Below are 109405 nucleotides of genomic sequence, written 5' to 3'. Positions count from 1 at the left end.
GCCCCGGAACCATGTGGTTCCGGGGCCGCCCCTTTCGTGCGTACGGCTGCCCGCGGCGCGGGCGGGCCGTCAGCCCTTGCTCAGGTCCGGGCCCGAGCCCGTGGCCTCGATCGGCGGGAGGTCCGGCAGGGCCGACTTCTCCTCGCCGCGGAAGGTGAACTTGGTGGTCTCGCCCTCGCCCTCCGTGCCGACGACCACGATGTGACCGGGACGCAGCTCACCGAAGAGGATCTTCTCGGAGAGGATGTCCTCGATCTCGCGCTGGATCGTGCGGCGCAGCGGACGCGCACCCAGGATCGGGTCGTAGCCGCGCTTGGCCAGCAGGAGCTTGGCCTCGCCGCTGAGCTCGATGCCCATGTCGCGGTCCTTCAGGCGCTCGTCCACCTTGGCGATCATCAGGTCGACGATCTGGATGATGTCTTCCTGCGACAGCTGGTGGAAGACCACCGTGTCGTCGACACGGTTCAGGAACTCGGGGCGGAAGTGCTGCTTCAGCTCCTCGTTGACCTTGGCCTTCATGCGCTCGTAGCCGGTCTTGACGTCGCCCTGGGCGGCGAAGCCCAGGTTGAAGCCCTTCGAGATGTCCCGGGTGCCCAGGTTGGTGGTCATGATGATGACCGTGTTCTTGAAGTCCACGACCCGGCCCTGGGAGTCGGTCAGTCGACCGTCCTCCAGGATCTGGAGAAGGGAATTGAAGATATCCGGGTGGGCCTTCTCGACCTCGTCGAAGAGGACGACGGAGAACGGCTTGCGGCGCACCTTCTCGGTGAGCTGGCCGCCCTCTTCGTAGCCCACGTAGCCGGGGGGCGAACCGAAGAGGCGGGAAACCGTGTGCTTCTCGCTGAACTCCGACATGTCGAGGGAGATCAGCGCGTCCTCGTCACCGAAGAGGAATTCGGCGAGCGTCTTCGAGAGCTCGGTCTTACCGACACCGGACGGGCCGGCGAAGATGAACGAGCCACCCGGGCGCTTCGGGTCCTTCAGACCCGCACGGGTACGGCGGATCGCCTGGGACAGCGCCTTGATGGCGTCCTTCTGGCCGATGACCCGCTTGTGGAGCTCGTCCTCCATGCGGAGCAGCCGCGAGGACTCCTCCTCCGTGAGCTTGAAGACGGGAATGCCGGTCGCGGTCGCGAGGACCTCGGCGATCAGCTCGCCGTCGACCTCGGCGACGACGTCCATGTCGCCGGCCTTCCATTCCTTCTCGCGCTTGGCCTTCGCAGCGAGGAGCTGCTTCTCCTTGTCGCGGAGGGAGGCCGCCTTCTCGAAGTCCTGGGAGTCGATCGCCGACTCCTTGTCCCGGCGCACGGCCGCGATCTTCTCGTCGAACTCGCGGAGGTCCGGCGGCGCGGTCATCCGGCGGATGCGCATCCGGGAGCCGGCCTCGTCGATCAGGTCGATCGCCTTGTCCGGCAGGAAGCGGTCCGAGATGTACCGGTCGGCCAGGGTGGCCGCCTGGACGAGGGCCTCGTCCGTGATGGAGACACGGTGGTGGGCCTCGTAGCGGTCGCGCAGGCCCTTGAGGATCTCAATCGTGTGCGGCAGCGACGGCTCGGCCACCTGGATCGGCTGGAAGCGGCGCTCCAGGGCCGCGTCCTTCTCCAGGTGCTTGCGGTACTCGTCGAGCGTGGTGGCACCGATGGTCTGCAGCTCACCACGGGCCAGCATCGGCTTGAGGATGCTGGCGGCGTCGATCGCGCCCTCGGCTGCACCCGCACCCACGAGGGTGTGGAGCTCGTCGATGAACAGGATGATGTCGCCGCGGGTGCGGATCTCCTTGAGGACCTTCTTCAGGCGCTCCTCGAAGTCACCGCGGTAGCGGGAGCCGGCGACGAGCGCACCCAGGTCGAGGGTGTAGAGGTGCTTGTCCTTGAGGGTCTCGGGCACCTCGCCCTTGACGATGGCCTGGGCCAGGCCCTCGACGACGGCGGTCTTGCCGACGCCGGGCTCGCCGATGAGGACCGGGTTGTTCTTGGTGCGGCGGGACAGCACCTGCATGACCCGCTCGATCTCCTTCTCGCGCCCGATGACCGGGTCGAGCTTGGATTCGCGGGCCGCCTGGGTGAGGTTGCGGCCGAACTGGTCCAGGACGAGCGAGGTCGAGGGGGTGCCCTCGGCCGGGCCGCCTGCCGTGGCCGACTCCTTGCCTCCGCCGGAGTAGCCGGAGAGCAGCTGGATGACCTGCTGCCGGACCCTGTTGAGATCGGCGCCCAGCTTGACCAGGACCTGGGCCGCGACGCCTTCGCCCTCGCGGATCAGGCCCAGCAGGATGTGCTCGGTGCCGATGTAGTTGTGGCCGAGCTGGAGGGCCTCTCGGAGCGAGAGCTCCAGGACCTTCTTCGCCCGCGGGGTGAAGGGGATGTGGCCGGACGGGGCCTGCTGGCCCTGACCGATGATCTCCTCAACCTGCTGGCGAACAGCCTCGAGCGAAATCCCGAGGCTCTCCAGGGCCTTAGCGGCGACACCCTCACCCTCGTGGATCAAGCCCAGGAGGATGTGCTCGGTGCCGATGTAGTTGTGGTTGAGCATCCGGGCTTCTTCCTGAGCCAGGACGACAACCCGCCGCGCGCGGTCGGTGAACCTCTCGAACATCGTTTATCGCTCCTCAGAGCGGTCGGGCAGTTCGGGGTCGGTCCCCGCCCTGTCCTTCCGCATGCTAGTCCCGCGGGGCGGGACAGCTCATTCCAACTGCCGACATCCGTCCGCGGCTCACCCCCACGTCAGTGGGGAAAACCGGCTCCAACAGCCGACAACTGCTCCAACCCGATGGTGCGAGACGATGTTCCCGCAGGCCAGGCAGATACCCGTCACACGTGTACGCCGATGGCGAACGGAACCCGCTCAAATCAGCGTGTCGCCCCGATCCACTAGGAATGTCTTACCCGTAAGCACCGACAGTCCATGCCCCCGGCACAGGGTCCCTCCGCTACGGGCGAACACGATTCGGTCCCGAATGTGGGACTCCACCCCCTGGAGCTTTACGTTCCGCATTGGTCGGAGTGCACAGCGTAACTCGCGGGGCCCTTCGGAGTTGCTCCTGTCATGGCCTTCACCGTTCCCGCGCCCCGCACCGCTCCGGAGGACGGTTGCGCGTCCTGGTACGAGCGGGTGCTCGGCTGGACCGTCGCGGGCGGGCCGCCCGCCCAGCTGGTCACCGGAACCCGGTTCGACGTACTGGAGCTGCCGTCCGACGCGGGGGCGGAGCTGCTGCGCCGGCCCGTGGCCACCGGTCCGGTCGCCCTCATGGGGCGCAGGATGCGGTTCCTGGTGGCGGCGGGGGCCGCGGACGAGCTGCCGGGGCTGCTCGACTGGTTGGAGTGGGGCGGAGTGGCCCTCGACCTCACCGCCCTGGGTGCGGGCGGCCGGATCACGGCTCCGGTTCCCCCCGGCCGGGCCGCAGGGGGAAGTCCCCGGGGGGCCGCCGTGTGGCTGCGACCCCCCGAGCAGGGGTGCGAGGCGCTGCTGCCGGCCCTGCCCGGTCCTGGGCAGGGCGGCGTGGGCCTTCGGCAGGGAGCTGCCGCGCCCGATCTCGTACGCCTGGTCGCCGCGGCGGCGACGGAGTGCCACCGGGCACGGCTGTGGCGGCGTACGCCGGTACGGGGTCAGCCCTTGGCGTTCTCGTAGGCCTCGCGGATTTCCGCCGGGACGCGACCGCGGTCGTTGACGTTCATCCCCTGGGCCTTGGCCCAGGCGCGGATCTCGGCGGTGTCCGGGTTGCCGGAGCTCGCTGCGGCCCGGCCCTTGGCGCGGCCCGCGGCGGCACGGCCGCCGGTGCGGCGACCGCCCTTGGTGTACGGCTCGAGCAGACCACGGAGCTTTTCCGCGTTGGCGGTGGTGAGGTCGATCTCGTAGGTCTTGCCATCCAGAGCGAACGTCACGGTCTCGTCCGCCTCGCCACCGTCGAGGTCGTCGACAAGAAGGACCTGAACCTTCTGTGCCACCGGATTTCCTTTCATCGAAAAGCAGTACGCGGAAAGGAAACCGCTTTTCCCTGAAAAACACAAACCCCCGGGAGAGGTTCAGGACCGCAACGAGGAGGGAAACGTGCGCGATTCGGACATAGGCCACAGGTGCGCGGAGCCCGGGAAAAGCCGACGTGATCGTTCAGAGGTGCAGAAGCATCCGGCTGTTGCCCAAGGTGTTCGGCTTCACTCGTTCGAGACCGAGGAACTCGGCAACGCCCTCGTCATAGGAACGCAGGAGCTCCATGTACACATCGGTCTCGACCGGCGTCTCCCCGATCTCGACGAAGCCGTGCTTCGCGAAGAAGTCCACTTCGAAGGTGAGGCAGAAAACCCGGCGGACCCCCAGCGCGCGGGCGGTGTCCAACAACTGCGCGAGCAGCTGATGGCCGACTCCCGCCCCCTGCAACTCGCGGTCGACGGCGAGGGTGCGCACTTCGGCGAGGTCTTCCCACATCACGTGGAGTGCGCCGCAGCCCACCACCCGGCCGTCCGAGAGGCGTTCCGCGACCCAGAACTCCTGGATGTCCTCGTAAAGGGTCACCGGGGCTTTGTCGAGGAGGATCCGCTGCTGCACGTACTGGTCGAGGAGGCGGCGCAGTGCGCGGACATCCCCGGTACGGGCACGGCGGATGGTCACCGTTTTTGCTGGGGCAGCGGAAATCTCGGCCATGACCGGACGCTATCGCCCCGGGGCGGGGCGGTCCTCGGCGGAGTCCCCTTCGACGCCGGAGGGGGGCTCGGGGGCGGGTTCGGAAGCCGGCTCCGGGGCCTCCGGGGCGGGCTGCGGAGCGGGGCCGGAGGCCGGCTCGGCGGCCGACTCCTCGTCGTGCTGGACGATCCGGATGGCGTCGCGGAGTGCTTCTCGCTGTTCGGGGGACATCATGCCGAAGAAGGCCACCAGAGCAGCCGCGGGGCTGTCGCTCGTCGACCAGGCTTCGTTCATCAGTGCGGCCGAGTAGGCGGCGCGGGTGGAAACCGCCGTATACCGATAGGCGCGGCCTTCGGCTTCCCGGCGGACCCAGCCCTTCTGATGGAGATTGTCCATAACGGTCATCACCGTGGTGTACGCGATGGACCGTTCCTGCTGGAGGTCTTCCAGGACTTCACGTACGGTGACCGGGCGGTTCCACTGCCACACCCGCGTCATGACCGCGTCTTCGAGTTCTCCCAAGGGGCGAGGCACACCAGCACGATAGTGCGGATTGTGGGGAATTGCCCGGCCATTCACGCGACACCGGGCAACAAAAACCGGGCGTGCGGCCCGGAGGCCGTACGCCCGGAACACCCGCCCGTTACGGGCGGGGCTGCGCCTGCTGCGCGGCTTCGGCGCGGGAGAGCGCGGCGTCGACGGCCGCGTCCTCCTTGGCCTTGTTGGCGCCGCCCTGGCTCTTCACGATCGTCACGACGAGAGCGATGAAGAAGCCGGCCATCACGAACGGGGGAACGAGCGCGGAAACGTAGTCCATGACCCCAGCCTAGCTAGCCGGCCGCCAGGCCGGCCGCCGGGGGCGGGGTGGGCTTCCGGCGCGGCGGGAACACCTCGCCGGGGGTCGGGACGGGCCGCTCGGGGCGCGGCGGGGGCTCCGGGGACGGGCGTGACGGCTGGGGACGGGGCGGCTCCTGGGCGCCGCCCCGGCCACCGCCGCGGGACCCGTCCGCGGCCTCCCGGCCGAGGGGGTCCCGGCCGCCGGCGCCGTGGGAGTCCCGGCCGCCGGCCAGGGCCAGCAGCCTCGTGCGGGGCGGCGGGGCGGCGGGCATTCGGCGCTTCAGGGCGCGCCCGGCGACGGCCTGGGCGCGCTCCAGGAGGGCCGCTGCGACCGGGTTGGCACGGAGCGCGCGCAGGGCGGCCAGATCGTCCGGTGCGGGCTCGTAGCCGGCGGCCAGGGCGTCCTGGAGCAGCTCCAGGTACCCGGTGAGACTGCCGGGCAGGGCGCTGCGGTAGCGCAGGAGGTCGGCGAGGAGGAACGCTCTGAGCCGGCCCGCCTCCTGGACCGCTTCGTCCACCGACTGCGCGAGGCGCAGGCAGTCCTGCACTTCGGGCGCCGTCAGGGGGGCCGTGGAGGACTGGAGGGCATGGGCGAGGGTGCGCCTGAGCACGCGCAGCTCGGCGGCGCTGAACGCCATGCCGCCGCGGGATCCGTAGGGCGTGGGCATGCGCCGAAGATACGCGCTAATCGGACAAAATCCCCTGATCGCCGTGATTCCGGCGCGGCGGGAGCAACAGCAGGGCCGGCCGCGGGCGGGCGGCGACGGTCAGCCGTGTTCCTTCACGGCGCGCAGGAAGTCGGCCCAGGCGGCCTGCGTGGTGGCCAGGACGAGGTGGGCCGGGTCGGCGCGATCGGCCACGCGGACGAGGTGCCCGGGGGTGGCGAGCACGTAGACGCAGGCCTCTCCCTCTCCGCAGTACGAGGACTTCTGCCACTCGGGGTCAGCGGTCATGGTGTCTCTCCTCCGATGGACGGGCTGGTGCTGCCCGTGGTGGGACGGTAACCCCGGGCGGGCCCCGAGTCGGCCACTTCGGCCGAATTCGGTGCGTCGCGCCCGGCGTGCCGGGTTGCGGCGCAGCGGTGGACGGGCCCCCTCGGGAGCCGCACAGGGCGGCTGGAGGCGGCTAGAGGCGGTCGAGGAAGGCGGCGGCGGTAACGGCCGCGTCCTGGCCGGTCCAGGCCAGGCCGGGCTCCGTGACCGTCACCTCCGTCACCGACAGGCCGGGTACGGGCGCCGGCTCCCAACCGCGGAACAGGACGGTGCCCGTCTCCTCCGCGAGCCGGATCCCCGCATCCGTGAGCCGGTCCGCCCCGTACGGCAGCCAGACCTGGAACTGGTGGGTGTGCGGCACCTCCGGGTGGATCCGGAACCAGGGGACCCCCGCGGCGCGGAAGCCCTCCCCCAGCCCCTGCGCCACCACGCGCGCGTGCGCCACGTACGACGGCAGCCGCGGCAGCTCCCGTTCCAGCCCGGCGAGCGCCGACAGGGCCTGCGGGAACTGGCGGAAGATCTGGCCGCCGTACCGGTGGCGCCACACCTTCGCCTCGGCGACCAGGGCGGACGGGCCCGCGAGCGCCGCTCCGCTGAGCCCGCCCAGCGACTTGTAGAAGGACACGTACACCGAGTCGGCGAGGGCCGCGATCTCCGGCAGGGGCCGGCCGAAGTGGGTGGTGGCCTCCCACAGCCGGGCCCCGTCGAAGTGGACGACGGCGTCCCGCTCCCGGGCCGCGCCGACGAGCTCCTCCAGCTCCTCCCAGGACGGCAGCAGGAAGCCCGCCTCGCGCAGCGGGAGCTCCACCATCAACGTGCCGAACGGCTCGGCGAGGTCGGCGACCTCCTCCGCGGTGGGCTGGCGGGGCTCCCGCGTGGGGTGCACCGTGCGCAGGCCCGACACCAGGGACAGCGCCCCGCCCTCCCACAGCTCGGGGTGGCTCATCGGGTGCAGGGCGACCACCGGGTTCCCGGTGCGGCCCGCCCAGCAGCGCAGGGCGACCTGCTGGGCCATCGTGCCCGACGGGAAGTACGCGGCCGCTTGCGTGCCGAGGAGTTCGGCGACCCGCTCCTCCAGCCTGGCCACGACGCCGTCGCCGTAGAGGTCGGCGGGCTCGTCGGGGTCGGGCGCGGCCAGCTCCGCGAGCAACTCGCCGACCGTGGTCTCGCGCACACCGCCGCACAGTTTGCGCCCGGCCGACCGCCCCGCCGCGACCAGCCGGTTCACCCGCTCGATGTCATCGTTCATGGCCCAGATCATCGCCGATCGCCCCTGGCGCCCAGGGGCTAGCATGGCGGCGTATCGTCCGGTACCCCCGCGGACTGGAACGGAAGGCCCACCCCGCGTGAACGCACCCCATCAGACGGAACCCCGGGATCCGTCCGCCCGACCTGCCCGGCTGACCGTCGGTGTCGTCGGGGCCGGCCGGGTCGGCCCGGCCCTGGCCCGCGCCCTCCAGCAGGCGGGGCACCGCCCGGTCGCCGTCTCCGGCGTCTCGGACGCCTCCCGCCGCCGCGCCGAGCGGATGCTGCCCGACGTGCCGCTCGTACCGCCCGCGCAGGTGCTGGAGCTGGCCGACCTGGTGCTGCTGACCGTGCCCGACGACGCCCTGCCCGGCCTCGTGCAGGGGCTCGCCGACACCGGCGCGGTCCGGCCCGGGCAGCTGCTCGTGCACACCTCCGGCCGGTACGGGGCCTCCGTCCTGGACCCGGCCCGCAGGGCGGGCGCGCTGCCGTTGGCCCTGCACCCCGCGATGACGTTCACCGGCACCGAGGTCGACGTGCAGCGGCTCGCCGGCTGCTCCTTCGGCGTCACGGCCCCCGACGAGCTGCGGCTCGCGGCCGAGGCCCTGGTGATCGAGATGGGCGGTGAACCGGAGTGGATCGCGGAGGCGAACCGCCCGCTCTACCACGCCGCCCTCGCGCTGGGCGCGAACCACCTGGTCACATTGGTGGCCCAGGCGATGGAACTGCTGGCCAAGGCCGGCGTGGAGCACCCCGACCGGATGCTCGGCCCGCTGCTGGGCGCGGCCCTGGACAACGCCCTGCGCTCGGGGGACGCCGCGCTCACCGGGCCGGTGGCCCGCGGCGACGCCGGGACGGTCGCCGCACACGTGTCGGAGCTGCGTCGGCACGCCCCGGGGACGCTCGCCGGGTACCTGGCGATGGCCCGTACGACGGCGGACCGGGCCCTGGCGCACGGTCTGCTCAAGCCCGAGCTGGCAGAGGACCTGCTGGGGGTGCTCGCGGACGGCGCCGGCGCGGACGCCGGCCCGGTCGGGCGGGACCCGAACGGCACCGAGGGACCCGAAGGGGGCGACGGCCGGTGAGCCACGACCTGCTGCTGATCGACACCGCGGAGAAGCTCGCGGAGCTCCCGCGCTCCGGCTCCGGGCCGCGGGCGGTCGTCATGACGATGGGCGCCCTCCACGAGGGGCACGCCACCCTGGTCCGGGCGGCCCGGGAGTTGGCCGGGCCCGGAGGCCAGGTCGTCGTCACGGTCTTCGTCAACCCGCTGCAGTTCGGGGCGAACGAGGACCTCGACCGCTACCCGCGCACCCTCGACGCCGACCTGGAGCTGGCCCGCGCGGCGGGCGCCGACGCCGTGTTCGCCCCGGCCGTCGACGAGGTCTACCCCGGCGGGGAGCCCCAGGTGCGGATCAGCGCCGGCCCGATGGGCACCCGGCTGGAGGGCGCCACCCGGCCCGGGCACTTCGACGGCATGCTGACCGTCGTCGCCAAGCTGCTCCACCTCACCCGCCCCGACCTGGCCCTGTTCGGCCAGAAGGACGCGCAGCAGCTGGCGTTGATCCGGCGGATGGTGACCGACCTGAACTTCCCCGTCGAGGTGGTCGGCGTACCGACCGTCCGTGAGGAGGACGGGCTCGCGCTGTCGTCCCGCAACCGCTACCTGTCCGTCCCCGAGCGGCGCACCGCCCTGGCCCTGTCCCGCGCCCTGTTCGCGGGCCGCGACCGGCTCGCCGCGCAGGCCGCGCTGCGCGCCCGCGCCGAGGCGGCCCCCGCCAGCGACGAGCGGGCCACCGCCCTGGCCCGGCTGGGCGAGATCCGGGCCTCGGCCGACGCGCACGCCGTGTCGTCCGCGGCGGCGGCCCCCGGCACCGGTCTGCCGGACGCCGTACGGGCCGCCGCCCGGCACGTCCTGGAGGAGGCGGGCCGGCACGAGCCGCCGCTGGTCCTGGACTACCTGGCCCTGGTGGACCCGCAGGACTTCACCGACGTCGGCTCCGACTTCACCGGGCGTGCCGTGCTGGCCGTCGCCGCGAAGGTCGGCACGACCCGGCTGATCGACAACATCCCATTGGAGTTCGGAGCACACTCGTGAGCACCCCAGGCACAGGACCCGCCGGTACCGGCATACGGCTGCACGCGCCCGCCCCCGGCTGGGCCGTCGAGGCCGACGTCGTGGTCGTCGGCTCGGGCGTGGCGGGTCTGACGGCCGCACTGCGCTGCGCCGCCGCGGGCCGCCGTACCGTCGTGGTCACCAAGGCCCGGCTCGACGACGGCTCCACCCGTTGGGCCCAGGGCGGGATCGCCGCCGCGCTCGGCGAGGGCGACACCCCGGGACAGCACCTGGACGACACCCTGGTCGCGGGCGCCGGCCTGTGCGACGAGGACGCCGTCCGGCTCCTGGTCACCGAGGGGCCCGACGCGGTGCGCCGACTGATCGCCTCCGGTGCCGTGTTCGACACCTCCGCCGAGACCGGGGAGATCGAGCTCACCCGCGAGGGCGGCCACCACCGGCGGCGGATCGCGCACGCGGGCGGCGACGCCACCGGCGCCGAGATCTCCCGCGCGCTGGTCGAGGCCGTGCACGCGGCCGGCATCGAGACCGTCGAGAACGCGCTGGTCCTGGACCTGCTGCAGGACGCCGAGGGCCGCACGGCCGGCGTCACCCTGCACGTCATGGGCGAGGGCCAGCACGACGGCGTCGGCGCCGTCCACGCGCCCGCCGTGATCCTCGCGACCGGCGGCATGGGCCAGGTGTTCTCCGCCACCACCAATCCGTCGGTGTCCACCGGCGACGGCGTGGCGCTCGCGCTGCGCGCCGGGGCCGAGGTCTCCGACCTGGAGTTCGTGCAGTTCCACCCCACCGTGCTGTACCTGGGCCCGGACGCCGAGGGCCAGCAGCCGCTGGTCTCGGAAGCGGTCCGCGGCGAGGGCGCGCACCTGGTCGACGCGGACGGCGTCCGCTTCATGGTCGGCGCGCACGAGCTGGCCGAGCTGGCCCCGCGCGACATCGTGGCCAAGGGCATCATGCGCCGCATGCAGGAGCAGGGTGCGCAGCACATGTACCTCGACGCCCGGCACTTCGGCGCCGAGATGTGGGAGCACCGCTTCCCGACCATCCTGGCCGCCTGCCGGGCCCACGGCATCGACCCGGTGACCGAGCCCGTCCCGGTGGCGCCCGCGGCGCACTACGCCTCCGGTGGTGTCCGCACCGACCGGTACGGCCGCACCACCGTGCCCGGCCTGTACGCGTGCGGCGAGGTCGCCTGCACCGGTGTGCACGGCGCGAACCGGCTGGCCTCCAACTCCCTGCTGGAAGGGCTGGTCTTCGCCGAGCGCATCGCCGAGGACATCGTCGCGAACGCCCCGTCGGGCAGCGGTCCGGGCATACCGGTCCCCTCGACGGGCCCGCTGCAGCCCGCCGAGGCCCGCTACGAGGTCCAGCGCATCATGACGGAGGGCGCGGGCGTGCTGCGCTCGGCCGGGTCCCTGCGGGCGGCGGCCGCCGCCCTGGAGGACCTGTACGCCACCGCGCTCACCGCCCTGGAGACGAACGGCAAGACCGCCGTGCCGGGCACCGACACGTGGGAGGCCACGAACCTGCTGTGCGTGGCCCGGGTCCTGGTCGCCGCCGCCCTGCGGCGCGAGGAGACCCGGGGCTGCCACTGGCGGGAGGACTTCCCCGAGCGCGACGACGCCGCCTGGCGCCGCCACCTCGTCGTCAGGCTGTCCCGCACCGAGAAGCGGGCCCTGGTCGTCATCCCCACCGACTCTGCGGACCTCCCGTCCGTACAGCACCCCCTGAGCCAGGAGCAGGCATCGTGAGCACCCCCGAACTCCCCCTGATCGAGCAGAACGAAGGCGGCTGCGGCGACGACTGCGGCTGCGGCGACGGCGAGGAGAGCGGCCTGGACCCGGCGCTCGCCGCGCTGCTGGCCGAGGCGGGCCTCGACCCCGTCGAGGTCGAGGACATCGCCCACATGGCGCTCGCCGAGGACCTCGACGGCGGCGTGGACGTCACCACCGTCGCGACCGTGTCCGAGGACGCCGAGGCCGTCGCCGATTTCGTCGCCCGCGAGGACGGCGTCGTGGCCGGGCTGCGCGTCGTCGAGGCGGTGTTCTCCGTCGCGTGCAGCGAGGCCTTCGAAGTCGAGCGGCACGCCGAGGACGGCGACGGCGTGAAGAAGGGCGACGTGTTGCTGTCGGTGCGGGCCCGTACCCGTGACCTGCTGACCGCCGAGCGCAGCGCACTGAACATCCTGTGCCGGCTGTCGGGCATCGCGACGGCCACCCGCCGCTGGGCGGACGTGCTGGAGGGCACCGGCGCCAAGGTCCGCGACACCCGCAAGACCACGCCCGGCCTGCGCTCGCTGGAGAAGTACGCGGTGCGCTGCGGCGGCGGCGTGAACCACCGCATGTCCCTGTCGGACGCGGCGCTGGTCAAGGACAACCACGTGGTCGCGGCCGGCGGGGTCGCGGAGGCGTTCCGGGCCGTGCGCGAGGCGTTCCCGGAGGTGCCGATCGAGGTGGAGGTGGACACCCTGCACCAGGCGCGCGAGGTCATGGACGCCGGGGCCGACCTGATCCTCCTCGACAACTTCACGCCGATGGAGACCGAGGAGGCCGTGATCCTGAACAAGGAGCACAACAAGGGCCGGGCGATCCTGGAGTCCTCCGGCCGGCTGACCCTGGAGAACGCGCGCGCGTACGCCGAGACCGGTGTGGACTTCCTGGCCGTCGGCGCGCTGACGCACTCCTCGCCCATCCTGGACATCGGCCTCGACCTGCGCGAGGCGGTGTAACCGGTGCTGCTCACCATCGACGTCGGCAACACCCACACCGTGCTCGGCCTGTTCGACGGTGACGAGATCGTCGAGCACTGGCGCATCTCCACCGACCCGCGCCGCACGGCCGACGAGATGGCCGTCCTGATGCAGGGCCTGATGGGCATGCACCCGATGCTCGGCAGCGAGCTGGGCGACGGCATCCACGGCATCGCGATCTGCTCGACGGTCCCGTCGGTGCTGCACGAGCTCCGCGAGGTGACGCGCCGCTACTACGGCGACGTCCCCGCGGTGCTCGTCGAGCCGGGCATCAAGACGGGCGTGCCGATCCTCATGGACAACCCCAAGGAGGTGGGAGCGGACCGCATCATCAACGCGGTCGCGGCCGTCGACCTCTACGGTGGCCCGGCGATCGTGGTCGACTTCGGCACGGCGACCACCTTCGACGCGGTGTCCGCGAAGGGCGAGTACGTGGGCGGGGTGATCGCCCCTGGCATAGAGATCTCGATGGAGGCCCTGGGCGTACGCGGCGCCCAGCTCCGCAAGATCGAGCTGGCCCGGCCGCGGCACGTGATCGGCAAGTCCACGGTCGAGGCGATGCAGTCGGGCGTGGTGTACGGCTTCGCGGGCCAGGTCGACGGGGTCGTCGCCCGCATGGCCCGGGAACTGGCGGGCCCGCACGGCGATCCGGACGACGTCCGGGTCATCGCCACGGGCGGGCTGGCGCCGATGGTGCTCGGCGAGTCCTCGGTGATCGACGACCACGAGCCGTGGCTGACGCTGATCGGGCTGCGCCTGGTCTACGAGCGCAACGCGCCGAACTTCTCCTGAGCCGGTGGGCCCGGGCCCTCGTCCCGGGCCGGTGGGCCGCCGCCCGGGGTAGCGGCCGGCTGGCCGGTCAGCACGGCCTGGGGCGGCTCAGGAGGCGGCGGACGGCGGCCCGCCACGGGTGGTGTGCCGCCCGGCCGTCCAGTACGGCCCGGAACTGCTGGTAGTTCCGGGCCGCCCGCACCACCGCGACGTCGTCGCGGCCCGGCGGCGGGGGCATCGGCGCACCCTGCTGGCAGGCCCGGAAGGTGTCGATGAGGTACTGCTCGATCGCTGTCATACCTCCACCCTGAACCCTCCGGCGGCAGCCCGCTCGTCGATTGACGCTGCTGGTCAATCGACGCGCTGACCAGCGGCGCAGGCCCGTGGGCCGCCCTCAGGGGGACAGGGGTGGGGGCCACGCCGCGCCGGTGGCCGCGGCAGTCCCGGATCGGGGGCGGCGGCGGCCAGAATGGGCCGATGAGCGTCACCATCGACATCGCCGGGCTCTCCGACGAGCACATCGCCTTCGCCCCCTCGCCGCTCGCCGAGCTCTGCATGACCCTGCACGCGCTCTCCCAGCCCGCGCACCACCCCGGCCTCGCCTCCTGGACCGCCGCCACCGCCGCCGGGCTCGACCCCTGCCTCGCGGACCGGCTGCTGGAGGGCGACTTCATGTGGCGCAGCTCCTTCTCGGACATCTTCATGGCCTTCGCCGGCGTCCCCGGCGGCACCGGGCGGCCCGCCGCGACCCTGACCGAGGAACTCGACGTACTCGACGAGTTGGACGACGAGCGGTTCGTGATGGCCGCCCTGGAGCACTGCTGGCTGGCGCAGTACAACGAGGGCGGCGGGCCCTCCCCGCTGACCGACGCCGGTGCCCGGGCCAAGGTGCTGGAGACGGCCGCCGCCCGTGGACCCGGCCGGCTGGAGTTCTCGCTGCGGCTGCTGGACGACACCGCCGGCGTACGGGTGTGGATGCGCCGGCTCCTGGAGGACTGCGACGAGGCCTTCTTCGCCGAGACCTGGCGGCGGATAGAGCCCGAGCAGGCCGCGGACGCCCGGCACAAGACGGAGGTGCTGCGCCGCAAGGGGCTGTCCGCCGTCCTGAAGGAGGTCTCGGCCGCCCTGAGCGTCGACGAGGCCCGCACCACCATCACCGCCGACAAGATGGTCCACGGCACCGCGACCGCGACCGATCCGGAGATAGGCCCCGGCCTGGTCTTCGTCCCGACACACTTCGGCTGGCCGCACCTGCTCGTGCTGCACGCCCCCGGCTGGCGGCCGGTGGTCCACTACCCGGTGCGCAACCCCGAACTGCCGTCACCCGGTTCGGTGGAGCTGCTCCAGCGTCGGATGGAGGCCCTGGCCCACCCGATGCGGATGCTGCTGTGCCGGAGCCTGGGCCGCGCGCCGTACACGACGAGCGAGCTGGCGACCGTGCACGGCATCACCCCGCCGGAGGTGTCACGGCACCTGTCCGTACTGAAGAAGGCCGGACTGCTCCATACGCGACGTCAGGGCCGTTATGCCCAGCACCAGTTGGATCTAGGGGTCGTTGCCCGGATCGGTCCCGACTTCATCGAGGGCATCCTGCGCTAACGGTGGCCGGTTCCTTACTGCGCAGATGCACCGATATACGGAATTCACAAACCGGAATCAGCGAAAACTCTGGCCAGATCCGCCTGCCCGTCTATAACGTGCGTCCACCACTCCCCCCACGTACCGCGCATCGTCGTCCGTCTGTCTGCTCGCACCTGTCGTGGAAGGACCTTCATGCCCTCACGCCGCATAGCCGCAGCGACCGCCGCCCTGGCCGCCGCCACCCTCGTCTCGCCGCTGCTCCTGGCCGGCCCGGCCGGCGCCACCAGCCCGCAGAGCGACGCAGCCCGGGCGGACGCACTGGCCAGGAAGCTGGTCAAGGACTCGACCGGCAAAGGCGCCTACAACCATCTGAAGGTCTTCCAGTCCATCGCCGACTACAACAACGGCAACCGCGTGGCCGGTTCCAAGGGCCACGTGCAGTCCGCCCAGTACGTCGAAGCGGTGCTGAAGGCCGCCGGGTACGAGGTCTCGCGCAACGAGTTCGAGTTCACGTACGTCGAGACCGTCGCGGAGACCCTGAAGGTCAACGGGGCGAACGGCCGCGACGTGCCGATCGAGCTGATGACGTACACCGCGAGCGGCCCCGAAGCGGGGATCACCGCGCAGGTCGCTGCGGCGCCCGTCGACGCCGACGGCACCAACGGCTGCGAGCCCGGCGACTTCGCCGCGGGCGCCTTCACCGGCAAGATCGCCCTCGTCAAGCGCGGCGGCTGCACCTTCGCCGTCAAGCAGGCCAACGCCGCCGCGGCCGGAGCCGTCGGCGCGGTCATCTACAACAACACCGACGGCGCCCTCAACGGCACCCTCGGGGACCCGAACGCGGGCAAGATCCCGACCGGCGGCATCACCCAGGCCGAGGGCCAGCGGCTCGCCGCCGAGGCCGCGGCCGGCCCGGTCGAGGTCACCCTGGACATCCGCGAACTGCGGGAGCAGCGCAAGACGTTCAACGTCATCGCCGAGACGAAGGGCGGCGACGAGAACAACACCGTGTTCCTCGGCGCGCACCTCGACTCGGTCTCCGCCGGGCCGGGCATCAACGACAACGGCTCGGGCTCGGCCGGCATCCTCCAGGTCGCGCAGCGCCTCGCGCACGACCAGAAGAAGATCAAGAACAAGGTGAAGTTCGCCTGGTGGTCGGCCGAGGAGTTCGGACTGCTCGGATCCGAGGCGTACGTCGGCGGCCTGACCGAGGCGCAGAAGAAGCAGATCAAGCTGTACCTGAACTTCGACATGATCGGCTCGCCGAACCCGGCCTACTTCGTCTACGACGGCGACGACTCCGACGGCGTCGGCGCCGGACCGGGCCCGGAGGGCTCCGCCCAGCTGGAGCGGGGGATAACGGACTTCCTCGACTCGAAGGGCATCCCGCACGAGGGCACGGACTTCACCGGCCGCTCGGACTACGGCCCGTTCATCGAGGTCGGCATTCCGTCGGGCGGCACCTTCACCGGCGCCGAGGGCATCAAGACCGAGGCGCAGGCGGCGAAGTTCGGCGGTCAGGCCGGCGTGGCCTACGACCCGAACTACCACGCCGAGGGCGATGACCTGAAGAACATCGACCAGAAGGCCCTGGACATCAACGTGGACGTCATCGCGGATGCGGTGGGCCACTACGCCCACGACCTGGCGCCGCTGTCGAAGCCGGTGGTCTCGCAGCCGACCGGTGGCGGCGCGGGCAGCGGCGGCGGCCTGCACGACGGCCACGGCCACGAGGTGACGGAGTAGCAGTAACCCGCGGGTGAACGGAGGGGTCGGGCCCTGCCGGCCCCTCCGGCGTGTGCGGCGTGTGCAGGGCCGGGGCGCCGGCCCGGCCGCGGCGGTTCAGTCCGGCCAGGCGGTCACGCCGACCGGCTGCACCAGCCAGCCGAAGTCGCCCAGCCCGCCGCGGGCGGTGAGCTCGGCCGCCTCCCCCGCCTCGGCCAGGGCGCGGACGTAGCCCACCGGGTCCGACGAGGCCAGGGCGAGCGGCGGCCGGGTGCCCGAGACGCCGAGCGCGGCCAGCGCCTCCCGCTGGGTCAGCAGTACCGCGCCCGGTCCCGCGCAGGAGTCCAGGGCCACGTGGGCGGTGACGTCGCAGCTGCCGTCCGGGACCGGGGCCACCTCCCGGCCCTCCCGGAAGCCGGTCAGGGTCCCGAACGCCGGCCGGCCGCCGCGGGTGTGGGCGTAGTCCACGGCCACCGCCAGCCCCCGCTCCAGCGTGGCGACGGCCGCGGCCCAGGCCTCGTCCCGCGCCCGCCCGATCTCGGCCCGGCCGGGCCCCGGCCACCACCGCTCCAGCCAGGCCCGGTCGGCGGCGTCGACCGCCGGGCCCCGGCTCTCCGTACCGTCGGGGGCGACGAGCACGTAGTACCCGTCCTGTGCGACGTCCAGGGGTACGTTGTCCAGCCACTCGTTGGCGAACAGCAGGCCCGTGACCCCCGGCGGCGGCTCGGCCGCCCACCGGATCCTCGGGTCCAGGCCGAGCGGCCGCTCCGCCTTCTCCACCGCGTACGGGCGCACGCGCGCCGCCACCGCTTCCGGCAGCGCGGCGAGCACCCCGGCCAGCAGCTCCCCGCGCCCGGCCCCGACGTCGACCAGGTCGAGCCCCTCCGGGTGGCCGAGCTGCCCGTCCACCCGGCACAGCAGCCGGGCCACGGCGCCCGCGTACAGCGGCGAGGCGTGCACGGAGGTGCGGAAGTGGCCGGCGGGACCCGGGCCCCCGGGGCGGACGTAGAAGCCGCCGGGCCCGTACAGCGCGGCCTCCATCGCCGTCCGCCAGCCGACCGGACCCCTGGGTTCGCCCTGAATGCTCATCCCCCACACGTTAAGCTCGTCCTCCACCTTGCGGAGTACGCCCCCGGATCACGGATCGCACCTGTGGTTGACTCCAGCACCTATCTTCTTTGCCTACGCTGGGTTACGTGCAGCGCCTCTACGACTTCCTCCGCAGACACCCGACGGGCGTCGACACCTTCTGGGCTGTCCTCCTGTCCGGGATCGCCCTGCTGGAGGTCGCCGGGAGCGGCGCGCACGACGCCGCCTCGAAGCTGCTCGCCGTCCCCTCGGTGATCGCGATGGGCGTGGTCGTCGCCCTGCGCCGCAGGTGGACGCTGCAGATGTTCTGGCTGGCCGTCGGCACCGCCGCCTACCAGCTACTGGCCGGCGTCGAGTCCCACACCGCGGACTTCGCCATGCTGGTCATCCTCTACACCGTCGCCGCCTCCGCCGAGCTGCCGCGCATCCTGTCGCGCACCGCGCTCGGCATCGGACTGGCCGCCTCCCCGCTGTACGCGCTGCGCTTCGCCGTCGACAAGGGCGACAACACCGACGACGTCCTGTTCACGCTGTTCGCCATGGTCCCGTTCGCCCTCGCCTGGGTGCTCGGCGACTCCCTGCGCACGCGCAGGGCCTACTACGCCCAGCTCGTCGAGCGGAACCAGCGGCTGGAGAAGGAGCGCGAGGCCCAGGCCAAGGTGGCCGTCGCCGCCGAGCGCGCCCGGATCGCCCGCGAGCTGCACGACGTCGTCGCGCACAACGTGTCGGTGATGGTGGTGCAGGCGGACGGGGCGGCGTACGTCATGGACGTGGCCCCGGAGCAGGCCAAGGAAGCCCTGCAGACCATCTCCGGCACCGGACGGCAGGCCCTGGCGGAGATGCGCCGCCTGCTGGGCGTGCTGCGCACCGGGGAGCCGCAGGAGTCCGAGGACTACGTCCCGCAGCCGGACGTCGAGCAGATCGAGGTTCTGGTCGAGCAGGTGCGGGCGGCCGGCCTCGACGTCGACTTCGAGGTGGAGGGCGCCCCGCGCAAGCTGCCCAGCGGCGTCGAACTGACCGCGTACCGGATCGTGCAGGAGGCGCTGACGAACACGCGCAAGCACGGCGGCCCGGACGCGAAGGCGAGCGTCCGACTGGTCTACTTCGACGACGGGCTCGGCCTGCTCGTCGAGGACGACGGCCGCGGCGCGGCCCACGAGCTGTACGCGGACGGCGGCGCCGACGGCGCCGGGCACGGGATGATCGGCATGCGCGAGCGGGTCGGCATGGTCGGCGGCACCCTGGACGCGGGCCCGCGGCCCGGCGGCGGCTTCCGCATCAGCGCGCTGCTGCCGTTGAAGAAGGGCTGACGTGCCGCCACTGCTCCCGCGGACCGGGCCGCTGCGTATGCTCGCCACATGACCGCCTCTGATGCGCCCACGCCGGCGAATTCCGTAAGAGTCATGCTCGTCGACGACCAGGTGCTGCTGCGGACGGGCTTCCGCATGGTGCTCGCCGCCCAGCCGGACATGGAGGTGGTCGCCGAGGCCGGAGACGGCCTGGAGGCGCTGGATGTGCTGCGGTCCACGAAGGTGGACGTGGTGCTGATGGACGTCCGGATGCCCCGGCTGGACGGGGTCGAGGCCACGCGGCGGATCTGCGAGCGGCCCGAGCACCCCAAGGTGATCATCCTGACCACCTTCGACCTGGACGAGTACGCCTTCTCCGGGCTGAAGGCGGGCGCGAGCGGCTTCATGCTCAAGGACGTCCCGCCGGCGGAGCTGCTGGCCGCGATCCGCTCGGTGCACAGCGGGGACGCCGTCGTGGCCCCCTCGACGACCCGGCGCCTGCTGGACCGGTTCGCGCCGATGCTGCCGACCGGGACCAAGGAGCCGCAGAACAAGGAGATCGAGCGGCTGACCGAGCGCGAGCGGGAGGTCATGCTGCTGGTGGCCCAGGGCCTGTCGAACGGTGAGATCGCGGGCCGGCTGGTGCTGTCGGAGGCCACGGTCAAGACGCACGTGGGCCGCATCCTGACCAAGCTGAACCTCCGCGACCGGGTGCAGGTCGTCGTCCTCGCGTACGAGTCCGGCCTGGTCCGGGCGGGGGGCGGGGCCGGGCCCGCGTAGGGCCCGCCTCCGCCCGGCCGTCTCCTCCCCCGCCCGGGTCAGGTCAGGTCGGGGCAGGTCAGGTCAGGTCATCCAGCGGTCCGGGCGGGCGTCCGCGCGGGAGGTGCGCGAACGGTCCGCCTGCGCTTCCAGCAGGGCCGCGGCCTCGTCCGCGGCCCGCACCCGGGCCGTGACCGTGGTGTTCGCACCGGTGTCCACGCAGACGTCGGCCACACCGCGGGCCCGCTCCCACGGGCCCTGGATCAGCCGGACGCTCTGCACCTTCGCGTGCGGGACCAGCTCCGTACGGCGGCACAGCCGCCCGCGCCGGGCCGCGAACACCTCTCCGGAGACGGCCAGCGCGTACCCCTTCCACCACACCGGGACCACCCAGCGCGCCCGGGCCCCCGGGGAGGGGCGGAAGTCGAGGGCGTCCGGGTCCACACCGGGCAGGACCCGGGCGATCACCGCCCGGGCGGTGGCCCGCGAGGCCACCGGGACGAGGACGCCGTTCTTCGAGCCGGCCACGGACAGCTCCACCCGGACCAGGCCCCGCCGCCGCCACAGCAGCGGCTCGACGATCCGCAGGGACTGCACCCGCCCCGGCGGCACGGTCTCGTGGGCCCGGTCCAGCAGTCCGCGGTCGATCCGCAGCCCGTCCGGGGACTCGGCGACCCGCCAGTCGTACTCCTCCAGGAAGCGGCCGACCGAGCCCGCCCAGATGCCGCCCAGGATCGGCACCAGTGTGCCGAGCGTGGCCCAGACGCTGCCGCTGAACCACCAGACGGCCAGTGGCGCGACCACCGCTGGGGGTACCGCCGCCCAGGTGCCGAGGGTGAGGGCGAGCGCCACCGCGAGGTCCTGGGGCCGCACCCGCAGCAGCTCCTGCTGCGGGGCCTCGCCCACCGCCGCAGCCTCCTCGGGGGCGAAGCCGGCCGCCCGCGCGAGCAGCTCGGCCCGCAGCGCCACGGCCTCGTGCTCGCTGAGGAAGGCCAGCTCGTCCTTGTCCTCGGTGCCGATGACGTCGAGCCGGAGCTTGGCGACCCCGGCGATCCGGGCCAGCAGTGGACGCGTGACGTCCACGGCCTGGATCCGGTCCAGCCGGATGTGGGCGGTGCGCCGGAAGACCAGGCCGCTGCGGATGCGCAGCTCGGTGTCGGTGACCGAGTAGTGGGTGAACCACCAGCTCAGGAAGCCGTAGATGCCGAAGACGACGACGAGGACGGCGATCACCACGGCCCGCACGGCGGGGGTGAGGTCCTCGATCCACTCGGCCAGCCGCTCTCCCTGCTGAGCCACTACGCCGGCGGTGGCGGCGATCGGCACCCAGGCGCGGCGCAGCGGGGTGAGCACGTGCAGTCGCCGCTCGGCGGCCGGTCCGGGCACCGCGGGCACGGCGGTGGGAACGGCAGCGGGCACGGCGACGGGGTGGGAGCCGACGGGCCCGGTCTCCTCCGCGGACCCGGCGGTCACAGGCCCGCCGACCGTGCTTCGCCCAGCTCCGCGAGCCGGTCCCGCAGCCGCTCGGCCTCGGCCGGCAGCAGGCCGGGGATCTTCGCGTCGGTCGCCGCGGCCGCCGTGTGCAGCTGGACGGAGGCCAGCCCGAAGCGGCGTTCCAACGGCCCCGAGGTCACCTCGACCAGCTGCATCCGCCCGTACGGGACCACGGTCTGCCCCTGCCAGAGCACGCCCCGGCTGATCAGCAGGTCATCGGCGCGCTCGGCGTAGCGCCAGGACCGCCAGTTCCGTTCGAGCAGCCCCCACCCCCAGGCCAGGACCGCGAGCCAGAACGCCCCGGCCGCCGCCCACACCGGGCCGGCCAACAGCCACAGCGCCAGGGCGGTCGCGCCCGCGAGGGCCAGCATCCACACCGCCAGCAGCAGCCTCCGCACCGTGAGCAGCCCGCCCTGAAGACCCACCCAGTCGGGTCCCGCCCCGTCCGTCCCCGTCCCCTTGTTCATGTCCCCCACCCTAGGGCGCCCCCGGGATCCGCCCCGTGGGACCAGAGGAGGAGATCCGGCGCCGGGCTGAGAGAATGCGGCCATGACGGAGACCACGGTCGGCATCGGCGGAGCGGCGGAGAGCACCGACATGGTGCTCAACATCGGACCGCAGCACCCTTCCACGCACGGCGTGCTGCGCCTGCGCCTCGTCCTGGACGGCGAGCGCATCGTGAGCGCCGATCCCGTGGTCGGCTACATGCACCGCGGCGCCGAGAAGCTCTTCGAGGCCCGCGACTACCGGCAGATCGTCATGCTCGCCAACCGCCACGACTGGCTGTCGGCGTTCTCCAACGAGCTCGGCGTGGTCATGGCGGTCGAGCGGATGCTCGGCATGGAGGTCCCCGAGCGGGCCGTGTGGATGCGGACCCTGCTCGCCGAGCTCAACCGGGTGCTGAACCACCTGATGTTCCTCGGGTCGTACCCCCTCGAACTGGGCGGAATCACCCCGATCTTCCACGCGTTCCGTGAGCGCGAGGAGCTCCAGGCCGTCATGGAGGAGATCTCCGGCGGCCGCATGCACTACATGTTCAACCGCGTCGGCGGCCTCAAGGAGGACCTGCCGGCGGGCTGGCTCGGCCGGGCCCGCGCCGCGATCGCCGACGTCCGCAGCCGGATGGACGTGTACGACAAGCTGGTCCACGGCAACGAGATCTTCCGCGGCCGCACCCGCGGCGTCGGGATCCTGTCCGCCGAGGCGGTGCACGCGTACGGGGTCTCCGGCCCGATCGCCCGCGCCTCCGGCGTCGACTTCGACCTGCGCCGCGACGAGCCGTACCTGGCCTACGGCGAGCTGCAGGACGTCCTGGAGGTGGTCACCCGGCCCGAGGGCGACTGCCTGGCCCGCTTCGAGTGCCTGCTGGACCAGACGCACAACTCCCTCGACCTGGCCGACGCCTGCCTGGACCGGATGGCGCAGCTGCCGCCCGGCCCGATCAACCAGCGCCTGCCGAAGGTCCTGAAGGCACCCGAGGGGGCGACGTACGCCTGGACCGAGAACCCGCTCGGCATCAACGGCTACTACCTGGTCTCCAAGGGCGAGAAGACCCCGTACCGGCTGAAGCTGCGCTCGGCCTCCTACAACAACATCCAGGCCCTGTCGGTGCTGCTGCCGGGCACGCTCGTCGCGGACATGGTGGCGATCCTGGGCTCGCTGTTCTTCGTCGTCGGCGACATCGACAAGTAGTCGCGGACGGACAACTCGCGGGAAAACGGGGGCCGTCAGCGCCTAGGGTGCGGGAATGACCACCCTAGGCATATGCGACGGTTACGACGGATACCTGCGGCGGCTCGGCTTCGCGGAGCCGCCGCGGCCCACCACCGAGGCGCTCTTCGCGCTCCAGCGCGCCCACCTGGAGCGCATTCCGTACGAGAACGTCGAGATCCAGCTCGGCCGGCCGCCCGGCATCGACCCCTCGCTGTCGGTGCGCCGCTTCGCCGACGGGCGCGGCGGGTACTGCTTCCACCTCAACGGCGCGTTCGCCCTGCTGCTGGAGTCCCTCGGCTACGACGTGACCCGGCACCGGGCGGGCGTCCTCGGCCCTGCGGACCGTGACCGGCAGGACGTCAGCGGGGACCACCTGGCGCTGACCGTGCGGGTGGACGGCGAGGAGTACTTCGTCGACGCCGGGCTGGGCGACGGGCCGTACGAGCCGCTGCCGCTGCGGGTCGGGACGCACCGGCAGGGGGCGTTCACGTACGGGCTGGCCCCGCTGGAGGGCGACGAGCCCGGCTGGCGGTACCTCAACGACGCGGGGCCGTGCCCGGTGGTCAACTTCCTGGCGGCGCCGGTCGCGACGACCGACTTCGAGGCAACGCACGAGCGGCTGTCCACCTCCGAGGACTCCGGCTTCGTACGGACCTTCGCGATGCTGCGGCGCGACGCGCACGGGATCGACACGCTGCGGGGCCGGGTGCTCAGCCGGATCGACCCGGCGAAGGGGACCAGCGAAAGGATCCTGGACACCCCCGGGGAGTTCTGGTCGGTGGTGGGCGGGCTGTTCGAGCGGGCGCTCGACGACCTGACGCCGGAGGACCGGGAGTCGCTGTGGGAGCGGGTCGGCCGGGCCCACGCGGCGTGGCTGGCCTCCCGCGCGGACCGGGCCGGCAACGGGACCGGGGACCGGGCCGGGGCCGAGACGGAGGCCGGGGCCCGGGCGGGCGCGGAAGCCGGGGCCTAGCGGGCGGTCTCCCCGGCGGGGGCGTTGTCGGTGCGGGGCGGCACACTGGGGGCATGGCGCATTCCCCCCGACGAGCCTGTCCCGCATGCGGGCGCGACTGCGCCGTGACCGCCGGCCGGATCGCCCGGCACGATCCGCCCGCCGGGCGGGACCGCGGCGGCATGGTGTCCTGCCCCGGGTCCCGGGCCCGGGTGGTGCTCGGCGCGTCCGCGCCGACGCTGGACGGCTTCGTCCTGCCGGACCTGCCGGGCCAACTCCCGTTGTTCTGAGGGCCTGGCACCCGGACCGCCCCGGCACGCCGCGCCCGTGTGCGCCCCGGTCCCGCACGGCCGGTGAGTACGGCGGGCCCCGGAACTGAGTAGTCGCACGGATCCCCGTCCTCCCCGGGCGGGACAGGATGGCGCCATGACCTGGTACCAGCAGCCCCCCGCCCCCGCCACACCGCAGGACGCCGCCTCGAAGCGGACCCGGCGGTGGTCCGGGATCGCCTTCGCGCTGTTCCTGCCCGTCCTGTTCCTTGCGAAGCTGGCGTTGCTGACCACGTCGGAGGCGAGCAAGTGCCTGATGTACGGAGGCTGCGAGCCCTTCCCCGGCGCGCTCTTCCTGTCGCTGGTCGGCGGCGTGCTGCTCACCTTCGTGGTGGCGTTGGCCGCACCCCGGCTGACGGTCCAGCGGGTCGCCCTGGGTGTGCAGTTGCTCCTGGAGGTCGCCGCCGTGAACGTGGTGCTCGCCTACCCGTGAGCACGGCTACGACCCCGGTCAGACCGAGGTCAGGCGCAGCAGGAGCGCGCCGCCGATGATCGAGGCGAAGGAGAGCAGGCGGGCGGTGGTGATCTTCTCCTTGAAGATGACCGTGCCGAGCACGACGGTGCCGACACCGCCGAGGCCGGTCCAGATGGTGTAACCGACGCTGACGTCCAGGTCCCGCAGGGCCAGCGAGAGGGTGTAGATGCCGCCGGCGGCGGCGCCCAGGGTGAGCACGGACGGCCAGAGGCGGGTGAAGCCCTTGGTGGCGTTGGTGCCGAGGGCGAAGGCGATCTCGAAGAGGATGGCGATACCGAGGTAGACCCAGGTCATGGCAGGTGTCCTTCTGAGGGAGAGGGATGTGCGGCGCGGTGGGGCGCGGGGGTCAGGCTGCGGGGATCAGGCTGCGGAGCGGGCGACAGGGGCGTCGGCCGCGGCGGCGTCCTTCCTGGCCGCGAGGGTGTCCGAGATCCGCAGGCCGAGGGCGCCGCCGATGATGAGGAGGAAGGCGAGGACCTTCCACACGGTCAGCGACTCGCCGTAGACGACGGTGCCGAGGACTACGGTGCCGACGGCGCCGATGCCGGACCAGACGGTGTAGCCGACGCCGACGTCGATGGTCTTGAGGGCCTGCGAGAGCGTGTAGATGCCGGCGGCCGCGGCGGCTGCCGTCAAGAGCGAGGGTCCCGGCCGGGTGAACCCGTCGGTGGCCTCGGTGCTCAGGGCGAAGGTGATCTCGAAGAGGGACGAGAACAGCAGCCAGGCCCAGCCTTTGGAGGTCGAGGCGGGAGCGGAGGGGCTCGCGGCACGGCTCGTCGGGGTGGCGGACACAGAACCTCCAGATAGTTGCTTGTACGTGCATGGAATATGCCGCCGCATTCACCCCTGGTCGGGTGATCGGTGACGCGATAAGCTTGCTTGAGCAAGTAACTTCCTGTCAATGCACCGTCAGATACGCCAGATGAGGGGACAGTCCGCCATGACGACACCTTCGAGCGCCCCGACCGCCTCGTCCGACCAGGCGATGTGGGACCGGGTACTCACGCTGCACGCCCGCGTCGAGCGCCATCTGGGGCAGGCCCTCCAGCGCCGGCACGGGATGGGCCTCTCGGAGTACCGGGCGCTGGAGGACCTGTCCCAGGCCTCCGACGGGGAGCTGCGGATGCAGGAGCTCGCGGACCGGGTCGGGCTGGGCCAGAGCTCGGTGACCCGCCTGGTGGGCCGGCTGGACGCGGCGGGCTACGCGTACAAGGACCTGTGCCCCGACGACAAGCGCGGGGTGTACGCCGTCATCACCGAGGAGGGGCGGCAGCAGTACGCCGCCGCGCGCTCGACGTACGCCGAGGTGCTCGGCTCCGCCCTGGACACCGCGGGCGCGGAGCCGACACTGGCGCGCACGGTCCGGTCCCTGCGCAACCCCGTCTGACGACACGGCGCCTGCCGCCTGCCGGCGGGCGGCGGGCGGCGGGCGGCGGGCGGCAGTCAGGAGATCGCGCTGCGCAGGCGGCCCACGTCGATCGGCTCGGTCTCGTCGTGCTCCGTCAGGTCGATGACCTGGTTCGCCCCGCCCTGCCGGGGAGCGGCCGGAGCGGCCTCCGCCCCGGCGGCGGCCCGGTCCGACTCCGCCTTGTGGACGGCCAGGGCCTCCTCCCCGACCACGTCGGCCAGGTCCTCGTTCTGGACCGACTCGATCGCCGCGCGCGCCCGGTCGGCGTTCTTGGTACCGAAGAAGTCGAAACCGCCGACCGCGCGGGCGGCCGGGCGGCGTGCGGCCTGGTACGGAGCCACCGGCCCCGCGGGGCGGCGCGCCGGGAGGGCGGAGCCGGCGGCAGGGGCCCCGGACCCGGCGTCCTGCGTCCCCGAGCCGGCGTCCCGGCCGGTGCCGGACTGCTGCCCGCCGGCCGGGCCGGGCTGCCGCTGCGCTGCCGGGGCGGACTGCTGCTGTCCGGCCGGGAGCGCGGAACGGACCTGCCCGAACGGGAGCTGGCCGGGCTGCTGCTGTGCGGGCCTCGGGGCCCGGGCACCCGGCCCCCCGGGGCCTTCCGGACCCGCCGGACCGGCCTCGGCCTTGCGGACCAGGGCGCTCAGCGCCGCGTGGGCCCGGGCGTAGCCGACCGCGGTCGGCGCGCCGCTGGACGTGCGCTCCTCGGTCACCGGCGGGAGCTCCTTCGGCGGGCCGACCGCCGGCCCCGCGGACGCCTCGATGGCCAGCAGCCGGCGGCCCTCCAGGGCGCTGGCCCGCTCGGTCTCGGCCGTGGCGTACCGGCGCAGCAGCGCCGCGTGCTCGCCCCGCAGCCCGGCGAGTTCGACCCGCTTGGCCCGCAGCTTGGCGTCGAGCCGTCCCCGCAGCACCCGGGCCTCTTCGAGCTCGGACTCCAGCTCGGCCATGCGCTCGTCGGTCTTCCACTCGTCCTTGACCCGCTCGCGGGCCAGCTCAGCGACCCGCCGCCCGGCCGCACGGTCCCACGTGCGCAGGACGGCGGCACCCGCGACGCCCACGGCCGCGGCCAGCGCCACGAGCAGCCGCAGCGCCACGGGATCCGCGAGCAGCCAAGCCACGGTCGCACTGGTGAGGGAAACACCGGCCACGGCCGTGGGAGTGAGCAGCCGGTGCAGGGGCTCGGGATTGCGGTGGCGTCCTCGGGGCATGGCCAGAAATTTACAGGGCGTGGGGGTCGCTTGGGATGGCCGGCCGACAATCTGTTCCCGGGCAGTTATCCGCCCCTCCCCGCGCCCGTCGTCCGCTACCCCCCGATCAGCCCCTTGGCCTTCAGGTAGGCCTTCGCGGCGTCCGCCGGCTTCTCGCGCCGGGCGTCGACCCGGCCGTTCAGCTCGACGAGGTCAGCGGTGGTGAGGGTCTTGGTCAACTTGTCCAGAGCGGCCGCGATCTCCGGGGCGCCCGCGTCCTTGGCATTGACCACCGGCAGGACGTTGTCGGCGTGCTGGAGCTTCTTGTCGTCCTCCAGCAGGACGAGGTCGTAGCTGTCGAGGGTGGCGTCCGTGGTCGTGGTGAGCACCAACTGGTCGGCGCCGTCCTTCACGGCCTGCTTGGCCTGCGGGGTGCCGACGCCCTTCGGGTCGATCCCGGAGACGTCGATTCCGTACGTGGCCTTCAAGCCCGGTGCGCAGAAGGGTCGTACGGCGCATTCGTCGCCGGCCGCGATCTTCACCTTCAGCCCTGACCTGCCGAGGTCGGAGAGGGTCCGGAGGTTGTTCTTCCGGGCGAATTCCTTCGACACCGCGAAGGCGTTCTGGTCGACCGCCGAGCCCGCCGGCAGCACCTTCAGGCCCAGCGGCCCCGCCAGCTTCTCCAGCCCGGCCACCGTGGCCGCCGGGTCGCTGGACGCGACGGGCTTGTCCTGGGGTGCCTTCGGGCCGTTGACCTTGGCGTTCAGGAACTCGGCGAGGGTGGCCGCGTACTCGGGGACGATGTCGATCTCACCCTTCTCCAGGGACGGTTCGTAGAGCTCGCGGTTGTTGACCGTGGTGACCGAGGTGCTGTAGCCAGCGTCCCGGAGCACCTGCGCGTACAGCTCCGCCAGAACGCTGGACTCGGTGAAACCGGCCGCGCCGATCACCAGCTTCCCCTTCCCGGAGCCGTCCCCGGACGCGGACGCGGACCCGCCGGACTCCTTGCTCTGCTCCAGGCTCGCGCCGCCGCAGGCGGTGAGGGAGGCGGTGAGGGCCACCGCCGCGAGGGCCACGGCCGGGACCCGGCTGGACTTGTGCATGTCGTGCTCCTCCGGAGGGATGGGTGCGAACGGGAAGGGGAACGGCCGGGCCGGGGCCCGACCGCGGTCAGCGCGCCGCCGGCCGGGCCAGCAGCCGCTCCGCCGCCACGAGGACGCCCTCGACCAGCAGGGCCAGCGCCGCCACGAGCAGGGCGCCCGCGACGACCTGCGGCGTGTCGTACGTGTTGAAGCCGGCGGTGATGATCCGACCGAGGCCGCCCTGGCCGACCATCGCCGCGATCGTGGCCGTGGCGACGACCTGGACGGCGGCCGAACGCAGTCCGGTCATCAGCAGCGGTCGTGCGAGCGGCAGTTCCACCCGTAGGAACAGCTGGCCGCCGGACATGCCCATGCCGCGGGCCGCCTCCACCACGGACCGGTCGACCTCGCGCACGCCCACGTACGCGTTGGTCAGCAGGGGCGGTACGGCGAACAGCACGAGCGCGGCGACCGTGGGCAGGTAGCCCGCGCTGCGCAGCGGCGAGACCATGAACAGGGCGAGCACCGCGAACACCGGCACGGCGCGCCCGGCGTTGGAGACGTTGACCGCGAGCGCCCCGCCCCGGCCGATGTGGCCGAGCCACAGCCCGACGGGCAGGGCCACCGCGCAGGCGACGGCGAGCGCGATGCCGCTGACGCAGACGTGCTCGGCGAGCCGGTGCCACACCCCGTTCTCACCGGACCAGTTGGCTCCGTCCGCCAGCCAGTCCCAGGCCCCTCCCATGACGTCCACGGCCCTACGCCCCCCTGTCCGCCGCGGCGCGCGTCCACGGGGTGAGCAGCCGCTGCAGCCCGAGCAGCAGCAGGTCCGCCACGAGCGCGAGCAGTACGCACAGCACGGAGGCGGTGAGCACCTGGGCCTTGAAGGAGCTGTTCACGGCCGGGGCGATGAGGTTGCCGAGGCCGCCCTTGCCGACGATCGAGCCGACCGTGGTCAGGGCCACGGTCGAGACCGTGGCGATCCGCACCCCGGCGAGCAGCGCCGGCAGCGCCAGCGGCAGTTCGACCTGCCACAGCAGCCGCCCGGGCCCGTAACCCATGCCCCGCGCGGCCTCCCGCACCTCCTCCGGTACGGCCTCCAGCCCGGCCAGGGCGTTGCGGACGAGGATGGTCAGCGAGTACAGCACCAGGCCGGTCACCACCAGCGATGCCGACAGCCCGAACAGCGGCAGCAGCAGCGAGAACATGGCGAGGGAGGGGATCGTGTAGAGCAGGGTCGTCAGGCCCAGCACGGGCGCGGCCCAACGCCGCCCGCGCCGGGCCAGCAGGGCCAACGGGACGGACACGGCGACGCCGAGGAGGACCGAGGCGCCGGTGATCCAAACGTGTTCGAGGGTGGCGGCGGTCAGCTCCTGGGAACGCGAGGTGACGTACTCCCAGCAGATCCAGTCGTTCGCCACCAGGCAGCCCTGCCCCGCCATGCCGTCACCCCCTCCCCACCGTCGTACGCACACCCGTCCGAAAACACGAAGCCAGGAGCGACCCTAACCCGCCGCGGGCCCGGCGGCCGGAATCATTCGCGCCCGGGCAACATGCTCTTCACACGTCCGGGCCGCGGGTAGGGAAGGATGGCGGTGTGATCCGATTCGAGCACGTGACCAAGCGCTACCCCGACGGGACGACGGCCGTCGAAGACCTGTCCTTCGAGGTGGCCGACGGCGAACTGGTCACGCTGGTGGGCCCGTCCGGCTGCGGCAAGACCACCACCATGAAGATGGTCAACCGGCTGATCGAGCCCACCTCGGGCCGGATCCTGCTCGCCGGCGAGGACATCGCGGCCGCCGATCCCGTCGAACTGCGCCGCCGCATCGGCTACGTCATCCAGCAGGTCGGCCTCTTCCCGCACAAGACGGTCCTGGAGAACACCGCGACCGTGCCGCAGCTCGTCGGCACCCCCCGGGCCAAGGCCCGCGCCCGCGCGGCCGAACTCCTCGAACTGGTCGGCCTGGACCCGGCCGTGTACGGCGACCGCTATCCCCACCAGCTGTCCGGCGGACAGCGCCAGCGCGTCGGCGTGGCCCGCGCACTCGCCGCCGACCCACCGGTGCTGCTGATGGACGAGCCGTTCGGGGCGGTGGACCCGGTGGTGCGCGAACGCCTGCAGAACGAGTTCCTGACGCTGCAGAAGACGGTCCGCAAGACGATCCTGCTCGTCACGCACGACCTGGACGAAGCCGTCCGGCTCGGTGACCGCATCGCCGTCTACGGAACGGGCACCATCGAGCAGTTCGACCGCCCCGCCTCGGTGCTCGGCGCCCCCGCCACCCCGTACGTGGCCTCCTTCGTCGGCGCGGACCGCGCGCTCAAACGGCTGGCCGTCACCCCGGTCGGGACCGCCGACCTCACGCCGGCCGACGGGACGCAGCCGGCCGTCTCTGTGGAGCTGGGCTCCAGCCTGCGCGAGGCCCTGGCCGCACTCCTCCAGGAGGACTCGGGGCGGATCGGGGTCACCGACCCCGAATCCGGGGCGCTGGCCGGCTTCCTGACCCCGCAGGAGGTACACCGAGCGCTGCGCCGGGCCCGCGCCGAGGACACCGACGCGACCTGAAGAGGCCGGCCGCGGCCGGACCGGACCGGTGTGGTGCGGTGCGGCCCGTCCGCAAAACGCCGTGTGGCCGGCCCTTCCGGGCCGGCCACACGGTCGTCGCAGGTCGTTCGGCGCAGGCCGTCAGGCCTGGATGCGGTTGCTCATCCACGTCAGCATCGGCGGGATCTCACGGCGCCAGGTGTTGAAGTTGTGACCACCGCTGTCGAGGATGATCGACGAGACCCGGTCCGGACCCTTGACCAGCTTGACGAACTTGCGGGTGTCCGCGATGTTCGGCTCGCCCGTCTCGCTGCTGGTCACCAGGAACGAGGTGCCCGTCGGCTTCTTGCGCTCGATGCTGTACAGGATGTCGGCGCGCTTCTTCAGGTTCTCGTCGCCCATGAACAGGTTGCCGGTCGTGGCGTCGTTCGGGGCCTCGTAGTACGCCGACAGGCCGGCTGCGGCACCGAAGGTCTGCGGGTAGTGCGCGGCGATCTTCAGGGCGCAGTAGCCGCCCGTGGAGTTGCCGATGAAGCCCATGTTCTCGGGCTTCTTGCCGACCCGGAAGGTGCTCTGGATGGCCCGCGGGAGGTCCTGCGCGAAGAAGGTCTCGGTCTGCGGACCGCCGGGGATGTCCACGCACTCGGTGTCGCGCGGCGGTGCCACGGTCGGGCGCAGCATCACCAGGATCATCGGCTTCATCTTCCCCGCCTTGGCCTGCTTGAAGGCCGTCATCGGGTAGTTCAGCCCTTTGATCAGGTTCTCCGCGGTGCCCGGGTAGCCGGTCAGCACGATCGACGCGGGGAAGTTCTTGTCCTTGTGCTGCGGCTGGAAGTACTCCGGCGGCAGCCACACGTACCCCGGGCTCGTTATCTTCGACTTCTCACCGGATATCGACACCTTCAGGATCTGGCCGCCGACCTGCGGCTGGGCCCCGCCGGGGACCTCCAGCTTCTGCTTGTCGATGACCTTGATGTCCTTGCTGCTCATCGAGTGGTCGACGACCTTGCCGACCGAGGTCTCCTTGCCGAACAGGTCAGCCCACGAACCGTAGAAGGAGAACGACTGGTTCGCCGCCAGGCCGACCGCCGAGAACACCGCCAGCTGCGTCGCGAACAGGAGACCGATCCGGCCCAGCACCGCACGCCAGGTGCGGCCCGAGAGCCGGGGCCAGAACCACACCGTGGCTGCAAAGAGCAGCACACCGGCGGCGACGGCGAGCGCCAGAACCGTATTACTGGTGAGACCCATGAGCTGTCAGTCGACTTTCTGGTGGCAGGACTAGATTTTCTCGGCGAAAGAGTGAACCCGCTCGCGCTCGATGTCGTCCTAGTGGACGCACCACACTCCGGAGGCTGTCGCGGCCTTCGGCCACTTGAATCTCTCGCGGAGCAACGGGAAGCGATGTCTAGCAGGATAGATGGCGATAAGTCGGGACAGGTTCCGAGCGGGGTACGCCGAATCTTCCGCGGACCACGACCGGAGTCCGTGCCCGGACTGGTGGGAACGGCCGTCGCGATCGTCGGTCTCCTCGACGTTGCGGCGGGTGTCTTCCCGCGGTTCCAGCACAGCCGACTCCGCGCCGTCGCGGAGGTGATCCCCGGCTCGACCCGGCCCATGGCGGCGGCCGTCACCATTTGCGCCGGCATCCTGCTCCTCCTGCTCGCCCACGCACTCAAGCGCCGCAAGCGCCGCGCCTGGCGGGCGGCGGTCTTCCTGCTGCCGGTCGGGGCCGCCGCCCAGTTCGTGTACCGCCACTCCTACATCGGCGTGGTGATCGCTGTCGCCCTGCTCGCCCTGCTGCTGCGCCATCAGGGTGAATTCAAGGCGCTGCCCGACCCGCGCAGCCGCTGGAAGGCCCTGGCCAACTTCATCCTGATGAGCGCCGGCTCGATCGGCCTCGGCCTGGTCATCGTCAATGCCCACCCCAACAAGGTGGTGGGGCGCCCCGGCCTCTACGAGCAGATCGCGCACGTCCTGTACGGGCTCATCGGCATCGAGGGCCCGATCGCCTACTCCGGCGGCCGGGACTGGATCGTCGGCTACTCCCTCGGCGCGCTGGGCATGCTGACCGCACTGACCACCATCTACCTCGCCTTCCGCCCCGAGCACCCGGCCGCCCGGCTCACGGCCGACGACGAGACCAAGCTGCGCGAGCTGCTCGCCAAGCACGGCGCCCGCGACTCCCTCGGCCACTTCGCGCTCCGCCGCGACAAGGCCGTCGTCTTCTCCCCCAGCGGCAAGGCCGCCGTCACCTACCGCGTCATCTCCGGCGTGATGCTCGCCTCCGGCGACCCCATCGGCGACGTCGAAGCCTGGCCCGGCGCCATCGAGCGGTTCATGGCCGAGGCCAAGGCCCATTCCTGGACCCCTGCCGTCGTCGGCTGCAGCGAGACCGGCGGCGAGGTGTGGACGCGCGAGACCGGCCTCGACGCCCTGGAGCTCGGTGACGAGGCGATCGTCGACGTCAAAGACTTCTCCCTGACCGGCCGTGCGATGCGCAACGTCCGACAGATGGTCAAGCGCATCGAGCGCAACGGCTACACCACCAAGGTCCGCCGGGTCAGCGAGCTGACCGAGGAAGAGCTGGAGCAGGTCCGCGGCGCCGCCGAGGCCTGGCGCGGCACCGACACCGAGCGCGGGTTCTCCATGGCCCTCGGCCGCGTCGGCGACCCGGACGACGGCGACTGCATCATCGCCACCGCGCACCGCGTCGAGGAGGGCGACACCAGCCCGTTCGGCGACCTCAAGGCCATCCAGCACTTCGTGCCGTGGGGCAAGGACGGCATGTCGCTGGAGCTGATGCGCCGTGACCGCGGCGCCGACCCCGGCATGAACGAGCTGCTCATCGTCGCCTCCCTGGAGGCCGCCCCGTCCCTGCGCATCGAGCGGGTCTCGCTGAACTTCGCGATGTTCCGCTCCGCCCTCGCCCGCGGCGAGAAGATCGGCGCCGGCCCGGTGCTGCGGGTCTGGCGCAACCTGCTGGTCTTCCTGTCCCGCTGGTTCCAGATCGAGTCGCTGTACAAGTTCAACGCGAAGTTCCGCCCCCGCTGGGAGCCCCGCTTCATGGTCTTCCGCACCCACGGCGACCTGCCCCGCATCGGCTTCGCCGTCATGCAGGCCGAGGGCTTCGTCACCCTGGCGCTGCCCCGGCTGTTCGCCTCCCGCCGCCGGCCCAAGCCGGTCCGCACCTGCGCCCACACCCACGTGAGCGCCGTGCCCGCCCGGGCCGAGCGCGAGGTCCAGGCGGCCTGACGCCCGGCGGCGCCGCGCCACGCCGCCCCGCACGTGAAGCCCGGCCCCCGGTGAACCCCGGGGCGCCGGGCTCCGTGCTTCCCGGGCCGGGGGGGCCGGGCCCGCGGCCGCCGCCCGCGGCCCGGCCCGTGCCGGATCCGGGGGCAGCCCTACCCTGGGACCATGAACAACAAGCACGGGGCCGCAGGCAGGGGCCGGGTCACAGGCCTGCCGGACTGGGACCGCTGCGCGGTCATGGGCGTCGTGAACGTCACCCCCGACTCCTTCTCGGACGGCGGCCGCTGGTTCGACACCACCGCGGCCGTGAAGCGCGGCCTCGACCTCATGGCCCAGGGCGCCGACCTCATCGACGTGGGCGGGGAGTCCACCCGGCCCGGCGCCACCCGGGTCGACGAGGAGGAGGAGCTGCGCCGCGTCGTCCCCGTGGTCCGCGGGCTGGCTTCCGAAGGGGTCACCGTCTCCGTCGACACCATGCGCGCCTCGGTCGCCGCGCGGGCCGTCGAAGCCGGGGCGACGCTCGTCAACGACGTCAGCGGCGGGCTCGCCGACCCCGGCATGATCCCCGCCGTGGCCGCGGCCGAGGTGCCCTTCGTCGTGATGCACTGGCGCGGCTTCAGCGCCGACATGAACCGCCTCGCCGTCTACGAGGACGTCCTCGCCGAGGTCACCGCCGAGCTCCGGACCCGCATCGACGCCGTCGTCGCCGGCGGCATCGCCCCCGAGCGGCTCGTCGTCGACCCCGGCCTCGGCTTCGCCAAGATGGCCGAGCACGACCTGGCCCTCGTCGCGCACCTCCCCGAGCTGCGGGCCCTCGGCTTCCCGCTGCTCGTCGCCGCGTCGCGCAAGCGGTTCCTCGGCCGCGTCCTGGACGGCGACGGCGCCACCCCGCCGCCGGCCCGCGAGCGCGACGCCGCCACGGCCGCCGTCTCGGCCCTCGCCGCCCACCAGGGTGCCTGGGCCGTCCGGGTCCACGAGGTACGCGCCACGGCCGACGCGGTTCGGGTGGCCCGCGCCGTGGAAGGGGCTTGGTGACCCGGCCCGCACCTGGGGCCCGTACAGCCAGGAGAGGGGCACGGTGAGCCGTACCGACATCGAAGCCGTCGAGCAGGTGAACACGGCCTTCTACGAGGCCATGGAGCGGGGCGACTTCGACACCATGTCGGCGCTCTGGCTGGAGGACGAGGTGTCCTGCGTCCACCCGGGCTGGCCGGTGCTCAGCGGCCGCGGCGAAGTGCTCCGCTCGTACGCGCTGATCATGTCCCACACCGAGTACATCCAGTTCTTCCTGACCGACACCAAGGTCGCCGTCATCGGCGACACGGCCCTGGTCACCTGCACCGAGAACATCCTCAGCGGAGGACCCGCCGGGGACGGCGGAGAGCTCGGCCCGCTCGTCGGCCAGCTGGTCGTCGCCACAAATGTGTTCCGACGCACATCCGAGGGCTGGCGCCTGTGGTCCCACCACGGTTCTCCGGTCCTGACGGACTCCGAAGAGGACGAGGAGGAAGCCCCCGACTGACCCCTCCGGCGGGCCGCGGCCCCTTTCGCAGGTAGATTCGAAGACGGACGACGCCGACCGCACTCGGCGCAGGCCCATGGATCCGGGGAGGCCCGGACCCGCATGCACCTACGAAAGCAGGAGTGATTCGCGTGGATCGTGTCGCGCTGCGCGGCCTCAAGGCTCGCGGGCACCACGGCGTCTTCCCCCGGGAACGCGAGGAAGGCCAGACCTTCATCGTCGACCTGGTGCTGCACATCGACACGCGCCCGGCGGCGGCGGACGACGACCTGGCGAAGACCGTCCATTACGGCGTCGTCGCCGAGGAGGTCGTCGACGTGGTCGAGGGCGAGCCCGTCGACCTCATCGAGACCCTGGCGGAGCGGATCGCCCAGCAGTGCCTCAAGCACGAAGCGGTGGCCCAGGTGGAGGTCGTCGTCCACAAGCCGGACGCGCCCATCACCGTCCCCTTCGACGACGTGACCATCACGATCACCCGGAGCCGCGCGTGAACAACGGACTGAAAGCCCAGAGCGACCCCACCGTCCAGCCGGTGCCCGCCTCCGTCGTCGAGGCGGTCGACGCGGCGGACGTCACCCTGTCCAACCCCAAGTGGGCCGTGATCGCCCTCGGCGGCAACCTCGGCAACCGGATGGAGACCCTGCAGGGTGCCATCGACGCCCTCGGCGACACCCCGGGCGTCCGGGTCAAGGCCGTCTCCCCGGTCTACGAGACCGAGCCGTGGGGCGTCGAGCCCGGCTCCCAGCCCTCGTACCTGAACGCGGTGGCGCTCGTGCGGACCACCCTGCCCCCGTCCAGCCTGCTGGAACGCGGCCACGCCATCGAGGAGGCCTTCGACCGCGTCCGCGAGGAGCGCTGGGGCCCCCGGACCATCGACGTGGACATCATCGCGTACGCCGACGTGGTCTCCGACGACCCCGCCCTCACCCTCCCGCACCCCCGGGCGCACCAGCGCGCCTTCGTCCTCGCCCCCTGGCACGACGTCGACCCCGAGGCGCGGATCGCCGGCCACGGCCCCGTCGCCGACCTGCTCGCCGGGATCGGCCTGGCCGGCGTCATCCGGCGCCCCGACCTGGAACTGCGCCTCCCCGAGTAGTCGTGGGTAGCGTCTCTGATCAGTTGAGCGAATCCGAGTCGGACTGAGGGTCCGGGATCGGTTGATCCACCTGGGTGGGGTGGCGTGGGCGTGGAGGTGGAACCCGCGCCCAGTGCTGCCCCTCGCGGCTTGTGCCGGTTGGCGGATGCGCTGACCGTGTGCACGCCCTGGTGCCGGTGGGCTGCGCGGGGCAGCTACCTCCGGCCCGTTGGTGCGTGTGTGTCCCTCCGGACGCTGGCCGGCACGGCCCGAAGGCCGCACTGGGGAGGGAACCTCACGTCGCCTGGGCGTGAGGCGGTTGGTGCGTGGCCTAGTGGGGCCGGTCTTGGACCGGTCCGTCCGGCTGGTCTTCGGGGCGGCCGTGACGACGGCCTTGGCCTCCATCGTGTCCACCACAGCACGGATCACCATCTGCCCGCCGGCGCGGTCCACGACCGTCTTGGCCTGGTGGGCGAGGCCGCGTGCGGCGATCCGCTGCCAGGCGCCCTGGTCGCGGTCGCCCTGCCAGCCGCACTCGGGCTGGGGCAGATGGCCCACTTCCAGCCGGACACGGTGGGCCGGTCGGGGGCCTTGCGATGCCGGAGCGGCGTCAAGCAGCACGGGCGGTGCTTGGAGGTGTTGCGCGGCGGAACGGTGACCACAGCGATGCCCGCCTCGGCGGCGAGGTGGCGTATGCGGTCGGCGATCTGCCCGCGCACGGTCTGCGACAGGCGGGTGTTCTGGGTGCGGCCCATATGGAGAGGTCACCCTTTTCGACCCGCGAACTCACGAACGCCACTGCCAGCGATCACTTACGATCTCGAAGGAGACACGGGAGCCTGTGGTCTGCCGACGGACGGCTGAGGCAGGGCGCAGAGAGCGGGGAACGGGGACGTGAAGCAACTGAGGCCGGCGGTCCTGGCGGGCATCTTCGTGGTGGCCGGGGTGCTGTCCTGGGCGGGTGCCCGCCTGTGGAACGCGTACGGAACCCTGCCGGGCGTCCCGCTGGCCGCCCCCGTCGTGCTGGGCGCCATCGCGGTCGTGCTGCTGGCGACGGCCCTGTCGCTGCGTTCCCGCCTCAAGGCCCAGCGGGAGCGGCAGCCCGGCGCGAAGGGCGTGGAGCCGCTGATGGCGGCCCGGGCGCTCGTCTTCGGCCAGGCCAGCGCCCTCGTCGCGGCCCTCGTGGCGGGCATGTACGGCGGCGTGGGCGTCTTCCTCCTGGCCGACGGGTTGGAGGTGCCCGCCCGCCGCGATCAAGCCTGGTACGCGGCCTTCTCGGTGCTGGCGGGCGCGGCGGTCATCGCCGCGGCCCTCTTCCTGGAGCACGTCCTGAAACTCCCCGAGGACGACGACACCACTCCCCCGACGCCTTCCCGCGCCTGAGCCGCAACGGGTCGGGCCGTCTCAGGAGTAGCGGAATCCCAGCCACTCCCACAGCCGGAGGGGTCCGGGCCCCCGGTCCTCCCAGTCGCAGAACTGGAGGTCCGCGAGGAGGCCGTGGAAGGCGAAGAGCGTCGCCTCGCCCTGATGGCCGCCTTCGGCGTCGAGCAGCGCCGCGCCCGCCACCACCGCGTAGGCCTTCTCCGTCGACACGGCCGCCACGGCCGTAGTGTCCACCCGCAGGTACACGCACGGGCAGGCGCAGCCGCTCCCGCGCATCTCGGCGTGCGGGATCTGGGCCCGCAGGCCCCGGTAGACGTCCGAGTCACCGTCGAGCAGCAGCTCCAGGGTGCGTCGGACGTCCTCGCCCAGTGGCTCCCAGCCGTCGCGGGAGGGCCCGTCGTCGGGCACGTCAGCGGGCCATTATCAGGCTCATCGCTTCGTTGCGGGTGGCGATGTCGCGGAGCTGGCCGCGGACCGCCGAGGTGGTGGTCTTCGCGCCCGGCTTGCGGATGCCGCGGACGGACATGCACATGTGCTCGGCCTCGACGACGACGATCGCGCCGCGCGCCTCCAGGATCTCCATCAGGGAGTCCGCGATCTGCGTGGTGAGCCGCTCCTGGACCTGCGGACGGCGGGCGTAGACCTCGACGAGGCGCGCCAGCTTGGACAGCCCGGTGATCTTTCCGCTCTCGGCGGGGATGTACCCGACGTGGGCGACGCCGTGGAAGGGAAGCAGGTGGTGCTCGCACAGGCTTACGATCTCGATGTCCTTCACGAGCACCATCTCGTCGTGCCCGAGGTCGAACGTCGTCGTCAGGACGTCTTCGGGCTTCTGCCACAGGCCCGCGAGGATCTCCCGGTACGCCCGGGCCACGCGTGCCGGGGTCTCCAGGAGCCCCTCGCGGTCCGGGTCCTCGCCGACCGCAATGAGGAGCTCTCGGACGGCGGCCTCGGCCCGCTTCTCGTCGAACACGCCGATCGTGCCCTCGCCGGCCAGGGTCACTGGGTCGGTCATCTGTGCCTCGTTCCTGTCTTCGCTCACACGGGCATACGAAAATGCCGCGCCCCCAGGCTAGAACCTGGGGGACGCGGCATCCATTCCGGGCCGGGCTGCAGCCTTCCGCTACTCGGTGCGGTCCTCCGTGACCGGATCCTTCTCCACCGACACGGCCGCGGTGGCGGCCGCGGCGCCGTTCGCCGCGTTCGTCAGCTGGAGCTCCTTGGGCGAGAGCACCGGCGGGCGGGTCGACGGGGTGCGGTGGGCCGAGCCGGTCCACGCCGGGCGGGCCGGACGCTTGACGACCGTCGAGAAGATCTCGGCGATCTCCTCCTTGCCCAGGGTCTCCTTCTCCAGGAGGGCCAGGACCAGGTTGTCGAGCACGTCGCGGTTCTCGACCAGGATCTCCCACGCCTCGTTGTGCGCGGTCTCGATGAGCTTCTTGACCTCTTCGTCGACCAGCGCCGCGACCTCTTCCGAGTAGTCGCGCTGGTGAGCCATCTCACGGCCGAGAAACGGCTCGGTGTTGTCCCCACCGAACTTGATCGCGCCGAGGCGCTCGGTCATGCCGTACTGGGTGACCATCGCACGGGCCGTGGTGGTGGCCTTCTCGATGTCGTTCGCGGCGCCCGTGGTCGGGTCGTGGAAGACCAGCTCCTCGGCCGCGCGGCCGCCCAGCATGTAGGCCAGCTGGTCGAGCATCTCGTTGCGCGTGGTGGAGTACTTGTCCTCGTCCGGCAGGACCATCGTGTAGCCCAGGGCCCGACCGCGGGACAGGATCGTGATCTTGTGGACCGGGTCGGAGTTCGGGGAGGCCGCCGCGACCAGGGCGTGTCCGCCCTCGTGGTACGCGGTGATCTTCTTCTCCTTGTCCGACATGATCCGGGTCCGCTTCTGCGGGCCCGCCACGACGCGGTCGATCGCCTCGTCCAGCATCTGGTTGTCGATCAGCTTGCGGTCCGAGCGGGCCGTGAGCAGTGCGGCCTCGTTCAGCACGTTGGACAGATCGGCACCGGTGAAGCCGGGGGTGCGGCGGGCGACGGCCGACAGGTCGACGTCCGGGGCGACCGGCTTGCCCTTCTGGTGGACCTTGAGGATCTCCAGGCGGCCCTGCATGTCCGGGCGGTCGACGGCGATCTGCCGGTCGAAGCGGCCCGGGCGCAGCAGCGCCGGGTCGAGGATGTCGGGCCGGTTGGTGGCGGCGATCAGGATCACGCCGCCCTTGACGTCGAAGCCGTCCATCTCGACGAGCAGCTGGTTCAGGGTCTGCTCGCGCTCGTCGTGGCCGCCGCCGAGGCCCGCACCGCGGTGCCGGCCGACGGCGTCGATCTCGTCGACGAAGACGATCGCCGGGGCGTTGGCCTTGGCCTGCTCGAACAGGTCGCGGACGCGGGAGGCACCGACACCGACGAACATCTCGACGAAGTCGGAGCCGGAGATCGAGTAGAACGGCACGCCGGCCTCGCCGGCGACGGCGCGCGCCAGCAGGGTCTTGCCGGTGCCGGGCGGACCGTAGAGCAGGACGCCCTTGGGGATCTTCGCGCCGACGGCCTGGAACTTCGCGGGCTCCTGGAGGAACTCCTTGATCTCGTGGAGCTCCTCGACGGCTTCGTCCGAGCCCGCGACGTCGGCGAACGTCGTCTTCGGGGTGTCCTTGGTGATGAGCTTGGCCTTGGACTTGCCGAAGTTCATCACCCGGGAGCCGCCGCCCTGCATCTGGTTCATCAGGAACAGGAAGACGACGACGATCAGGACGAACGGCAGCAGGGAGAGCAGCACGCTGAGGAACGGGCTGGTCTTGTCCGGGGTGACGGAGTAGCCGTCGGGGATCTGGCCGGCCTCGTACTTGGCCTGGAGGCTCTGGGCGAGCTGTACGCCCTGGTCGCCGATGTAGTTGGCCTGGAACTTGGTGCCGGAGCTGCCCTCGAGCTTCTCGCCCTTCTTCAGGTCGATCTTGATCATCTGGCTGTCACCGGTAGTCAGGCGCGCCTGCTCCACCTGGCCACTGTTGATCGCCTTGATGACCTCGCTGGTGTCCACCGACTTGTAGCCGCCGCCGGAGCTGACGACATTCATCAACACGACCACGGCGAGGACGGCCAGCACGATCCACATGACTGGCCCACGGAAGTATCGCTTCACGTCCATCCATACGGGACGCCAGGCGCCCCGTCCCTCCTGCCCGTAGGTAAATGCTGCTGTGAATAAAGACTGTTCTTCGGAATGTACCCCTGAATTGTCACCCGCGGCCCCGTGGGACGGCTGACAGTCCTGCCTTCCCCTGCTCCAACGCCGGGGAACGTTCCAGGGTTCCCGCGCGGGGACCCCGGCCGGGGCCCCCGCGGGACGGGGTGTGCGTCAGCCGCCGTAGACGTGCGGGGCGAGGGTGCCGACGAACGGCAGGTTGCGGTACTTCTCCGCGTAGTCGAGGCCGTAGCCCACGACGAACTCGTTCGGGATGTCGAAGCCGACCCACTTCACGTCGATCGCGACCTTCGCGGCGTCGGGCTTGCGCAGCAGCGTGACGACCTCCAGGGAGGCCGGCTGGCGGGAGCCCAGGTTCGACAGCAGCCAGGACAGCGTCAGGCCCGAGTCGATGATGTCCTCGACGATCAGGACGTGCTTGTCCTTGATGTCGGTGTCCAGGTCCTTCAGGATCCGCACCACGCCGGAGGACTGGGTCCCGGCGCCGTACGAGGACACCGCCATCCAGTCCATGGTGAGCGGGGTGGACAAGGCGCGCGCCAGGTCCGCCATCACCATCACGGCGCCCTTGAGGACGCCGACGATGAGCAGGTCCTTGCCCGCGTACTCCGCGTCGATCTTCGCGGCCAGCTCGGCCAGCTTCGCGTCGATCTCTTCCTTGGTGATGAGCACCGACGCCAGGTCGTTGCCCATGTCCTTCTCGTCCACCCGCATCACTTTCGTTGTCGGCCGGGACTCCGGGAGGGCCCGGAGGACTCAGCCGTGTTTCGGCACCGATCAGCCCTGCCGGATGACAAGTCTGCCACCCTGCCGCTGGGCCTCCACCCGACCGGGCAGGTTGATGGCGCCCTGGCCCCGCCATCCGGTGATGAGCCGGTCGACTTCCTCGATGTGGCGGGCGAAGAGGGAGCCCGCCGGCGACCCGGCGGCGACCACGGCCCTGCGCAGCACGCGGCGGCGGACGGCCGGGGGCAGGGCGTACAGCTTGGCGCACTCCAGGCGGCCGTCCGCGTCGCGTACGCCCGCCTCGGCCTCGGCGGCCCAGGCGTCCAGGGCGTCCGCGTCGTCACGGGACAGCTGGGCGGTCCGGGCCAGCGCCTCGACGACGCCCTTGCCCAGCGCCTTTTCGAGGGCGGGCAGTCCCTCGTGGCGGAGCCGGGAGCGGGTGTAGGCGGGGTCGATGTTGTGCGGGTCGTCCCAGACGGCGAGCGACTGGACCATGCAGGCCTTGCGGGCGGTCTGCCGGTCCACCTGGAGGAAGGGGCGACGGTAGCGGTGGGTGCGTCCGGAGCCGCCGGGGCCTCCCGAGACCTCGGGCATCCCGGACAGGGAGCGGATGCCGGAGCCCCGGGCGAGGCCGAGCAGGACGGTTTCGGCTTGATCGTCCCGGGTGTGGCCGAGCAGCACGGCCACGGCGCCGAGCCGGTCGGCGGCCTCGTCCAGGGCGGCGTAGCGGGCGTCGCGGGCGGCCGCCTCGGGGCCGCCCTCGCGGCCGACGCGCACGGCGACCGACTCGACCGGGTCGAGGCGCAGCGCGACCATGCGGGCGACGACCTCGGCCGCACGCAGGTCGGAGCCCGGCTGGAGGCCGTGGTCGACGGTGATGCCGCCGGCCCGGATCCCGAGCTTGGGCGCCTCGAAGGCGAGCGCGGAGGCGAGTGCCATGGAGTCGGCGCCGCCGGAGCAGGCGACGAGCACGAGCGGCCGGCCGTCCGCCGCGGCGGGGCCGGCGGCAGGTGGGACGGCGGGACGTCCGGTGAGGTCGGTCAGGACGTCGTGGAGCACGCGGCGGACCGCCAGGCGTATCGCCGCGACCGCAGGATGGGGACCCATGTCCGGTTCCCTTCGGGAAGAGGTTCGGATGCCTCGGGGGCCGGCAGCAGCCCCCGCGAGACGGCGGTTGTCACTCAGAGTGCGTCGATGGTGACAGAGCCGAGCCGTTCCCTGAGCATCGCACGCCCTTCCACGCCCCACGGTCCCTCGGACGGGTGACGCTTCTTCCCCCAGTGAGACATGTTTACGCCCCCCGCGTCACTCTCCTTTGCTCGGTTCGCTCCCCTTGCGGTGCACGCGCGCCACCCAGTCCGCGGGCCTGGCGATCTCGGCCTTGGTGGGCAGGGTGTTCGGGGAGGTCCACACCCGGTTGAAGCCGTCCATGCCGACCTGCTCGACGACGGCGCGCACGAACCGCTCGCCGTCGCGGTACTGGCGCAGCTTGGCGTCGAGGCCGAGCAGCTTGCGCAGGGCGGCGTCGAGGCGTCCCGCGCCGCTGGCGCGGCGCTGCTGGAACTTCTCCCGGATCTCGGCGACCGAGGGGACGACTTCGGGGCCGACGCCGTCCATCACGAAGTCGGCGTGGCCTTCGAGCAGGGACATGACGGCGGTGAGACGGCCGAGCACCTCGCGCTGCTCGGGGGTCTGGACGAGCTCGACCAGGGAGCGGCCCTCGTCGCCGCGCTCCGCCTCGGGGCGGGCGCCGGCGAAGGACTGGGCGGCCTCGCGCAGGCGTTCCAGGATGGCCGCCGGGTCCATCTCGGTGGCGCCGAGGAAGGTCTGGATCTCGCCTTCCAGGTGGTCGCGGAGCCACGGGACGGCGGTGAACTGCGTGCGGTGCGTCTCCTCGTGGAGGCAGACCCACAGCCGGAAGTCGTGCGGGTGGACGTCCAGCTCGCGTTCGACGTGGACGATGTTGGGGGCGACGAGCAGCAGCCGGCCGCCGCCGGCGGGGAAGCCCGGCAGGTCCCGCCCGACGGGGGCGAAGGTCTCGTACTGGCCGAGCACGCGGGAGGCCAGGAAGCTCAGCAGCATGCCCAGCTCGACGCCGGTGACCTTGCCGCCGACCGCGCCGAGGACGGCGCCGCCGGGCGTGCCGGCCCGGCGGTCCTGCATCTTGCCGAGCAGGGGGGCGAGGAGCTCGCGGAACCCGGCCACGTTGGCCCGGACCCAGCCGGGCCGGTCGACGACGAGGACGGGGGTGTCGGGGACGTCGGCACCGTCCGGGACCATCCGGGTGAACGTGCGGACGTGGCGCTCGGAGGTCCTGGCATGCCTGCGCAGTTCCGCCACCACGGCCCGGGCTTCGTCGCGGCTGACCTCCGGACCCGGCCGGACCAGCCGGACCGCGGTCGCGACCGCGAGGTTCCAGTCGACCATCTCGGCACCACCGATGCTCGTCATGCGTCAACGGTACGTGGACCGGCCCCTTTGCGGATCCCCCGCGGATCCACCGGGTGGACCGGCTACCGCTGCGCTGCGCCGGCCACGGCGGCGGCGAGCTTGTCCAGGCCCTTCTCCGCGGCCGGCCCGTCGGGGGCCTCCGCGGTCAGGAAGGCGAAGGCGAGCAGGCGCCCGGACGGGTCGACGACGGTCCCGGACAGGGAGTTCACCTTGCTCAGGGTGCCCGTCTTGGCCCGTACGAGGCCGGCGGCCGGGGAGGTGCCGGCGTTGCGGGTGCGCAGGGTCCCCGTGAATCCGGCGACGGGGAGCCCGGTGAGCGCCGGCCGCAGCTCCGGGTGCTGCGGGTCGGTGGCGCGGACCAGGAGGGCGGTCAACAGGTCGGCGGTGACCTTGTCGGCGCGGTTGAGCCCGCTGCCGTCGGCGAAGCGGGAGCCGGCCGTGTCCAGGCCCAGGGAGGCGAGCCGGGCGGTGACGGCCTTCTCGGCGCCCTCGAAGCTCGCGGGCTGCCCGGAGGCGAGGGCGGTCTGCCGTGCGAGGGCTTCGGCGATGTCGTTGTCGCTGTTGGTCAGCATCCGCTCGACCAGGCCGGCGACCGGGGTGGACAGGGTGGTGGCGAGGGGTTGTGCGCCGGCGGCGGCCTTGGCCTTCGCGGGCTCGCCCGTGACGGTGATGCCGCGTTCCTTGAGGAGGGCGGCGAAGGCGCGGGCGGCTTCCCGGGCGGGGTCCTCGACCCGATCGACGGGCCCGGAGGTCGAGTCGTCGGGGCGGCCCTCGTCGGCGGCCAGGGAGGTCACCAGGGCGATGTTCGGGTTGATGCCGATCGGGTGGCGGGCGGGGCCGGTGTAGAGGGTGTCGTCGTAGCCGAGCGCCACGGAGTCGGTGCCGGCGGCCTTGAGGGCCTGGGCGGTGTCGGCGGCGAGCGCGACGAGGCTGCCGCCGGATCCGGCGGGGCTCTTCTTCCGGGCGGTGAGCGAGGGGTCGCCGCCGCCGACCAGGACGATCTGCCCGGGCCCGGCGCCGGGGGCGACGGTGGTGCGGATGCGGTGCTCGGGGCCGAGGGCGGCCAGCGCCGCCGCCGCGGTGGCGATCTTGACGGTCGAGGCCGGGGTCATCGGCTCGCGGGCCCCGGACTCGAAGAGCACCCGGCCGGTGCCGACGTCGACGACGGAGGCGGTGCGGACGCTGCCCAGCGCCGGGTCGGCCAGCAGGGGCCGCAGTGCCCCGGCGAGGCCGGCGTCCCCCGCCGCGGCGGCCGCGGCGCCGTTCCCGGCCTGCGGTGTGCCGCCGGGGGCGATCCCGGCGAGCACACCGGGGGCGCTGGGCGCGGCTTCCACCGGGGGTGCGGCGTGATCTGCGCCACCCGTCACGCTCCAGGAGGCGGCCCTGTCCCGCTCGGCCTTACGCTGGCCGGAGTCCCAAGGACCGGCGGCGGCCACCGCTGCCACCGACAGGGCCAGACCGGCGACGGTCGACCCCGCGATGAGCTGCCACGTCTTGACCAATGGCACCTCGGACCAGCCCCTTTCGCGATCACTGATATGCGTGAGGGACACTTAACCACTGCGTCTTGCCGCGAGCATGGCACCCCACCCGGCTGGGGGCCCTCCCGCAGCCTCCGGCCGGGGGTACCCCCACCCAGCGGTGGCTGGGGGAGGCTGGGTCGGACGCGCTATCACTCGAGCAATGAAGCTGATCATGGAGGAGCAGGACGTGGAGTTCGACGTCACCATCGAGATCCCGAAGGGTTCGCGGAACAAGTACGAGGTGGACCACGAGACCGGCCGGATCCGTCTGGACCGTCGCCTGTTCACTTCCACCAGCTACCCGACGGACTACGGCTTCGTCGAGAACACCCTCGGCGAGGACGGCGACCCGCTGGACGCGCTGGTCATCCTGGACGAGCCGACCTTCCCGGGCTGCCTGATCAAGTGCCGCGCCATCGGCATGTTCCGCATGACGGACGAGGCGGGCGGCGACGACAAGCTGCTGTGCGTGCCGGCCTCCGACCCGCGCGTGGAGCACCTGCGCGACATCCACCACATCTCCGAGTTCGACCGCCTGGAGATCCAGCACTTCTTCGAGGTCTACAAGGACCTGGAGCCGGGCAAGTCGGTGGAGGGCGCCAACTGGGTCGGCCGCGCCGAGGCCGAGGCCGAGATCGAGCGCTCCTTCAAGCGTCTGCAGGAGCAGGGCGGCCACTGAGCCCGGCCCTGGGCCTGTGACGGCCGCCGGGCCCCGGTGAGGGCTCCGGCGGCGCCGTGACACCGCGGGCGGCATCCCCGGGAGGGGGTGCCGCCCGCTGCCGTTCTCCGGGGCGCCGTCCGCCGGTTTCGCCGTGGATGAAACCGTTCCGCATACTGATACCCGGGCTGGCCGGGGACGGGAGGACGCGTGGCGGAGGCCGAGGGACCCGAGGGCGCGGAGGACCGGAAGCCGGCCTCCGACGAGGCGCACAGCGCCTTCTCGCCGCCGCCCGGGACGGAGCCGGAGTTCGCCGGGGACGAGCAGCCGACCTCGGAGTTCACCGTGCCGGAGGGGCTGCCCCTGCCGCAGGAGGAGCCCGCCGGGGCCGAGGGGTCCGCGTTCGCGCCCCCGTCCACCTACAGCGCGCAGCACTCCCCGCCGGCGTACGTCTCCGGCTCCGGCTTCCCCGTGTCCTGGATGACGGAGTCCCCCTGGCAGGACCGGATGCGCACCATGCTGCGCATGCCGGTCGACGTGCGGCCCGTCCCCGAACCGGTGCAGAAGCCGGCCGAGACGGGGCCCGCCGTGGGCCGGGTGCTCGACCTGACCCTGCGCATCGGGGAGCTGATGCTGGCGGGCGGCGAGGGCGCCGAGGACGTGGAGGCCGCGATGTTCGCGGTGGCCCGCAGCTACGGGCTGGACCGCTGCGAGCCGACGGTCACCTTCACCATGCTGTCGATCACCCACCACCCCTCGCTCGTGGGCGACCCGGTGTCGGCGAACCGGACCGTGCGCCGCCGCGGCACCGACTACACCCGGCTGGCGGCCGTCTACCGACTGGTCGCCGACATCAGCACGCCCGAGGTCGACGTCTCGCTGGAGGAGGCCTACCGGCGGCTCGCAGAGATCCGCCGCAACCGGCACCCCTACCCGACCTGGGTCCTCACGGCCGCCGCCGGGCTCCTCGCCGGCGCCGCCTCCATCCTGGTCGGCGGCGGCGTGCTCGTCTTCTTCGCAGCTGCGATCGGGGCCATGCTCGGCGACCGGCTGGCCTGGCTGTGCGCCGGGCGCGGACTGCCGGAGTTCTACCAGTTCGTGGTCGCGGCGATGCCGCCCGCCGCCTTCGGGGTGGCGCTCAAGCTCCTGGCGATCGAGGACATCCAGGCCTCGGCCGTGATCACCGGCGGGCTGTTCGCCCTGCTGCCCGGACGAGCTCTGGTCGCGGCCGTGCAGGACGGTCTGACCGGCTTCTACATCACCGCCTCGGCCCGGCTGCTGGAGGTCATGTACCTCTTCATCGGCATCATCATGGGCGTGCTGGTCGTGCTGTACCTGGGGCTCCAGCTGGGCGCCGCGCCGCGGCCGGAGGAGGTCCTCCAGATCACGCAGCGGCCGCTGGTCCAGATCGCGGCTTCGATGGTGCTGGTGTTCACGTTCGCGATCCTGCTCCAGCAGGAACGTTCCACCGTGTGGATCGTGACGCTGAACGGCGGCGTCGCCTGGGCCACCTTCGGGGCCCTGCACTACGCCGGCGGAATCCCGCCCGTGCCCTCCACGGCCATCGCCGCCGGGCTCGTCGGCCTCTTCGGCCAGCTCTGCTCCCGCTACCGCTCCGCCTCCGCCCTGCCGTACGTGACCGCCGCCATCGGCCCCCTGCTGCCCGGCTCCGCGACGTACTACGGGTTGCTGCTCATCGCCGAGAACCAGCTCAACAAGGGGCTCGGCTCGCTCACCAACGCCGCGGCCATCGCGCTGGCCATCGCGATCGGGGTCAACCTCGGGGCGGAGACCTCACGCCTGTTCATGCGGATCCCGCAGGCCGCGAGCGCGGCCCGGCGCCGCGCCGCGGCCAAGCGGACCCGCGGCTTCTGACACCGGTCCGGCCGGCTGACGGCGTACGGCGACGAGGTCGTACGGCGCCGTCCACGGGCCCCGGGGACACGACTGCGCCCCGGTGGACCACCTGGGTCCTCCGGGGCGCAGGAGGCTCGTCCGCGGGGCCGCGGGAGGGCTGCTACCGCTTGGCGTGGCGACGGCGCTCGCCGGCGGTGGGCACCCCGGCGGGGCCGTCGGCCGCCTTGGCCTCCCTGCGGGCCTTGAGCACCTCGAAGACCACCGGAATGACGGAGATCAGCACGATCGCGACGAGGATCGCCTCGATGTTGGTCTTGATGAAGTCGATCTGGCCGAGCCAGAAGCCGGCGACCGTGATGCCGGTGCCCCAGGCGACGCCGCCGATGATGTTGTACGTCAGGAAGGTGCGGTACTGCATCGCGCCGGCGCCCGCGACCATCGGGGCGAAGGTGCGGATGATCGGCACGAAGCGGGCGAGCACGATGGCCTTCGGGCCGTGCTTCGCCATGAACTCGTGCGCCTTGTCCAGGTTCTCCCGCTTGAAGAGCTTGGAGTTCGGCCGGTTGAAGAGCTTCGGACCGAAGTACTTGCCGATCATGTAGCCGACCTGGTCACCGAGGATCGCGGCAGCCGTGATCAGGGTGCACACCAGCCACAGCGGCTGCTTGATGTACTCGCCGTTGGCGACGAGCAGGCCCGCCGTGAAGAGCAGGGAGTCGCCGGGCAGGAAGGCGAACAGGCCCGATTCGGCGAAGACGATGACCAGGATGCCGATCAGCCCGAAGTGGGAAATCAAGTAGTCCGGGGACAGCCACTCAGGGGCGAGCGCAAGCGTGTACACGGGTGCGGGTATCTCCAGGATCGGGTGGGTCCGCGCGGGCGGGGTGCGGCGGACTGGGGGGAGTGTCTCAATTTTCAACGGATACGGCCACCTCCGGGTTCCAGGTACCCGGAGGCGGCCGTACGTCCGCCGTGCCCCTGCCGCGCCGCAACTAGGCCGCGACTACGCCACCGTCATGCCCTCCGGGCCGCGTTGGCGAGGATGGCGTCCCGCACGAACACGGCCAGCCCGGGCCGTACGGAGTCGTAGAAGGTGGTGAACCGCTCGTCGGAGACGTACATCTCGCCGAGGCAGGAGTGCATCTCGTACGGGCAGGTGTAGTGGTTCCGCTCGATCCAGGCGCGGTGCTCCTCGGCCAGGTCCATGGCCTCCTCGGAGTCGGCGGTCGCCCCCGAGTCCAGCAGCGCGGCCAGGCGCCGGTTCAGGTCGTCCCCCTCGGCCTGGATCCGCTTCCAGTCGTCCTTGGTGTAGGAAGCCGCCCGGCGGACGGACTCCTTGTACGCGTCGGTGTGGCCCCAGCGCTGCTCGGCCTCCTCGGCGTACTGGTCGGGGTCGTGGTCCCCGAAGACCTCGAACTTCTCCTCGGGCGTCAGGTTGATGCCCATCTTCTTCGCCTCCATGGCTTGTTCCACGGCCTTGGCCATCTGCTGGAGCCGGGCGATCCGCTCGGACAGGAGGGCGTGCTGCCGGCGCAGGTGCTCCCTCGGGTCCGAGTCCGGGTCGTCCAGTAGGACCGCGACCTCGTCGAGGGGGAAGCCGAGCTCCCGGTAGAACAGGATCTGCTGCAGCCGGTCCATGTCGGCGTCGTCGTACCGCCGGTGGCCCGCGTGGCTGCGGCTGCTCGGGGAGAGCAGGCCGATCTCGTCGTAGTGGTGCAGCGTGCGCACCGTGACTCCGGCGAATCCGGCGACCTGGCCCACGGAGTAGCTCATGCTTCCGCCCTTCTCTCGTACGCCCTCCACGCTCCTGCCTCACGTCGCGTGAGGTGCAAGCCCCTCGTGCCGGGCCGTGGTGGAGGCTACGCCGGCGGCCAGGTCCCGCCGTGCGCCAGGGCCACCAGCTCGAAGGCGGTCTTCCCGTCCAGGGATTCCCGGATGATGTCGGCGTGCCCCGCGTGCCGGGCGTGCTCCTCGACCAGGTGGAGCAGCAGCCACCGCATCGACACGTCGGTGTCCTTGGGGAGCCACGGCAGCTCGGGCAGCGGGAAGGTGTGGTCCAGGCCGGGCACCTCGCGCAGGAACTCCTCCAGTTCGGCCGAGACGCCGTCCCAGAAGGCGAGGATCTGGGCCACGGTCTCCTCGCCGACGAGCCGGAAGCTGTCGCCCCAGGTCTCCTCGGTGCGCTGCCGCTCGTTGGGCTGCTGCTGCGCCCAGCGCAGCCAGGTCAGCTCCACCTCGGCGGCGTGCTTGAGCAGTCCCGACAGGGTCAACCCGCTCGCGCTCGGGCGGCTCGCCGCCTGCTCCTCGGTCAGGCCGAACACCGCGCGGCGCAGCGCGGCGCGCTGGGAGTCGAGGTAGGACAGGAGCGCACCGAGCTCGTCGCCGTGGGCTTCTGCGGGCACGATGGTGGGCATGGGGGACCTCCGTTTTTTCCGGGTGTTTTCCGGGTGTCGTGCGTCCTGCCGACAAGGAGCACGCTACGGAGGAACGAGGTCAGTTCCTGTCCTAGATCAACGGGCCGAGCAGGACGGAAGCCGGGCGGAGCCTGACGGGATCAGGAAGCGCCGCCGTCCGGGCGGATCGCCGGGAGCTCGGTCATCGGCTTGGGCAGGAGGGCCTTGGACAGGTCCTGGTTGCCCTTCTCGTCGAGCCCGTACATCGCCTCGTAGATCTTGCGGACGGCCGGCCCGGAGGCGCCGGAGCCGGTGCCGCCCTGGGAGATCGTCATCACGATCGCGTAGTCCTCGGTGTACGAGGCGAACCAGGAGGTGGTCTGCTTGCCCTGGACCTCGGCGGTACCGGTCTTGGCGTGCATGGGGATCTGCTTCTGCGGCCAGCCGCCGAACCGCCAGGCCGCGCTGCCGGAGGTGACCACCGAGGCGAGGGCCTTGTCGATGTCGTCGCGCAGTTCGGCGTCCATCGGCAGGCGGGCCTGCTGCTTCGGGGCGATCTCCTTGACGGAGGTGCCGTCGGCGCTGACGACCGCCTTGCCGATGGTGGGCTGGTGCAGGGTGCCGCCGTTGGCGATGGCCGCGTAGATCGAGGCCATCTGGATCGGGGTGACGAGGGTGTCGCCCTGGCCGATGGAGTAGTTGATGGCGTCGCCCTCGCGCAGCTGGTTGCCCTGGCGGCAGTTCTCGTACGCGATCTTCTCGGCGAAGCTGCCGTCCTTCTTGCCGTCCCGGCACCAGGCGGCCTTGTTGGCCTCGAAGAAGTCCTTCTTCCACTGGCGGTCTGGGACCCGGCCGGCGACCTCGTTGGGCAGGTCGACGCCGGTCGGCTTGCCGAGGCCGAACTCGTGGGCCGTCTTCAGGAACCAGTCCTTGGGCTCCTTCTTCGGGTTGATCCCGCCGTCCTTCTTCCACTCCTTGTCGGCGAGGGCGTAGTAGACCGTGTCGCAGGAGACCTCCAGGGCACGCCCGAGGTTGATGTCGCCGTAGCCCTGGGACTCGAAGTTGGTGAAGGTCTGGCCGCCCACGGAGTAGGAGCTGGGGCAGGGATAGCGACCGTCGAAGGGGTAGCCCGCGTTGACCGCGGCGGTCGAGGTGACCACCTTGAAGATCGAGCCGGGGGCGGCCTGGCCCTGGATCGCCCGGTTGAGCAGCGGGTAGTTGGAGTCCTTGGCGGTGAGGGAGGCGTAGTCCTTGGCGGAGATGCCGCCGACCCACAGGCCCGGGTCGTACGTCGGGTTGGAGGCCATCGCGACGATCCGGCCGGTCTTGGACTCCATGACGACGACGGCGCCCGAGTCGGCCTCGTAGTTCCGGTGCGTGTTCTTGTCGTAGCCCTTGCGGGCCTCGGCCATCGCGTAGGCCAGCTCGCGCTCGGCGACGGCCTGTACGCGGGAGTCGATCGAGGTGACGATGTTCGAGCCGGACACGGGCTTGTCGGCCTGGGCCAGCCCGATGACCCGACCGAGGTTGTCGACCTCGTAGCGGGTGACGCCCGCCTTGCCGCGCAGCTCCTTGTCGTACGTGCGCTCCAGGCCGGAGCGGCCCACCTGGTCGGAGCGCAGGTACGGGGAGTCGGTCTTCTTCGCCTTGGCGATCTCCGCGTCGGTGACGGGCGAGAGGTAGCCCAGGACCTGGGAGGTGTTGGCCTGGTCGGGTGCCGGGTAGCGGCGCAGGGCGGTCGGCTCGGCGGTGATGCCGGGGAACCGCTCGGCGTGCTCCCGTATTTCCAGGACCTGGTCGGTGGTCGCCTCGGCGGTGATGGGGATCGGCTGGTACGGCGAACCGTTCCAGCAGGGTTTGGGGGTCTTGGCGTCGCACAGCCGGACGCTGTTGACGACGTTCTCCGGCGGCAGGCCCAGGACACCCGCGAGGCGGGTGAGGACGTCCTTGCCCTTGTCCTTCATCTTGCTCAGCTCGGTGCGGCTGGCGGAGACCACCATGCGGGTCTCGTTGTCGGCGAGGGGGACCCCGCGGGCGTCGAGGATCGAGCCGCGGACGGCGGGCTGGACGACCTGCTGGACGTGGTTGTTCTTCGCCTCGTCCGTGTACTCCTGGCCGTTGCGGATCTGGAGGTACCACAGGCGGCCGCCGAGGGTGAGCAGCAGCGAGAAGACGACCACCTGGATGACCACCAGGCGGTTCTGGACCCGGGGAGTCCGCCCCGTCTCCGGAATGTTGCTCAACTCGAAACTCCCCCGAAGCGCTGCCCGCCGCCGACCCGGCCGAGTGCCGGTCCAGCCGAGTCTAGAGCGGGTCGGGCTCAGAGCGGGAAGGTGCTCCTGCCGTGCTGGACGGAGATCCACTTCTGGGTGGTGAAGGCCTCGACGGTGGCCTCGCCGTTCAGCCGGCCGAGGCCGGAGGCCTTCTCCCCGCCGAACGCGGCCAGCGGCTCGTCGCCGATGGTGGAGTCGTTGACGTGCATCATCCCGGTCTCGATGCGCTGGGCGAAGCGGACCCCGCGCTCCACGTCCCGGGTGTGCACGGCGCCGGACAGGCCGTAGGGGGTCGCGTTGGCCAGGGCCACGGCCTCGTCCTCGCCGTCGAAGACCATCAGCAGGGCGACGGGGCCGAAGATCTCCTGGCCCAGCAGCGGGGAGTCCTCGGGGATCCCGGTCAGCACGGTGGGTTCGACCAGGTTGCCGCGCGTAGCGCCGCGCACGAGGGCCCGGGCGCCCGATTCCACGGCGCGGTCCACGAGGGCGGTGAGGGCCTCCGCCTGGAAGGAGTTGATCAAGGGGCCGACGTGGGTGTCGGCGTCGCGCGGGTCGCCGGTCTTCAGGGACCGCACCCGGGCGGTGAACTTCTCCGTGAACTCCTCGGCGACGGAGGCGTCGACCAGGATCCGGTTGGCGGCCATGCAGACCTGGCCCTGGTAGACGAAGCGGCTGAAGACGGCCGCGTCGACGGCGTAGTCGATGTCGGCGTCGTCGAGGACGACCAGGGCGCTGTTGCCGCTGAGCTCCAGGACGGTCCGCTTGAAGTGGCGGGCGGCGACCGCGCCGACGTGCCGGCCGACGCGGTCGGAACCGGCGAAGGAGATCACCTTGGGAACGGGGTGGGTCAGGAGCGCGTCGCCGATCTCGGCGATGTCGGTGACGAGCACGCTGAGGAGCCCGGGCGGCAGGCCCGCGTCCTCGAAGAGCTTGGCGATGACCCCGCCGCCGACCACGGGTGCGTTCTGGTTCGGCTTGACCACGACGGCGTTGCCGAGGGCCAGGGCCGGGGCGACCGACTTGAGGGTGACCAGGAAGGGGAAGTTGAACGGGCTGATCACGGTGACGACCCCGACGGGGAGCCGCTGGACGCGGCTCTCCTTGCCCTCGACCGGCGAGATCAGGATCCGGCCCTCGGGGCGCACGGCCAGTTGCATCGCCTCGCGGACGAACTCCTTGGCGAGGTAGATCTCGTACTCGGCCTTGGAGCGGGTGCCGCCGAGCTCGTCGATCATCGCCTCGACGAGTTCCTTCTCGCGCTCCTCGGTGAGCCGCAGGACGCGCTCCAGGACGGCGCGTCTGGCGTAGGGGCTGGTGGCGGCCCAGTCCCTCTGCGCGCGCTCGGCGGCGCGGTAGGCCTGGTCCACCTGCTCGACGGTGGCCACGGTGATGGCCGCGAGCTTCTCCCCGTTGTACGGGTTGACGTCGATGATGTCCCACGAACCGGTGCCGGCCTGCCATGTGCCGTCGATGTACTGGTGAGCCAGGTCGTCGAATATGGACATGCCATCCCTTACTGCGAGGGCGCACCCGTGCGCGGCACCGCCAGACCGATCGGTCATGCACTGATCAGACGTCATACTACGTGCGGATCAGGACAGTTGGAGTAGGCCGCGCAAGAGATCCCGGGTCTGGTCGGGGTCGGGGCAGTCCGCCTGGAGCCGGGTCATCGCCCGCTCGTACTGCGCGACCTCCTCCTCCTTGTCGAGGTAGAGGGCGCTGGTGAGCTGCTCCAGGTAGACGATGTCCTGGAGGTCGGACTCGGGGAAGCGCAGCAGGGTGAAGGCCCCGCTCTCACCGGAGTGGCCGCCGAAGGAGAACGGCATCACCTGCAGCTGCACGTTGGGCCGCTGGGAGACCTCGATGAGGTGCTCCAGCTGGCCGCGCATGACGTCGCGACCCCCGTACGGGCGGCGCAGGGCGGCCTCGTCGAGGACGGCGTGGAAGACCGGGGCGCTCTCGGAGACGAGCGCCTTCTGACGCTCCAGGCGCAGGGCGACGCGGCGGTCTATCTCGGCCCGCGAGGCGCCGGGCATGCCGCGGCTGACGACGGCCTGGGCGTACGCCTCGGTCTGCAACAGGCCGTGGACGAACTGGACTTCGTAGATCCGAATGAGCGAGGCCGCGCCCTCCAGGCCGATGTAGGTCTGGAACCAACTGGGCAGCACGTCGCCGTAACTGTGCCACCACCCCGCCGCGTTGGCCTCCCGGACGAGGCCGAGGAGCGACTCGCGCTCCGCGCCGTCCGTGACCCCGTAGAGCGTGAGGAGGTCTTCGACGTCTCGTGCCTTGAAACTCACCCTTCCCAACTCCAAGCGGCTGATCTTCGATTCGGATGCGCGGATCGAGTAGCCGGCCGCCTCTCGGGTGATGCCCCGGGATTCTCGGAGTCGCCTGAGCTGTGAGCCCAGGAGGATGCGGCGCACCACGGAACCGCCTGCTTCTGCGGTCACTGTCCTGCCCTCCCCATCGCCATGGATACGCGTGGTCTGCGCGTGTGCTGCGTCGCTGGGCCCCCGAACCCCAGGCCACGCAGTCTGCCACCAAAACGCATCGACCCGTACTCGTTCTGTAACGGAATCCGTGCCGCCGTAAAAGAAGTCCGTAAGTGTGCGTAGGAAGAAATGAGCAAGAACCGTCACGGGAGGGGACGGGTCGGGCGCGTGCACGTGCATCTGCCCTTGCATCCAGCTTCTGCATTGGGAACGATGGTGCCGCGCACCTGCGTGCTCTTCGCGCCGGCGCCGGACCCACCCCGCAGTTCTTTCTGGACGCAAGCCGCCGCCACGTCCGCGAATCCCGGGAGTGCCTCGCATGGGGACGAATGGATCGACCATGCTCGAGCCGTTACGGCAGGGGCTGCCCCCGGTCGACCCCACGGCTGTGTCCGGGTCCGCCTCCTGCTCCTTGCCCGCCCGCTTCGAAGCGGTCCGGGGAGCCCGTTCGTTCACCCGGTCGACCCTGTCCCAGTGGGGCCTCGACGACCGCTTCGACGATGTGGCCCTGGTCGTCTCCGAACTGGTCACCAACGCGCTGCGCCACGCCCTGCCCGGGGATCCGCGGCCTGCGGCGGCCGCGAGCGGAGAGCCCGAGGCGGCCGTGCGGCTGCACCTGATGCGGTGGAGCTCACGCCTGGTGTGCGCGGTGCGCGACCCCAGCGAGGACCGGCCGGGCGGATCGTTCGAACCGGAGCGCACTCAGGAGAACTGCGACCTGGAGTCCGGGCGCGGGCTGTTCCTGGTGGACGCCTACAGCGACAGCTGGGGCTGGCACCCGCTCGCGGGGCGGCTGACCGGCAAGGTCGTGTGGGCGCTGTTCATGCTCCCCGAGTAGCGGCCCGCCAGCGGCGCGTACGCGGCAACAGGGACCGGAACAGGACCACCGGCCGGAACCGATCATGACGATCGGTTCCGGCCGGCGCACGTGCACGGCTCGATCGGTGGCACGGTTCCTGAGTGGTGCGGGTCCGCTCCCGAGTCGCCTCTCAGCTGATCAGGTGGTCGAACTCGCCGTCCTTGACGCCCAACAGCAGCGCCTCGATCTCGGCCGGCGTGTACACGAGTGCCGGTCCGTCAGGAAAGCGGGAGTTGCGCACGGCGACGGCACCACCCGGCAGCTTGGCGAACTCCACACAGGACCCTTGCGAGTTGCTGTGTCTGCTCTTCTGCCAGGTCACGCCGTCGAGTTCTGCAGCTGCCATCCCGTTGTACGCGTGGTCCACAGGAAGCCCCCGATAGTGCAGATGTCAACTCCACCGGATCATAGCCGTGTTCAGGGGCAGCTGCATGGGCAGATGCACGTGCACGCGGAGGGTGCTGCCTTGATCACGTTCTGGGGCGGACCGGGCTAACGCGGGAGCGGGCGGTTCCGCTGCTGCCCGCCGCCGCCCATGTGCGCGCGGTCGGCAGCGGCCGTGCCGTCGTTCCAACCCGCGAGGTCCGTGGCCCCGCGCAGGCGGGTCGTCGTGGTGCGGGGGAACATCTCGTCCGCCCGATGGGTGACGGCGACATCGCGGGCCACCAGGGCGGGCAGGTTGTCCGGGGCCTCGCCCGCGGTGTGCTCGGCGGTCTCGGCGAGGCGGCGGCCGAGGCGGCTGGCGTAGGCGAGCAGGAACGACTGTCGGAACGTCTTGGTCCGCTTGCGTCCACCGGCCCGCTGCTCCGCCTCGGCGCGGGTCATGGCGGCCGTACCCTGCACGAGCAGCGAGGTGTAGAGCAGCTCCACCGCTTCGAGATCGCTCTCGAAGCCGACCACCGTGGAGAACTCGAAGGCGCTGTTCCACACCGCCCGGCACCGGTTCGCGGTGGCCACCGCATCGAGCAGCACCGCCTTGGCCTCCTCGTACGGGGGCTCGACCCCGATCCGGCAGGCCGCCGGCACCTGGGCGGGCCCCTCCCGGCCGGCCGCGAGCAGCGCCTCGTCGACGGTGTGCCGGGCCATCAGCTCCTGGGCCTTGGCGCTGAGCGCCTCCGCCTCCTCCGGGTACGTGGTCGCCTCGGCCTTGGCGAGCAGGGCACGGATACGCCCGAGCATGCGCGGCTCGATGTGAGCGTGCTCCAGGGCGTCGGCGGCCGGGTCGCCGGGGAGCGGGCCCACCGGCTCGATGGAGGGCAACCGGATCAGCAGGCGGAACACCTCCAGGAAGGCCGTCGCCAGGGCGAACCGGTCGGCCCTCTCCCGCTGCGCGAGCCGCTCCCCGTAGCGGGCGTCGTCCGTCCACCACGCCTCGGCGTCGGTCCACCGCTCGGGCAGCCGGGCGTAGCGCCGCGCCTCGCCGGCGATCAGGTCGCCCGTGATCCGCAGGTGCCGCTCGCCGAGGTCCCGGCGCACCAACCGCAGCACGTCCGCGGGCTGCCAGCCGCGCTCCCAGGCCTGCCGTACGTACGCCTCCCCGCGCGCCAGCAGCTCCCGCCCGGCCCCGCCCCAGCGCCCGGGATCGGCGGCGAGCAACGAGGCACCGGTGTCCAGCCCGGCATCATCCTGGCCGTAGAGCGCGACTTCGCAGGCCCGATCAACAACGTCCTTCACCCCCCAAGCCTCCCACGCCCCCGCGCGTCCGCCCCGACCGGCCAGCAGCGCTGGACAACGGGCCGCCACGTCCAGCGGCGGCGGTGGACCAGCCCGGCCGGCGCGTGGCGCGCGGGGTCCGGGGCGGCGCCCCGGAGCGGCGGCGCGGCCGTGTCAGACCCTGGTGGGACACTCGGACGCATGAGCGACCGCCCCCCACGGTGGGCCCTGGCCGAAGACGCCGAGGGCCGGTGGCACGCCGCACCCCTCACCCCCTCGGCCGGGCCCGGCATCACGGTCGCCGATCCCGCCGGGGCCGTCCGGGCGGCGCCCGCCACCACGCGCTGGGTCTGGCGGTCCACCTCCGCCGTCTACCCCCGCCTGCTCGCCGCCGGCATCCGCGTGGACCGCTGCTACGACATCGAGGACGCCGAGCTGCTCCTCCTCGGCCACGAGGGCCGCTCCGGCGAGCCCCGCTCCGCGGCCGCCGCCTGGGCCCGCCTCAACGGCGCCCCGGTCCCGCCCGATCCCCCGGCGCGGGCGGCCGCGCCCGGCGCGCAGGACTCCCTGTTCGAGCCGCGGCCCGCTCCGCTGCCCCTCGACGCGCTGATCGCCGTCTACGAGGACCAGGAGCGGCGGCACGCCGCCACCGCCCACCCGGACCGGATGCGCCTCCTGACGGCCGCGGAGTCGGCGGCGTTCCTGATCGCCACCGAAATGCACCGCGCCGGCATGCCCTGGCGGGCCGACGTCCACCGCGCCCTGCTCACGGAGCTCCTCGGCGAGCGCTACGCGGGCGGCGGCGAGCCCCGCCGCCTGGCCGAGCTGGCGGACGAGGTCTCCGCCGCGTTCGGCCGCCGCGTGCGTCCGGAGCTTCCCGCCGACGTGGTGAAGGCCTTCGCCGCGGCGGGGATCCGGCTGACGTCCACCCGCCGCTGGGAGATCGAGGGCCTCGACCATCCCGCGGTCGCGCCCCTCCTCGCGTACAAGAAGCTGTACCGGATCTACACCGCCCACGGCTGGAGCTGGCTCCAGGACTGGGTCCGCGACGGCCGCTTCCGCCCCGAGTTCGTCCCCGGCGGCACCCTGACGGGCCGCTGGGTCACGAACGGCGGCGGCGCCCTGCAGATCCCCAAGGTGATCCGCAGGGCCGTCGTCGCGGACCCCGGCTGGCGGCTCGTCGTCGCCGACGCCGACCAGATGGAGCCGCGGGTCCTGGCCGCGATCTCCCGCGACCCGGCGTTCATGGAGGTGGCCGGCCGCCGGGAGGACCTGTACACCGCCATTTCCCGGCAGGGCTTCTCCGGCGACCGCGACCAGGCCAAGCTGGCCGTCCTCGGCGCGGTGTACGGCCAGACCTCCGGCGACGGCCTGAAGAACCTGGCCGCGCTGCGCCGCCGCTTCCCGCAGGCGGTGGCGTACGTGGACGACGCGGCGAAGGCGGGCGAGGAGGGCCGCCTCGTACGGACCTGGCTGGGCCGCACCTGCCCGCCCCCGGCGCGGCGCGGCGACGCCGACGACGCGGACGGCGACGGTGCCGGCCACGCCGACGAGCCCGGGGAGGCCGGTCTCCCCCAGAGCCGCCGGGAGGACGCCTGGACCCCGGGGTACGCCTCCACCGACTCCCGGGCCCGCGGCCGCTTCACCCGCAACTTCGTCGTGCAGGGCAGCGCCGCCGACTGGGCGCTGCTGCTCCTGGCGGCGCTGCGGCAGGCCATCGCCGCCGCCGGGATGCGGGCCGAGCTGGTGTTCTTCCAGCACGACGAGGTGATCGTGCACTGCCCGGCCGAGGAGGCCGAAGCCGTTGCGGAGGCGATCCGCGCCGCCGGGGACCGGGCCGGGCGGATCGCGTTCGGCGACACCCCGGTCCGGTTCCCGTTCACGACGGCGATCGTGGAGTGCTACGCCGACGCCAAGTAGGCCCGCCCGGCGGCGCGGGCATCGCCCGTGCCCGCCGCTTCCTCCTCCCTTCCCCCTCTTCCCTTCCGCTTACGCTTCGTCGTCCGCTTTGCTTCGTCTCAGCCGAACCACTCGGGGTCGAGGGCGATCTGCCGGAGCTGCTCGATCGTCAGCAGCGGCTCGGCCCGGGTCGCCGTCCCGTTCTGGTCGGCGGCGTTGAACGCGGACACCAGCACGCGCCGGCCGTCCGGCCGCAGCGTGTCCACGGTCCACATGACGACGCCCGCGCCGCCCTTCTCGCCGCCCCTCTGCTCCGTACGGACCCTGGTGCCGTCCGGCAGCACGGTGACGCGGGGGCCGGTGAAGCGCGAGGCCAACAACGCGCCCATCCCCGTCTGCACGTTCACCTCGACCAGGGAGTCGCCCCGGCCGTCGTCGAGCACGGCGTACGCGTGGTCGCCCTTGCCACCGCGCCCGGTGACCCTGACCCCGTCCTCGGGCAGCAGCGGCTCAAGGACCCCGGCGGTGTCCGGAGCCCAACCCACGACGGGGGGACGCGGCTTCTCCGCCGGGGCGGCCGACAGGTCGTTCAGGGCCGGGTGCCACAGCCGCGAGGTCGCCACCGCCTTCAACGCGTCCTCCGCCAGCGGCGGCTGCGGCCGCGACACGGCCTCGCCCTTCTCGGCCGGGGCGTTCCACTCCTGCACGTCCACCTGGAAACCCTGGGCGGTGACCAGCACGGCCTGCCAGCGTTTCGTCGGAACGCGCCGGTCTGAGTACTCGTAGCCCCGGAAGACCATGAGCCGGGACCCGTCGAGCCGGGCGGTGGTCTCACACCCGTCGTACCGCGCACGGGACTTCTCCTGGCAGGTGACGGCCGCGTCGGCGCTGCGGCTCGCGGGGTCGACCCGCGAGAGGGCGACGGAGACGGCCGCCCTGCCCGCGCCGTCGTCGTACACCCCGGACACCATCGGGCCCGGCGCGTCGCCGGTGCCGCGGGCCTCGACACCGGTCAGGGTGCCGCCCGGGAGCAACTGCTTGAGCACGCCGACCATCTGGTCGGCGGTGATGGCCCCGCTGCCGGGCCGCCGGCCCCTCGCTCCGGGTCCGGAGCCGGATCCGCTTCCGGCGGCCGACGGGCCCGATGCTGCGGCGCCCCTCGGGCCGGGTTCCGCCCTGCCACCGAACAGGCCGCCGGTGTAGACGCCACCCGCCGCGATGACGGCCAGGGCCAGCGCCGCCCCGCCGGCGACGGCGGCGCGCCGCCGCACCACCAGGCGCCGCCCGCGCCGCTCGCCGGCCTCGGCGAGGGTCGTCGCATCGGCATCGAACCCGGCCCCGGCGCGCCGCAGGGCGCCGCCCAGCGCATCGTCGTGAAAGGCACCGCACCCCTCCCCTGCTTGCTCGCGCAACCGGGCCGGCGCGCGCGTGGAACGCGTACGCACGGCGGCCGGTGCGGAGTTCATCGCGTCGGCGGTCTCCTCGATGCTGCGGTCCTCCCCGTACCGCAGCACCAGGACCGCACGGTCCTCCGGCGCCAGGTTCCCCAGTGCCCACAGGAGGAGGGGCAGCAGCTCCGGGTCACCGCCGCCCGCCGGCGTCGGCACGTCGCGCGGCTGCTCGGCCAGGCCCCCGACCGGGGGTTGCGCCGCCGGGCGGCGCCGACGGCGCGTCAGGAAGGTCCGCACGAGGACGGTCTGTGCGTACGCGGCGGGATCGTCGATGCGGGAGATCCGCCTCCACAGCAGGTACGTCCGTCCCAGGGTCTCCTGGACGAGGTCCTCCGCGAGGCGGGTGTCCCCGGCCGCCAGGAGGCAGGCCGACCGGTACAGGTGTCCCGATCGGCCCGCCACGAACTCGCGAAACCCGTCCCTGCGTCCCTGCCGCATCCAGTCCCCCTCGCGCCCTCCTCACCACCCTGACGCGACGGGGGCACGGGAAGGTTTCACCGCGAAGACTTCGGCGACGACGGCGGCGTCGCTTGGGGGGTTCCCGCTCCGCCCTGTGCCGGCAGGTCGAAGACGTGGTCGGGGGTCACGATCTGCGTGATGGCCCTGCCGAAGAGGGTGCTGGGCTCCTCGCCCTCGGCACTGATGTCGGTGTTGAGCAGCACGACCAGGGTGGCCTGCGCCTCCGGCAGGAAGATGGTCAGGGACTCGTAGCCGGGCAGCGAGCCGTTGTGGCCGATCCAGCCCTGCACGTTGAAGATGCCCAGCCCGTAGCCGGTCCCGGGCAGCGCGTCGACGACCTTGAGCCGCTCGGCCTGGGTTTCGGGTTTCAGCAGCGTGCCGGTGGCCACGACCCGGGCCCACTTGCGCAGGTCGGCGAGGTCGGAGACCATCGCGCCGGCCGCCCACGCCCAGGACGGGTTCCAGTTCGTGGCGTCCTGCACCTGCCCGCCGGCGGTCTGGTCGGTGTAGCCCTGCGCGTGCGGCGTCGGGAACTCGGCGCCGACGGGGAAGACGGTGTGCGGTAGCCCGGCGGGGGTGGTGACGTATTTGTCGATGTAGTCGTTGACCTTCATCCCGCTGACCTTCTCGATGACCAGGCCGAGCAGGATCAGGTTGGTGTTGCTGTAGTAGAACTTCGCGTCCGGCTCGAACATCACCGGGTGCTTGAAGGAGTAGGCGAGCAGCTCCTGCGGGGTGAACGGCTTGCGCGGATTGCTCGTCAGCGCCTTGAAGAAGTCCGGGTCCTCGGAGTAGTTGTACAGACCGCTGCGCATCCCGGCCAGCTCGCGCAGGGTGATGCGGTCGCCGTTCGGCACCCCGTCGACGTACTGCCCGATCGGGTCGTCCAGGCCCACCTCGCCCTGGTCGACCAGCTCCAGCAGGGCGGTGACGGTGAAGGTCTTCGTCTCGCTGCCGATCCGCATGTACAGGTTGGTGGTCATGGGCTGGCCGGTCGACTTGTCGGCGACGCCGAAGCTGCGTATGTACTCGCCCTTCCCGGGCGCGGACAGGGCCACCATGACGCCGGGCACCTCGGCCTCGGCCATCACCTTGCGCACCGCCCGGTCCAGTTGCCGGGCGACCGCCGGGGTGAGCTGCGGGAACTCCTCCTGCTGCGCGGGCACCGACACCACTGCGGTGCCGGCCGGCCGCGCGTCCGCGTCCCGTGCGTAACCGGTCCCCGCTCCCAGGGGCGCCGCCAGCAGCCCCGCTGCGGCCGCCCCCGCCACCGCCGCTCTGCGCAACCGTGTCGTCATGCCCGGCCTCCTGCCACGCGACGTCAGGTCCAGGTCCAGCCATTCCAAGCTAGCCCGCACCCCGGGCGGCGGCGACCGCACCCGGACGGCCCGACCCGCGGAGCGGATGCCCCGCGCGGTCGGGCCGGCGGTGCACGGTATGGCGGTGCGCGGTGCGGCAGTCGCAGCGTGTCAGCTCATGCCCTGCGTCAGCGCGTCCGAGTCGGGAACGGTGACCACCTCGGGCACCGTGCGGGGGATGATCCCGAGGATCTGCCAGGCGACGTACTCGGCCGACATCATCGCCCCCTCCTGCCAGCCGGGCAGCGGGGAGATCTGGTCGCCGGTGACGTAGAAGACGTCACCGCCCTCCGGCTGGAGCAGCTGCCGGTACGCCTCGTTGTGACCGTCCTCGCCGGGCTTCCAGTACGCCCAACCGCCGAGCTGGTGGGGAACCTTGTGCCAGGCGATGGTGACGCCCTTGTCCCGGGGTACGAGTTCGTCGTGGTCGAACTCGGGGTGCAGTTCGACGGCGCCCTCACGGGCCAGGTCCAGGCGCTCCTCGGTCGGCAGGCTGCCGAGGTGTTCGGCGTTCTCCTTGAAGTTGTAGGCGCCGGTCAGGGTGCCCTTGGCGGAGAAGTAGTCGTTGGACGGGTACCAGATCTGCGTGATGTTGTGGGAGGTCCAGCTGATCCCGCCGTAGATGCCCCCGACGGCGCCCCCACCGTCGAGGTCCCCCTCCCAGAAACGCCGGTTGGCCTGCCAGCCCACCTTGCAGGTCTTCTCGAACTCCACGACGCCGATCGCGTTCTCGAACGCCTCGGAGAAGCCGGTCCGACCGACGCCCTTGAGCACCGGAACGGGGATGTTGCTCACGCAGTAGCGGGCCTCGGCCTCCAGTTCCCGGCCGTCGTGCACGTACGACACCACGGCGCCGGGCCCGTTCCGGCCGATGTCGATGCCGGTCACCTCGGCACCGAGCACGATCTCCGCGCCGGCCAGCCTGGCCTGCTGCGCCAACGCATCAACGATCTTGTCCATGCCGCCGACCGGCTGGAACATCGTCGCCTGCCACAGGTAGTCGAGCGGCTGGTAGAAGCTGGTCCGCCAGAAGCCCGACTCCACCAGCTCCTCCCAGGTCAGCGGTAGGGCGGGAACCGGGAACGGCTCCTCGATCACCGGGTCGTAGAGGTACCCGGACCGCCGGGCCTGGGCGTACTTCCCGTCGATGTCGAGCGCGCCGAAGAGCCGCAGCAGGTCCCGCACTTCCCCGGTGAACGCGTCGTGCGTCACCAGCGTCTCGGCGAGCTTCGCCGCGATGTGGCCGCGGGTGTCGTTGGCCACGCGGCGGTTGGGCAGCGGCTTCGTCGCGTTCGGCGGCCGGACGAGGTTGGCCGTGGTCTCCATGACGTACGGCTCCAGCGCGACCTTGAAGTCCCGGCAGTACTTCAGCACCCGGCGGTGGTGGTACGGAATCCGCCCCGGCCCCAGGTTCAGGTACATCCCGTCGTCGAACCGACAGGTGTGCGTGTGCACCACCCGCCCGCTGTGCTCGTCGATCTCGTAGAGCTTGTCGCCCCGGCGCGCCGTGCGGTTGCGTCCGCCGACGCGCTTTTGGGCCTCCAGGACGGTGCAGTCGAATCCGAGCGTGCTCAGCTCGTACGCCGCGGTCAGTCCCGCGACTCCCGCACCGAGGATCAGCACCTTCTCGCCCCAGCTGGGGGGTGCGGGCAGGCTCCGCGGTCCGGTCCACCCGGTCGCGGCGGGTCCCGCGGCACCGATCATGGCCTGGTACAGCGCCTGTGCGGCCTTGGGCGCGGCCGCCAGCGCCGCTGGATCTTGGGCAGGGGTCATCTCGGTGGGCACCTCTCCTCGGAACGTGCGGACGACGACGGACGACCACCGACCCCCTCACGCCACGGGGCGACGCAGCCCCCGGACCTTGCGGTCGGCATGTGCCACAGCCCGTCGCCGCCGATGCTTCAGCATCCGCCGCAGCCGACTCAACGCCCCGCGCAACACTTCACCCACCCGGCCCACCCGCGGCCCCACACCCCCTGACCAGTACTTTCCCTCACCAGCGCCACACCAGACACATGCACCCCACCCACCGCCGCCGAGGTGCACGGGCGGGCAGACCGCGCGTCAGCCGACCGGGGCGCCGGCGGGGCGGGGCACCTCGACGGCGGGCACCTCGACGGCGGGCGCGGCGTCGGTCGGCGCCGTCCGGTGGAGGCGCTCGATCCGCTGGCCCCAGGCGGAGCCTCCGATGATCAGGACCGCGCCGACGAGGCCGACGAGGCCGGGCCGGTCCCCGGCGAGGGCGACACCGACGAGCAGGGCCCACACCGGCTCGGTGCCCAGCAGCAGACTGACCCGGGACGGCGAGGTCGCCCGTACCGCCCACATCTGCACGAAGAACGCGAAGACCGTGCAGACCAGCACCAGATACAGCAGGTCGGCCCACTGGACGAGGGTCAGCCGGGGCAGCAGGGCCACCGCCGAGGTCCCGGCGAAGGGGCTGGCCAGGCCGAAGACGATCCCGGCCACGCCCATCTGCACGAAGGTCAGGCGCAGCGAATCGTGCTGCCTGCCCGCCGAGACGCGGTGCATCACGGTGACGTGGACGGCGCGCACCGCGGCGGCGGCCAGGATCAGGAAGTCGCCGTACGAGGGCATGCGCAGTCCGGATCCCGAGGCCAACAGGGCGACGCCGACGACGGCGAGCACCGCGGCCACGAAGAACCGCGGCGGGAGCCAGGCGCGGCCGACGACGCTGTCCAGCACCGGGGTCATCACGATGGTGAGGCTGATGATGAGCCCGGCGTTGGTGGCGCTGGTGTGCGCGATGCCGTAGGTCTCGAACACGAAGACCACGGACAGGATGCTGCCGAGCAGCAGGCCGGTCAGCAGTTCGTGCCGTGAGGCGGCGCGCAGCTTGGGAACGCAGAAGGGGGCCATCGCGACGACGGTGAGCAGGAACCGGAGGGCGAGGACCGCCACCACCGTCGACGGGGTGACGAGTTCCTTGGCGGCGAGGTAGGTGGAGCCCCACACGGCGGCCACCAGGAGGAGCAGCAGATCCACGAAGCCCGTGCGAGCAACGGCGCGGCGCATGTCGGTGTTCTCTCTTTCGGTTGTCTCCCCCGGTGCGGGGCGCGGCGCGGCGGGGGCCGGGACGTTTCGGTCCCGACCCCCGCCGGTGGTCAGGCCGGGGCGACGGTGGTCGGACCCGGGGTGAGGACGGTCATGCCGCGGCGTACGGGGCGTTCTCGATCCGGATCGCGTACTTCTCCCACGCCTCCCGGTCCCGCAGGTAGCGGGGCCGGTCCGCCACGATCGCCCGGGTGTCGGCGCTGCCGGGGGCGAGCTTCCAGGACACGGTGCCGGACACCTCGGCCGCGCAGACGTCGATGAACGACTGGAGGGCCTGGCGCAGCTCACCGAACCAGCGGCCTTCCAGCGCCTCCCGGACCCACAGCTGCTCCAGGTGCATCTTCTCCCGGATGGTCTCGGCGCCGAGGGTGGCGGTCTCCAGGTGCCGGTAGGTGCGCAGCAGCAGCGTGGCCGCCGGCATCTCACGGATCTCCAGGACCTTCTCGCCGTTGTCGAGGTGCTCCAGGCCGCTGTAGCGGCCGAGGCCGTACGCGCCGGCCCGCCGGTTGAGGGTGTCGATGATCTCGGGCAGTCCGAGTTCCTCGCCGTCCACGGCGACGGGGACGCCGGCCCGGAAGCTGATCTCCACGGTCTCGCCGGTGGCGTCGGGGCGCACCGCGCTCCACTGGTACATGTGCTCGGGGACGGCGTGGTCCTCGGGGTCGTCGAGGATGCCGGACTCGAACTCGCGGCACCAGAGGTTCGAGTCGCCGCTGACCACCCGCGAGCTCATCCGGTCGAGACCGACCTCCTTCAGCTCCAGGATCTTCTGCTCCCGGTCGACCGGGTCCAGGTCGTAGGGGCTGCCGTACCAGCCGTCGAAGCCGAGCAGGCCCAGGGCGCCGTTCAGCCGCCGCAGCGTGTTCTGGGAGCGGTTCGCGGTGTGCAGCACGGCCCCCGCGCCGAGCTCGCCCGCGAGTTCCACCGACAGCTCGGCGATCAGGGGCCGGCTCAGGGTGGAGCTGACCGGGTGGGTGTCGAGGTAGACGGCCTGGGCGGCGATCGCCGGTCGCACGAAGCGCTCGGCGAAGGCGCGGCGGCCGTCGATGACGTGCAGGCGCACCCCGAGTTCGTCGGTGATCTCCTGCTTGTCCGCGAGCGTCTCGTCCTCGCCGAGGTCGACGCTCACGGCGTGGATGTTCCGGAATCCCGCGTCGCGCAGTCGCAGCAGCAGGTAGCTGCTGTCGAGGCCGCCGCTGAACAGCGTCACGACGGGTCGTTCGGGGTCCATGGTCTCAGTGGTGAGCTGACGGAACGAGCGGATGATCCGCTGGTGCATCAGGTGCCTCCGCATCAGGCTTCGGTCCGGGTGAACATGGCGATGAGGACGTCCCGGTGGCCCTCGCCGCCGGGGGTCTCGGGGGTGAGCGGGGTGACGCTGTGGAGCATCGTGCGGTCGTCCGCGAAGAGGAACTCGCCCGGCTCGGTGAGCAGCACCTCGGCGACGAGCTCACGGGACGTCGCCCCGTAGACGGAGCTGACCCCGCCCTCGACGCTGTTCCGGCGTACGAGGAGGGTCAGGACGAAGTCGACTCCGTCGCGGTGCAGGCCCTCGGGCGTCGGCCGGCCCTGTTCCCCGCCCTTGGCCAGGATCCGGTTCTGGAAGGTCTGGATGTGCCAGGTGCCGGGGCCGGCGGCGGCGAGGAGGGTCTCGGCACACCACTGGAAGACCGACCGCAGGACGGTGCCTTCGGCGACCTCCGGCTCGAAGGGTTCGAAGTGCCGGTCGATGCCGCCGTTGAGGTAGTTGACCTCCAACGACTGGGAGTACGGAACGTGCGGCAACTGCCTCAGGGCTGCGTCGGCCGTGCCGGTGGTGTCGTACGAGAACTCCGAGTAGCGGCGCTCGCGGTAGGTGCCGCCGTCGGCCATGTAACCGTCCTGGCCCAGTCGGTTCCAGCTGTCGGCGAACCGGTGCCACTCGGGGGTGGAGGTGAAGCCCGCGCCGAGTACCGAGGCGAGCGTGCTGTGGGTGCAGCCCTGTTCCTTCAGGGCGTCGGCGTGCGTGCCGGTGCGTACGTCGGTCATGTCTCTCTTTCTCTCGGGAAGGGTGCGATCGATGAGCTGGGCGCGCGTCACGGCCGGTGCGCGGCTGCGCCGGTGCGCGGGCACACGGGCGCGGGGGCGCGCGGTCGCGGCCGGTGCGGTGGCCGGTGGATCAGACCGCGTGGTTCCGGGCCCGGGACGCGAAGGTGCGCAGCACCTCGTCCAGGCCTTCGTGGATGAGCGCGAGGTCCGCTTCGCCGGTGGTCAGGGGCGGATGCAGGGCCAAGACGTCCTTGGCCATGCCGGTGCTGGCGAGGAGCAGGCCGGGGCGGCCGCTCGCGGCCCGGTCCGTGGCGATCGCCCGCAGTTCCGGGGCGTGCGGTCCGGCCAGCTCCAGTCGGGCGACGGCGCCCACGACCTGGACCGCGGCGATGACGGGGTGGTCGGCGGCGAGGGCCTCGGCCATCGTGGTCAGGCGGGCGGACAGCGCCGCGACCGCCTCCTCCCGGCCGTCCCAGGCCTCGTACCGGTCGAGCACCGTGTCCACGACGGCGAGGGACCACGGGTTCGCGGCGTAGGTGGAGGAGTGGGTGCCGGGCGGGAAGACGTCGGGGGCGGCGAGCGGCTCGCGGGCCCACACGCAGGAGAACGCGGAGAGGCCGTTGGTGAGCCCCTTGCTGGCCACGACGATGTCCGGCTCGATGCCGTGCAGCTGGAATCCCCACTCGGGGCCGGTGCGGTACATGCCGGTGAAGATCTCGTCGACGACGATGAGGGCGCCCAGGGAGCGGAAGTGGTCGACGAGGCGGCGCAGGTGGCCGCTGTCCGGCAGTGCCATGCCGCCGACGTTCAAGAGGGGTTCGAGGACGAAGGCGGCCAACGGGACGGGGGATCCTGCCGCCGGGATTCCGGTGACCGACTCCCGTCCCGGGCGGATCGCCGACTCGGCGCAGGCCGGGTTGCAGCCGGCCGCGGTGCGGTGCGGGCAGCGGCGGCAGTCGGGGTAGGGCAGTCGGATGACGTCGAGGGAGCCGCCGCCGAGCAGCTCCCGGTAGCGGGCGTCGGCGCTGAGCTGCGCGGTGTAGGGGCTGCGGCCGTGGTAGCTGCCCTGGAAGGTGACCACGGGCCCGTTCCCGCGGTTGGCGGCGACGATGCGCATGGCCAGTTCCATGCCCTGTGCTCCGCCGAGCTCGAAGGCCACCCGGCCCGCCGTGCCGGTCGCGGCCTCGAAGCGGTCGGCCAGGCGGCGGCCGACGCGCAACCGCAGGTCGGACTCGCAGAACGAGGGCAGCGTGGGGACGGCGGCGACGCGCCGGGCCGCCTCGGCGGCCAGCTCGGGGTCGAATCCCAGACCGGCCGTTCCGTTCGCCGCCTCGGCATCGAGGTAGACCCGCCCTTGGTCGTCGTGGAGCCGGACGCCCTCCGCACGCACGAAGACGGGGGCCGGATCCCATCGGTAGGTGAAGTCCCCGCCGGACAGGAAGGGCGGGACGGAAGCGTGGCGGGGGGAGGGGACAGGGGACGGCTGTGTGATGTGGGACATGGTCATCAGCCGAATCATTGTCCGGCCCGGTCGGGTGATCTATACCTGTCGGGGCCCGGAAGCTGCAATGCAACTTCCGGAAGCCTTGGCGATTTTCGATCGTCATTGGTACAGGGGGAAAGCACGGAGGCGAACAGATGCACCAAACACGCCTTGGTCAGGCAAAAGAGCCTGACCTGGAAGCCGATGGGGAGGAGCTTTATCGTCTGGCGGTCCGTCAGAACGTGTTGCGTCCGGCGGTGGCCAGCGAAGTGCTGGGATGGAGTGCAGCGCGCACGGCGGCGGCCGTGGACCGGCTGTGCAGGTACCGGTTGCTGGTGCCGCTCCAGGGGGACGACGGCAGCTTCGGGATCTCGACGCCGCGTGACGCGGTCTCCCACCTGCTGGCGCCGCTGAACAACCAGATCGAGACCCTGGAGCAGGAGGTCTCCGAGGTCCGCACGGAGTTCACGCGCTACCAACAGGTGTACGCGGACGCGGAGTACGGCCCGGACTACGGGCGGGAGTTCCGCACCTTCGTCGGCATCGAGGCCATCAACGCCGAGCTGGAGACGATGGCGGAACAGTGCCAGGAGGAGGTGCTGACCGCCCAGCCGGGCGGCGGCCGCAGCGCCGAGAGCCTGGCCGCCGCGTGGGAGTCCACGCAGGCCATGCTGGAGCGCGGGGTCCAGATGCGGACGGTGTACCAGCACTCCGCCCGCTTCAATCCGGCCACCCGCAAGTACGTGAACCGGGTGGTCCGGGCGGGCGGCGCCGTGCGCACGCTGGACGAGTTCTTCGAGAGGTTGATCATCTTCGACCGGAAGGTGGCGTTCATCCCGGCGCGCAGCGACCGGCAGATAGCGATCGCCGTGTACCAGCCGGCCGTCGTGGATTTCCTCGTCGGCGCCTTCGAGCGGGCCTGGATGTCCGCCGCGCCGTTCTCGGCGCAGAACAGGGCGCCCGAGGTGAAGCACATGCTGTCGGACATCCGGCTGTCCATCGTCAAGCTACTCGCGGAGGGGGAGACCGACGAGAGCATCGCCCGCCGGATGGGGGTGAGCGTGCGGACCTGTCGGACGCACATCTCCAAGATCTACGAGGAACTGGGCGCGCGGAGCCGCTGCGAACTGGGCGTTCTCATCGAGCGGTCCGGGCTGCTGGACTCACCCGGACCCGAGACCGCCGGAGCCGGGGCGCCCGCCCTCTGAGAGGGGTGGAGGTGAGGGGGACGCCGACGACGTGGAGTGTCGTCGGCGTCCCTGCACGGGGTGGGTCAGTCCCAGCGGATGTCCCCCGGCGCTCCGGGTGTCGACAACGCGGTCCCCATGACCGGTCCGGAAACCTCAGCGGAGACTCCGTCGGCCTGGACGCGGACCGGGGCCTGCTGCCCGGCCTGGGCTGCGCAGACCAGCGCGAGCGCCACGGTGGCGACGACGAGGGGCAGCCGGCGGGGGTACGAAGACATGAAGGGTCACTCCAGTGTGGCAAAGAACGTCTGGCTTGAAGTGCGCACTGTGCGGGTCCCCAACAGTCATGCATGAATGGTGAATTCGCCTAGGTCTTTTCGACTTCCTGTGGGTGCAGTGCAGCTAGCTGCATCCGCGCCCTCACGCCGCCTCGTTCCGTACGTCGTCGATCAGGTCCTCGATGTCCGGGGCGCAGTCGCCGCACCCGGTGTTGGCTCCGGTGGCCTCCCGTATCGCCGGCAGGTCGCGGTGGCCGACGCGGACGGCGGCGACCACCTCGCTCTCCGGCACGTGCATGCACAGACAGACCAGCGGATCGTCAACGAGCGGCACGGGCACCGAGTCCCTCCGCCCAGCGCACCACGACCGGCTCCGCGAGCGAGTCGGTGAGCAGGTCGTGGTCGAGGACGGCCCCGCTCAGCGACGGCACGGTCACCACGTACAGCCCGGCGGCCCGCGCGGCGGCGATACCGGTGGCCGAGTCCTCGAAGGCGACCGACCGGATCGGGTCCGCGCCGAGCGCGGCGCAGGCCGCGAGGTACAGGTCGGGGGCCGGCTTGGCCGATTCCACCTCGTCGGCGGCGAAGGACACCGGGAAGAACCCGGCGAGACCGGCCGAGTCGAGCGCGGTGTCGAGGAGTTCGCGCGGGCTGTTGCTGGCCACCGCCACCGGAACCGCCGCGGCGCACGCCTTGACCAGCTCCACCGCGCCGGGCAGCGGGTCGGCGCCCTTCGCGAGCTCCCTGCGGACCCCTTCGAGGAGTTCGGCCGCGAGCTCGTCACCCGCGCCGGGGCGGCCGAAGTAGTCGGCCATCGCCGCGCCGACGGCGGCCAGGGTGCGGCCGATCACGAGCGCCTTCTGCTCCGGTCCGAAGCCGTGGCCGTGCGCGGCGAAGATCTCCGTCTCGGCGCGCGTCCAGCACACCTCGGTGTCGACGAGCAGTCCGTCGCAGTCGAAGACCACGGCCTGTACGTCATCGGGGAACGGCTTCATCCGTTGTTCCTCCAGTCGGTTGCCGAGACGGTGGCCAGCAGCGGCGCCACGCCCGGCTCGTTGCACTCGATCCAGCCGGTCAGTACGGACAGTACGTCCCAACGCGCGGCGCCCCCGGGCAGCTCGGTGTCCTCCAGCGCCTCCAGCCAGAGGGCCACCCGCTGCGGCGTCGCGTGCAGGCGCGCCAGCTCGCCCCAGGTGTCCCCGCGGGCGGCGAGCCTGCGCAGGCTCTCGGTCAGGTCCAGGTCGTGCGCCGGGACCTCCCGCTCCAGCTCGGGCAGCAGGCTCCGCGCCGGGCACGGCCCGTCGGGCTGCGCCACGGTCGCGCCGAGCGCGGTCCGCAGCCAGGAGCTGCCCGTGCGGTAGCCGAACAGCCGCAGCTCCCGTACGACGTCGGCCGGTTCGTCAGCCGTGTGGACGAAGTTGAACAGTCCGTTCACGCGGCCGAACCTGGTCCGCAGGTCCCGGCCGTGGGCCGCCCCGGGGTCCGCGGATCCCTTCGCAGCGGTCAGCCGGACGCTCGCGGGCAGCCCCGGCTCGCGGCGGGTGTCGCGCAGCAGTACCAGCAGCGACGGGCCCGCGCCGAGGAGGTGGTCCACGACGGCGATGCGCTGCGCCGAGGCCGCGTTGAACTGGTAGCGCCAGATCTCGCGGGTCAGGAGCGGGTCGAAGCGCAGGGGGCGGGCCGCGATCGGCAGCCAGCCCTCCTCCGCCAGGATGTCGAGGATCAGGCCGCAGCGGCGGCCGGCGAAGGCATCCGGTTTGAGCACCACGAACGTCGTCGCGTACAGCCATGCCCGGTCGCCGGGCGACCGGAACAGGTCGAGCCCTTCGCGCGCGTAGGTGTCGAGGCGGTACGCCTCCCGCTTGCGGGGGTCGGAGCTGAGCGCGTCGAAGGCCCGGGGACCCACGGCGGAAGTCCGGGGGGACACGGCGGAGCGGGTCTCCTCATCGATGATCGTGGTCATTCCGCTTCCTCCACCATCCTCATTCCGCCGAGCGGCGTCTCGGTTCCGTCCAGTTCCACGACCCGGCTCCCGTCGCGGTGCGTACGGTCGGACACGCTCAGCCGGCCGTCCGCCAGGGCCCGCACGGTCCATTCCAGGCACGCCCGGTCACTGCGGTCCTTCTGCTCCAGCTCCTGCTGCCAGGCCCCCTCGACGGTGGCCGGCCGGCCGGCCGTCGGCACCGGGGGCCCCGTGCACAGCACCGGCCCACCGTCCTGGGTCCCGTCGACCAGGAAGCAGGAGGTCCGGGTGGACGTGTGCCCGAGTCCCATCGCCAGGCGCACCGGATCCTTGCCGACGAGCACCCGCCGGCCCTCCTCGTCGAGGACGCTGAGGTCACCGGGATGCTGGTTGATCATCCGACCGCGGTAGCGGTCCAACAACCGCCCCTCGATCCAACGGTGGTAGGCCAGCACGACCAGGTCGAGGTCGCCCTCGCGGCGCTCCCAGGCCCGGATCCGGTCGTCGAGCCCGTCGTGCCACGACCGGGCGAGCGCGCGGTAGCGTGCCTTCGCCGCGGGCCCTTCGGCCCGCGAGGCCAGGCCGCAGACCTCGTCGAAGTCACCGGTCCACGTCTCGACGCCCGCCTCCCGGGCGACGCCCAGCGCACCGGCCCGGGTGCCGTGCGAGGCGACCAGGGCGACCTGGAACCGTTCCGGCTCTCGCCTCTGGAGGCCGAGCAGGGTGGAGAGGTTGGCGCCGGTCGCGGAAACGAGGACGCCGATCCGCATCGGGCGCCCGCTCGTCGTACCCGTCATGCCGGGTCTCCCGCGGCCGGGACCGTACCCGTGAGCAGGCGCAGTACCGCGGCGCACGCCGGACGCCGGGGGTTGACCAGGTGCATGTGGCGGGCGCCCGCGAGCCGTACCTCGCGCGGGGGCGGGCCCTGGGCGCTCCACCGCTCCAGCTGGTGGGCGGACAGGGCGGCGGGTACCGCCTGGTCCTCTTCCGCAGTCACGACGGTGATGTCGGCCGCGTCGCCCGGGCCGAGGACCGGCGTCGCGTCCGCGTGGCTCCCGCCGCCCGCGAGATGGGCCGCGAGGAAGACGTCGACCGCGCCGTCGCCCACGCCCAGACGGGCCGCCTCGACGAGGTCCACGACCGGGGCCAGCAGCACCAGCCGCGCCCCCGTCCCGGCGCCCGCGACCGCACTCAGCAGCAGGTGCGCCCCGGCCGAGTGGCCGGCGAGGGTCGCCCCCGACCAGCGGGGGTCCCGCTCGGCGAGGAGCCGCAACGCGGCCCGGCAGTCCTCGGCCGCGCCGGGCCAGTGGCCGCCGTCCCAGGCGGGACGGTACTCCACGACCGCGACCCGGTGCCCGGCCGCGGCCAGTGCGCAGGCCAGCGGCTCCAGGTCCTGGGCCGTCCGGTCGTGCCGCCAGAAACCGCCGTGGACGAGCACGACCGGCGCCGGGGGGTCGGCCGGCTCCTCCAGCGGCCCGTACAGGTCGATCCGCTGCCAGGCGGAGGGTCCGTAGCGCAGGTGGCCGAAGACGGTGCTCACAGCACGCCGTGCGCGCGGAGGCGGGACAGCCAGTGGCGCAGCCGGTCGTCGGACATGCGGACTTCCGCCCGGCGCTCGGCGGTCTCGTCGGCGGCACCGTACCGGTACCAGACGTGCCCGTCCTCGCGGCGGATCATGAAGGCGCGCTGCTTGCGGGCGGGGCTCTGGATCATCAGGGAGATGGTCTCGGGCTCCGTGATGGTGGTGTGCAGCTGTTCGTGGTCGAGCGTGATGCAGCGGCCCACCGGCTCCTCGCGCACGAAGTGCGCCCAGAAGCGGGTGACGTCGGCCGTCTCGTCCAGCGGCTGGTCCGTCGCGTACAGCGTGTGCTGGTAGGCGCCGTGCAGGATGTACGCGGTGAAGCTGTACCGGTGGTTGTGGACCCGTTCGTACTGGTCGGTGTTGGCCAGCCGCAGGCGGATGCGCAGGCCCTTCTCCTGGTCGTCCCAGATCACGATCTTGTCGTCCAGCGCGTGGCACTCGAACTTCTCGCGCAGCACGGGGTCCGCGACGGCCCGCGCCAGCAGGGCGCGCAGGAGCGCCCGGTCGTCGCCGATGCGGCGTGCGACGGCCTGCGTGATCTCCGCGGCGGCTTCCAGGTCGTCCCAGCGCACCGTGGGCAGTGAAGCCATGAAGGCCTCGGCCGCCACGACATCGCCGGCCACGGGCGGCTCCAGGAGGTCGGAGTACGCCGGGTACAGCAGGTCATCGCCCGGTCGGGTCGCCATCACAGCACCTCCATGGCGCGCAGCCGGCTGGTGAGGTCGTCGAAGTACGCCTTGCTGATCCGCTTGCTGCCGCGGCGCGAGGCCTTCTCCTTGTCCTCGCCGAACCGCCACCAGACCCGTCCGGTCTCGCGCTCGGTGATGATCGAGCGCTCCTTCTCGACGGGGCCGCGCAGGAACAGCGACACGGTGTCGGGGGTCGTGTACGTGGTGTGGATCTCGCTGTGGTGCAGGGTGTAGCAGTTGCCCGCCTGCTCGTGCGTGACGAAGCGGGGCACCACCTTCATGTCGGTGGGGACGGCGTCGAAGTCGTCCTGGGCGCCCGCGGGGACGGCGTCCTCGTCGAACCGGCCGGTGAGCTCGTGCCGCACGTGCTTGTACTGGCCGCGCACGATCAGCGAGGTGAAGGAGAACCGGTGGTCGTGCGGCCGGTCCCGGTGGTCCTCCGTGGACACGTGGACCCGGATGCGGAAGCCCCGGTCGAGGGCGTCGTAGACCACCAGCTTGTCGAGCAGCCGGTGGTGCTCACACTTGTCGAAGAGGTCCTCCTCCTCGCGGGCGCGTTCGAGCAGCTGGGTGAGCGCCGCCTTGTCCTCACTGAGCGCGGTGAGGATCTCCTTCGTCTGGGCGCGGGCCCTGGGCAGGTCCGACCAGTCCACGACCAGGCGGTCGAGTTCATCGAGCATCTGTGACTCCTTGAGTGGTTACGCGGCGGAGACGCGCAGATCCGCGCCGACGGAGAGGCCGAACACCCGGTGCGCGGTACCGGCGACGAGGGCGTGGACTTCCTCGTCCGACAGACCCTGCGCGCGGGCGTTCGCCATCTGGCGGGCCAGCGGGACCGATCCGGCGGCGACGACGCCGGCGTCCTGGTACCAGAGCCCGTTGTCCGCGGTCTGGTGCAGGTCCTGGCCGCCCAGGCGGGCGGAGTCACATCGGTCGGTCATCATCATCGAGTTCTCGACGCCCATCAGCTGGACCGCGCGGGCCGCGATGGCCAGGTCCACGTGCTCGCCGTCGAAGTTGATGCAGGCGGCGATGCGGCCGGCCGCGGCCTGTCGCATGATCGCCGCGGGCACGGGGCCGGCGATGTCGGCCATGCCCTGGAGCGTCCAGTTCGGCAGGTCGTACGAGGCGATGAGCGCGTCGCGTTCCTTGCGCGCCCGGGTCGTGCGGAACGCATGACGGATCGTCAGGGGCATGTCGTTGAACAGGTGGTCCGTGACCACCCGGACGCCCTGGCCGGACCAGTCCGACTGCCAGGCGAGGTCCACGATCTCGTCGACCTGCGCCGCGCTGCGCGCCGGATCGGCACGGGTGAAGTGCCCCAGCGCCGGGCGGATGCCGTGGGCCATGAGGAGCGGCACCAGCCAGGCGAAGCCGGTCTCGCGGGCGCCGGGCGCATCGTGGAGTTCGGAGGCGGGCGAGAAGGCGTCCGGCGACAGCACGGTGTACTTCAGCCCGAACTCACCGAGGGCGGCCAGGCGTTCCCACTCCCCGCGGGTCGGCGCCCACACGGTGGGGGCGGGGGTGCCGCCATGGCTGGCGAGCAGCGGCCCTTCGAGGGCGATGCCGGCGATGTGCCGCAGGCCGCCCTCGCGCCGCATGCGGTCGTAGTCGCGTACGAACGCCTCGAACTCCGCAAGCTGCGCGCGGTGCAGGTACATCGTGGGCAGGCTCAGGACTCCCTCACGGGCACACCACGCGTCGAGCCGCACCAGGTCGACCTTGGTGAAGTCGGAGAAATCGACGTCGCCGAACCCGTGGCAGTGGACTTCCACCGGTGGCAACCGGTCCTGAAAGTCAGCCGGGGTCGACCATGGCGTGCCTTCTACAGGGGATTTCACGAGCACAACTCCCAATCGATAAGTGGCCCTGTACCGATTGTGGGCGCCGTCCCCGGTGGCGACCACCCAGTACGTAGGTCATCAACCTGCATTGCAGCTTGATGAAGGAGCGCATCCGGGAATCTTCCGCCTAATGTCGTCTCAGCAGGCCGACGGGGTCCCGGTGAACGGGTCCCGAAGGCCAGCAATTCCCCAAGGGAAAGGAGGTGATTTCACATGAAGAAGTACATCAAGCCCTCCGCCAAGAAGGTCGGTTTCGGTACCGTCCTGAGCGTCTCCCCGTGATGACGCTAGAGCCGGGACCCCCGCTCCTCCGGGAGCGGGCGTCCCGGCCCTTCCTATTCCCCCTTCTTCACCCGGCTCGTCACCCGGCTCTTCACCGGATCGGTGCCGGACCCCGTACCGGCACGAGACAAGAATTCAGGTGAGGTGGATATGTGCGGCCTGGCCGGACTGGCCCGTACCGACGGGCGGATGCTCCCCGCGGACGCGGACGACCTGCTCCGCCGCATGGCCCACGCCGTGGCGCACCGCGGTCCGGACGAACGGGAACTGCTGAGGTCCGGCCCGGTGGGGCTGGCCTTCACCCGACTTTCCCTGGTCGACCCGGCCGCCGGCAGCCAGCCCCTGCACAGCCCTGACGGCAGCGTGGTGCTCATCGCCAACGGCGAGGTGTACAACCACCGCGAACTCGCCGCGGGCCTGCCGTCCGGCGTGCGGATGCGCACCGGCTCGGACTGCGAGGTCCTGGTCCACCTGTACCAGGAGAAGGGGCTGCGGTTCCTGGACGACGTGCGCGGCATGTTCGCCGTCGTCCTCTGGGACAAGGCCCGTAACAAAATCGTCTTCGCGCGCGACCGGTTCGGCGTGAAGCCGCTCTTCTACCACCAGGACCGCGAGCGCCTCATCTTCGGTTCCGAAATCAAGGCGCTCTTCCAGGACCCGTCCTGCCCGCGGGAGGTCGACTGGAGCGGGGCCCTGGCCGATCAAGCGCTGAACGGCGCACCCGATCTCGTGGACGGCGCCCCCAACACCTGGTTCCACGGAATTGAGCTGGTGCCGGCCGGGACCATCGTCAGCTTCGACCTGCGCGACGGCCGTTCGGAATCCCACCGCTACTGGTCGTTCCCGGATCTCGGCGATTTCCGCGACGACCTGTCCGCCGATGAATTCATCGCCCACTACCGGGAACTCCTCGCCGAATCGGTCCGCGAATGCGAGACCTCGGACGTGGAGCTCGGCCTGTTCCTCAGCGGCGGCGTCGACTCCGCCGCCGTCGCCGCGCTCAGCACCATCCGCCCCCGTACCTTCACCGCGCTCAACGGCAGCACGCTCGTCAACGGCGACTCCGAGCACGGGCACCGGGCCGCGGCGCTCCTCGGCCTCGACAACCACCAGGTCGTCTTCGACACCCGGCGGGTTCCCTCCGCCGAGGAGTGGAAGGACCTGCTCTGGCTGTTGGAGAGCCCGCAGTGCAGCCCCGAGGTGTTCTACAAGCGGGAGCTCTACCGCTACGTCAAGAGCGAGTTCCCCGAGATCAAGGGCATGCTGCTGGGCGGCGGCAGCGACGAGTTCAACGGCGGCTACTCCGTGACCGCCGCCGGGGGCGGCGACTGGGGGGGCTTCCTGGCCAACCTCGACGAGATGGCGCTGCGCGACCACCGCCACCGCGCGCGCGGCACCGCCGCCTGGTGGGAGCAGTCCGCCGCACACCCCCTGGTACGGCCGCACGTGCTGCGCGACGGCGCCCCCGCCGACGACGCGTACCACCGCTTCTGGCGCTGGAAGTACCGCGACATCCAGCAGTACAACTGCTGGCACGAGGACCGCACCGCGGCCGGCAGCGGCATCGAGGCCCGGGTGCCGTTCCTCGACCACCGGCTGGTGGAGCTGGCCGCCTCCGTCCCGCCCGCCCTACGGCCCCGGCTGATCTGGGACAAGCGGATCCTGCGCGACGGACTCGGCGACGTCCTGCCGCGCGAGTACGCCGACCGGCCCAAGGTGCCGTTCTTCTACGGCGACGGCGTCCACCACACGTACCGCGCCTTCGCCGCCATGCTCGCCGCGAACGGGGACGCCCTGCTGGAGGAGGCCCTGTCGGGCGCCCGCGCCAAGGAGTACATCGACGCGGACAACGCCCGCGCCACCCTGCGCGCCCTCCAGGACGACCCGACCTCCGGCCACGTCGAGTTCCTCCTGCGGGTCGTCAACCTCGGCCTGCTGGACCAGATGGCCGAGCAGCCGCCCGCCGCCCCCGTGGACGCGCGCCCCGCCGCCGTGCCCACCGCACTGACCGTGACCGACTGGGACGCCGAGCGGCACGCCATCGAGGCACACGTGCTGAACCGGGCGGAGCGCCACGGCGGCCTGGTGCCCGCGCTGCACGACTCGGTGCTGCTGCTGTCGGAGCCCAACGACCCCGACGTGCGCTACGTGCTGGTGAACGGCGAGATCCAGTACGTCGTCGACGCGGCGGACACCCCCTCGTGGGTGCGGATGCTCGACGCCATCGACGGAGAGCACACCGTCGACGAACTGCTGGCCGCCCTCGGCTGTGCGCTCTCCGAGGTCGCGGACCCCCTGTTCGAGTCGGCCGACCTGGGCGTCATCACCCTGTCCGAGCCGGCGGCAGACGCCTGATGGTGGCCGCCACCCCGGCCGCGGAGCGGTCCACCTCAGCCACCCCGCCCTTCCCCCGGGTCTTCGACTGGGCGCGGTGGCCCCTGTCCCGGGGCCGGCTGGCGGCCGCGGCCTGCGTGCTCGCCTTCGCGGTCGCGCTGGCCGGCACGGGCGGCTCCGCCCGGGTGGTGGCCGTACTCCTGGTGGCCGAGACGCTGCTGCTGTGCCTGCCCTGGCGACTGCCCCGGACCACCCGATCCGTCGCCGGGTTCTGGACCGAGACCCTGTGCGGGCTGATCGCCCCGCTCGGGGCCGTCGCCGTGGCCTGGTGGACCGACGCCGCCTGGTGGGGGCAGAGCGCCGACTGGTGGTGGTACGCGGCGGGCGGCGCGCTCGGCGCCGCACTGATCTGGGCCAGCGGTATGAACCTGCGCGCCCTGGCCACCGGTGAGCTGGCGTTCCTCGCCGGACCCACGCGCCCCGGCCACGGGTACGCCCGGGCCACGGCGACGCTCGTCGGCCCGGCCGGCGAGGAGGCGCTGTTCCGCGGTGTCGTGCTGACCACCGCCGCGGGCACGGCCGCCCCCCTCGGCCTGCTGGCGGCAGCGGCGTTCGTGGCCCGCCACCACGTCCCGCCCGGCGCCAACGGCCGCGACTCGACGCGCGCCATGGGTGTGGAGATCGGCTCGGCGGCGGCCCTGCTGGCCCTCACCGCAGCCTCGCAATCGCTCTACCCCGCCCTGCTGGCCCACCTCCTCAACAACATTCCCCCCGCGGTGCTCCAGTTCCAGTGCGCTCGCTCCGGAAGGCCGACCCCATGAGTTTCGACTTCACCCGATGCCTCGACGAGGTGGCGCGCCACGGCCTGCTGCCCGCGGACCACCGTTCGGCCTTCGTCGTCGGCTCGCTCGCCCGCGGCTGGGCCAACCCCTCCAGCGACGTCGACATCTACGTCGTCACCGACGAGGCCTGGGCGGGCGCCGCCTCCGGGTCCCTGCAGCTCCCGCTGACCCGCCCCGACGTGCCCACCGCGCACTTCCCCGGGGACGGCCGGCGCTGGGAGCTGAAGTACTGGACCGACGCCCAGATCGGGGAGGTCCTCGACAAGGTCTCCTGGGCCGAGTTCGACACCGGCCGCTCCATCGGCCAGATCGTCACCCGCGACGAGGAACAGCTCCTGGAGCGACTGCTCGCCTGCCGTCCGCTGTCCGGCGAGGACTGGGTCCGGGAGCGGCGGCGGCAGATCGAGGAGTCGGCGTTCCGCGCCGTCGTCGTCACGTACTGCCTGACCAACGCCGACGACTTCGTCGAGGACGCGCTCGGCCAGCTGGCGGTCGACGACGTGGACAGTGCCGTCCTCTCGGTCCGGCAGGCCTTCGGACACGCCGTGGACGCCCTGCTCGCCTCCCACGGCGAGGTCGGCCGGCTGGTCAAGTGGCGTGCCCGGCGCATGGCCGCGGCCCGTCCCGAGGCGCTCCCGTACGAGCGGTACTGGGCCGTCGAGACCATGCGCGACTTCGACCCCGCCACCGCCCGCCCGTGGGTCGAGGACGTGATCACCCTGTGCAAGAGCCTTTCCATGGAAGTGGAGATCTGAGCGATGACGACCACGCCCGCAGCCGACGCCGTACCCCGGCCCACGCCCGAGACCCGGTTCCGCAAGTTCCGCGGCAAGCTGCTCGCGGCCAACGGCCCCCATGCCCTGGAGCTCTCCGAGTCCGCGGCCTTCATCCTCCAGAACGTCGACGGCAGCCGCTCGGCCGGCCGGATCGGCGAACTGCTCGCCGCCGAGTACGGCATCGGGACCGAGGAGGCCACCGCCGACGTCCTCGAACTCCTCGCCGAACTCGCCGAGGCGGACATCATCGACATGGGGAGCGCCTGACCCGTGTCCGTCGTCCTCGCCACCTTCTGGCGCATGTGGGCCCTGACCCGGCGCGCCTACCCCTGGACGTACTTCACGTCGACCGTGCTCACGGGCGCCCTCACCATCGTCCTGGCCTTCCTCGCCCATCGGGCGGTGGGCGGTGGCGAGGTCGACTCCGGCTTCACCTCGGCCACGGGTTCGTCCGACTACGTCGGTTACGTCGCAGTCGGCGCCATCACCTACACCTTCGCCGTGCGCATGCTGCTGTGGACCGCCAAGGCCCTGATCACGGAGGAGCGGGAAGGCACCATCGCGGCGCTCGTCGTGGCGCCCGCGGCCCGGATGCCGTACCTGCTCGGCTTCGGGGCGTTCGCGGTCCTCAGCACGCTCGCCGAGACGGGCGCCCTGTCCGTCGTCGCCGCGCTGCTGGGCGTGACGCTGCCCGTACCGCACGCGGCCGGGCTGGCCCTGTCCCTGCTGGTGTTCACGCTCGCGCTGTTCGCGATGTCCCTCGTCCTGTCGGCCGTGATGCTCTTCGCGGGCGAGGCCCACATCTCGCAGAACACCCTGTTCCTCGGCATGGGGCTGCTGTGCGGCTTCACCTTCCCCCGCGCGTACCTGCCCGAACCCGCGCAGTGGCTCGCCGAGCTCCTCCCGGTCACCGCCTCGCTCGACGGCCTGCGCGCGGCGCTCTCCGGGGACTTCGACTACGCCACCGCACTGCCCCGGCTGGGCGTCGCCGCCGTGGTCAGCGCCTGCTACCTCGCCCTGGGCCGGTGGCTGCTCCCCCGCGCGGAGCAGCGTGCTCTCGAAAGGACCTTCTGACCGTGACCCAAGGAATCGTCGTCCGGGACCTGCGCAAGACGTTCGCCGTACGCGAGCGGATGTTCGGCCCCCGCACCCTGAAGACGGCTGTGGACGGCCTCTCGTTCACCGTGCCGCGCGGCCGGGTCACCGGGTTCCTCGGCCTCAACGGCGCGGGCAAGACCACCACCATCAAGATCCTTTCCACGCTGCTGCGGCCCACCTCCGGTTCGGTGACCGTGGACGGTTTGTCGACGGTGTCCGACGCCCGCGCCGTACGCCGCCGGATCAACCTCATCGCGGGCGGTGAGCGCATGGTCTACGCGCGCATGACCGGCCGCGAGAACCTGCGCTACTTCGGCGTCCTCTACGGGGTCCCCGAGCCGGTGCTGCGCGAGCGCGCCGAGGAACTGCTCGGTGTCGTCGGCCTGGCGGACGCCGCGGACACCGTCGTGGAGCGCTACTCGCGCGGCATGACGCAGCGCCTCGCGATCGCCCGCGGCCTGATCAACGACCCCGACTACCTGCTGCTGGACGAGCCCACCCTCGGTCTCGACGCCCCCATCGCCCGGGACCTGCGCAAGGTCGTCGCGCGGCTGGCAGCCGACGGCAAGGGGGTCCTGCTCACCTCCCACTACCTCGCCGAGGTGGAGGAGCTGTGCGAGCACGTCCACGTCGTCTCCAAGGGCCGGATGCTCGCCGAGGGCAGCCCCGCCACGATCACTTCGGCCACCGGCTGCCACGGCACCGTGACCGTGACCGTCCCGAACCCGTCGGCCGCCGTCCAGACGGCCATCGCCGACTTCGCGACCCGGGTGGACGCCCGGGTCTCCGGTCGGTCCATGGAGGACGGCGCCCTCAGCATCACCCTGCGCCACCCCGACGACATCGCGGGCCCGCTGGTCACCGAAATCGTGGCGGCGGGCGGAACCGTCGCCGGCCTCTCCGTGGGCACTCCCTCGCTGGAGGACGCCATCCTCGCCCTCGGGAACTCCACCGCGGCGCCGGCAGCCGCCCAGGGAGTACCGGCATGAGGACCATGGCCCGGATCGGCGCCGCCGAAATCCTCAAGCAGCACCGCAGGATGAGCGGCAGCAACCTGGTGTTCTTCTCCATGCTGCTGTGGCCGCTGCTCCAGCTCCTCACCACCTACTACACGGTGCGGCCGGTCGTGGGCGGCGCGGCGGGCTCTAAGTGGTCGGCCGCCGCCGACCCCCAGCAGCTCCTCGCGTTCCTGGCGACGGGTGCGCTCGGCTTCTCCTTCTTCTTCGCGCTCGTCCAGTCCGCCTGGCACTTCTCCTTCGAGCGGCAGACCGGAACGCTGGAGCTGCTGTTCCTGTCGCCCGTCCCGCGCCTGGTCATGGTCGTCGCCAACGGCTTCGGCGCCCTGCTGCAGAACGCCTGGCTGTTCCTCTGCTTCAGCCTGACGCTCTTCCTGGTGACCGACGTCGTCAAGCCGGCGCATCCGGGGATGTTCCTCGTGGCGTTCCTGGCCCTGCTCCTACCGGCCGTGGCCTGGGGCGCCTTCCTCAACAGCCTGCTGATCTTCTCCCGCGACTCGGCCTTCCTCTTCACGATCTTCGACGACCCCATGGCGTTCGCGTCGGGGGCCCGCATCCCCGTGACCGCCCTGCCCGGCTGGATCGCCGCGATCGGCACCGCCCTGCCGCTGACCGGCAGCCTCAAGGTCGTCCGCGGCGCACTGCTGGAGGGCAAGGGCTTCACCGACCTCGCGGGGACGCTGGGCGGCCTCGCCGCCGTCACCGTGGCGCTGCTGCTCCTCGCCTCACTGATGCTCCGCCTCGGCGAGCGGCGCGCCCAGCGCACGGGCCAGCTCCGGCTCTTCTGAACCGCGATCCGACACCACGACGAACGATTGGGAACCACGCGATGTGCGGGATAGTCGGGCTCTTCGTTGGATGCTCCGCCCTCGCCTACTGCCCCCGCAAGGCACTCACCGCCCCCGCCGCCCCCACGGGCGGGGCGGACGGGGCCGCCGAGGAGGGGACCCGCGGCGCCGGAGCGGCGGAGGACACCACGTACACCAGCCCCTTCGGGCGCTGGTGGGAGCGGTCCTCCGTACGCCAGGCGCCACGGCGGACGCTCGACGAGCCCTCCTCGGAGGCCGTCCGCTACTTCTCCCCCGACCTCGTGCCCGTCGCACGGCACCCGCTCATCGCGAAGCTGCGGCCCGAGCTCTTCGACCAGGTCCTGATCCAGCACCTGTACCGGTACCTCGACTTCACCGCCAAGCTGGAAACACTGGTGGTCAACCGCACCGTCCTCGGCATCGCGGGCGGCTCCGTCGGGGTCGAGCTGCCCGAGGAGATGCGCTTCGACGCGTACAAGATCTACTGCGACGAGGCGTACCACGCGCTGTTCTCGGTGGACCTGATGCGCCAGGTCCGCGACCGGACCGGAATCGCACCGCGGCTGCCGCGGCAGCCGTACTTCCTGAAGCGGCTGGAGGAGATCCAGGCGACGCTCGCACCGGAGTACCGGGCCCTGGCGGAGCTCATCTTCGTCACGGTGTCGGAGACCCTGATCTCGGCCAGCCTCGCCGAGATCCCGGTGGACGACGGGGTGATGCCCGCCGTCCGCGAAACGATCCGCGACCACGCCGTGGACGAGGGCCGCCACCACGCCTACTTCGCGACGTTCCTGAAGTACCTGTGGGCCGGCCTGGACCGCACCGAGCGCAGGACGGCCGCACTGCTCGCTCCGCGCCTCGTCGACGCGTTCCTGCGGCCCGACACCGACGCCATCCGCGAGGAGCTGCTCGGGTACGGGCTCTCCCACGACTCCGCCGAGCAGGTCCTGGCAGAGGTCTACGACGAGTGCACCGTCGCCGCCCACACCCGGCTGACCGCAAAGCGGACCCTGCACTACTTCACTTCGCTGGACGTCCTCGACGACCCCGAGGTGGCGCAGGAGTTCCGCACGTACGGCCTGCTCTGACACCGACCCCTCCCCCACCGAAAGGACATCTCCATGGCGCTCGGCCCCGAGGGGTTCTCCGTCATCGACCTCCCCGAAACCGCCCCCGGCGTGGTGGCGAGCTACGACGACCTCCCGGTCGACGCCCACATGGGCCACGGAACCCGGTCCAAGCGGTTCTCCCAGTACCGCCTCGCCCACACCCCGGAAAGCGGCTGGGCCTTCGAGCTGCTCCCGCACCGTGACTACACCGCGTTCAAGAAGTTCAACGCCGTCGGCGGCGGGATGCGCCGTGCCTACGAGCCCGTAGCCGTCGACTTCACACCCCTGATCGCGGCGGGCCTCGACACGCTCGGCCTCGACCCGGACGAGACCTGGCAGCTCAACCTGCACCAGAACCGCACCCGCGCCGAACCCGGCCGCCCCGGCCCGCTGACCCCCGAGGGGGTCCACCACGACGGGCACGAGTTCGTGATGATCGGCGTACTGCGCCGGGAAGGCGTCGGCGGCGGCGAGACCCGGCTGTGGAAGCCGGGCGCCGACCGGCCGTTCTGGACGGGCACGCTCCAGCCCGGCCAGGCGGTCCTGTTGGACGACCGGGCCCTCGCGCACGACGTCACCGACGTCGTCGCCGCCACCGGAGCACCGGGCCACCGCGACATCTTCATCGTCGCGTTCTCCCGCTGGAGCGAGAAGTGGTACGGCGACGAACACGACGCGGCCGCGCTCGCCCAGGACGACGACTGACGGGAACAGGTACCCCTCGCATGCGCACGAACCCGAAGCCCTCCCTGGACCACGGCCTGCCCTCCACCCTGCGCGCCCTCGCGGACCTCGGCGCCGCGGACCTGGACGGGCTCAACGACGACTACTCCTTCCGCGGCGACCTCGCCGCGCGCTGCCGGACCTTGACCGAACGCGCGTACGGGCGGGGCGAACGCGCCGCGCTGGAGGAGGTGCACACCGCCCTGGCACTGGTCCACGACGCGGAGTTCTCCGCCGCCACCCTCGACGAGGTCGACCACGAGCGGCAGCCCATCCTCCGGGACGTCGCCGCGCTGCTGGAGCGGGCCGTGCTCGGCCACGAGCTGACCCGCATATCCGAGGACGACGTCACCGGCCACCCCACCACCGGGCCGGAGTACGTCCGCTGGCTGAAGGCACTGGTCAGCGAGCACCCCGCCGGTTGGCACCCCCTCTACCACAGCCACCTGGCCCAGGCCGGGACCCGCGAGGACCTGCGCCTGCTCCTCGCCCAGGAGACCAGCCTCGACCCGCGGTTCGACGACATCCTCGCCTTCCTCCAGATCGGCCGGTCCGGCGGGGAGAAGCTGGAGATCGCCGCGAACTACTGGGACGAGATGGGCAACGGGGACCCCACCCTGGTGCACTCCGCGCTGTTCGCCCGGGTACTGGACTCGATCGGCGCCGACCCCGCGTACATCCGCGACTCCTTCCTGCTGGAGGCCGGGATCTGCGGGAACATCTCGGCGGCGCTCGCCCTGTCCCGCCGCCACTACTACAAGGCGGTCGGCTACTTCGGCGTCACCGAATACCTGGCCCCCCGGCGGTTCCGCTGCGTGGTCGACGCCTGGCGCCGCCACGACCTGGACGAAGACGGCATCGTCTACCACGACCTGCACATCGGCGTCGACGCCCAGCACGCGGCGGGCTGGTTCAAGAACGTGGTGCACCCGCTGCTGCACGCCGACCAGCGCGCCGGCCGCGAGATCGCTCTCGGCGCGCTGATCCGGCTCAACACCTCGGCGGACTACCTCGACGCCCTCCTGGAGCGCATGCCCGCCCTCCCGGCCGTCCCGGCCACCGCCGCGGTCTGAGGGCGCCCCGTGTACGACTTCACCAAGTACGAGGCGCTGGGCAACGACTACGTCGTCATCGACCCCGGGCACACGGCCTTCGAACCCACCCCGGAACTGGTCCGGCAGGTGTGCGACCGGCACTTCGGGCTCGGCGCCGACGGCGTCCTGTACGGGCCGTTGCCCGCCGCGGACGGCTACCGCCTGCGGACGTTCAACGCGGACGGCACCGAGTGCGAGAAGAGCGGCAACGGACTGCGGATCTTCGCCCAGTACCTGCGCGACGCCGGGTACACCGACGCCGACGCGTTCGTCCTGCACACCTCGGCCGGGCCCGCGCCCGTACGGATCCTCGACCCGGCGGCGGGCACCGTCGGCGTCGACCTCGGACCGGCGACCCTGGACAGCCTCGCCGTCGGTGCGACGGGGCCCCGCCGCACGATGCTGCGGGAGCCGCTGACCGCCGCCGACGCCGCCTGGACGGCCACCTGCGTGCACCTCGGCAACCCGCACTGCGTCATCGAACCCGGGGCGGCCGCCGTCGACGAGGCCCTCGCCCGCCGGCTGGGCCCCGCCGTACGCGACCACGAACTGTTCCCGCACAGGATCAACCTCGAACTGCTGGACGTCGTGGACCACGACCGGATCCGCATCGAGGTCTTCGAACGCGGAGCCGGATACACGCTGGCCTCCGGCAGCAGCGCGTGCGCGGCCGCCGTCGCCGCGCACGCGCTCGGCCTGACCGGTCCTCGGGTCACCGTGGAGATGCCCGGCGGGACGGTCGCCGTCGGGATCGACGGGGACGGGCGGGTCTCCCTCACCGGCGAGGTCCGTGCCGTCCTCCAGGGCCACTGGGCACCCCGGCTGTCACGGCGGCTGGCCGGCCCCCGGCCCGTGGAGGGGGCCGCGTGACGATCGCCTCCGCCACGTACCCGATGCGCCGCTGGGTCTTCGAGGACGCCAAGGGCCGGTACGACATCAACCTCGGCGACAGCAACACGGCCTGTGGCAGCGTCCGCGACCTCACCCTTCCGGCCGACCTGGTGCTGGACTACGGCAGCGACCGCGGCGGCGCCGACCTGCGCGCCGTCGTCGCCCGGAGGTACGGGCGGGACGCGGACGAGGTCGGCATCACCCACGGCGCCCAGGAGGCGCTCTACCTCCTGTACCGGGTGCTGCTCCGCCCCGGCGACCACGTCGTGGTCTTCGCGCCCGGTTGGCAGCAGGCGTGGAACGTCCCGACCGCGCTCGGCTGCCGCGTCGACGTCGTCGGCGCGACGCCGGACGGCCGGCCCGACGTGGCGCGGGCCGCCACCCTGGTCGGGCCCCGAACCCGGGCCGTGATCCTCAACTCGCCCTGCAACCCCACCGGGCGGCGCGCCGTCGACCTCGACGCCTCCGGGCTGACCGCGGCCATGCGTCGCCACGGGACCCACCTGGTGCTCGACGAGGAGTACGTCGTCGACCTCGCCGCCGACTCCCTGCTCGGCCGTTACGAGCGGGCGGTCTCCGTCTCCAGCGTGTCCAAGGTCTACGGGTTCCCCGGGCTCAGGACGGGCTGGATGTGCGGGCCCGCCGACCTGGTGCGCACGGCCGTGGAACACAAGCACCTCACGACCATCTCCAACTCCGTCCTCACCGAGCGACTGGCCGCGGACGTCCTGGAACGGCCCGGACCCCACCTGGACCGCTACCGGCGGCTCACCTCGCGGGGCCTCGCCCTGCTGCGCGCCTGGGCGGCCCGGCACGCGGACCGCGTCCGGCTGCTGGAGCCGGAGGGGACACCGTTCGCCTGGCTGGAGCTGGCCGGGGAGGACGGTTCCCTGGACTTCTGCCGCCGGGTGCTCCGGGACGGCCGGGTGCTGCTGATGCCCGCCGAAGTGTTCGGCGCCGAGCGGGGGCTGCGGATCACGTTCGCCCGCGAGGAACCCGTCCTGCGGGAGGGGCTGGAGCGGATCGGGACCCTCCTCGACGGCGGGCGGGCCGCCGGGTGATCGTTCCCGCCCCGCCGGCGGCCGGCGCGGCCGCACTGCTCGACGGCGTCCACGGCGCCGACGGGCGCTGGCGGCCCCTGGCACCGCTGCTGCTGAACCGCGCCGATCACGCCCGCCTCGGCCGGCTGACCGTACGGGCCGCACGACTCGTGCTCGCCGCCTGCCGCCGGCGCGCCCGTACGGCGGGAGAGCTGCTGGCCGCGCTCGGCGCGCCGACGGCGCACTACCCGCTCCTGGACCACGAACAGCCCCTGGACGAGGGTCTGCTGACGTCGATCCGCCCCGACGTCCTGACGGAGCGCGGGGTTCCGAGGTTCGTGGAGCTCAACGTCGACGGGGCGCTGGGCGGGGTGCAGCAGGCGGATCTGATCGCCGCCCGTTTCCTGCGCCACCACGGGGCCCGGCCCGGGCTGAGCGCCCCACCGTCGGCGGTGGCGGCCAGGACGCGCGCCGTCCGCGCCTTCCTGGGGCCGCGGGCCACGGCCGCCGGCGCCGCCTCGGTCGTGTACCCGCACTTCGAGGTGGGGGTGCTGCCCGCGCTGGAGGACCCCGAGCGGTTCGCGCGGTGGCTCGCGCCGGTCTTCCGGCACGCCCGCGACCACGGCATGAACATGTTCACCCACCCGCTGGACGGACTGACGGCCGACCGGCACGACCGACTCCTGGCCGGCGACCGGCCCGTCGACGCGGTGTTCCGGCCCTTCGTCAGCCACGGCCAGCCCGCCGGGGGCGGGCTGACCGCACTGGCCCGGGCCCTCGCGGCAGGCACCGTACGGATGTTCACGCCGGAGGCCACCATGCTGCTGACCAACAAGCGGACACTGGCCTGGCTCTGGGAGGACCTGCCCGAACTGGACGGGACCGAGCGGGAGTTCGTCCACGCCCACATTCCCCGGACGGTGCCCCTGGAGCACTCCGCAGCCCTCACCCGGCACACCGACTGGGTCCTCAAGCCCGCCGACGGCTTCGGCGGCTCCGGCGTGGTCGTCGGCGCGGCGCTCTCCCCCGAGCAGTGGCACCGGGCGCTGGAGCGGGCCGGCCGACAGGCCCCGCACGTCCTGCAACAACGCGTCGAACCCGACCTGATCCCGATGCGCTTCGCGGACGCGGAGACCGGCCGGACGGCCGAGGCCGAGGTCGCCTGCGTGCTCGGCCCGTTCCTGTACGGGTCGCAGCCCTCCGGCGTCCTGGTCCGGCACGGCACCCCCTCGTCCGGGCCGGTGCTCGGCGCGCACCACGGCGCGGTCATGAACTCCGTCCTGCTGACGGGGAAGTAGCGCGGTGGCCCCCGCACCCACCGCCGCGCCCCCGGCGGGCAGCGGCGCCGGCATCGGCCGCCGCTTCGGACTCTTCCGGATCGCCGTCCTCGCCTCCGGTCTCGCGGACGGCGTCTACCTCGTCTCCGTCCCGCTGCTCGCCCTGTCCCTCACCGGCTCACCGCTCGCCGTCGCCGCCGTCGGCGTCGCCCTGCGCGCGCCCTGGCTGCTGATGACGCTGCCCGCGGGCGTGGTCGTCGACCGGCTGCCGCCGCTGCGGCTGCTGCGGCGGGCGTCCGCCGCCCGGCTCCCGCTGGTCGTGGCCCTGGGCGTGCTCGCCTGGTGCGGGCTGCTGCCCGTATGGGCACTGGCGGGAGGCGCCTTCCTCGTCGGGGTCTGCGGCACCTTCGTCGACCTCGCCGCGCAATCACTGGTGCCGCGCCTGGTGGACCGCGCGCAGCTGCCTCGCGCCAACGCCCGGCTCCAGACCGGCCAACTCCTGACGGCGCAGTTCGCGGGGCCCGCGCTGGGCGGCCTGCTCGCGGCCGTACCGGGCACCGGGATGGGCCTCGCCGCCGCGCTGTACGCGACCACGCTGGCCGGCCTCGAAGTGCTCCACCGGAGGCGGGCCGCCGAGCTCCCCGAGCGCGGCCACGCGCCCGTGCCCGACACCGCGCCCGTGCCCGACACCGCCGCCGCACCCGTCGCCTCCGACGCCGCCACCGGATCCGCGCCGGGGCCCGCACCCGCGCCGGGGCCCGCACCCGCGCCGGGGCCCGCGCCCGCGCGGGGGCGGTCGATGCGGCGCGAGCTGCGCGAGGGCGCGGCGCACCTGCGCCGGCGCCGCGACCTGCTGGGCCTCGCCGCGGTGGCCGCGTCCGGCAACCTGGCCTTCGCGGCCGTCACCACGATGCTGCCGCTGTGGGTCGTGGCTCCCGGACGGCTGGGCCTGCCGGAGTCGGCCATGGGCTTCGTCGCGGCCGCTCCGGCCGTCGGCGGGCTGCTCGCGGGCACGGCTGCTGCCCGGCTGCTGCAACGCTTCGGGGCCCGCCGCGTCCTGATGTGCTGCGCGCCCGCCGCGGGCCTGTGCCACGCGACGGTCGCGGTGCCGAGCGTCGTCGCCGCGCTCGCCGCAATGGCCTGCTACGGCGCGCTGAGCGTGCAGTTGAACGTCACGAGCATGTCGTACCGGCAGTCCAGCATCCCGGTGGCGCTCTTCGGCCGGGTCAACGCCCTCTACCGGTGGCTGATCCTCGGCGTCTCCCCCTTCGGCGCCCTCCTCGGCGGCATCGTCGCCGACCGGTCGGGGACGGCCGCGGTGTTCCTCGGCGCGGGTGCGGTCTGCCTCATCACCGGCACCGCGTTGCCCGCCCTCCTGTTCCGCCCGCCGGTCGTTCCTCCTCCGGCCCCCGTTCCCACCCGTCCCTCCACTCACAAGGAATCCCCGTGACCGAACAGCTCCTGGACATGCCGACGGACTGGACCAAGGCCCTGGCCATCGTCGCCCACCCCGACGACGTCGAGTACGCGGCCGGGTCCGCCGTCGCCACCTGGACCGACCAGGGCAAGGAGGTCGTCTACCTGATGGCCAGCCGCGGCGAGTGCGGCATCGACGGCATGGACACCGAAACGGCCAGGTCCGTCCGCGAGGAGGAGCAGCGTGCCGCAGCGGCCGTCGCCGGGGTCACCACCGTGGAGTTCCTGGACCACCCGGACGGTCTGATCGAGGCCGGGCCCGCGCTGCGCCGGGACCTCGCCCACGCGGTCCGCCGGCACCGCCCGGAACTGGTGATCACCCTCAACCACCACGACCACTGGCGGGGCGTCTCCTGGAACACCCCCGACCACCGCGTCGTGGGCCGGGCCGCGCTGGACGCCCCCGCCGACGCGGCCAACCGCCACCTCTTCCCGCACGAAGGCCTGGAGCCGTGGGAAGGCGTGCGCTGGCAGGCCGTCGCCAACTCCCCGTACCCGACGCACGCCGTGGACGTGACCTGGGCGGTGGAGCGCGGGGTCAAGACGGTCCTCGCCCACACCGCCTACCTGGAGGCCCTGACCGACGAGGAGCCCGAGGCCTACGTACGGGGATTCCTGGGCCGGAACCTCGCGGCGGCCGGCGCACGGTACGGGGGCCGGCCGGCCGTCGCGTTCGAGGTGTTCCACCGGGACCCGTACCGCAAGCGCGACGGCGTGGTCCACTACCGCTGAGCGGACGCGCCACATCCCGCGGCACCCGCCCGTCCACCGTCCCACACCAGGAGTTCCGTTCGTGCACATCGCATTCGTCGACGCCAATCCCCCGGCCCTGCAGGCGATCCGGCTCGCGAAGGCCGCCGGCCACCGGGTCACGTTCGTCCAGCCGGTCCTGACGCAGTACGCGGTCAGCGGCGAGAACCTGCGCACGGTCCGGTCGGCGGACCGCCTGGTCGACGGGGTCGACACCACGGACCCCGAGGTGGTGTCGCAGGTCCTCGCCGCCGTGCACGCCGAGGACCCCATCGACGTGGCGATGACGTTCCAGGAACTGGCGGCCGAGGCCGTGGCCACCGCCTGCCGGGAGCTGGGGCTGCGCGGCACCTCCCCGGAGGCCGTGTTCACCGCCCGCCGCAAGGACCGCTGCCGGGCCGCGCTGGAGGAGGCCGGGCTGGCCTCGGCCCGCTACGCCCTCGCTGCGGACGCGGCCGCGGTGACGGCGGCCGCAGCCCGGATCGGCTACCCGGTGGTGCTGAAGCCGCCGTCCGGCAGCGCCAGCCTGCTGTGCCACGTGGCGCACGACCCCGAGCAGGCCGCGCGGGCGGCCGCCGACGTCCTGGCCGGTCAGGACGCGGTTCCGGACCACTGGCGCGCCCAGTTCGCCCGGGGCGTGCTCGTGGAGGAACTCCTGACCGGGAAGCTCGTGTCCGTCGAGATCGGCGCCCGGGACGGGGACTTCTTCCCGTTCTGCGTCTCCGGCCGCTTCCGCAGCCCGGACGACGAGGTGGTCGAGCTGGGCTCCTGCATCCCGGCGGACCTCACGGCCGCTGAGACGGACGCCTGCATCGCGTACGCGCAGGACGTCTGCCGGGCCATCGGCGCGGACCTCGGCGTCTTCCACCTGGAGATCATGGTGACCGGCCGGGGCCCCGTCCTGGTCGAGTTCAACCCGCGCGTCATGGGCGGCGGCCTCCCGAGCGCCTACCGGCACTCCTCCGGACAGGACATCTACGCCGCCCTGCTGCGGCTGTTGGAGGGCGCGTCGGTACCGGTGCCCGCCCCGGGCGCCCTCGCCGGGTGCACGGCCGTCTTCACGGTCACCGTCCACGACGGCGGGACGCTGCCCGGCGACGCCTCCCTCGACCCGCTGCACGGGGCCCCGGACGTGCTGGAGGTCATCGGCTTCGACGCGTACCGGACGGGCCGCGGTGAGCGGGTCACCGCCGGTCAGACCGTCGCCCGCTTCGTGCTGCGGGCCCCCGACCGCGGCGCGGCCGCCACCCGCGCCGCACGGCTGCGGTCCGAACTGGAGGGGACGCTCGGCCTGGCCCTGCTGACCGGGGACAAGGACGCGACGGCCCCCGGACGGCCGGTCACCTCGGCACAGGACCTCGTACGCGAGTTCCACCACGCGTTCGGACTCGACGCCCGGACCCGCCCGACCGAGGTCCCGCGCACCCTGTCCCTGCACCGGCAGGACCTGCTGGCGGAGGAAGTCGCCGAGCTGGCAGAGGCCAGCGCCGAGGGGCGCCTGGACCACATCGCGCACGAGCTCGCCGATGTCGTCTACATCGCGTACGGCACGGCGCTCGTCCACGGGATCGACCTGGACGCCGTGATCGCCGAGGTCCACCGGGCCAACATGTCCAAGCTGGGCCCCGACGGCCGCCCGACGCTGCGCGAGGACGGCAAGGTCCTCAAGGGCCCCTCCTACCGCGCCCCGGACGTCCCCGGAACCCTGCGCCGCCAGGGCTGGTCCTGACGCCCACAACAGAAAACCCCAGGTCAATGACCTGGGGTTTCTCTGAGCCGCCTTCGGGATTCGAACCCGAGACCTACGCATTACGAGGCCCCACAAGATCATCCCGGGTGGTGCTGGACAGTGCCGCCGAATCCCGTTTTCGCTGATCAGAGGCTTGCGACCTTGATCAGCGTGACGGCTTGTCCGCCCTGGTGCCACCCAGTCCGCTCACGCAGCGCTCACGCAAGCAGGCCGTCCGAGAACCGCAAACCCGCAGGTCTCCGGTGCTGCCAGAAGCGACCACCCGTACGAGTCATTGCCCCTGCCCTCGGCTCCGGGGTGAGCTGTTTCCATGCATCGCTGGTCTCCCCTGAACGAACGACAGCTCGCCCTACTCGGCCGGCTCGCGAACGGCAACGGGTCCGAGGAGCCCTGGGACCCCGGCGAGTTCCGCACCGCCTACGCGCTGCGCGACAGAGGGCTGGTGACGATCAAGCGCAGCGGGAGTGAGGTGGATGCCAAGGTCACCGAGGCAGGCACCTTCTACATCCAGCATGGCCACCACCCAGACGACCCCGCGCACGCCGGGGAAAGGAAGACCGCTGCGGGGAAGGAGGCAGGCAGGACACGCTCGGCGTCCTACGCTGACAGGCCAGTCGCACTCGCCCGTCGGACCAAGGCGAAGGAACTCATCGAGCGACTTGTTACGAACAGGCGGGTCACCATCACCGAGCCCGACGACGCGACGGTGACGGAGTGGCGACGCGTGATCGACTACGCGAAGCGCCACAACCTCGCCCCTGAGGGCAAGCGCATCGAAAGTCTCCGCATGTGGAATCGCGACCTGCAGATCTCTCTGATCGAGGGGCCGCACCCAAACTCACTGCGCCAGAGGCCAGATGAGGCGCCGCCCGTCCACGTACCCACTCAATTGCGCTCTCCGCATCCGGTCGTGGCCGCGCTGAGAGACGACGAGGGCCGACTCGTCATGCCCGCTCCGCTGCGCCGCCGATCGTTGCTACTGCTCCAGGGCCTCGCCGCCGAGGCAGTACGTCGAGGGCACAAGGTGCAGGAGCATGAAGTCCCCTCCCGCCGGCGCAGCCGCGCCTACACCACGTACGACGGGCGGCACCACCCCTCCAGCTACTCCCTCCGCGAGGGCGAACTGGACTTGGTCGTGAACGGCTTCACCTACCCCGTCACGATCCAGCAGGAGTCTCCCCAGTCCACCGACCCGGAGCGCTCGAAGAGCCTCGTGATCGAACTCGGCTACAGCCGATCCGGCCGGCAGTCCCGCTGGGCCGATCGCAAGCGCTGGGTGCTGGAGGACATCCTAGGAGCCGCGCTCCGGGAGATCGAGACCCGAGCCGTAGAGGACGCCCAGCGGAAGGTGGACGAAGAACGGGCGAAGGCCGAGCGCGAGGTCCGCTGGCGGGCGGCCATGGAGAAGGCGAAGGACCTGGCTGCGCAGGAACAGTACGCCGAGGTACTCCGTGCGCAGGTCGGCCAGTGGCAGGAAGCGGCAAGCCTGAGCGCGTACTGCAACGCCCTGGAGCGTCGACTGGAAGAGGCAGCCGGGGAAGATGAGGCGGCGGTGGCCTCGGCGCGAGGGTGGCTGGCCTGGGCACGCCGTTACGTTCAGAGCCTCGACCCACTGACCCCTCTACCCGCCATGCCCACCGCTCGCGAACCGAAGCCCGAGGAGCTGGCGCCCCACCTGAACGGATGGAGCCCACACGGCCCCGAAGCACACCGCGGCTGGGGAGCCCGCTGAGGAGAACCGGGAGTCCCACCCACGGCGCCCACACCGAGCTGGTGCCGGCCTCGTACCTTGAGCGAGACCGGCCCGGACGAAATTTCCCCGGACCTACGCCTCCGCGATGGCTTCCTCGGCTGCGAAGTCCGGCTTGACCTCGCCGCCCAGCGCCTAGCAAGCAGTACAAGATCAACCAAACTGATGCCGGATGATGCCGCAGAGCCCCGTTTCCGCAGGTCAGAGACCTAGGGCCTCTGACCCGTGCCACCTAATCCACCCTGTGCCACCCCATCCGCTCACACAGGACTCAGCTAGCAGCAAGACTGACCAGCTCGCTGACACTCCTCATGTCCCGCATCCCGTGGAGGTACCCCACTCCGCGGTGCAGATGGACCAGGAACGTGCGGGCAACGTTCTTGTCTGTCGGCTCCTCGCCATCCGTGACACACCGCTGCTGGATCAGAGCCAGGTAGATGTCTCCGTACTCGCCGGCGAAGGTACGCCAGCTCATCTCCACGTTCGAGTCCGCGACGATGTCACGAACAAGCGGGGTGCTGGGATCCCTCAGCGAAACGGCGAGCGCCCAACGGCACAGCACGTTCCAGTGCGAGATCCCAGTGTGGCGCTTGAGCCAGACAAGCTGGTCGCGGGCGGTCTTGGACAGTCGAATGGTCTCAAGCGACATGCATGGCTCCCGAGGTCCACCAGTAACCAGGCACGACAGAAGTCGTCAGCTTGGTGTCATCGTGGACCAGCATGTAGGTGTGCGAAATCGCGGGCTTCAGGCGGGCGAGCAGGTGCTCGTCGATCTCCTCGTCGGTCGAAAGGAGCAACACCTGACGACCGACCTTGGGGAAGTAACGGTCGACGAGGTGCTGGCGGTGCTGACTGTCGAGTCGGCCCAGAGGCGTGTCGATGACGCTGGGCAGGCGGTTGCCAGCCACCTTCATGAGGCCGGCAAGTAGCGAGATCGCGAGGAGCTGTCGCTCCCCGGCACTGAGACGACCCAGGTTGAGTTCCTCTCCCTCGTCGTCCCAGAGCTTCAACGTGAAGCTCTGGGGGTCGATGTGGAGGTCCTTAACAAGTCCGCGCTTACGCATGAGCTCGTTGAAGCTCTGCAGAACCGCCACTTCCAGTAGGCCGATGTGGCGCTTCACGAGGGCCGTGCTGAATTTCGTTAGGGTTCCTCGTGTCCGCTCGGCATAGTCGTAGAGCCTCTTGGCTGCTTCCGCGTCCCACTGGGAGTCACCCGCGTCTTTGCGAGCACGCGTGACTGCGGCATCGAGCTGCTCCCGGCGGCGCTTCAGGTCTTCGACGACTACACCTGAGCGCTCGTGATCGGCTCGTGCCACTGCAACCTGGTCAAGCAGTTCCCGTCGCTTGGCAATGATCGACTCAACGCGAGTCTGGTCCGGGACGCTGGCGAGCTGGCGGTCTAGGGTATCCAGCTCGTCCTGCAGGCCGGCGGACTCAGCGAGGAGCTCCTGTGCCCGCTGCCGGTCGTGTACCAGCGTCTGTTCGAGAGCAGCGAACTGCGCTACCGCATCGTGCGGCAGAGAGAACCCGTGCTCCACGCTGGCGACAGCGGCACGCTTCTTGCGGTCTGCTGCGAGCTTTCTCGACACAGAAGAGCGCACGGTGGCTGGGAGGTCTTCGCCCATGAGGTCGAGTAGCCACCTGTCGCGGTCCGCCAGCACATCCACTACCTGAGCCGCCTTCGAGGCCTCGCTCTCCTGCTGAGCCTGCTTGTTCAGCGTCTCCAGCTGATCCCGCAGCAACAACAACGGAAGAGAGCCAGCAGCCAGGTTCACAAGCGCCGAGTCAGATGCCTCGATTTGCGACTTGACCCGCTTGTGCTCGGCATCGAGGGAATTCAGGCGCTCGAAGAGATGACCGCCCTCGCTTACGAATTCATTCTCCAGCCGCTCCAGATCCCCTTGCAGGCGCTCTACAGTGGTCTTGAGCTTGCCTTGGTTCTGGACTTCCACCTCGACGGCCATGTCGGCAGCCTTGTGCTCAGCCTCGCGGGCTTCGAGGGCGGCCATGAGTTCCTGGTCCTTCGGCGTCATCTCCTGACGACGCTGCAGTGCAGCCAGGTCAGTCCGCAGCTGCTCCACTGCGTGCACGCCCATGAGCGACCGCACTGCCGTACGGATCACTGCGCCGGCCTGCTCCGGGTCAGCGAGGGACTCAATCTTCTCTCCATCGAAGAAGAACAAGGAAGAGAGGTCGAACGGCAGTATCTCCTCGACGTGCTCGGCCCATCCGTTGGTGATCACCGGGCTGTACTCACCGTCGATCTCGACAGACAGCACGTCCTTGCCGTCGGCGCCCCACCGACGAACCACCGTGTAAAACTGCTCCCTATCTTCGACTGCGATCGAGAATTCGATCGCCACAGACGCACCCTTGGAAGGCTCTGACTGCCTGTTAATGCTTTCACGTAGAAATGTGTCGTATCCGCGGCCGCCGCGAGCGCTGCAGTTGGCACGCCGGCCATACAAGGCCAGCTGAATCGCGTCAAGCAACGTCGTCTTGCCACAGCCGTTCAGGCCGCCGATCAGCACGATCGGACGGTTCTTCTTCGGGGAGAGTTCGAGGGAATGCTTGCCTCGGTACGCCCCGAAGTTCTCCAAGGTGATCTCATGCAGAAGCATCGGTGCTGGTCTCTTCGTCAAAAATGCCGGGCGTGGTGGTCTTGCGAGTGCGGAGCGCCTTCTTGCGCTGGGCGAAAGCTAGGGCGTCATCCCGGTCGGTGTAGTAGCCCTTCTTAATGGTGCTCTCGAGCGCCTTGAAGAGGCCCGAACGACGCGTCATGGTTCGATACTTCCGCTCCACGCCGAGCAGCGCCCTTGTGGTCTCGAAATGCAGCTCGTCGCCCTGACAGATCTCTTCGAGGATCTTCATCTCATCCGCGCCCAGGACCAACTGGGCATCCAGGGTGCGACCGGGGAACTCGGTACCCGTCGCTGCCTCGTAGATACGCGGCAAGGAATCCTCGACTTCGTGCTTCTCGAAGACCCAGAGGCGGCGGATCTCATGCAACTCGTCCATCGTGATCAGCTCGATGTCCCGCACTTCCTCAGGAGCGTGCTCGCGCACCCACGCCTGGGCCTCCAGAAGCTCTCGCAGCCAGTCTTCTCGCGCTGACTGCTTGTAGGGGCCGTGCACGATATCTTCGCCGTCACCGAAAAGCATCACGTTGCCGTTCATGCGCCGGAAGTCGCGGATCGGCTTGTCCGGCAGCGGCTTACGGGTCTGCTCGTCATAGCCAAGGGGGGCGTCCAGCCTGTTACGCAAGGACAGCAGTGGCAGCATCCACTCCTTCTCCTCGTCGTTCTGGATCATCGCCGACATGGACTTGTCCTCTTCGACAAGGGTGCAGGTCCAGCAGCCGAACCGGCTCGATCCACAGGAGGGTGTGGTGTTGTCGACAACGAGTGGGCACTCGCCGTCCGCCGAGGCACCCTGATACATAGTGAGGAGATCCTTGTTGTCGTATCCCCAGGGATTCTCCTGCTGCATCAGAAAAGCCCAGACATCCTCATTGGTCCAGTCCTCCACCGGACTGTAGACGAGGGAGTTGGGCAGCTTGCCGTTGGGCGACAGGCGGTCACGGACGCGTCGCTGTTCATGCTTAGCCATAGCGCGGGCACGGGCCTGGCTTTCAGCCTTGCGGATACCCAGCACCAGAATGGCCTCGCCGTGTTCTTGGACGACGCTGCGAATGAAGGCGTTAGACGGCTTGATCTTCAGACGCTCCGTACACCAACGGAACTTCGGCCGAGGAGCCGGGTATCCACGGCCGATCAGCGATACCCAGAAACTGTCCTTGATCTCCGGCGTCAGGCGGTGAGGCCGAATCGGGAGATCCTGGTCGATGGCTGCCTGGTGCATCTTGTCAAGGGAGTGCTTGACCCACATGGCAACGACAGGGTTCTCGACAAGGGTGTCGGTACTGATGACATGAACCGGCTTGGTTCGCTGATCGGAGGGAAGCCCCTGCAGCGCGAGCCAGACGAGCTGGAGGACGGCAGTAGAGTCCTTGCCGCCGCTATATCCGATGACCCACGGCACTTGGTCCGCGGTGTAGAGCTCGCGGATCTCTTCGGCGAGCTCCCCCACGACTTCGGCAAGTTTCCGGCCTCCGAAGAGCGGGCGTCGCACTTGAATGAGAGGGAGGGTGGTCATTCGTCTCCTCGCACGTACGCCTCCTCGACTCGCTGCTCCTCAGCACCGAGGGGGAGTCGCAGATGGTGGCGCAGATAGTTCACGGTCAACGTCACGTTCTGATGGTTCTTGGACACGCGGCCGGCCACGATGGCCCTGCCGGCCCAGTCTTGGTTGGCGCGAGACCAGTCCACTCGCTCAAGCGGGGTTAGCCTCGGCTTCCAGTCCTTCGGGCTTTTTGACTCACGCAGGAGCGCATTGCCGAGGCGGCCGAGTGCGTGCAGAGCAATCCCGTGACTGTGGATGAAGTCTCGGCGAATCTCGGGTGCAGACAGCTTGCGCTCACGAACCAAGCGCCATTCGGGAATCGTGGCATCGATCGTCTCCCAGAATGCCTGAGCCAGCGCTACCGCCTCCTCCTGCCCCTCCAACTCAATCCCCTGTAGAAGTGACTGAGTTGCGAAGTACAGGGCGCTCAGAGTGAAGAGCTTGCGCGAGCTTGAGGAGAGGGTGCTCTTCTCCATCTCGACGTTGCCAGTGAAGACCGATGACCGCAGCACCAGCAGACGGACGAGCGCCGAGTCCTCGTCGCGATGGTCGTAAAGCACCCCGATGGATCGCGGGGGACGGACCGCATGCCGATTGAGGTCCGCGAACATCTGTTGGCAGCGAGCCAGCCCAGCATCATGAAAGAACACCACAGCGATGGTTTCGTCGCCGAGGTCAGGATTCTCCCTGAGGGCGAGCTCGATCGCACCCCGGCGGTGCTGACCATCATTGATCAGGAAGCGGGCGTCCATCGGGATTCGGATCTGGCCGGCGCGCATGCCGGGGCCTTCGTCGTGGATGCTCTCGAAGGCCATCTCACCGTCGACAGATGCAGTGAGGGCACTGAACACATAGTCGTCTGGATTGTCCAGAATGTACTTCGCGAGAGCTGGGAGCCTGCCCTTGTTCAGCACCCGCTGCGCCCGGACTTCGGCGGCGAGCTCCTCGTCGTCAAACAAGAAGATCTTGGGGATCAGTCGCAACGGGCACATGGAGACGTAGAACTCCCGCCCCGCCTGCACGCCCCTGATGGCAGGGAAGACGTATTCGAATCCCGATGACGTCCTGCTGCCGGGCTTGGTAGATGCACGTGTGGCCACCCGCTGAAGGGTATCGTAGTCACGTCACCGATTTAACGTTTGTGACGTGTCCTGCCTACCGAAGACGACGTGGGGGTCTGCTGATGGCGACGTACCTGGACGCGGCGGCAACTAGCCGCGTGGACCCGCGGGTGGCGCAGGTGGTCCTCCACTGGATGACGGAGGAGTTCGGCAACGCCGGCAGCCGCACGCACGAGTACGGCACTCGCGCCAAGCGGGCGGTGGCTCAGGCGCGCGAATACCTGGCCGGGACAGTGGGCGCCAAGCCGGAAGAGCTCATCTTCACCAGTGGGGCAACGGAGTCCAACAACATCGCGATCCTCGGCCTCATCCCCTTCGCGGAGAAGAGTGGCCGACGTCACATTATTACGTCTGCGATCGAGCACAAGGCCGTGCTTGAGCCCCTCGAGCACCTGGCGTCGCGCGGGTACGAGGTCGAGTACATCAAGCCTGGACAGAGCGGCCGAGTTTCCGTGGAAGCAGTCCTGGAGCGTCTTCGGCCAGACACTCTCCTCGTCTCACTCATGCACGTGAACAACGAGACCGGCATCATTCAGCCTGTCGCCGACCTAGCCCGCGAGCTCCAAAAAACACCCACGTTCCTCCATGTTGACGCCGCCCAGGGCTATGCGAAGGTGCCTGCGGACCTCAAGGCCCCCATCGACATGATCAGCATCAGCGGCCACAAGATCGGAGCCCCGAAGGGGGTTGGCGCGCTGGTGCTGCGACGCCGAGGCTGGAACAAGGTCCCCCTCGAGCCCATCATGTTCGGAGGCGGCCAGGAACGGAAGCTACGTCCCGGGACCCTCCCCGTTCCACTGATCATGGGGCTTGCGGAAGCCTCCCGGAACTTTCACAACGAGCACGCGCAGTGGCAGGTGCAGTCGGAGGGGATCCGCAAGAACCTCCTCGCCGCACTCAGCCAGACTCGTTTCTCCATCAACGGCGACGCTCTGCACACCGTTCCGCATATCTTGAACGTTTCCTTCGATGACTTGGATGCCGAGGCACTCATCGTCGCTCTCAAGGACCAGGTCGCCGTGGCGACAGGCTCGGCGTGCACGAGCGCCTCGTACACGCCCAGCCACGTCCTGACAGCAATGGGCCTGCCAGAGCACGCGGCCAAGAACGGACTGCGGCTGTCCTGGTTCCCCAACCAGGCGCAAGACCTCGACGTCGATGCCCTTGTAGCCGAGATCATCAAGCTTCAGCCCGAAGGATGATCCCATTCGCGCTTGACCAGCCGATGCCCTCGAAAGTCCCGGCCACAGCGAGCTAGCTCCCCCTCCCAGCCAGCCTCAGTACCGATCAGGTGTGGGTTGGCATAGAGGCCTGCCCTCACCTCCGCGGCTGTCAGGCGCTGGTATCGGGCTGTATCCGGATCGTCGGGCGCGAGAAACTCGTGCTTGCGATGCAGCAGAGGACGGTTCGTTGAACCCTCGTACGAACGGTGTGAGGCTTCTAGCGTGCGTAGATCGACTTGGTAATCACTGCGGATTCGCGGGTGTGGGTCAGAGTCGAAGTCTGGATAGTGCAGCCAGCTTGCCGCCCTCCCGTCGTGCTTGAGCTTCACGACGGTCCACTCTTCGGGGCGTCCCGCCGCGATCGCGGCGCAGTGCTCGTAGAGCCTCAGAACCGTCGGCATTGCGTCCACCGCCCTCCGATGGACGTAGAGAGCTGTCGGTGTCAGTTTGCCGACCCTCGATGCTGACATGGCGCCCCGGACGTATGCATCGTCGCGCAACTTGAGCAGCAAGCGGTCTGCCCTCTGGCATGCCTCCTTGTAGGAAGAGAAGAAGGCCCGGATGTCCCACTGGATGGAGAGCGGAAGGCTCGTGAACCGGCCTCGCCCGTTGAACAGCTCCAGCGCCAGGAACAGCAAGGTGCTGAGTGTGGATTGGCGTGCCGAAGCCTCGATCAGCTCTGGGTGTGCAGTCTTGCGGATGAGGTTGCGCAGGTTGGCCGGCCTGAGCTTGGCGATGACTTCGGAGATCGCTGTTGGCATCTCTTCCAACCGGGGCGGTCGGCCACGGCGCTCGACGTACCCCACCAACGACTCCACAGCGGTACTGGGATCGTCAGGTCCTGTCCACCCGAGGTCGGGGGCGATGCGTCGGGCTAGGTAGCTGAGCCGTGCCGTCTCATCCCTGAAGGCGTAGATGATGCCGGGTGCGGCGGCCACACACCGCGAACCGGTGATGTCCTCAACGAGCTGGCGCAGCTCGTGAGTAGTGAACAGGTGCTGGAACGTGCGCCGGCCTGTGACAACCCCATCACCCAGCTGACCACCGTTGACCTTCGAGCGTTCCCAGGTGAGGCGGGCCGAGACAATCAGCACTGCCGTCGCCAGCGCCCACGCAGCCCGGAGTGTCTCGCGTCGCTCCACCTGGTCCTCGATCACGTTCAGCACGTAGGTCAGCAAGACAACGTCAGCTGGACTCCGTTGCGAGTCCGGCTGGAAGTGCGGATCCCAACCAGTGACCTGACACTCCAACCGTTCAAGCGCACGCACGTCATCCCCGCGGCCACAGCCGAAGTCCAGAATTCGGCGACCAGACAGCAGCTGGCCGTCGGCGAAGGCTTGGCGAGCGGGGACCGATAGGCGGGACCTGGCGATGGCTGTACGTTGCCGCTCTGTTGCCCACCCCGCTTCTCCCATGCGGTCCAGCATCCCGAATCAGGTGCCCCGACATGCGCGATTCAGGCAACTCTTCACCCGGCGGGCGCTCCCTCTGGGACTTACGAAGACGCCTCGAACGCGCGAAGATCTGTGCCCCACACCGCAGCCGCTCCGAGACAGCAGGTCTGGGAGGCTACGGTGCGGGGCACCTCCGTGCTACTTGACGAGGGCGCTCGCCAGGCGCTGTGGGCCGATCCATCGCGCAACGGCCCAAGGATCATGCTCCTGGCAGTAGACCGCGACGTTGACGGGCGTCAGGGCGCCTTTCGCGTTCCTGGGTGCAGCGAAAAGCTCGGCGTCCTCGATGCGGGCGAGGCAGCCTTGGGAGGCCTCGCAGCGCCGGCGTGTGGCGACAGTACGCAACACCCAGAGAGGTTGCGGCTGGGTGACTGCGCCGAGATCAGGAAGAGTTACTATCCCTGACGCCCAAGGGATTGCGTCATAGATGTTCGTATACCGATTCTTCACCGAGTTGCACCAGCCGCAAGCCAAGCGAAGGTTCTGAACTTCAGTCTTTCCCCCCTGGGCAACAGGAGTTACGTGGTCGACTTCGATGCAGATGTGGGCAGCCCGCGCGCGCGGTCGAGTAAAGTCGACCAAACTAGGCACAACCGGGAGATCTCCAGATTCGCCCAGAAACTTGTTCCGCGCAGCGGCTCCGAACTCAAAACCGCAGAGGTAACACCGCGGAATTGGCTGCGCCTGCGCCCATAGTTCGTCTCGCATGGCGGCCGTTATTGCCAGGCGCGTTCGGTCGCGTCGGGCTTGCACCAGCTGCCATGCAAAATCCGTCAGAGTTCGAGCGTACTTCTCGCGCTCGTCCTTGGGTGCATGCGGGCTGACCTGATTGAAGTACGCCAAGACACGCGCGTGCACGTGGGCGATGTTGAGACGACTATCCAGCTGGAACGGCGCGAGGTCCACGAGGCTTTCAATGAACCAGCGCCCCCACATAGTGGACAGGTCCCCACGCAGCAGCCAGCTATGCTGCCCCGACACCTCCTCGGGGATGGTGCGGTCAGATAGCGCTTTCAGCTGCTCATCTGACCAATTACTTGCCAGCGCCTTCTGGATTTCGGCAATGAAACCAGCGACGTGTTGAGGCTGCATCACGCCCCGCTGACAGGGTTGTACAGGCTCTCCTTCGGCAGGGACTCCGGATTCTTGCGGTAGTCCACCCAGAGCTTGGCCCAGCGATTGCGGACCGCGGGGGTATCCTTCTTGGCCACGTTCCAGTTCCTATTGAAGTAAGAATCGCTCACTTCTTCAAGCCAGGCCTCCATCGTGGTGTCGACGTCGTCGACATTATGCAGAGTCCTTTTCTGGGAACGCAGGTACTCAAAATAGTCTGCGGCAAGAATGGTCAGGCTGACCTTATTGAAGAGGTTCCGCTGAGTGTTTCCCCAAGCGTTCGCAGCCTCCATATCCATGGAGCCGAACCTGTCTCGGATCTTCGTGTAGAAGCGGATGAACACATCTCGCCAGGGCCCGTCCGCGCGCGCCCACTCGGCGATCCGTTCCTCAGGCCCGTCGCACTCCATCACGAAGGAGCTCTCTTCGAGGTGATGCTTCGCCCAGATCCGAGCCCAGTCGTTCTTTTCGCCGTAGAGCTTTCCTCCGGAGAACTCTCGGAAGATGCTGACAAGGCCCTTGAGCACAGACCACTGCAGAGAGGTGTTCTGGTCGCCTGAGATCCCTGTCTGGACAAGGTTCTTGAAAGGGCTCTCATCGGCACGCGTCAGATATGCGATGGCCTGCGAGTCGTCCAGCTTGATGCCGGCGTTCTTCAGGCGCTTGGCGACAGGATCCAGCTCGTCCTTGCTCAGGCTCGTCGAAACGATCGTGCCGAGAAGCGCCTTGCCCATAGGGGTGGCCTTCTGATTGACCACCACGAACTGGAACACGTGCTCGCTCGGGCTGTCATCCATGAGCAGGGAAACTGGCAGTCGCCTGACGTGCTCAGCAATGAACTCGATGCTCGCCTTGTCCGGGTCCGTGCCTCCCTCCGCCGCCTGGAGCAGAAACTCCTTACCCTCGTCAGTTTCCGTCAGCTGTTCCGCAGCAAGGACCGCCCCCTTAAGTCGGTGCTGTCCATCCACGAGCATGACGGGCTTGAGATAACTGATCATGGCATCCCGATCGAACCCGAGGATGCGCTCAGGCTTAGCGCCCTCGTCTAGCGCCTCGAGAACCTTGATGCGACCCCTGAGCTCAGTGTAGAAGTCAGCGATGTGGGTCTCGTCAGTGAGCAGGACGCTGGCCGTGTCCGAGTCGTCAACGGTGGCCGCGGCATTGGCCTCCTCGCCGTCCTCATCTTCATCGCCGTCCACAAAGTCGTCGAGCCCGTGTTCCGCGCGACCTTTTTCCATGATCGACGCCATGCGAGCCTGATCCAGTGTCATTTCGGCAAGGCTGGGCATGCGCTGCTCCAAGCGCTGGACCACCTGCTTCATGAGTTCGAGCAGGGAATCCTCGCTGAAGTCACGGCTGGTGATTCGCAGCGTGCCGAATTCTGGATGCCCGTCGTGAGCGACAAACTCGACCAGGTCCAGTGCCTGCGGCGCGGCGAGAAGCGGGTTTTGGACGACGTTGCGCTCATCGTGGTAGAAGCTCGAGAGCTCGCGGATCCGCCCCTTGTTCTCCTGGCGCTGGAACCCGATGGTCTGCTCGTTCTGAAGCCGACTACGCTGAGGGACGCCCACCCAATCAGAGATCTCGGTGGCCCGCGCCGCGAAGAGCACCAGGGGACGCCCCGAAGGGGTCTGCTTTGTCCGGTACGCCGGGTACTCGTACGTATTGATCTTGGTGTTCACGCAGGCCCTCCAGAAGATCATGATCGCGCGTGCCCTCAAAGTTACAGTGACCCGATCAGAGCCGTGCCGGGTTCTCGCGGTTCGTACTGTGCTCCATCGTGGCAGCCGTCCACGTACCTGTCCGCCGTGGTGCCTTGACCGCCGACGAGCAGCAGATGGCCTACCTGGCGCGGTAGCTCAGCTTGGCCAGCCAGGCTCGTGCACGGCTCGGCGTGCTGCAACCAGCATCACGTTCATTTCCAGGGCTGACCGCGTTCGTGATTCTGCGCAGCGGGCTACCCGACGAAGCGCCTCGACCTATGTGCCCAGCACTGCTGGGCAGCTCCACCTGTGATCGTTATCCGGCCAAGTCTTCGCCATCACCGTGATTGCGTTGCAGCGGCCCTGCCCGCTACCTATCCTCGTGGGCAACGCGTAGACGGAGACGAGTAGCCAAAGATCACGCGAGCAGAGAGAGCCGCCGGTAGCTGGGAAGGCGGACTCGCGCCCGAGGTGAAGACCCTCCTGAGCGCGGGGAGGAACGGCCGCAGGCCCAATGCCCCGCCGGTTCGCCCCCGTCACAGGGCTGAATGAGGCCGCTGCCCTCGGGTGGCGGCGAAAGTGCGGTGGTACCGCGAGTTCCCTTCTCGCCCGCACTCCCAAGGGATCATGACGACGCCCCTGGAGGGCTGCGATGATCCACACGACGAGCCGCGTTCTGACCTCTGACCTACGCGGCCACATCGACCAGACCGTCTCCGTGTCCGGCTGGGTGAACGCACTCCGGCTGCAGCGCAAGATGCAGTTCGTGATCCTGCGCGACCATTCCGGCATGGTCCAGGTGACCCACAAGCGCGACGGCGGCCCGCTGGAGGCCGTGCTCGAGTCCCTGACCCCGGAGTCCGCCGTACGGATCACCGGGCGCGTCGTGGACGCGGCCCAGGTCAAGCTCGGCGGTCTGGAGCTCGTCCCCGAGTCGGTCGAGGTGCTGAACCTGGCGGAGACGCCACTGCCGATCGACGAGCACACCGGGCCCGAGCACCGGCTGGACTGGCGGTTCCTCGACGTCCGCAAGCGGGAGACCGCGCAGCTGGTGTTCGCCGTGCAGACGACCCTTGAGCAGGGGCTGCGCGAGTACGCCATGGAGCACGGCTGCACGGAGATGCACACCCCGAAGCTGATGGGGACCGCGTCGGAGTCCGGGGCGGAGGTGTTCAAGCTCGGGTACTTCGACCGGTCGGCCTACCTGGCGCAGTCGCCGCAGTTCTACAAGCAGATGGCGGTGGCCGCCGGCATCGACCGCGTCTTCGAGATCGGCCCCGTCTTCCGGGCCGAGCCGTCGTTCACCTCCCGGCACGCGACCGAGTTCACCGGCGTCGACGTGGAGCTGTCGTGGATCGACGACGTCGAGGATGTGATGGCCTTCGAGGAGCAGATGCTCGCCCACGCCATCGCCAAGGTCGCCGAGGTCCACGGGGAGCGGATCCGGGAGGTCTTCGGGGTCGAGGTGGCGGTACCGCAGACTCCCTTCCCGCGGATCACGATGGCCGAGGCGCAGAAGGTCCTGCGGGCCGGCGGCTGGGACCCGGAGGGGGTGAAGGAGGACCTGGACCCGGACGGTGAGCGTCGAATCGCCGCGCACATGAAGGAGCAGACCGGGCACGAGTTCGCGTTCATCACGCACTACCCGGCGAGTATCCGGCCCTTCTACCACATGCGTCCGGCGGACCGGCCGGACCTGACGCTCAGCTTCGACCTGCTGTGGAAGGGCTTGGAGGTCACCACTGGTGCCCAGCGCGAGCACCGCTCCGACGTCCTGCTGAAGCAGGCGGAGGAGAAGGGCATGAGCACGGAGCCGATGCAGGACTACCTGAACATCTTCCGCTTCGGCTGCCCGCCGCACGGCGGCCTCGGCGCCGGCCTCGGGCGGATCCTCATGGTCATGCTCGGCCTGGACTCCATCCGCGAGGCGGCCTTCCTGTTCCGCGGACCGAACCGGCTGACTCCCTGATCGATTGCGTACGTGCCGCTGCCCCCGCCCCCGTCTGGCGGTGGGGGCAGCGGCACGAGGTGCTCAGTATCGGGTGTGGCCCAGGTCGAGGGTCC

Annotated in this window: 100 protein-coding genes and 4 pseudogenes; 47 read left to right on the top strand and 57 right to left on the bottom strand. The window is 71.2% G+C overall.

Annotated elements, in window-relative coordinates:
* Window positions 1–69: 69 nt before the first annotated feature.
* The gene (locus ACFV7Q_RS05530) at window positions 70–2592 is read right to left on the bottom strand and encodes an ATP-dependent Clp protease ATP-binding subunit (protein WP_385423853.1); all 2523 of its coding nucleotides are present in this window, start codon (window positions 2590–2592) and stop codon (window positions 70–72) included.
* A 450-nt stretch (window positions 2593–3042) separates the two neighbouring features.
* On the opposite strand from ACFV7Q_RS05530, the gene ACFV7Q_RS05525 reads away from it, so the two are divergent.
* Window positions 3043–3624: an SCO3374 family protein gene (locus ACFV7Q_RS05525; protein WP_385423851.1), complete on the top strand. Its 582-nt coding sequence runs from the start codon at window positions 3043–3045 to the stop codon at window positions 3622–3624.
* Here the strand turns inward: ACFV7Q_RS05525 and ACFV7Q_RS05520 are convergent.
* The 7 genes from ACFV7Q_RS05520 to ACFV7Q_RS05490 all read right to left on the bottom strand — a co-directional run bounded on the left by ACFV7Q_RS05520 (window position 3603) and on the right by ACFV7Q_RS05490 (window position 7692).
* Entirely contained in the window at window positions 3603–3941 is a 339-nt protein-coding gene (locus tag ACFV7Q_RS05520) for an Lsr2 family protein (RefSeq protein ID WP_360639990.1), read from the bottom strand. The two genes, ACFV7Q_RS05525 and ACFV7Q_RS05520, sit on opposite strands and share 22 nt — an antisense overlap.
* 163 nt (window positions 3942–4104) lie before the next feature.
* Window positions 4105–4635 carry an amino-acid N-acetyltransferase gene (locus tag ACFV7Q_RS05515; RefSeq protein WP_385423849.1) on the bottom strand — a complete coding sequence of 177 codons (531 nt, stop codon included), beginning with the start codon at window positions 4633–4635 and terminating at the stop codon, window positions 4105–4107.
* Window positions 4636–4644: 9 nt separating this feature from the next.
* Window positions 4645–5148, bottom strand: coding sequence for a BlaI/MecI/CopY family transcriptional regulator (locus ACFV7Q_RS05510; protein WP_385423847.1), 504 nt, complete (start codon window positions 5146–5148; stop codon window positions 4645–4647).
* A 109-nt stretch (window positions 5149–5257) separates the two neighbouring features.
* Window positions 5258–5431 (bottom strand): hypothetical protein, encoded by a 174-nt coding sequence (locus ACFV7Q_RS05505; protein WP_385423845.1) that lies wholly within the window; start codon window positions 5429–5431, stop codon window positions 5258–5260.
* Between the two features lie 13 nt (window positions 5432–5444).
* On the bottom strand, window positions 5445–6119 hold the full coding sequence (locus ACFV7Q_RS05500; protein WP_385423843.1) for a hypothetical protein: 675 nt from the start codon (window positions 6117–6119) through the stop codon (window positions 5445–5447).
* Window positions 6120–6218: 99 nt separating this feature from the next.
* Window positions 6219–6404, bottom strand: a complete 186-nt coding sequence (locus ACFV7Q_RS05495) for a DUF397 domain-containing protein (protein ID WP_385423841.1) — start codon at window positions 6402–6404, stop codon at window positions 6219–6221.
* Between the two features lie 172 nt (window positions 6405–6576).
* Complete coding sequence (locus tag ACFV7Q_RS05490) at window positions 6577–7692, bottom strand: threonine aldolase family protein (protein WP_385423839.1); 1116 nt, start codon at window positions 7690–7692, stop codon at window positions 6577–6579.
* A 97-nt stretch (window positions 7693–7789) separates the two neighbouring features.
* On the opposite strand from ACFV7Q_RS05490, the gene ACFV7Q_RS05485 reads away from it, so the two are divergent.
* From ACFV7Q_RS05485 to ACFV7Q_RS05465, 5 genes are read left to right on the top strand one after another with little or no spacing between them, the layout of a single operon-like run.
* Window positions 7790–8773: a Rossmann-like and DUF2520 domain-containing protein gene (locus ACFV7Q_RS05485; RefSeq protein ID WP_385423837.1), complete on the top strand. Its 984-nt coding sequence runs from the start codon at window positions 7790–7792 to the stop codon at window positions 8771–8773.
* Window positions 8770–9786 (top strand): pantoate--beta-alanine ligase, encoded by a 1017-nt coding sequence (panC, locus tag ACFV7Q_RS05480; protein ID WP_385423835.1) that lies wholly within the window; start codon window positions 8770–8772, stop codon window positions 9784–9786. The genes ACFV7Q_RS05485 and panC overlap by 4 nt, the downstream gene beginning before the upstream one ends.
* Window positions 9783–11516, top strand: a complete 1734-nt coding sequence (locus ACFV7Q_RS05475) for an L-aspartate oxidase (protein ID WP_385423833.1) — start codon at window positions 9783–9785, stop codon at window positions 11514–11516. Before panC ends, ACFV7Q_RS05475 begins: the two co-directional genes overlap by 4 nt.
* Window positions 11513–12493 (top strand): carboxylating nicotinate-nucleotide diphosphorylase, encoded by a 981-nt coding sequence (nadC, locus tag ACFV7Q_RS05470; RefSeq protein WP_385423831.1) that lies wholly within the window; start codon window positions 11513–11515, stop codon window positions 12491–12493. Before ACFV7Q_RS05475 ends, nadC begins: the two co-directional genes overlap by 4 nt.
* A gap of 3 nt (window positions 12494–12496) precedes the next feature.
* Window positions 12497–13306 carry a type III pantothenate kinase gene (locus ACFV7Q_RS05465; RefSeq protein WP_385423829.1) on the top strand — a complete coding sequence of 270 codons (810 nt, stop codon included), beginning with the start codon at window positions 12497–12499 and terminating at the stop codon, window positions 13304–13306.
* A gap of 67 nt (window positions 13307–13373) precedes the next feature.
* On the opposite strand, the gene ACFV7Q_RS05460 is transcribed toward ACFV7Q_RS05465, so the two are convergent.
* Complete coding sequence (locus tag ACFV7Q_RS05460) at window positions 13374–13583, bottom strand: hypothetical protein (RefSeq protein WP_385423827.1); 210 nt, start codon at window positions 13581–13583, stop codon at window positions 13374–13376.
* Window positions 13584–13762: 179 nt separating this feature from the next.
* Between ACFV7Q_RS05460 and ACFV7Q_RS05455 the strand changes: the two genes are divergently transcribed.
* Together ACFV7Q_RS05455 and ACFV7Q_RS05450 are read left to right on the top strand one after the other, a co-directional pair.
* Entirely contained in the window at window positions 13763–14884 is a 1122-nt protein-coding gene (locus ACFV7Q_RS05455; RefSeq protein ID WP_385423825.1) for a DUF5937 family protein, read from the top strand.
* Between the two features lie 174 nt (window positions 14885–15058).
* The gene (locus tag ACFV7Q_RS05450; RefSeq protein ID WP_385423823.1) at window positions 15059–16612 is read left to right on the top strand and encodes a M28 family metallopeptidase; all 1554 of its coding nucleotides are present in this window, start codon (window positions 15059–15061) and stop codon (window positions 16610–16612) included.
* A 96-nt stretch (window positions 16613–16708) separates the two neighbouring features.
* On the opposite strand, the gene ACFV7Q_RS05445 is transcribed toward ACFV7Q_RS05450, so the two are convergent.
* Window positions 16709–17680, bottom strand: a complete 972-nt coding sequence (locus ACFV7Q_RS05445) for an SAM-dependent methyltransferase (protein WP_385423821.1) — start codon at window positions 17678–17680, stop codon at window positions 16709–16711.
* 107 nt (window positions 17681–17787) lie between these two features.
* Here ACFV7Q_RS05445 and ACFV7Q_RS05440 point away from each other — a divergent pair, with 107 nt between their 5' ends.
* Window positions 17788–18990, top strand: a complete 1203-nt coding sequence (locus tag ACFV7Q_RS05440; protein WP_385423819.1) for a sensor histidine kinase — start codon at window positions 17788–17790, stop codon at window positions 18988–18990.
* Between the two features lie 48 nt (window positions 18991–19038).
* Window positions 19039–19749 carry a response regulator gene (locus ACFV7Q_RS05435; RefSeq protein ID WP_385423817.1) on the top strand — a complete coding sequence of 237 codons (711 nt, stop codon included), beginning with the start codon at window positions 19039–19041 and terminating at the stop codon, window positions 19747–19749.
* A gap of 63 nt (window positions 19750–19812) precedes the next feature.
* On the opposite strand, the gene ACFV7Q_RS05430 is transcribed toward ACFV7Q_RS05435, so the two are convergent.
* Window positions 19813–21201, bottom strand: a complete 1389-nt coding sequence (locus ACFV7Q_RS05430) for a PH domain-containing protein (RefSeq protein WP_385423815.1) — start codon at window positions 21199–21201, stop codon at window positions 19813–19815.
* Entirely contained in the window at window positions 21198–21689 is a 492-nt protein-coding gene (locus ACFV7Q_RS05425; RefSeq protein ID WP_385423813.1) for a PH domain-containing protein, read from the bottom strand. Before ACFV7Q_RS05425 ends, ACFV7Q_RS05430 begins: the two co-directional genes overlap by 4 nt.
* 82 nt (window positions 21690–21771) lie before the next feature.
* On the opposite strand from ACFV7Q_RS05425, the gene ACFV7Q_RS05420 reads away from it, so the two are divergent.
* The 4 genes from ACFV7Q_RS05420 to ACFV7Q_RS05405 all read left to right on the top strand — a co-directional run bounded on the left by ACFV7Q_RS05420 (window position 21772) and on the right by ACFV7Q_RS05405 (window position 24649).
* On the top strand, window positions 21772–22914 hold the full coding sequence (locus ACFV7Q_RS05420; protein WP_385423811.1) for an NADH-quinone oxidoreductase subunit D: 1143 nt from the start codon (window positions 21772–21774) through the stop codon (window positions 22912–22914).
* A gap of 55 nt (window positions 22915–22969) precedes the next feature.
* Entirely contained in the window at window positions 22970–23908 is a 939-nt protein-coding gene (locus ACFV7Q_RS05415; protein WP_385423809.1) for an arylamine N-acetyltransferase, read from the top strand.
* Window positions 23909–23961: 53 nt separating this feature from the next.
* Complete coding sequence (locus ACFV7Q_RS05410) at window positions 23962–24177, top strand: hypothetical protein (protein WP_385423807.1); 216 nt, start codon at window positions 23962–23964, stop codon at window positions 24175–24177.
* 136 nt (window positions 24178–24313) lie between these two features.
* A complete protein-coding gene (locus tag ACFV7Q_RS05405) occupies window positions 24314–24649 on the top strand; it encodes a hypothetical protein (protein ID WP_385423805.1) in 336 nt (111 codons plus the stop codon).
* A gap of 18 nt (window positions 24650–24667) precedes the next feature.
* Here ACFV7Q_RS05405 and ACFV7Q_RS05400 read toward each other — a convergent pair whose 3' ends face one another.
* Complete coding sequence (locus tag ACFV7Q_RS05400) at window positions 24668–24985, bottom strand: DMT family transporter (RefSeq protein ID WP_385423803.1); 318 nt, start codon at window positions 24983–24985, stop codon at window positions 24668–24670.
* Window positions 24986–25051: 66 nt separating this feature from the next.
* Window positions 25052–25483 (bottom strand): DMT family transporter, encoded by a 432-nt coding sequence (locus ACFV7Q_RS05395; protein ID WP_385423801.1) that lies wholly within the window; start codon window positions 25481–25483, stop codon window positions 25052–25054.
* A 148-nt stretch (window positions 25484–25631) separates the two neighbouring features.
* Here ACFV7Q_RS05395 and ACFV7Q_RS05390 point away from each other — a divergent pair, with 148 nt between their 5' ends.
* Window positions 25632–26078 carry a MarR family winged helix-turn-helix transcriptional regulator gene (locus ACFV7Q_RS05390; protein WP_385423799.1) on the top strand — a complete coding sequence of 149 codons (447 nt, stop codon included), beginning with the start codon at window positions 25632–25634 and terminating at the stop codon, window positions 26076–26078.
* Between the two features lie 56 nt (window positions 26079–26134).
* On the opposite strand, the gene ACFV7Q_RS05385 is transcribed toward ACFV7Q_RS05390, so the two are convergent.
* The 4 genes from ACFV7Q_RS05385 to ACFV7Q_RS05370 form a co-directional block, all read right to left on the bottom strand.
* Entirely contained in the window at window positions 26135–27301 is a 1167-nt protein-coding gene (locus ACFV7Q_RS05385) for a hypothetical protein (protein WP_385423797.1), read from the bottom strand.
* A 95-nt stretch (window positions 27302–27396) separates the two neighbouring features.
* On the bottom strand, window positions 27397–28383 hold the full coding sequence (locus ACFV7Q_RS05380; RefSeq protein WP_385423795.1) for an ABC transporter substrate-binding protein: 987 nt from the start codon (window positions 28381–28383) through the stop codon (window positions 27397–27399).
* 67 nt (window positions 28384–28450) lie between these two features.
* Window positions 28451–29107, bottom strand: coding sequence for an ABC transporter permease (locus tag ACFV7Q_RS05375; protein WP_385423865.1), 657 nt, complete (start codon window positions 29105–29107; stop codon window positions 28451–28453).
* A gap of 13 nt (window positions 29108–29120) precedes the next feature.
* A complete protein-coding gene (locus ACFV7Q_RS05370; RefSeq protein WP_385423793.1) occupies window positions 29121–29804 on the bottom strand; it encodes an ABC transporter permease in 684 nt (227 codons plus the stop codon).
* Window positions 29805–29959: 155 nt separating this feature from the next.
* Between ACFV7Q_RS05370 and ACFV7Q_RS05365 the strand changes: the two genes are divergently transcribed.
* Window positions 29960–30931 carry an ABC transporter ATP-binding protein gene (locus tag ACFV7Q_RS05365; protein WP_385423791.1) on the top strand — a complete coding sequence of 324 codons (972 nt, stop codon included), beginning with the start codon at window positions 29960–29962 and terminating at the stop codon, window positions 30929–30931.
* 120 nt (window positions 30932–31051) lie between these two features.
* Here the strand turns inward: ACFV7Q_RS05365 and ACFV7Q_RS05360 are convergent, their stop codons facing one another.
* A complete protein-coding gene (locus ACFV7Q_RS05360; RefSeq protein WP_385423789.1) occupies window positions 31052–32161 on the bottom strand; it encodes an alpha/beta hydrolase-fold protein in 1110 nt (369 codons plus the stop codon).
* 153 nt (window positions 32162–32314) lie between these two features.
* Between ACFV7Q_RS05360 and ACFV7Q_RS05355 the strand changes: the two genes are divergently transcribed.
* The 6 genes from ACFV7Q_RS05355 to ACFV7Q_RS05330 all read left to right on the top strand — a co-directional run bounded on the left by ACFV7Q_RS05355 (window position 32315) and on the right by ACFV7Q_RS05330 (window position 38142).
* Window positions 32315–34165, top strand: coding sequence for a transglutaminaseTgpA domain-containing protein (locus ACFV7Q_RS05355; RefSeq protein WP_385423787.1), 1851 nt, complete (start codon window positions 32315–32317; stop codon window positions 34163–34165).
* Between the two features lie 234 nt (window positions 34166–34399).
* The gene (gene folP, locus ACFV7Q_RS05350; RefSeq protein ID WP_385423863.1) at window positions 34400–35197 is read left to right on the top strand and encodes a dihydropteroate synthase; all 798 of its coding nucleotides are present in this window, start codon (window positions 34400–34402) and stop codon (window positions 35195–35197) included.
* 43 nt (window positions 35198–35240) lie between these two features.
* Window positions 35241–35684: a nuclear transport factor 2 family protein gene (locus ACFV7Q_RS05345; protein WP_385423785.1), complete on the top strand. Its 444-nt coding sequence runs from the start codon at window positions 35241–35243 to the stop codon at window positions 35682–35684.
* A gap of 131 nt (window positions 35685–35815) precedes the next feature.
* Complete coding sequence (folB, locus tag ACFV7Q_RS05340) at window positions 35816–36175, top strand: dihydroneopterin aldolase (protein WP_385423783.1); 360 nt, start codon at window positions 35816–35818, stop codon at window positions 36173–36175.
* Window positions 36172–36780 (top strand): 2-amino-4-hydroxy-6-hydroxymethyldihydropteridine diphosphokinase, encoded by a 609-nt coding sequence (gene folK / locus ACFV7Q_RS05335; protein ID WP_385423781.1) that lies wholly within the window; start codon window positions 36172–36174, stop codon window positions 36778–36780. Before folB ends, folK begins: the two co-directional genes overlap by 4 nt.
* An 873-nt stretch (window positions 36781–37653) precedes the next feature.
* The gene (locus tag ACFV7Q_RS05330) at window positions 37654–38142 is read left to right on the top strand and encodes a DUF3180 domain-containing protein (protein ID WP_385423779.1); all 489 of its coding nucleotides are present in this window, start codon (window positions 37654–37656) and stop codon (window positions 38140–38142) included.
* 21 nt (window positions 38143–38163) lie between these two features.
* Here ACFV7Q_RS05330 and ACFV7Q_RS05325 read toward each other — a convergent pair whose 3' ends face one another.
* The 7 genes from ACFV7Q_RS05325 to dacB form a co-directional block, all read right to left on the bottom strand.
* The gene (locus ACFV7Q_RS05325) at window positions 38164–38550 is read right to left on the bottom strand and encodes a hypothetical protein (protein ID WP_385423778.1); all 387 of its coding nucleotides are present in this window, start codon (window positions 38548–38550) and stop codon (window positions 38164–38166) included.
* A gap of 1 nt (window position 38551) precedes the next feature.
* Window positions 38552–39157 carry a GTP cyclohydrolase I FolE gene (gene folE / locus ACFV7Q_RS05320; protein ID WP_385423776.1) on the bottom strand — a complete coding sequence of 202 codons (606 nt, stop codon included), beginning with the start codon at window positions 39155–39157 and terminating at the stop codon, window positions 38552–38554.
* A gap of 108 nt (window positions 39158–39265) precedes the next feature.
* Window positions 39266–41287: an ATP-dependent zinc metalloprotease FtsH gene (gene ftsH / locus ACFV7Q_RS05315; RefSeq protein ID WP_385423774.1), complete on the bottom strand. Its 2022-nt coding sequence runs from the start codon at window positions 41285–41287 to the stop codon at window positions 39266–39268.
* A gap of 210 nt (window positions 41288–41497) precedes the next feature.
* On the bottom strand, window positions 41498–42058 hold the full coding sequence (gene hpt / locus ACFV7Q_RS05310; protein ID WP_361909368.1) for a hypoxanthine phosphoribosyltransferase: 561 nt from the start codon (window positions 42056–42058) through the stop codon (window positions 41498–41500).
* A gap of 63 nt (window positions 42059–42121) precedes the next feature.
* Window positions 42122–43177, bottom strand: a complete 1056-nt coding sequence (gene tilS, locus ACFV7Q_RS05305; protein ID WP_385423772.1) for a tRNA lysidine(34) synthetase TilS — start codon at window positions 43175–43177, stop codon at window positions 42122–42124.
* 198 nt (window positions 43178–43375) lie between these two features.
* Complete coding sequence (locus tag ACFV7Q_RS05300; RefSeq protein WP_385423770.1) at window positions 43376–44521, bottom strand: zinc-dependent metalloprotease; 1146 nt, start codon at window positions 44519–44521, stop codon at window positions 43376–43378.
* Window positions 44522–44583: 62 nt separating this feature from the next.
* Window positions 44584–46029 carry a D-alanyl-D-alanine carboxypeptidase/D-alanyl-D-alanine-endopeptidase gene (gene dacB / locus ACFV7Q_RS05295; RefSeq protein ID WP_385423768.1) on the bottom strand — a complete coding sequence of 482 codons (1446 nt, stop codon included), beginning with the start codon at window positions 46027–46029 and terminating at the stop codon, window positions 44584–44586.
* A gap of 202 nt (window positions 46030–46231) precedes the next feature.
* On the opposite strand from dacB, the gene ACFV7Q_RS05290 reads away from it, so the two are divergent.
* Both ACFV7Q_RS05290 and ACFV7Q_RS05285 read left to right on the top strand, forming a co-directional pair.
* Entirely contained in the window at window positions 46232–46723 is a 492-nt protein-coding gene (locus ACFV7Q_RS05290) for an inorganic diphosphatase (RefSeq protein ID WP_114058390.1), read from the top strand.
* Between the two features lie 189 nt (window positions 46724–46912).
* A complete protein-coding gene (locus ACFV7Q_RS05285) occupies window positions 46913–48577 on the top strand; it encodes a threonine/serine exporter family protein (RefSeq protein WP_385423766.1) in 1665 nt (554 codons plus the stop codon).
* A gap of 240 nt (window positions 48578–48817) precedes the next feature.
* On the opposite strand, the pseudogene ACFV7Q_RS05280 reads toward ACFV7Q_RS05285, so the two are convergent.
* The 6 genes and pseudogenes from ACFV7Q_RS05280 to ACFV7Q_RS05255 form a co-directional block, all read right to left on the bottom strand.
* Window positions 48818–49400: pseudogene (locus tag ACFV7Q_RS05280) on the bottom strand (VTT domain-containing protein); the annotation flags it as partial.
* Window positions 49401–49573: 173 nt separating this feature from the next.
* Window positions 49574–50332, bottom strand: a complete 759-nt coding sequence (locus tag ACFV7Q_RS05275) for a MerR family transcriptional regulator (RefSeq protein ID WP_385423764.1) — start codon at window positions 50330–50332, stop codon at window positions 49574–49576.
* A gap of 86 nt (window positions 50333–50418) precedes the next feature.
* Window positions 50419–50973: a DinB family protein gene (locus ACFV7Q_RS05270; RefSeq protein WP_385423762.1), complete on the bottom strand. Its 555-nt coding sequence runs from the start codon at window positions 50971–50973 to the stop codon at window positions 50419–50421.
* A gap of 152 nt (window positions 50974–51125) precedes the next feature.
* Window positions 51126–53195: pseudogene (gene mrdA, locus ACFV7Q_RS05265) on the bottom strand (penicillin-binding protein 2); the annotation flags it as partial.
* A gap of 77 nt (window positions 53196–53272) precedes the next feature.
* Window positions 53273–54730 (bottom strand): aldehyde dehydrogenase family protein, encoded by a 1458-nt coding sequence (locus ACFV7Q_RS05260; protein WP_385423760.1) that lies wholly within the window; start codon window positions 54728–54730, stop codon window positions 53273–53275.
* An 87-nt stretch (window positions 54731–54817) separates the two neighbouring features.
* Window positions 54818–55651: a helix-turn-helix domain-containing protein gene (locus ACFV7Q_RS05255; protein WP_385423861.1), complete on the bottom strand. Its 834-nt coding sequence runs from the start codon at window positions 55649–55651 to the stop codon at window positions 54818–54820.
* Window positions 55652–56039: 388 nt separating this feature from the next.
* Here ACFV7Q_RS05255 and ACFV7Q_RS05250 point away from each other — a divergent pair, with 388 nt between their 5' ends.
* Window positions 56040–56558 (top strand): ATP-binding protein, encoded by a 519-nt coding sequence (locus ACFV7Q_RS05250; protein WP_385423758.1) that lies wholly within the window; start codon window positions 56040–56042, stop codon window positions 56556–56558.
* A gap of 151 nt (window positions 56559–56709) precedes the next feature.
* Here the strand turns inward: ACFV7Q_RS05250 and ACFV7Q_RS05245 are convergent, their stop codons facing one another.
* The gene (locus ACFV7Q_RS05245; RefSeq protein ID WP_360631634.1) at window positions 56710–56925 is read right to left on the bottom strand and encodes a DUF397 domain-containing protein; all 216 of its coding nucleotides are present in this window, start codon (window positions 56923–56925) and stop codon (window positions 56710–56712) included.
* 146 nt (window positions 56926–57071) lie between these two features.
* On the bottom strand, window positions 57072–58253 hold the full coding sequence (locus tag ACFV7Q_RS05240) for a DUF2786 domain-containing protein (RefSeq protein ID WP_385423756.1): 1182 nt from the start codon (window positions 58251–58253) through the stop codon (window positions 57072–57074).
* Between the two features lie 180 nt (window positions 58254–58433).
* On the opposite strand from ACFV7Q_RS05240, the gene ACFV7Q_RS05235 reads away from it, so the two are divergent.
* A complete protein-coding gene (locus tag ACFV7Q_RS05235) occupies window positions 58434–60152 on the top strand; it encodes a bifunctional 3'-5' exonuclease/DNA polymerase (protein ID WP_385423754.1) in 1719 nt (572 codons plus the stop codon).
* Between the two features lie 1355 nt (window positions 60153–61507).
* Here the strand turns inward: ACFV7Q_RS05235 and ACFV7Q_RS05230 are convergent.
* The 7 genes and pseudogenes from ACFV7Q_RS05230 to ACFV7Q_RS05200 form a co-directional block, all read right to left on the bottom strand.
* Window positions 61508–62020 (bottom strand): annotated as a pseudogene (locus ACFV7Q_RS05230) (sigma factor-like helix-turn-helix DNA-binding protein); the annotation flags it as partial.
* 56 nt (window positions 62021–62076) lie between these two features.
* Window positions 62077–63339, bottom strand: coding sequence for a serine hydrolase domain-containing protein (locus ACFV7Q_RS05225; RefSeq protein WP_385423752.1), 1263 nt, complete (start codon window positions 63337–63339; stop codon window positions 62077–62079).
* Between the two features lie 171 nt (window positions 63340–63510).
* Window positions 63511–65172: a flavin monoamine oxidase family protein gene (locus tag ACFV7Q_RS05220; protein ID WP_385423750.1), complete on the bottom strand. Its 1662-nt coding sequence runs from the start codon at window positions 65170–65172 to the stop codon at window positions 63511–63513.
* A 291-nt stretch (window positions 65173–65463) separates the two neighbouring features.
* Complete coding sequence (locus ACFV7Q_RS05215; RefSeq protein WP_385423748.1) at window positions 65464–66435, bottom strand: DMT family transporter; 972 nt, start codon at window positions 66433–66435, stop codon at window positions 65464–65466.
* A gap of 130 nt (window positions 66436–66565) precedes the next feature.
* Window positions 66566–67753, bottom strand: coding sequence for an argininosuccinate synthase-related protein (locus ACFV7Q_RS05210; RefSeq protein WP_385423746.1), 1188 nt, complete (start codon window positions 67751–67753; stop codon window positions 66566–66568).
* A gap of 14 nt (window positions 67754–67767) precedes the next feature.
* Window positions 67768–68502, bottom strand: a complete 735-nt coding sequence (locus ACFV7Q_RS05205) for a 2OG-Fe dioxygenase family protein (protein ID WP_385423744.1) — start codon at window positions 68500–68502, stop codon at window positions 67768–67770.
* A gap of 130 nt (window positions 68503–68632) precedes the next feature.
* Window positions 68633–70009: an aminotransferase class III-fold pyridoxal phosphate-dependent enzyme gene (locus ACFV7Q_RS05200; RefSeq protein WP_385423743.1), complete on the bottom strand. Its 1377-nt coding sequence runs from the start codon at window positions 70007–70009 to the stop codon at window positions 68633–68635.
* A gap of 233 nt (window positions 70010–70242) precedes the next feature.
* Between ACFV7Q_RS05200 and ACFV7Q_RS05195 the strand changes: the two genes are divergently transcribed.
* Complete coding sequence (locus ACFV7Q_RS05195) at window positions 70243–71193, top strand: LuxR C-terminal-related transcriptional regulator (protein ID WP_385423741.1); 951 nt, start codon at window positions 70243–70245, stop codon at window positions 71191–71193.
* A gap of 65 nt (window positions 71194–71258) precedes the next feature.
* Here ACFV7Q_RS05195 and ACFV7Q_RS05190 read toward each other — a convergent pair whose 3' ends face one another.
* The 9 genes from ACFV7Q_RS05190 to ACFV7Q_RS05150 all read right to left on the bottom strand — a co-directional run bounded on the left by ACFV7Q_RS05190 (window position 71259) and on the right by ACFV7Q_RS05150 (window position 77459).
* A complete protein-coding gene (locus ACFV7Q_RS05190; RefSeq protein ID WP_385423739.1) occupies window positions 71259–71450 on the bottom strand; it encodes a hypothetical protein in 192 nt (63 codons plus the stop codon).
* 142 nt (window positions 71451–71592) lie between these two features.
* Window positions 71593–71784, bottom strand: coding sequence for a (2Fe-2S)-binding protein (locus ACFV7Q_RS05185; RefSeq protein ID WP_385423737.1), 192 nt, complete (start codon window positions 71782–71784; stop codon window positions 71593–71595).
* Window positions 71771–72445, bottom strand: coding sequence for an HAD family hydrolase (locus tag ACFV7Q_RS05180; RefSeq protein ID WP_385423735.1), 675 nt, complete (start codon window positions 72443–72445; stop codon window positions 71771–71773). The genes ACFV7Q_RS05185 and ACFV7Q_RS05180 overlap by 14 nt, the downstream gene beginning before the upstream one ends.
* The gene (locus ACFV7Q_RS05175; protein ID WP_385423733.1) at window positions 72442–73413 is read right to left on the bottom strand and encodes a nucleoside-diphosphate kinase; all 972 of its coding nucleotides are present in this window, start codon (window positions 73411–73413) and stop codon (window positions 72442–72444) included. Before ACFV7Q_RS05175 ends, ACFV7Q_RS05180 begins: the two co-directional genes overlap by 4 nt.
* Window positions 73410–74210 carry a hypothetical protein gene (locus ACFV7Q_RS05170; RefSeq protein WP_385423731.1) on the bottom strand — a complete coding sequence of 267 codons (801 nt, stop codon included), beginning with the start codon at window positions 74208–74210 and terminating at the stop codon, window positions 73410–73412. The genes ACFV7Q_RS05175 and ACFV7Q_RS05170 overlap by 4 nt, the downstream gene beginning before the upstream one ends.
* Window positions 74207–74953, bottom strand: coding sequence for an alpha/beta hydrolase (locus tag ACFV7Q_RS05165; protein ID WP_385423729.1), 747 nt, complete (start codon window positions 74951–74953; stop codon window positions 74207–74209). Before ACFV7Q_RS05165 ends, ACFV7Q_RS05170 begins: the two co-directional genes overlap by 4 nt.
* Window positions 74950–75681, bottom strand: coding sequence for a hypothetical protein (locus ACFV7Q_RS05160; RefSeq protein WP_385423727.1), 732 nt, complete (start codon window positions 75679–75681; stop codon window positions 74950–74952). Before ACFV7Q_RS05160 ends, ACFV7Q_RS05165 begins: the two co-directional genes overlap by 4 nt.
* The gene (locus ACFV7Q_RS05155; RefSeq protein WP_385423725.1) at window positions 75681–76364 is read right to left on the bottom strand and encodes a hypothetical protein; all 684 of its coding nucleotides are present in this window, start codon (window positions 76362–76364) and stop codon (window positions 75681–75683) included. The genes ACFV7Q_RS05160 and ACFV7Q_RS05155 overlap by 1 nt, the downstream gene beginning before the upstream one ends.
* 18 nt (window positions 76365–76382) lie before the next feature.
* Window positions 76383–77459, bottom strand: coding sequence for a hypothetical protein (locus ACFV7Q_RS05150; protein WP_385423723.1), 1077 nt, complete (start codon window positions 77457–77459; stop codon window positions 76383–76385).
* Between the two features lie 501 nt (window positions 77460–77960).
* Between ACFV7Q_RS05150 and asnB the strand changes: the two genes are divergently transcribed.
* From asnB to ACFV7Q_RS05060, 18 genes and pseudogenes are all read left to right on the top strand, one after another.
* Window positions 77961–80165: an asparagine synthase (glutamine-hydrolyzing) gene (asnB, locus tag ACFV7Q_RS05145; protein WP_385423721.1), complete on the top strand. Its 2205-nt coding sequence runs from the start codon at window positions 77961–77963 to the stop codon at window positions 80163–80165.
* Window positions 80165–80965 (top strand): type II CAAX prenyl endopeptidase Rce1 family protein, encoded by an 801-nt coding sequence (locus ACFV7Q_RS05140; protein WP_385423718.1) that lies wholly within the window; start codon window positions 80165–80167, stop codon window positions 80963–80965. Before asnB ends, ACFV7Q_RS05140 begins: the two co-directional genes overlap by 1 nt.
* On the top strand, window positions 80962–81741 hold the full coding sequence (locus ACFV7Q_RS05135) for a nucleotidyltransferase domain-containing protein (protein WP_385423716.1): 780 nt from the start codon (window positions 80962–80964) through the stop codon (window positions 81739–81741). Before ACFV7Q_RS05140 ends, ACFV7Q_RS05135 begins: the two co-directional genes overlap by 4 nt.
* Before the next feature lie 3 nt (window positions 81742–81744).
* Window positions 81745–82029, top strand: a complete 285-nt coding sequence (locus ACFV7Q_RS05130) for a PqqD family protein (RefSeq protein ID WP_385423714.1) — start codon at window positions 81745–81747, stop codon at window positions 82027–82029.
* A gap of 3 nt (window positions 82030–82032) precedes the next feature.
* A complete protein-coding gene (locus ACFV7Q_RS05125) occupies window positions 82033–82836 on the top strand; it encodes an ABC transporter permease (protein WP_385423712.1) in 804 nt (267 codons plus the stop codon).
* 2 nt (window positions 82837–82838) lie between these two features.
* The gene (locus tag ACFV7Q_RS05120; RefSeq protein ID WP_385423710.1) at window positions 82839–83849 is read left to right on the top strand and encodes an ABC transporter ATP-binding protein; all 1011 of its coding nucleotides are present in this window, start codon (window positions 82839–82841) and stop codon (window positions 83847–83849) included.
* Entirely contained in the window at window positions 83846–84664 is an 819-nt protein-coding gene (locus ACFV7Q_RS05115; RefSeq protein WP_385423708.1) for an ABC transporter permease, read from the top strand. Before ACFV7Q_RS05120 ends, ACFV7Q_RS05115 begins: the two co-directional genes overlap by 4 nt.
* Window positions 84665–84705: 41 nt before the next feature.
* Window positions 84706–85773: a diiron oxygenase gene (locus ACFV7Q_RS05110; RefSeq protein ID WP_385423706.1), complete on the top strand. Its 1068-nt coding sequence runs from the start codon at window positions 84706–84708 to the stop codon at window positions 85771–85773.
* 33 nt (window positions 85774–85806) lie between these two features.
* Window positions 85807–86499: a 2OG-Fe dioxygenase family protein gene (locus ACFV7Q_RS05105; protein WP_385423704.1), complete on the top strand. Its 693-nt coding sequence runs from the start codon at window positions 85807–85809 to the stop codon at window positions 86497–86499.
* 20 nt (window positions 86500–86519) lie between these two features.
* The gene (locus ACFV7Q_RS05100; RefSeq protein WP_385423702.1) at window positions 86520–87590 is read left to right on the top strand and encodes an iron-containing redox enzyme family protein; all 1071 of its coding nucleotides are present in this window, start codon (window positions 86520–86522) and stop codon (window positions 87588–87590) included.
* A gap of 9 nt (window positions 87591–87599) precedes the next feature.
* Window positions 87600–88481 carry a diaminopimelate epimerase gene (dapF, locus tag ACFV7Q_RS05095; RefSeq protein ID WP_385423700.1) on the top strand — a complete coding sequence of 294 codons (882 nt, stop codon included), beginning with the start codon at window positions 87600–87602 and terminating at the stop codon, window positions 88479–88481.
* Window positions 88478–89563, top strand: coding sequence for an aminotransferase class I/II-fold pyridoxal phosphate-dependent enzyme (locus tag ACFV7Q_RS05090; RefSeq protein WP_385423698.1), 1086 nt, complete (start codon window positions 88478–88480; stop codon window positions 89561–89563). The genes dapF and ACFV7Q_RS05090 overlap by 4 nt, the downstream gene beginning before the upstream one ends.
* Window positions 89560–90840: a hypothetical protein gene (locus ACFV7Q_RS05085; RefSeq protein ID WP_385423696.1), complete on the top strand. Its 1281-nt coding sequence runs from the start codon at window positions 89560–89562 to the stop codon at window positions 90838–90840. Before ACFV7Q_RS05090 ends, ACFV7Q_RS05085 begins: the two co-directional genes overlap by 4 nt.
* Before the next feature lie 4 nt (window positions 90841–90844).
* Window positions 90845–92269, top strand: a complete 1425-nt coding sequence (locus ACFV7Q_RS05080) for an MFS transporter (protein ID WP_385423694.1) — start codon at window positions 90845–90847, stop codon at window positions 92267–92269.
* On the top strand, window positions 92266–93027 hold the full coding sequence (locus tag ACFV7Q_RS05075) for a PIG-L deacetylase family protein (protein WP_385423692.1): 762 nt from the start codon (window positions 92266–92268) through the stop codon (window positions 93025–93027). The genes ACFV7Q_RS05080 and ACFV7Q_RS05075 overlap by 4 nt, the downstream gene beginning before the upstream one ends.
* Before the next feature lie 61 nt (window positions 93028–93088).
* Window positions 93089–93967, top strand: a pseudogene (locus ACFV7Q_RS05070) (acetyl-CoA carboxylase biotin carboxylase subunit family protein); the annotation flags it as partial.
* Between the two features lie 378 nt (window positions 93968–94345).
* A complete protein-coding gene (locus ACFV7Q_RS05065; RefSeq protein WP_385423859.1) occupies window positions 94346–94774 on the top strand; it encodes a MazG nucleotide pyrophosphohydrolase domain-containing protein in 429 nt (142 codons plus the stop codon).
* 331 nt (window positions 94775–95105) lie between these two features.
* Complete coding sequence (locus ACFV7Q_RS05060; protein ID WP_385423690.1) at window positions 95106–96527, top strand: hypothetical protein; 1422 nt, start codon at window positions 95106–95108, stop codon at window positions 96525–96527.
* A 289-nt stretch (window positions 96528–96816) separates the two neighbouring features.
* On the opposite strand, the gene dndE is transcribed toward ACFV7Q_RS05060, so the two are convergent.
* Genes dndE through dndB form a run of 4 tightly spaced genes read right to left on the bottom strand, consistent with a single transcriptional unit; the run spans window position 96817 to window position 101827 of the window.
* On the bottom strand, window positions 96817–97194 hold the full coding sequence (dndE, locus tag ACFV7Q_RS05055; RefSeq protein ID WP_385423688.1) for a DNA sulfur modification protein DndE: 378 nt from the start codon (window positions 97192–97194) through the stop codon (window positions 96817–96819).
* Window positions 97184–99166 carry a DNA sulfur modification protein DndD gene (gene dndD / locus ACFV7Q_RS05050; RefSeq protein WP_385423686.1) on the bottom strand — a complete coding sequence of 661 codons (1983 nt, stop codon included), beginning with the start codon at window positions 99164–99166 and terminating at the stop codon, window positions 97184–97186. The genes dndE and dndD overlap by 11 nt, the downstream gene beginning before the upstream one ends.
* The gene (dndC, locus tag ACFV7Q_RS05045; RefSeq protein WP_385423684.1) at window positions 99153–100700 is read right to left on the bottom strand and encodes a DNA phosphorothioation system sulfurtransferase DndC; all 1548 of its coding nucleotides are present in this window, start codon (window positions 100698–100700) and stop codon (window positions 99153–99155) included. Before dndC ends, dndD begins: the two co-directional genes overlap by 14 nt.
* The gene (gene dndB / locus ACFV7Q_RS05040) at window positions 100697–101827 is read right to left on the bottom strand and encodes a DNA sulfur modification protein DndB (RefSeq protein ID WP_385423682.1); all 1131 of its coding nucleotides are present in this window, start codon (window positions 101825–101827) and stop codon (window positions 100697–100699) included. The genes dndC and dndB overlap by 4 nt, the downstream gene beginning before the upstream one ends.
* Window positions 101828–101910: 83 nt before the next feature.
* Here dndB and dndA point away from each other — a divergent pair, with 83 nt between their 5' ends.
* Window positions 101911–103050, top strand: a complete 1140-nt coding sequence (dndA, locus tag ACFV7Q_RS05035; protein WP_385423680.1) for a cysteine desulfurase DndA — start codon at window positions 101911–101913, stop codon at window positions 103048–103050.
* Here dndA and ACFV7Q_RS05030 read toward each other — a convergent pair.
* From ACFV7Q_RS05030 to ACFV7Q_RS05020, 3 genes are all read right to left on the bottom strand, one after another.
* Window positions 103035–104486 carry a DNA phosphorothioation-associated putative methyltransferase gene (locus ACFV7Q_RS05030; protein WP_385423857.1) on the bottom strand — a complete coding sequence of 484 codons (1452 nt, stop codon included), beginning with the start codon at window positions 104484–104486 and terminating at the stop codon, window positions 103035–103037. The two genes, dndA and ACFV7Q_RS05030, sit on opposite strands and share 16 nt — an antisense overlap.
* 177 nt (window positions 104487–104663) lie before the next feature.
* A complete protein-coding gene (locus tag ACFV7Q_RS05025; RefSeq protein ID WP_385423855.1) occupies window positions 104664–105617 on the bottom strand; it encodes an HNH endonuclease in 954 nt (317 codons plus the stop codon).
* Window positions 105617–107320, bottom strand: a complete 1704-nt coding sequence (locus tag ACFV7Q_RS05020) for a hypothetical protein (protein ID WP_385423678.1) — start codon at window positions 107318–107320, stop codon at window positions 105617–105619. Before ACFV7Q_RS05020 ends, ACFV7Q_RS05025 begins: the two co-directional genes overlap by 1 nt.
* A gap of 673 nt (window positions 107321–107993) precedes the next feature.
* On the opposite strand from ACFV7Q_RS05020, the gene aspS reads away from it, so the two are divergent.
* The gene (gene aspS / locus ACFV7Q_RS05015; RefSeq protein WP_385423676.1) at window positions 107994–109310 is read left to right on the top strand and encodes an aspartate--tRNA(Asn) ligase; all 1317 of its coding nucleotides are present in this window, start codon (window positions 107994–107996) and stop codon (window positions 109308–109310) included.
* Window positions 109311–109405 lie beyond the last annotated feature (95 nt).

The organism is Streptomyces sp. NPDC059851 (assembly GCF_042732005.1).
Taxonomy (GTDB): domain Bacteria; phylum Actinomycetota; class Actinomycetes; order Streptomycetales; family Streptomycetaceae; genus Streptomyces.
This window is presented reverse-complemented; position numbering and strand designations above follow the sequence as displayed.

What these genes read in the sequence shown, in the direction of transcription:
- ACFV7Q_RS05530 (WP_385423853.1), bottom strand. Translation starts at nt 2,592, where the DNA reads ATGTTCGAGAGGTTCACCGACCGCGCGCGGCGGGTTGTCGTCCTGGCT.
- ACFV7Q_RS05525 (WP_385423851.1), top strand. Translation starts at nt 3,043, where the DNA reads ATGGCCTTCACCGTTCCCGCGCCCCGCACCGCTCCGGAGGACGGTTGC.
- ACFV7Q_RS05515 (WP_385423849.1), bottom strand. Translation starts at nt 4,635, where the DNA reads ATGGCCGAGATTTCCGCTGCCCCAGCAAAAACGGTGACCATCCGCCGT.
- ACFV7Q_RS05505 (WP_385423845.1), bottom strand. Translation starts at nt 5,431, where the DNA reads ATGGACTACGTTTCCGCGCTCGTTCCCCCGTTCGTGATGGCCGGCTTC.
- ACFV7Q_RS05500 (WP_385423843.1), bottom strand. Translation starts at nt 6,119, where the DNA reads ATGCCCACGCCCTACGGATCCCGCGGCGGCATGGCGTTCAGCGCCGCC.
- ACFV7Q_RS05495 (WP_385423841.1), bottom strand. Translation starts at nt 6,404, where the DNA reads ATGACCGCTGACCCCGAGTGGCAGAAGTCCTCGTACTGCGGAGAGGGA.
- ACFV7Q_RS05490 (WP_385423839.1), bottom strand. Translation starts at nt 7,692, where the DNA reads ATGAACGATGACATCGAGCGGGTGAACCGGCTGGTCGCGGCGGGGCGG.
- ACFV7Q_RS05460 (WP_385423827.1), bottom strand. Translation starts at nt 13,583, where the DNA reads ATGACAGCGATCGAGCAGTACCTCATCGACACCTTCCGGGCCTGCCAG.
- ACFV7Q_RS05455 (WP_385423825.1), top strand. Translation starts at nt 13,763, where the DNA reads ATGAGCGTCACCATCGACATCGCCGGGCTCTCCGACGAGCACATCGCC.
- ACFV7Q_RS05450 (WP_385423823.1), top strand. Translation starts at nt 15,059, where the DNA reads ATGCCCTCACGCCGCATAGCCGCAGCGACCGCCGCCCTGGCCGCCGCC.
- ACFV7Q_RS05445 (WP_385423821.1), bottom strand. Translation starts at nt 17,680, where the DNA reads ATGAGCATTCAGGGCGAACCCAGGGGTCCGGTCGGCTGGCGGACGGCG.
- ACFV7Q_RS05435 (WP_385423817.1), top strand. Translation starts at nt 19,039, where the DNA reads ATGACCGCCTCTGATGCGCCCACGCCGGCGAATTCCGTAAGAGTCATG.
- ACFV7Q_RS05425 (WP_385423813.1), bottom strand. Translation starts at nt 21,689, where the DNA reads ATGAACAAGGGGACGGGGACGGACGGGGCGGGACCCGACTGGGTGGGT.
- ACFV7Q_RS05420 (WP_385423811.1), top strand. Translation starts at nt 21,772, where the DNA reads ATGACGGAGACCACGGTCGGCATCGGCGGAGCGGCGGAGAGCACCGAC.
- ACFV7Q_RS05415 (WP_385423809.1), top strand. Translation starts at nt 22,970, where the DNA reads ATGACCACCCTAGGCATATGCGACGGTTACGACGGATACCTGCGGCGG.
- ACFV7Q_RS05410 (WP_385423807.1), top strand. Translation starts at nt 23,962, where the DNA reads ATGGCGCATTCCCCCCGACGAGCCTGTCCCGCATGCGGGCGCGACTGC.
- ACFV7Q_RS05405 (WP_385423805.1), top strand. Translation starts at nt 24,314, where the DNA reads ATGACCTGGTACCAGCAGCCCCCCGCCCCCGCCACACCGCAGGACGCC.
- ACFV7Q_RS05400 (WP_385423803.1), bottom strand. Translation starts at nt 24,985, where the DNA reads ATGACCTGGGTCTACCTCGGTATCGCCATCCTCTTCGAGATCGCCTTC.
- ACFV7Q_RS05390 (WP_385423799.1), top strand. Translation starts at nt 25,632, where the DNA reads ATGACGACACCTTCGAGCGCCCCGACCGCCTCGTCCGACCAGGCGATG.
- ACFV7Q_RS05385 (WP_385423797.1), bottom strand. Translation starts at nt 27,301, where the DNA reads ATGCCCCGAGGACGCCACCGCAATCCCGAGCCCCTGCACCGGCTGCTC.
- ACFV7Q_RS05380 (WP_385423795.1), bottom strand. Translation starts at nt 28,383, where the DNA reads ATGCACAAGTCCAGCCGGGTCCCGGCCGTGGCCCTCGCGGCGGTGGCC.
- ACFV7Q_RS05375 (WP_385423865.1), bottom strand. Translation starts at nt 29,107, where the DNA reads ATGGGAGGGGCCTGGGACTGGCTGGCGGACGGAGCCAACTGGTCCGGT.
- ACFV7Q_RS05370 (WP_385423793.1), bottom strand. Translation starts at nt 29,804, where the DNA reads ATGGCGGGGCAGGGCTGCCTGGTGGCGAACGACTGGATCTGCTGGGAG.
- ACFV7Q_RS05360 (WP_385423789.1), bottom strand. Translation starts at nt 32,161, where the DNA reads ATGGGTCTCACCAGTAATACGGTTCTGGCGCTCGCCGTCGCCGCCGGT.
- ACFV7Q_RS05355 (WP_385423787.1), top strand. Translation starts at nt 32,315, where the DNA reads ATGTCTAGCAGGATAGATGGCGATAAGTCGGGACAGGTTCCGAGCGGG.
- folP (WP_385423863.1), top strand. Translation starts at nt 34,400, where the DNA reads ATGGGCGTCGTGAACGTCACCCCCGACTCCTTCTCGGACGGCGGCCGC.
- folE (WP_385423776.1), bottom strand. Translation starts at nt 39,157, where the DNA reads ATGACCGACCCAGTGACCCTGGCCGGCGAGGGCACGATCGGCGTGTTC.
- ftsH (WP_385423774.1), bottom strand. Translation starts at nt 41,287, where the DNA reads ATGGACGTGAAGCGATACTTCCGTGGGCCAGTCATGTGGATCGTGCTG.
- hpt (WP_361909368.1), bottom strand. Translation starts at nt 42,058, where the DNA reads ATGCGGGTGGACGAGAAGGACATGGGCAACGACCTGGCGTCGGTGCTC.
- tilS (WP_385423772.1), bottom strand. Translation starts at nt 43,177, where the DNA reads ATGGGTCCCCATCCTGCGGTCGCGGCGATACGCCTGGCGGTCCGCCGC.
- ACFV7Q_RS05300 (WP_385423770.1), bottom strand. Translation starts at nt 44,521, where the DNA reads ATGACGAGCATCGGTGGTGCCGAGATGGTCGACTGGAACCTCGCGGTC.
- ACFV7Q_RS05275 (WP_385423764.1), bottom strand. Translation starts at nt 50,332, where the DNA reads ATGAGCTACTCCGTGGGCCAGGTCGCCGGATTCGCCGGAGTCACGGTG.
- ACFV7Q_RS05270 (WP_385423762.1), bottom strand. Translation starts at nt 50,973, where the DNA reads ATGCCCACCATCGTGCCCGCAGAAGCCCACGGCGACGAGCTCGGTGCG.
- ACFV7Q_RS05260 (WP_385423760.1), bottom strand. Translation starts at nt 54,730, where the DNA reads ATGTCCATATTCGACGACCTGGCTCACCAGTACATCGACGGCACATGG.
- ACFV7Q_RS05250 (WP_385423758.1), top strand. Translation starts at nt 56,040, where the DNA reads ATGGGGACGAATGGATCGACCATGCTCGAGCCGTTACGGCAGGGGCTG.
- ACFV7Q_RS05245 (WP_360631634.1), bottom strand. Translation starts at nt 56,925, where the DNA reads ATGGCAGCTGCAGAACTCGACGGCGTGACCTGGCAGAAGAGCAGACAC.
- ACFV7Q_RS05235 (WP_385423754.1), top strand. Translation starts at nt 58,434, where the DNA reads ATGAGCGACCGCCCCCCACGGTGGGCCCTGGCCGAAGACGCCGAGGGC.
- ACFV7Q_RS05225 (WP_385423752.1), bottom strand. Translation starts at nt 63,339, where the DNA reads ATGACGACACGGTTGCGCAGAGCGGCGGTGGCGGGGGCGGCCGCAGCG.
- ACFV7Q_RS05220 (WP_385423750.1), bottom strand. Translation starts at nt 65,172, where the DNA reads ATGACCCCTGCCCAAGATCCAGCGGCGCTGGCGGCCGCGCCCAAGGCC.
- ACFV7Q_RS05215 (WP_385423748.1), bottom strand. Translation starts at nt 66,435, where the DNA reads ATGCGCCGCGCCGTTGCTCGCACGGGCTTCGTGGATCTGCTGCTCCTC.
- ACFV7Q_RS05210 (WP_385423746.1), bottom strand. Translation starts at nt 67,753, where the DNA reads ATGCACCAGCGGATCATCCGCTCGTTCCGTCAGCTCACCACTGAGACC.
- ACFV7Q_RS05205 (WP_385423744.1), bottom strand. Translation starts at nt 68,502, where the DNA reads ATGACCGACGTACGCACCGGCACGCACGCCGACGCCCTGAAGGAACAG.
- ACFV7Q_RS05200 (WP_385423743.1), bottom strand. Translation starts at nt 70,009, where the DNA reads ATGACCATGTCCCACATCACACAGCCGTCCCCTGTCCCCTCCCCCCGC.
- ACFV7Q_RS05190 (WP_385423739.1), bottom strand. Translation starts at nt 71,450, where the DNA reads ATGTCTTCGTACCCCCGCCGGCTGCCCCTCGTCGTCGCCACCGTGGCG.
- ACFV7Q_RS05180 (WP_385423735.1), bottom strand. Translation starts at nt 72,445, where the DNA reads ATGAAGCCGTTCCCCGATGACGTACAGGCCGTGGTCTTCGACTGCGAC.
- ACFV7Q_RS05175 (WP_385423733.1), bottom strand. Translation starts at nt 73,413, where the DNA reads ATGACCACGATCATCGATGAGGAGACCCGCTCCGCCGTGTCCCCCCGG.
- ACFV7Q_RS05170 (WP_385423731.1), bottom strand. Translation starts at nt 74,210, where the DNA reads ATGACGGGTACGACGAGCGGGCGCCCGATGCGGATCGGCGTCCTCGTT.
- ACFV7Q_RS05160 (WP_385423727.1), bottom strand. Translation starts at nt 75,681, where the DNA reads ATGGCGACCCGACCGGGCGATGACCTGCTGTACCCGGCGTACTCCGAC.
- ACFV7Q_RS05155 (WP_385423725.1), bottom strand. Translation starts at nt 76,364, where the DNA reads ATGCTCGATGAACTCGACCGCCTGGTCGTGGACTGGTCGGACCTGCCC.
- asnB (WP_385423721.1), top strand. Translation starts at nt 77,961, where the DNA reads ATGTGCGGCCTGGCCGGACTGGCCCGTACCGACGGGCGGATGCTCCCC.
- ACFV7Q_RS05140 (WP_385423718.1), top strand. Translation starts at nt 80,165, where the DNA reads ATGGTGGCCGCCACCCCGGCCGCGGAGCGGTCCACCTCAGCCACCCCG.
- ACFV7Q_RS05135 (WP_385423716.1), top strand. Translation starts at nt 80,962, where the DNA reads ATGAGTTTCGACTTCACCCGATGCCTCGACGAGGTGGCGCGCCACGGC.
- ACFV7Q_RS05130 (WP_385423714.1), top strand. Translation starts at nt 81,745, where the DNA reads ATGACGACCACGCCCGCAGCCGACGCCGTACCCCGGCCCACGCCCGAG.
- ACFV7Q_RS05115 (WP_385423708.1), top strand. Translation starts at nt 83,846, where the DNA reads ATGAGGACCATGGCCCGGATCGGCGCCGCCGAAATCCTCAAGCAGCAC.
- ACFV7Q_RS05110 (WP_385423706.1), top strand. Translation starts at nt 84,706, where the DNA reads ATGTGCGGGATAGTCGGGCTCTTCGTTGGATGCTCCGCCCTCGCCTAC.
- ACFV7Q_RS05105 (WP_385423704.1), top strand. Translation starts at nt 85,807, where the DNA reads ATGGCGCTCGGCCCCGAGGGGTTCTCCGTCATCGACCTCCCCGAAACC.
- ACFV7Q_RS05100 (WP_385423702.1), top strand. Translation starts at nt 86,520, where the DNA reads ATGCGCACGAACCCGAAGCCCTCCCTGGACCACGGCCTGCCCTCCACC.
- ACFV7Q_RS05060 (WP_385423690.1), top strand. Translation starts at nt 95,106, where the DNA reads ATGCATCGCTGGTCTCCCCTGAACGAACGACAGCTCGCCCTACTCGGC.
- dndE (WP_385423688.1), bottom strand. Translation starts at nt 97,194, where the DNA reads ATGTCGCTTGAGACCATTCGACTGTCCAAGACCGCCCGCGACCAGCTT.
- dndD (WP_385423686.1), bottom strand. Translation starts at nt 99,166, where the DNA reads ATGCTTCTGCATGAGATCACCTTGGAGAACTTCGGGGCGTACCGAGGC.
- dndC (WP_385423684.1), bottom strand. Translation starts at nt 100,700, where the DNA reads ATGACCACCCTCCCTCTCATTCAAGTGCGACGCCCGCTCTTCGGAGGC.
- dndA (WP_385423680.1), top strand. Translation starts at nt 101,911, where the DNA reads ATGGCGACGTACCTGGACGCGGCGGCAACTAGCCGCGTGGACCCGCGG.
- ACFV7Q_RS05030 (WP_385423857.1), bottom strand. Translation starts at nt 104,486, where the DNA reads ATGGGAGAAGCGGGGTGGGCAACAGAGCGGCAACGTACAGCCATCGCC.
- ACFV7Q_RS05025 (WP_385423855.1), bottom strand. Translation starts at nt 105,617, where the DNA reads ATGCAGCCTCAACACGTCGCTGGTTTCATTGCCGAAATCCAGAAGGCG.
- aspS (WP_385423676.1), top strand. Translation starts at nt 107,994, where the DNA reads ATGATCCACACGACGAGCCGCGTTCTGACCTCTGACCTACGCGGCCAC.